Origin of the sequence: Ruegeria sp. HKCCD6604 (genome assembly GCF_013110635.1) — a bacterium.
Classification (GTDB): domain Bacteria; phylum Pseudomonadota; class Alphaproteobacteria; order Rhodobacterales; family Rhodobacteraceae; genus Ruegeria.
Genome location: NZ_WVQW01000001.1, coordinates 968955 through 1083314 on the forward strand (window position 1 = coordinate 968955; position 114360 = coordinate 1083314).

The window sequence follows — 114360 nt, forward strand, 5'->3', positions numbered from 1 at the left end:
CAAGACCGCCGCATTCGACCACTCTGCCACCTCCCCGTCGAAAGCAGGGTCTAAGGCGAAGTTCGCGCAGAGGCAAGTCGAAATCGGGAAATCTTGCCGAAGCCCATGCAGCGGTCTTTCCATGACACTTCAGCCACGTTATGATCCGTACGAAAGACCGCAACAGGCTGGCACACAGAACCAGCAGATCGGCAGTGGGGTTCGGAAAACGAAACCCCTTCAGGCAAGGGAAAAGCAGATGAAGCGAGCGATCGAGACACGCCCGGGGCCTAAACGGCTGGCGTATCTGGCGTTGACTTTGACGATACTGGCCGGATGCGAAGAAGTTTTGTCAACTTCTGAATCGAGTGAAAAACCGGAAGACAATTCGGGAAAAACAGAACTCCTGCCCGAGGTGACTTCCGGCTCGCAGCGTGATGTCGAGGCCCCTGAGGTTTTTCAGACAACCGAAGCGGGGCTTTGGGATGGCCGGCCTTCTCTTGGCGGGATATGGGTTGCGCACCCGGATGCGTCCCAACCTGAACGTGTCGTAATCAAAAACACGTCCAACAACAAATCGGTGACCGGCGCCCTGTTCCGGCGCGAGCGCAATTTGCCCGGGCCTGCGCTTCAGGTCTCGTCCGCTGCCGCGAAAGAGCTGGGAATGCTCGCGGGTGCGCCGACAAAAGTCAGTGTCGTCGCACTGCGCCGGGAGAAGCTGGAAGAACCGTCGTCGGAGGATGCGCCAGAAGCAGAAGAATCAGCCGCCGAAACCACGGCTGCGGTTGCTGATGGAGCTTCCGACACGCAAGCGTCCGCAGAGCCGGAAAAACCGGTCAAACGGAAGTGGTGGCAGAAAAAGGAACCAGCCGCCGCCGCGACTGGTACGACTGCGGTTGCAGCCGGTGCGGCCAGTTCATCCGATGAAACGGCTGAAGACGTCGAGCCCGCAAGCGAAGATGCCGAGACTGCCACATCAGCGGACGATCAGGTCGAAGCACCTGCGGAAAAACCTGCCAAGCGGAAATGGTGGCAGAAGAAAGCCCCCGCCGCTGCGGCTGCGGGAACGGCCGTGGCCGCGGCAGACACAGCAACCGAAAGCGCAGACGTAGCCGCCGAAGCCGCTGCGGCCGTGGCGTCGCCCTCTTTGTCGGATGCACCGGTCGCGCCCCCTGCCGAGCAACCTGCCAAGCGGAAATGGTGGCAAAAGAAAGACCCCGCCGCGATCACCGAAACACCGCTGGACCCGGTAGAGGGGGCCGCAGCAGCTATTGATGCGTCAGACGCCACGCCTGTCGCAGCTGCCACAACGTCGGCGACATCTTTGAGCAAACCGTATGTTCAGATTGGAACCTTCAGCGTTGAGGCAAACGCCAAGTCAGCAGCCCAAAAGGTGCGTCGCAACGGATTGCCCACAGTTGTTCGGGAACTGAAAACAGCGAATAGTACAGTCTGGCGCGTGCTGGTCGGCCCCGCCACAACCCGGGCCGAGCGCAAAGCCTTTCAAAAGGACGTGAAAGACCTTGGCTTCAAAGATGCGTTCACGGTAACCGACTAATTCAGGGAGGCGTAACATGCTGTCCTCAATACGAACATCTGTTCTGGCGCTTGGGCTTGCCGTTCTGGCGATACCAGCCCAGGCTTTTGATACATCCGCCCGCGCGGCTTACGTGATCGACCAAACCACCGGTACCGTTCTGCTGTCGAAAGAAGCCGACCAACCGTTGCCGCCTGCGTCGATGTCCAAGCTCATGACGCTTTATGTTGCGTTCGAAGCATTGCGGGACGGACGCTTGACGCTGGACGAAACTCTGCCTGTTTCGGAACACGCGATGAGCTATGGCGGCTCGACGATGTTCCTGAATACGCAGGATCGCGTTCGTGTCGAAGATCTGCTGCGCGGCATTATCGTTTTGTCGGGCAATGACGCCTGCGTCGTCATTGCCGAGGCGCTCAGCCCGGATGGAACCGAAGCGGGATTTGCGCGATACATGACCCAGCGGGCCAAGCAGATGGGTATGAACAATTCGAACTTCGCAAATTCGAACGGCTGGCCCGCCGCCGGGCATATGATGTCGGCTCATGATCTGGCCGTTCTTGCGGACCGGCTGATCACCGACTTTCCGGAATACTACCCCCTTTTCGCCGAAGAAGTTTTCGAATTCGATGGCCGCGCGCCGTCGAACGCCCGCAACCGCAACCCGCTGCTGCGGCTGGATATCGGCGCAGATGGCCTGAAAACCGGCCATACACAAGAAGCGGGCTATGGCCTTGTCGGGTCCGCCAAACAAGGCGACAGGCGTGTGATCTTTGTGCTGACGGGTCTCGACAGCACCGGCCAACGGGCAGAGGAGGCTGAGGCCGTGGTTAACTGGTCGTTTCGAAATTTTGTCGAGAGGACAGTTGCCACCGCGGAAACGCCGATAGCCGAAGCCAAACTGTGGATGGGCGAGAAAAAGACCGTGGGACTTGTTCCCGAAGGTGATCTGAATGTGCTGTTCCCGGTTCTGGGCACTCAGAATGTCGAGGCCGAAGTGGTCTATGACGGCCCGATCAACGCGCCCGTCAAAAAAGGTCAGCAACTGGCCGAACTGGTGATCAAGCCCGAAGGGTTGCCGGAAATCCGGCGCCCGCTGGTGGCAGCCGAAGATGTTGCGATTGGCGGGTTTGTGGTGCGCATGCTGACCGTCGGCGGTATCGTGTTGAAAGACGTGATCAACAACCCGCTGGAGTCGATGTGACGAAAGCGGGGTTATTTCTGACCTTCGAAGGCATTGACGGTTCAGGCAAGTCAACACAGGCGCGGATGCTGGCGGAACATCTGCGCGCGCAGGGTCACGAGGTGGTACTGACGCGCGAACCCGGCGGTTCTGCGGGGGCCGAGGAAATTCGCAGCCTGGTTTTGGAGGGCGACCCGGATCGCTGGTCGGCCGAGACCGAGATCCTGCTGTTCACAGCAGCCCGCCGCGACCATCTGGAGCGTACAATCGAGCCCGCGCTGGCGGCAGGGAAGGTGGTGATCAGCGACCGCTTTGCTGACAGCACACGTATGTATCAGGGCTTGTCCCGGGGTGACCTGCGAAATCTGGTGGATCAGTTGCACAGCCTGATGATCGGGCGCGAACCGGACATGACGCTGCTGATCGATATGGACCCTGAAACGGGCCTGGCACGCGCCAAGGGGCGACAAGGCACCGAAGAACGGTTCGAGGATTTTGGCCCGGAATTGCAGAAGAAGATGCGCGCCGGCTTTCTGGCGCTGGCCGATGAGTTCCCCGACAGGTTTCACATCGTGGATGGCAACAGGGACATGGACAGCGTTGCGCAGGATGTGACAGAAATCGTCCAGGCAGCACTGCGGTAGACGATGAGCGACGATATCCCTTCTCCGGATCAGGTGCCGGGCGCACCACATCCGCGCGAAACCGTTCGGCTTTTTGGCCAGGATGCGGCTGAACAGGCATTCCTGACCGCCTACACGTCGGACCGTTTGCATCACGGTTGGCTGCTGACAGGGCCACGCGGTGTCGGCAAGGCGACCCTTGCCTGGCGAATTGCAAGGTTTCTGCTAGCCACGCCGCCGGCCGAGGATGGCGGCTTGTTCGGCGCGCCGCCTCCGCCCGAGACGCTCGATATCGATCCCGATCACCCGGTGGCCCATCGTATTCAGGCCGGGGCAGAACCGGGTTTGGCGGCGATAACCCGGTCGCTGAACGATCAGGGACGGCTGCGCGGTGAGATCGTCGTGGATGACATCCGCAAGCTTGGAAAGTTTTTTGGCCTGTCCTCTGCGGACGGCGGCCGCCGCGTCGTGATCGTGGATTCAGCAGACGAAATGAACGTCAGTGCTGCCAACGCGTTGCTGAAAATGCTGGAAGAGCCGCCTGCCCGTACCACCCTTTTGCTGGTATCGCATCAACCCTCACGCCTGTTGCCAACCATCCGTTCACGCTGTCGCACGCTGCGCTTAGGCCCGCTGAACGCGCAAGACATGCAAGCCGCCCTGTCACAAACGGAAACCGAAATTCCCGCGCAGACAGAACACCTTGCCGCGCTTGCCGCAGGTTCAGTCGGAGACGCCGTGCGTTTGATCAATCTGGGTGGTCTGGACATCTATGCCGAACTGATCGCCATTCTGGGCACCTTGCCCCGCATGGATCGCCAGCGCGCGCTGGCCCTGGCCGAAGCGGCAGCACAGCGCGGCGCGGCGGACCGGTTCGAACTTTTGCTTACCCTGATCGACATCGCTCTGTCACGGCTGGCCCTGACCGGGGCAACGGGCACGCCCCCGCTTCCGGAAGCCGCCTCCAACGAGGGTGAAACACTGGCGCGTCTGTCAGCATCGCCAAATCAAGCCCGTCGCTGGGCCGAGGTCGCCGCAACGATCACAACCCGAGCGCGACATGGTCAGGCAGTCAACCTTGACCCTGCCGCTCTGGTCCTAGATACGGTGTTCAAGATACAGGAAACTGCCGGTCAGAACAGATGAGCGACACCCCCCAGATTACCGACAGCCATTGCCATCTGGACTTCCCGGATTTCGAAGGCCAGTTGGACGACATCATCACGCGTGCTGCCCAGGCTGGCGTGACCCGGATGGTGACGATCTGCACCAAACTGCGCAACGAACCCGCCGTCCGTGCGATTGCCGAAGCCCACGCGCCGGTCTTCTATGCCGCCGGCACACACCCGATGAGCGCCGCGGACGAGCCATTGGCCTCGGTCGATGATCTGGTCGCCCTGACACGGCATCCTAAATTCGTCGGTATCGGTGAAACCGGCTTGGACTACCACTATACCGCCGACAGTGCCGAAGTGCAGAAACAGTCACTGCGCATTCATATCGAAGCGGCCCAGCGCACCGGGTTGCCCCTGATCATTCACGCCCGCGCAGCTGATGAAGATATGGCCCGCATTCTGGCCGAAGAATATCGCAACGCACCCTATTCCTGCGTCATGCACTGCTTCTCATCGTCTGCTCAATTGGCCAAGGCCGCGCTGGAGCTGGGGTTTTATCTGTCCATGTCCGGCATCGCAGCCTTTCCGAAAAGCCAGGAGTTGCGCGATATCTTCGCAAACGCCCCGGTGGACAGGATTCTGGTGGAAACTGACGCGCCCTATCTGGCCCCGCCACCCTATCGCGGCAAACGAAACGAGCCGGCCTATACTGTGCACACGGCCCAAAAGGGGGCCGAAATCTTTGGCATGGACTATGCCGCCTTTGCTGATCAGACACAGACGAACTTCGACCGGCTGTTTACCAAAGCGGCATCATACAAGGCCGCCGCATGACCGGCTTCCGATTTACAATTCTGGGCTGCGGGTCCTCTGGCGGCGTGCCGCGGCTGGGCGGTCAGTGGGGCCATTGTGACCCTGCGAACCCCAAGAACATCCGGCGCCGCTGTTCGATGCTGGTCGAACGCGACGGGCCAGATGGGACAACCTCGGTTCTGATCGACACCACGCCGGATATGCGCAGCCAGTTGCTGGACACGGGTACAGGGCGGTTGGACGGGGTCGTCTATACGCACTCCCACGCAGACCATGTGCATGGAATCGATGATTTGCGCATGATCGTGTTCAACATGAAAACCCGCGTTCCCGTTTGGGCGGATGGAGACACCCAGAACGCCTTGTTGGGGCGGTTTGGATACGCGTTCATTCAGCCGGAAGGCTCTCCTTATCCTCCGATACTCGAGCTCAAGTCCATCAACGGTCCATTTGAAATCGACGGCCCCGGCGGCCCGATTCCGTTTCGTCCTTTCAAAGTGAATCACGGTTCGATCGATTCCCTTGGATTCCGCATAGGGCAACTCGCCTATCTTCCGGATGTCGCCGAGATCTACGACGATGCCTGGCCCGAAATGAAAGGGCTGGACTGCCTTGTCATCGACGCCCTGCGCCGCTCGCCTCATCCAACGCATGCGCATCTGGAAAAGACGCTTGGGTGGATCGAAGAACTCCAACCGAAGCGCGCGGTTCTGACCAACATGCATATCGATCTCGACTATGCCACCGTCGATGCGGAAACCCCCGACCACATCACCCCCGCCTTCGACGGGATGGTGATCCATCAGTCGCAGTAGGCCGCTGCCCGTCGCCCGCATGATATCGCAGCAGGCCCGTCGCACGGGGGCCACATGCTGCAAAGCCTGATCGACGTCATTCTTCCGGTTTTCCTTGTGATCGGGGCCGGGTATACGGCAACCCGCACGGGGTACTTCAAAGAAGCGCATGTCGATGGGCTGATGAAGTTCACCCAAGGCTTTGCGATTCCCTGCCTTTTGTTTCTGGCCATCGCGCATCTGGACCTCAGCGCCAGTTTCGACCCCCGGCTTTTGGCCAGTTTCTATTCCGCTGCCGCCCTGTGTTTCACAGCAGGCCTGTTCGGCGCACGCATCATTTTCGGGCGCGATTGGGAAGATTGCGTTGCCATCGGGTTTTGTTGCCTGTTCTCAAACTCTGTCCTGTTGGGTTTGCCGATAACCGAACGCGCATATGGGCCCGAGAACCTGACCGGCAACTACGCGATCATCGCCTTCCATTCTCCGTTTTGTTACGGCGTCGGGATCACGGTGATGGAGGTCGTGCGAAATCGCGGTCATGGTGGCGTGCGCATGGCAAGGTCTGTTTTGTCCGCAATGTTCAAGAACGCGCTGATCCTTGGTATCGCCCTTGGGTTTCTGGTCAACCTGTCCAGCCTGGCGGTCCCTGCCGTGGTCGACGAAGCGCTGGGGTTGATCACCCGTGCTGCCCTGCCCGGGGCGTTGTTTGCCTTGGGCGGTGTGCTGGTCAAATACAAGCCCGAGGGCGACCTGCGCACCATTGCATATGTTTGCTGTATCTCTTTGATGCTGCATCCCAGCCTGGTGTGGGTGTTCGGCAAATCCACGGGCCTGCCGCAGGATCTGTTTCGGTCTGGGGTTTTGAATGCGGCCATGGCTCCGGGTTTCAACGCCTATATCTTCGCCAACATGTATGGTCGCGCAAAACGGGTCGCAGCGTCGGCCGTACTTATCGGAACGGCCTCGTCCATTCTGACCGTCTGGCTATGGCTGACACTTCTGGGCTAACTGAGGTGTTGACTTCAGGTTGATGTGAAACACCTATCGCGAAACGCAGCAGGAGATCCGAATGTCACATGCCATAATTGTCGCTCATGGCCAACCGTCAGACCCGGAACCGGCCGAAGCTGCACTTGCGGCATTCGCCGCCAAGGTCAACGCGCTTACCGGGCATGTAGCGGTGGATTCGGCGACCCTGGCGGCGCCGGGTGCGTTGGAGTCGATGCTGAACCGCGCGCACGAAAACTCGGTCATCTATCCACTTTTCATGGCAAAAGGGTGGTTTGTCACCAGCGCTCTACCCAAACGGCTTGGGCACCATCCGGCACGGATTTTGGACCCGCTTGGAATTGACCCGGACCTGCCGGCCCTGACCGCAGAGGCCCTGCGATCGGAATTGTCCGACAAACACTGGGCCGCTCGGTCCACCGATCTGGTCATTGCCGCGCATGGTTCCGGGCGCAGCCGCAACCCGTCGACCGTGGCGTTGCAGTTTGCGAAACAGCTTGCAGAACTGATGGCGTTCAAATCCGTTCGCGTCGGTTTCGTTGAAGAGCCTCCTTCCATATCTGACGCTGCAAACGGTACCGAAGATCAGGCGCTGTGCCTTCCGTTCTTTGCCTGTGCCGGAGGGCATGTGCAGGAAGACGTCCCGCAAGAGCTGGATCGCGCGGGGTTTTCAGGCGTGGTCCTGCCGGTGGTGGGAGAGTTGCCTCCGATCCGGCAACAGATAGCCAAAAAGATAAATGCGGCATTCGATTCAGCCTGAAGCCCCGATACGTGCCCATCGTGTTTTCTGAACGCATTCAGGTTTGCGCCTTGCTCAACGCTGAATACATGCGATGGCAAGACCGGCCGTCGCGCTTGGCCTGATAAAGGGCCAAATCTGCTGCGTGAAGAATGTCGGCGGCGTTGGGGCAGTCGAACTGCGTGGACAAGGCAGTGCCAATACTGGCCGAGATCGAACAACTCTGATTCTGAAAGGTCATCGGTTCATTCAACCTTGATACCAGACGACCAGCAATGCAGGCCAGAGTATCTTCCCGAGTCAGATCTTTGAAAATAATGACGAATTCATCCCCCCCGACCCGGGCCACGGTGTCGTTGCTTCGTGTTTCCTGCTGCATGATGCGGGCGGCCTGCTGCAAGACAAAATCACCCGCCGCATGGCCCAGCTTGTCATTTACAGATTTGAAGAAGTCCAGATCCAGATGCATGAGCGCGAAGGTGGAATTTCCCGAAATCAAATGCTCGAGCAAGTGATCCATTGCCCTGCGGTTCTTCAGCCCGGTCAATGTGTCGGTAAAGGCCTGCTCTTCGGCTGCAAGCATCGCACCCTGTAGCCGAAGGTTGAGAGAGCGGGATGCCTCCATCGCGGCGGATTTGGCTTCGACCAGATACAACAGCTCAATCGCCAGATCCGTGCCCGAGAAATCAGCACTTGTCAGCGCATAGTCCCGTACCGCATCCAAAATCGAGATACCAAATGACAGATTGATGACCGCGCCACCGGAACGCGGCAAAGGAGCGACCAAGCCTTTGAGGGTTGTGCGCGGTTCATCATGAAACCTCAGATGCAGCTTCGCCCCCGCCATTGACATCAGGGCGGGAATGGTGGTGATCGTTCTGGGGCGGATCAGTTCAAACACATCCAGAAATCCCTGCCCCACCAGCGGCAGTTCAGGTCGCAACTTTTGCAGGGTCGGACCTGCTTGCTGAATATGCCCGTTTTGGTCCACCAACAGGAACATCGGGCAAAGCGTTTCCAGCAGACCTGCCAGTTCTTGGATATCTGTCATCCGTTCCGAGCCCCCAGATCAAAATGCCGCCCCTCAGCAAAAGCGCTTTCAACCAACATGATGGAAATGACGTCACTGCCTTGCTGCTGCCCCTCGTGTGACAGCATCACCAGCGCACCATAGTCATCCGCCATTGCGCGCAGGACCCCAACCATGACATTGGAATACCCTGGCAGGCCCGGAGAGCAACTCAGCTGAAATTCCGTGGCTGACAGCTCTCTCAGTTCCAAGGCCGGCAGGGTCAAATCAGACACGGCCAGCCGCACGCGGTCCGCCAGATCGTCGAGCGAATGAAGAAATTCCACGTAACTGACGCCGCCGAACCTGAGAAGTCGGCGCAGCCCTTCCATATTCGGATGAGACACGAGATACGTTCCCAGGTCCTCAAACACTTCGGCTTGCGGCCGATCGAGGTCTGCGCTCAGCGCCTCCATTACCTTGGACGTCATGTCATCGTCATAGACGAGCATGGCCTCGAACTCGACAAACCCCAGCCGCGCGGCTTCGGTCACGCGCAACCAGCAGGATCGCCCGTAGGTCGCACAGACAAAGGACTGTATCGCCCGATTGATCAGACCATGCATCAGTTGCCCCAGTTTGGTGTCCTGTGCACTGTGGCCGGAAAAACCTTAACAAATAGCCAAAATCCACCCTGAGTTGTAGCGAATTCAACCGAGTATCAGCGCGATACCACCTGTCCGGTCAGAAATCCGTGGGCGCGCCGCCTTCCGCTTTGCGGCGTTCGACAAAAGCGGCCAGCTCCTCGCGAATGCCTTCATCGATCGGGGGGGCTTCAAAGCTCGAGATGATCTCCTTGAACATGTGATGCGCGCGTTCTGCCGTCCAGATACCGCCGGCGACCTCCCATCCTTCATAGTTTTTCCAATCACTCAGGAAGGGTTGATAGAAGGCCGTGGTATAGCGATCCTGCGTATGCTGAATGCCAAAGAAATGACCGTCATTGCCGACTGCCCGGATCGCATCCAGTGCAATCTCGTCCGGCCCTGTGGCGGTCAACTCGGGGTTCATATAGCGTTGAATTTGCTGTAGGATTTCGCAATCCATGATGAACTTTTCCGGGCTGGCGATCAGACCGCCCTCAAGCCAACCGGCTGCGTGGTAGACCATATTGGTGCCCGATTGCACGGCGGCCCAAAGCGAGTTCGAAGTCTCCCACACCGACTGCCCGTCCGGCACATTTGCCGCACAAACACCCGAAGACCGCATGGGCAAACCATAGAACCGCGCCATCTGGCCGGTCATCTGGGTCGAACGCATATATTCCGGTGTTCCAAAGGCCGGCGCGCCGGATTTCATATCCACATTCGACGTGAATGTACCGATCACACAGGGAATACCGGGGCGCACGTATTGGAACAGCGCAATGGCACACAGCGCCTCGGCCAAGGACTGCGCCACGGCACCCGCCATGGTAACGGGGGCCATCGCACCCGCCAGCGTAAAGGGCGTGACAACAATCGCCTGACCACGCCGCGCCAGGCGCAGACACCCGTCGATCATCGGGTGATCGTGTTTCAGCGGCGAGGTCGAGTTGATATTGGTATACATCCGCGGCGCGGCTTCGAACTCCTCGTGACTCAAACCGCCTGCGATGCGCACCATCTCCATGACATCTTCGACGCGTTCCTTGCCCAGCGAATAGGCGTGCATCGCCTTGTCGGTCAGGGTCAGCTTGTCGTACAGCACGTCCAGATGGCGCACGCTGGCGTGGATATCGACCGGCTCGACCGGGTATCCGCCGGCGAAATGGATGCAGTTGAAGTATTGCGTCAGCTTCAGAAGGTTCCGGCACATCTCGCGATTGCCCGGTACTTTTTTCCCGATCTCCATGTCCCAGTAATTCGGCGGGGAAGAGACGTTGCCGAACAGGATGTTCTTCCCGCCGATTTCGATCTTGTGATCCGGATTGCGAGGGGTGATCGAAAAACGGCTGGGAGCCTTGGCGATCATCTCCATGACAAAGTCCCGCCCCATGCGGACATTGTCGCCGTCGATGGTGCAACCCGCCTCGCGCAGGATGCCTATTGCCTCTTCGTTGTAGAACTCGATCCCGATCTCTTCGAGGATGCGCATCGCCCCTTCATGGATCGCTTCGATACCGGCCTGATCCAAAGGTTCTGTGGGGCGATCGATATTGACCGGCGGATCCCAGGGCATCTGGTCAATCGCTGCACTGCCCCTGCGCGCAGCTGCCCCTGCGCGCCCTCCTCCGCGGCGCTTGCGTGTCTTGGTCTCGGCCATCGGTGCCTCCTGTTCTTGCTTTCGTAAAGCAAGCCCTGAAGAGACGCCTATGGCCGCTCCGTCTGCGACAGAATATGTCGGTTTTTCATCCCGTTTTGTCGAATCTCGGATTTGAAAATCAGATTTTGGCCAACCATTCGGGAATATGTCCGATATCCCGCAAAATCACATCCGCCATCGGAGCCAATGCATCCGCCTCGGCCAAACCGGTCAAAACACCGATCGTGGTCATCCCCGCCGCACGCCCGGCCTGCAAGTCATGAAGACTGTCACCCACCATCGCTATACGAGATGGCTCGACCCCGATATGGGCGGCAAAGGCCAGCAACTGGCCCGGTCCCGGCTTGAACCCGTGACCACTGTCATACCCGGCGACGAAATCGAAATGCCCCCTTATTCCGACAGATTCGAGATGCTGCAAAGCGGGATGTTCACTGTCATTCGTCGCAACGCCCAGCTTGATTCCGGAATTTTGCAGACCTTCCAGGAAAGGAACCAATGGCACGGCGGGCACCTGCGGGGCCGAGGCGGCCTCGGAGTTCATCAAATCAATGATCTCCTGCAAGGTCACGCCATCGACATGGGCAATCAGAACTTCTGCGATTTCCTCGACCGTGGCGGCGATTACAATGCTGTCTTCGGTATATTTCCCTTGCTCGAAATCATATCCGATGACACGGCCAAGCTCGGTGGCGCGATCTTCGTCCCAGTTGGACAGGCGCAACAGCATCGAGCGTCCGAACCCTCCCCACGTATTGGCAAAGTCAAACAGCGTGCCATCTTTGTCAAAGATGATCGCATCTATCGGCATCCGGTGCTCCTGCGGAAAATATGGTTATGTCCAGTGTATCTCAGCGCCGCCGGACAATACCGCCCTTGCCTGGGCGGGAAGATCATAGGCGAGTGAATTGGCGTCACAAAACGCCATGACCCACGAATCGTCAAGCACCAGAAAATCAAGAACCGATGCCAGAAACTCGGTATCGCTTGCCCGATCGCGCACATCCTCGATCGATGCGCCCGTAGAGCCCAGAAAAACAGGCAAAAGCTCGTCATTTCTGACCAGCCAGGCCAGGGCCGTCAGCGCAAGAGTTTCGGCGGAATCAGAGGATATCGGCATAAACTTGGGTCAGATCCGGTCTTGGAAAGGGTTTGTTAACCAGAGTCATAAACACTTTGTTCACGCATGCAATCAACGGTGAACAACTATGTCTGTGCAGGGAACCATCCTTGTCCTCGACGGGGTATCGACCAATCGCATCATGCTGAAGGTACAGCTGACGGCGGCCTGGTATCACGTGGTGCAGGGCGAAAAGCTTGAAGGGTTGCCCGCACTCGTGCGGCGTACGCAACCGGATCTGGTTCTGACGGCCCAGACGTTGCCGGACGGAACGGCTGCGGATGTGAAGAAGGCGATCGCGAAGGAACCCGGCCTTGACGACGTTCCGGTCGTGGTGATTGCCGCGCAAAATGACCGGGACGCCCGGTTGCGGGCGTTGAAGGACGGGCTGGATGATGTTCTGACGCACCCGTTCAAAGACACTTTGTTGTTGGCGCGGATTCGCAGCCTTCTGCGTGCCCGTGCGGCCACTCAGGATTTGCAGGTCAGCAACGGATCGCAACCGATTGGCTTCGCAGAGCCGGCCCAACCGGTAATCAGACCGTCCAAAGCGGCGCGGGTTGATATTCTGACCCACACGGCCCGAAACGGCACGCTTTGGCAAAAGGCCCTGGAAGATCAACGTCAATTTGATTTGAACTGGCATCTTCAGTCAAACCTGCGAGGTGTTTTGTCCGGCTCTGTTCCTGATGCGATCGTGGTTGAACTGGGCTCGAACCCGGCAGGTCTGAATATCCTTGCCGACCTGAGATCACGCGGCGTGACTCGGCACACGGTTTTGATCGGGGTGCTGAAAGACGAAGACGCCGGACAGGCTTCGGAAGCTCTGGACCGAGGGGCCGATGCTGTCTGTCTGGGCGGGTTCTGCGCGCAGGAGATCCTGCTGCGGCTTGAAAACCAGATTGCCCGCAAAGCGCGACTGGATCAGATGCGGGTCTCTCTCAAAAGAGGCATCGCGGAATCCTGGATCGACCCGTTGACCGGGCTGCACAATCGCCGCTACGCCATGCGCGCGCTGGATCAAATCGCGCGCCAATCCGCCAGATCAGGGCGCAGTTTTGCGATCATGCTGGCCGATCTGGATCACTTCAAGGCAATCAATGATGGCCATGGTCATGCAAGCGGCGATTACGTTTTGACGCAAGCGGCGGAACGTATGCAAAATGCCTTGGGATCCCGTGGCTTTGTCGCCCGCATCGGGGGGGAAGAGTTCATGATCGGCGTGCCCGATGTATCGCCCAAACAGGCGTTGAACCTGGCCGAAACCGTTTGTGACAGCATCTGCCAGTCCCCGTTCCTGTTACCGGACCATGGGGCACAAGTTGATGTGACGGTCAGTATCGGGTTGAAGTTGTCTCAGGTCGGTTTCGCCCAGCAAGACTGTGCGGCTGAAAGCGTGGAAAACCTTATCAAATCCGCGGACAAAGCGCTGTATGCTGCGAAGAAGGCAGGGCGCAATCAGGTGAGTATCAGGCAAAGTGCCGCCTGATCTGTTCAGTCTCTTTTCTTGTGCCCATGCGGCCCGCGTTTGACGACCTCCTGCAATCGGTCTGCATAGGCCTGCCGTTCCTCATCACTCATGGCGGTCACACGTGCCAGCCATTGCGTTTGCAAGGCCTGCTGCAAATCGGCGGTGGCCTGTGCTTGTTGTTGCAACAGAACCTGAACGGCCACCGGGTCAAAGGGCGTTGCACGCAACGCCTGACTGAGCGCTTCAAAATCCTGAGCACGACCCTTGGATCCCTTTTTGTGCAGGACCGTCAGCTCGCCCCGCATCGCCTTTCGATCATCCTTGGGCAGGGCCCGGTACAACGCGGGGCCGAAGCCGGGTGGTGATTTGGCATGATCCCCACCTTTGAGGCGCAATACGGTGCCCACAGCGACACCGACAACCAGCAGGTTCAGCGCCAGTGACAGGGCCAGGACGACAGGAACCCACCTGCGTTTGGGCTTGGGATCAGCGTTCATTCCGTGCTCTCCAGAAAACTCGAGTCAAATCCAAGGTCCGCGACGAGGAAGGGTGTCTCCTCTGACGTCAACAGGTTGGCCGGGTCCGGCAGAAAGGCCGGTGCGGAAAACCCGATCCAGACCCCGGCAGCGCTTGCGGCGACAAGCCCGCCAAGGCCCTGCCATCCTCCTACATTGCTTATCAACCTGTTCCATATCGAAGGCATCGGCTGCGGTGCGGGCGCAAGGCGACCGAGGCGAACAGTTTCAGCATCCGTCTGGATGCGCACGGCAAGATCGTCCGGCAGTGCTGGTCGCTGCCGCTGTGCTTGTGCAAACAAGTGATCCAGTTCCAGGTCTTCATCCGCCATTGTCATACCCCAGTTCTTCGCGTCGTCCGGCCAAGATCGCGGTCAGGCTGCGCTTGCCTCTTGCGGTCAGGCTTTCAACTGCTTCTACCGAAATGCCCATTATCCCGGCAATCTCGGGGTTGGGCAGCTCTTCAATATGGCGCAGCACGACCGCTTGTCGCTGCCGCTCGGGCAGCTCTGCCAAAGCCGACTGCAAGGCCTCCTTGCGCGCCTCGTCCTGCATGCGGTCAACAACGCTGGCCTTGCCATCTTCGGGCTCGGGAACGTCCGACAACCTGTCGGGTGTCTTCTTGCGCCTGATGTCCACGCACAGGTTCAGCGTCACCCGATACAGCCAGGTCGATACCTTGGCCTGACCCGAAACCCAATTCGGCGCCATCTGCCACAACCGCATCATCGCATCCTGCGTCACGTCTTCCGCCTCGGCCCGATTGCCCAACATGCGCAAAGCAACCGAGTAACAGCGTGGCCCCAAACGATCGGTCAGGATCCGTGCTGCCCCCGCCTCGCCGTCGGCGAATTGCCTCAGCAACGCATCGTCGCTGAGTGTGTTCGCGGCGCAATCCGCACCGCGAACATCTTGTGGGTGGGAGGTCAGATCCTCCATCCTGCATCAGTTATCGCTTGCATTCGATTTTTGATGCTTTTTCTTATGGTGCCGTCCCATCCGATCTTTGGCATCGGCAAATTCCTGTTCCGAGATTCCGCCACTGTTGTCCGCATCCATCCGATCAAACATCTTGTCAGCCCGGCGCGGTTTCGGCAACTCATCCTGGCTGAGGAAGCCATCTTTGTTCGCGTCGTTGTTTTCGAACATCCTGGCAACCCGATCGCTGGCTTTCTTCTGGGCGGCAGCCTGCATTTCTTCCTGGCTCAGCATTCCATCCCCATTGGTGTCCGCCTCGGTGAAACGAGCGGTGCGATGCGCCTCCATCTCTTGTTGCGTCACCTGACCATCGCCATCGGCGTCCAGTTCCTGAAAGGACACCGGCTCGCGGCCACCCGGGCCAGCGGCCAGAACAGAAGTACCGGTAATCGCAACAGCCGACATAACAATGGCCGAGATGAATGTAACGTTTTTCATTTCCGTTTCCTTTTGTTGACGCGGCCCGAGTGCCGCCGCTCATACCCATTCAAACGGGCGGCGCCAGGATATCCGTCGCTGAAATCGAATTTATTTTTGAAAGGTTCGGGGTCGCCCCATGCCGACGTGTCGGGCAGACGTTGCAAAGCGACGCACCCCCCTTTTAAATTTTCACGATCAGGCCCATTATCCGCAAAAGATTACTGCGCGAGTTACATTATGACGGATCAGACGATCGAAACGACCTCTGAAGATGAGCGTGAGACATGGCCCGCCCTGGTCAAGGGGTTTCGCTGCAAATGCCCCAACTGCGGGGAAGGCAAGCTGTTGCACAGCTATCTCAAGGTCAATGACTCCTGCTCGAACTGCGGGCAGGAGTTGTTTCACCATCGCGCAGATGATGGGCCCGCCTACCTGACAATCCTACTGGTCGGCCACCTGCTGGCGCCAGCTCTGCACGTGTCCTATGTGCATTGGCGGCCCGATCCGTGGACCATGGCCATCGGCTTTTCCGTCGCCTGCGTTGCCCTGTCCCTGTACCTGTTGCCACGCCTGAAAGGTGCGGTGGTGGCGTATCAGTGGGCACGCCGCATGCATGGCTTTGGAAAAACCGCGTGACCCGACCCAGTTGACCAGTTTGGACATGACACCCGACAAAACAGCCATCCGGGACGCAGCGACGGTTATCGTGCTGCGGGACAGATGGACAAACCCCTCGATCCTTATGGGGCAGCGCGGGTCCAAAGCGGCCTTCATGCCGAACAAGTTCGTCTTTCCCGGTGGCGCGGTTGATCCGGCTGACGCGGATGTTCCATTGGCAACGGATTTGCCGGATCTGTGCTTTGAACGTTTGGGCGAACAGGCCGAGCCGGGGACTCAACGCGCCCTCGCCGCGGCCGCCATACGCGAGCTTTGGGAAGAAACCGGTCTTGTTCTTGGCCAGCCGGGCACATGGCCCGGTCATGTATCTGACGATTGGCAGAGCTTTGCCGCGTTGGGTTACCTGCCAACTGCCGCTGCGCTTCAGTTCGTCTTTCGCGCGGTAACTCCGCCTGGCCGGCCCCGCCGGTTTGATGCGCGGTTCTTTCTGGTCGACGCCGACGCTCTGCAAGGTGATGTGGATGATTTCAGTCACGCCTCGGATGAGCTGTCGCACCTGCAATGGGTGCCACTGGATCGGGCACGGGATCTGGATCTGCCGTTTATCACCGAGGTCGTTCTGGCGGAAATAGCGGCCCGGGTTACGTCCCCCGAGCCGCCATCGTCGGTTCCATTCTACAAAAACAACGAAGAAGCCAACCTGTTCCTGCGTCTCAGGGGCTATCCGATGCCAACCCACGACTGACGGATCGGTTTCACCGCATCCGGCTGACCACCACCGTCACTTCGGGCTTTTTGCCAATTTCGGCTTTGGCTGTCTGCCGCACGATGCGGCGCATTTCTTCTTCCAGCTTGTCGTCATCGCGCAGGGTCTTGGCGGCGGCCCGCATCAGGAACTGGTTCAGGTCCTCTTCCAGAACTTCGACCAACGCGGCACGGGACGTGCCGGTTTCGGGCAGCCCCATGGTATCGCACCACGGCTCGCCCAGCGGTTCGTCTTCTTCGTCCAGAACCACCGTCACCGTAACATGGCCGTTCAAAGCCATGCGGATACGATCCCGCACCACGCCGTCAAGGGCGCCGATCTTAACGGTGCCGTCCAGATATGTGCGACCGGTTTCAACATAATCAACGACAACAGGCGCATTGCCGCTGAGATCCAGCATGGTGCCGTTCACTGCCAGCACTCCGGTTCTGCCGCCCTGCTCTGCCAGTTTGACATGCTCGCGCAGGTGCCGGTGTTCGCCATGCATCGGGATCACGAATTGCGGATCGGTCAGTGCGTGCACTTTCTCGAGGTCCGGCCGGTTCGCATGGCCCGAGACATGATAATGGCCCGAACTGTCATCGACGACATCCACGCCCTTTTCGCTGAGCTGGTTCATGATAAAGATCACGCCCCGCTCGTTCCCGGGAATGGTTTTCGAGGAAAACAGGAACAGATCGCCCTCGGCCAGCTCCAGACCACGGTACTTGCCACGGGCCAGTTGGGCGCTTGCGGCCCGTCGTTCCCCCTGGCTGCCGGTCACGATCAGCATCAGGTTCTGGCGCGGAAGGTCCAGAGCCTCTTCGGCGCTGATCACCTTGGGAAAATCCGCAAGAATACCGGTTTCGGTCGCGGCTTCGATCATCCGACGCATCGCGCGCCCCAGCAGGACGACGGAACGCCCGGCCCGCGCACCCGCCTCGGCCAGCGTTTTGACCCGCGCGACGTTTGACGCAAAAGTGGTCGCCACGACCATACCTTCCGCGCCTTCGACCAGCTTGACAATCTCGGGGCCAACTTCGGATTCCGAACGCCCCGGATGGGTCGAAAACACATTCGTACTGTCACAGACCAGCGCCTTGATGCCGGGCTTGGCGACCTCGGCCCACAGGTCAGGGTCAAAAGCCTCTCCAACGACCGGAGCAGCATCCAGCTTGAAGTCGCCCGAATGCACGACACGCCCTGCGGGGGTGTCGATGACCAATGCGGCACTTTCGGGAATCGAGTGCGAAACAGGAAGGAAGCCAACCGTGAACGGCCCGACGGACACCTGTTCAGGCCAGGCGGAAACGGTCGTGACCGCCTCGGTCGGGTGTGCGTGTTCTTCCATCTTGCGGCGCGCGATATTGGCCGTGAAGGCGCGCGCATAGACCGGCGCGCCCAAAGCTTCATAACAATGGGCCACGGCACCGACATGGTCTTCATGGGCGTGCGTGATGAAAACACCATCCAGTCGGTCGGCACGCTCTTTCAGCCATGAGATATCGGCAAAGATAAGGTCAACGCCCGGCGTTGTGTCCATATCGGGAAAAGTGACGCCCAGATCCACAAGGATCAGGCGTTCCTTTCCCGGTTCACCGTAGCCGTACACATAGGCGTTCATGCCAATTTCGCCCGCGCCACCCAGCGGCAGGTAGATCAATCTTTCACTGCTCATACGGAGCCATTATCCTTGTTGTAGCGATGGATCACGGTCAGGCCGTGCATCGTCAGATCATCCTCGATTGCGTCGAACCCCACGTCGGCCTGATCGAACAAGGGGGCCAGCCCTCCGGTTCCAACGACTTTCATCGGCATTCCATATTCAGCCTTGATCCGGGCGATCAGCCCCTCGATCAAACCGGAATATCCCCAATACACGCCCGATTGAATACAACCAACCGTATTCGTACCGATCACCTTGTCAGGTCGGGAGACATCGATATGCGGCAGCGCCGCGGCGCCCTGATGCAGGGCCTCAAGGCTCAGGTTCACACCGGGGGCGATAATGCCCCCCACATATGCGCCGTCGGCGGCGACAACGTCGAAATTCGTTGCGGTTCCGAAATCCACGACAACCACATTGCCACCATGGCGGTCAAAAGCGCCCACGGCATTGGCCAGTCGATCCGGGCCAGGCACCGTGCCTTCATCCACACGCGGCGGGACAGGCAACAGGCAATCGGGCTTGCCCACAACCAATGGTCTGCAACCAAAAAAACGATCGGCGAAGATACGCAGGTTGAACACGACGCGCGGAACGGTCGAGGCGATGATCACATCGGTGATGTCCGCCTCGATCCCGTAATGCTTCACCAGCGTCGAATACCAGGTGAAATAAGCGTCTGCCGTGCGCGCATGGTGGGTCGAGGTGCGCAGGGTACACAAAAACTCCTCACCGTCCCAGATCGAAAAGACGGTATTGGTATTGCCGCAATCGATGGCCAGAAGCATCCGCGCCCCTCTCAGAAATAGACATCCGCCGCAGGAATGCTCACGCGGCCTTTGGCGGTGTTTAAGACAAGGTTACCGCTTGCGTCCACCGTTTCGAAGGTTCCAACCGTTTCTGACGTACCGGTCCGCGCGGTGATGACCTCGCCCAACCGGGCCGCGCGGGACAGCCAGGCGGTGCGGATCGGTTCGAACCCATAGGTGACGAACTGGGTTTCATACGCGGCGTAGGCCGCGGCCAGTTCGGTCAGAAAATCCTCGGGCGAGACATGTGCCCCGGTTTCCGAAAGAAGTGAGACGGGACGAACCGCACCGGGCTCTACCGCGTCGGCATCCGGGGCATTGGCCAGATTCACTCCGATGCCGATGGACAGATGCCCCACGCCATGCCCCTGCCCCGTGCTTTCCAGCAGGATACCGGCAAGCTTGCCGCCGTTCAGCAGCACGTCATTGGGCCATTTCAGCGACAGTCCGGCAGCCCGCCCGGTAACGGCGACACATGCGTCAAAAAGGGCCAGCGCCGCCACGAAACTGCGCAAAGCCGCCTGTTCCGGCGCGCCCTGAGGACGCATCAGCAAGGTCGCCGCCAGGTTGCCCATCGGGTTGGCCCAGCTTCGTCCGCGCCGCCCGCGCGCCGCCGTCTGGTGATGCGCCATGATCCAGACGGGACCACGCGCATTCGGAGCAATCCGCGCCGCTTCATTCAGCGTGCTGTCGACTTCCTGCACCTCGTGCAGGCCATAGCCTTGGGGCCATTTTGTCATATCAAAAAGGCTCGGTCGCGCGACCGAGCCCCTCTTTCCGGTTGTGCAAAACGATCAGTTGACAAGCGTGGCCGCCGCGGCTGCTGCCGCGCCCTCGACGCCGAACTGATAGAAGATACCGACCAGCATCAGGGCCGCAGACCCCATCAATGCCACCCACAGAACAGGGGTCGACCGGGTTTCGATCGGCTCTTCGTTCTCGGCCCCGAAATACATGTAGAACACGATCCGCAGGTAATAGAAGGCACCGATGACCGAAGCGATGGCCGAGACGACGACCAGACCGGTCAGACCCGCACTGACGCCCGCCTGCCAGACGCCGAATTTCGCAAAGAAACCAAGCATCGGAGGCACGCCCGCAAGGCTGAACATCAGGATCAGCACCGCCAGCGCCTTGCCCGGATCACGCTTGGAGTATTGCCGCAGAGCGTCAATGTCGGTGATGGGTTTGCCGTCACGCTCCATCATCAGAATGAAGGCGAAGGTGCCGATATTCATGGTCACGTAGATGGCCAGATACATCAGCATCGCCTTGATACCCAGCTCGGTACCGGCGGCAAGGCCAATCAGCGCATAGCCCATATGGGCAATCGACGAAAACGCCATCAGACGCTTGATGTCGCGCTGCCCGATCGCGGCCACGGCCCCCAGCAACATCGACAGTACGGACAGCAGGACAATCACTTGCTGCCAGTCTTCGACAACGCCACCGAACGCGTCATGCAACAGGCGCGCGAACAACGCCATCGCCGCAACTTTGGGGGCCGTGGCAAAGAAGGCCGTGATCGGCGTGGGAGACCCCTCGTAAACGTCCGGCGTCCACATATGGAACGGTACGGCCGAGACCTTGAAGGCCAGACCCGAGATCAGGAAGATCAGGCCAAACAGCAGCCCCAACGAAACATCGCCATGGTGAACTGTCTGGATGATGCCCGAGAACAACGTGGTGCCGGTGAAGCCATAGACCAGCGACGCGCCATAAAGCAGCAGTCCCGAGCTTAGCGCACCCAGCACGAAATACTTCAGACCTGCCTCGGTCGATTTCGCGCTGTCACGACGCAGAGCAGCCACGACATAAAGCGACAGCGATTGCAGCTCGAGCCCCATGTAAAGCGACATCAGATCGCCTGCGCTGACCATCATCATCATCCCCACGGCGGCCAGTGCCACCAGCAACGGGTATTCAAAACGCAGCAGATCACGGCGCGCCATGTATTCCTGGCTCATGACCAGAACGGCACCCGCCGACAGCAGGATGGCAACCTTGGCAAAGCGGGCAAAGCCGTCATCGACGAACATGCCGTTGAAGGCCACGTTTGTACCCCCGCCCTGAGTTGCGATCCAGATTGCCAGAAGGGCCATAAGACCTGCCGTGGTCCAGACCAGCAGAGGCGCCAGCCCGTCCTTTGTCGTGTAGACAGCACCCAGCAGCGCCGCCATCGCATAAAGCGCCAGAACGATTTCCGGCAGGATGATTGTCAGATCAGCCTGGATCATGTCCCCAAAGCTCCCTTAATGCGAAGCGGCTGTCTGGGTCGCAGCCTCAGCCGCGGCCAGAGCCGTGTCATAGTTCGAAATCAGAGCCGCTGTGGATTGCCCGATCACATCGGTTACCAGCGACGGGTAGACACCCAGCAGGATGGTCATCACGATCAGAGGGGCGAAGATCAACCGCTCGCGCGAGCTCATGTCGGTCATCGCCTTGAGGCTTTCCTTGATCAGATCGCCAAACACGACCCGACGGTAGAGCCACAGCGCATAAGCCGCCGAGAAGATCACACCGGTCGCAGCCACCGCCGTTACCCAGGTGTTGACTTGGAACGCGCCCATCAGGGTCAGGAATTCGCCGATGAAGCCCGATGTGCCCGGCAGGCCGACATTGGCCATGGTAAACAGCATGAAGACCAGCGCGTATGCGGGCATCCGGATCACCAGACCGCCATAGGCCTCGATATCGCGGGTATGCATCCGGTCATAGATCACGCCGACACACAAGAAGAGCGCTGCCGAGATGAACCCGTGGCTGAGCATCTGGAAGATCGCGCCATCGATGCCCTGCTGGTTTGCCGCGAAAATACCCATGGTCACAAAGCCCATATGCGCGACCGAGGAATAGGCGATCAGCTTCTTCATGTCCTCCTGCACCAGCGCCACCAGCGAGGTATAGACAACCGCGATGGCAGACATCCACAGCACCAGATCGGTCATCACGGCCGAACCCACCGGGAACATCGGCAGGCTGAACCGCAGGAAGCCATAGCCGCCCATCTTCAGAAGGATCGCCGCCAGTACGACCGAGCCCGCCGTGGGCGCCTGAACGTGGGCGTCCGGCAACCAGGTGTGCACCGGCCACATCGGCATTTTCACCGCGAACGAAGCAAAGAAGGCCAGGAACATCAGGGTCTGCATGCCACCGACAACATAAATGCCCAGCACGCTGAAGCCCTCGGACGAGAACTGGTGCGTCATCAGCGCGGCAATATCCGTGGTGCCCGCATCCGCATACATCGCAACCATGGCGACCAGCATCAAGACCGAGCCGAGGAAGGTATAGAGGAAGAACTTGAAGCTGGCGTAGATCCGATCCTTGCCGCCCCATATCCCGATGATCAGGAACATCGGAATAAGACCTGCCTCGAAGAACAGGTAGAACAGTACAAGATCAAGCGCCATGAAGACGCCCAGCATCAGCGTTTCCAGCAGCAGGAAGGCAACCATGTATTCCTTGACGCGGTTCGTGACATTCCAGCTGGCCAGAATGGTCAGCGGCATGATGAAGGTCGTCAGCAGAACGAACAGGACACTGATGCCATCAACACCCATCTTGTATTTTAGGCCCATCAGCCACTCACCCTCTTCCACCATCTGGAAGCCGGGGTTCGACGGGTCAAAGCCTGTATAGATGCCGATGGAAACCAGGAAGGTCACAGTGGTGGCCAGCAGAGCAATCCACTTGGCGTTCCGCTGTGCCGCCGCATCGTCACCCTGCAGGAACAACGCCAGAATGCCTGCGGCGATGGCGGGGATAAACGTGACGATCGAAAGGATATAGTCCATTACTGGGCCCCTCCGCCGATCGACATCCAGGTCACAAGGGCCGCGATGCCCAGCACCATCCAGAAGGCATAGGTAAAGATGTACCCGGTCTGCGCCTTGCCGGCGAGGCGGGTGAAGAAGGGAACAACGCCCATTGCTACTCCGTTCAGGAAGCCATCGATTGTATTGCCGTCACCGCGTTTCCACAGGAAGCGGCCAAGCGCCACGGTGGGTTTTACGAAGGCCGCATCGTAGATTTCGTCGAAATACCACTTGTTCAGAAGGAACAGGTACAGCGGACGCTGATTTGCAGCCAGACGTGCCGGCAGCGACGTGTTCACGATGTAGAACCAGTAGGCCACGACAAAGCCCAGCAACATGGCGACGAAGGGTGAAACCTTGACCCATTTCGGAGCCGCATGCGCATCGTCCAGAACATGGTTGTCCGGCGCCATGTAAAGCGCGCCCTCGCCGGGCTGGCCCGCAAAGACATAGTGATGATCGCCACCCTTGGCATCCTTCTCACCATGACCTTCATCGGCATGGCCGTCAGCTGCGTGGCTTTCATCCGCATGGCTGTCTTCACCGTGCGAAGCATCCGCCGCCGCATGATCACCGGCCTCGGCATGTTCTGACGCTTCGGCAACCGGAATACCGTAGAACTTGCCGACCTTGTCCGCATGGCCAAAGAAATTGCCATACCAGATCATCCCGGCAAACACCGCACCCAACGACAGAACGCCCAGCGGCACCAGCATGGTCATCGGGCTTTCATGTGCATGGTCATGCGTATGCTTGTCGCCACGCGGTTTACCATAGAAGGTCAGGAAGATCAGACGCCAGCTATAGAACGATGTGAACATCGCCGCGATCACCAGCATCCAGAAGGCGTACCCGGTTCCACCCGCATAGGCGCTTTCGATGATCGCGTCCTTGGACAGGAACCCGGCAAAACCGATTGTGGTGAGCGGAATGCCGACACCTGTGATGGCCAGCGTTCCGATCATCATTGCCCAGAAGGTGTAAGGGATCTTTTTGCGCAGACCACCGTATTCCGTCATCTCCTGCTCGTGATGCATGGCGTGGATCACGGAACCGGCGCCCAGGAACAGCAGCGCCTTGAAGAAAGCGTGCGTGAACAGGTGGAACATGGCCGCCGAGTACATGCCGACGCCCGCGGCCACGAACATGTATCCCAGCTGGGAACAGGTCGAATACGCAATGACGCGCTTGATGTCGGTCTGTACCAGACCCACGGTCGCCGCGAAGAACGCTGTCGAGGCCCCAAGGAAGGTGATGAACCCGGTCGCGCCCGGCGCGAACTCCATCAGCGGCGACATGCGGCAGACCAGGAACACGCCCGCTGTCACCATGGTGGCCGCGTGGATCAAGGCCGACACCGGCGTCGGGCCTTCCATCGCGTCGGGCAACCAGGTGTGCAGGATCAGCTGCGCGGATTTACCCATCGCACCGATGAACAGAAGAACACAGATCACCTCGACCGCGGTCCATTCGCCCCACAGGAAATGCAGCTTTTCTTCAGCAAGCGCGGGTGCCGATGCGAAAATGTCCGAAAAGTTGATGCTGTCGGTCAGGAAGAACAGCGCGAAGATGCCCAGAGCAAAGCCGAAGTCGCCCACACGGTTGACGATGAACGCTTTCATCGCCGCCGCATTGGCCGAAGGCTTGCGATAGTAGAAGCCGATCAGGAGGTAGGATGCGACACCCACGCCTTCCCAGCCAAAGAACATCTGCACAAGGTTGTCCGCCGTCACCAGCATCAGCATGGCGAAGGTAAAGAAGGACAGATAGGCGAAGAAACGCGGCTTATAGCTTTCGCCTTCGCGCCATTGCGGGTCGTGATCCATGTAGCCAAAGCTGTAGAGATGCACGAGCGCCGAAACCGTGGTGACCACGATCAGCATGATGGCGGTCAGCCGGTCCAGACGAATGGCCCACGAGGTCGAGAGCGATCCGCTTTCGATCCAGCGCATGACCTCGATCTGTTGTGTCTGCCCATCGAACGAGAAGAACACGAGCCATGACAGCAGACAGGCCAGAAACAGCAGGCCCGTGGCCGTCCACATGGCCGCTTTCTCGCCTATGAACTTCCAGCCAAAGCCGCAGATCAGCGCACCCACCAGCGGGGCAAAGAGGATTGTGGTTTCCATGATCCCTTACCCCTTCATCATATTGACGTCTTCAACCGCGATGGTGCCGCGGTTGCGGAAGAAGCAGACCAGAATGGCCAGCCCGATCGCCGCCTCGGCCGCCGCAACGGTCAGCACGAACAGCGTGAAGACCTGCCCGACCAGATCGCCGAGGAAACTGGAAAACGCCACGAGGTTGATATTCACCGCCAGCAGCATCAGTTCGATGCTCATCAGCAGGATGATGACGTTCTTGCGGTTCAGGAAGAGACCGAAGATGCCGATGACGAACAGCGTCGCCGCGACCGTAAGATAGTGTTCAAGTCCGATCATGGTCTCAAAGTCCCTGCCCCGGTTTCACGTCCTTCAATTCCATCGCCTTGGCCGGGTCGCGCATCATCTGGCCGACGATGTCCTGACGCTTGATGTCCTGACGGTGGCGCAGCGTCAGCACGATGGCACCGATCATGGCCACCAGCAGGATCAGGCCCGCCAGCTGGAACAGAAGGAAGTATTGATCGTAAAGAATGACGCCAAGCGCCTCGGTGTTGTGACGGTCCGCCGGGACCGGCTGCGCCAGATTGGCCGCCGCACCTTGCGCGCTGTCCCAGGCCCCGAAGGCCATGACGAACTGCATCAGGATGACCAGACCGATCAGCAAGGCCAGCGGCATATAGCGTGCCATTTCGGCTTTAAGCTCGGCAAAGTCCACGTCCAGCATCATCACCACAAACAGGAACAGAACCGCGACCGCGCCCACGTAAACGATGATCAGCAGCATCGCCACGAACTCGGCCCCCAGCAGCACGAACAGCCCCGCCGAGGATAGAAACGCCAGGATCAGCCACAGCACCGAGTGCACCGGCTGGCGGCTGATCACCGTGAACAGCCCGCCGGTGATGGCGCTGATGGCAAACAGATAGAAGGCAAAGACGGTCATTGATCCTCATCCTCGTTGTCGCCCATGACCTCTTGCGCCAGATCCAGCGCGCGGGTCATGGCCGGGATGCCGGCAAAGACCGACATCTGACCGATCGTTTCCACGATCTCTTGTTTCTTGGCACCAGCTTCCAGAGCGTGGCGCACGGTCTGACGCACCGCCGAATCCGCCTGCGCGCCCTGGCAGGTCAGCCCGGCCAGCGTCAGCAGCAGGCGGGTCTTGGCATCCAGCCCGTCTTTGTTGACGGTGTTGCCGAACATCATCTCCATGACCTCTTTCGGCATGGTCGGCCACAGCGCCTCGAACCCCTTGGGCGAGAAGCTTTCCATCGCCGGGTTCATCGCCTTGGCCATGTCCTGAGCCTGCTTCATCATCAGCTCGAACGGATTTGTCGGGCTGTCAGTCATCGGTAAGGCGCGTCCAGTTCCAGATTGCGGGCGATCTCGGCTTCCCAGCGTTCGCCGTTGTCCAGCAGTTTTTGCTTGTCATAGAACAGCTCTTCGCGGGTTTCCGTTGCGAATTCGAAATTCGGGCCTTCGACGATGGCATCGACCGGGCAGGCCTCTTGGCAGAAGCCGCAATAGATGCACTTGGTCATGTCGATGTCATAGCGCGTGGTGCGGCGGCTGCCGTCTTCGCGCGGCTCGGCGTCGATGGTGATGGCTTGCGCAGGGCAGATCGCCTCGCAGAGTTTGCAGGCGATACAGCGTTCCTCGCCATTGGGATAGCGGCGCAGAGCGTGTTCGCCGCGGAAACGTGGGGACAGAGGCCCCTTTTCGTGCGGATAGTTCACCGTGGCCTTGGGGGCGAAGAAATACTTCAGCCCCAGTTTCATGCCGACCCAGAAGTCTTGCAGAAGGAAGTATTTGGCAGCGCGGGTATAGTCAATTTGAGTCATATCAGCCTCCTACGCTCCAACGGGCAAATGCGCCCCAGAACCAGTCGAATTTCGCCGCGAAGGCCACGAAAACCACCCAAGCCAGCGAGAATGGCAGGAACACTTTCCAACCCAGCCGCATCAGCTGGTCATAGCGGTAGCGGGGCGTGATCGCCTTGACCATCGCGAAGATGAAGAAGAAGAACGCCATCTTGGCGACCATCCACAGCACGCCATCGGGCAGGCCCGGGATCGGCGACAGCCAGCCGCCGAAGAACAGCAGAGAGGTCAGCGCGCACATCAGGAAGATCGCGATGTATTCGCCTGCCATGAACAGCAGGAAAGGCGTGGCCGAGTATTCGACCTGATAACCGGCGACCAGTTCCGATTCCGCCTCGGGCAGGTCGAAGGGCGGGCGGTTGGTTTCGGCCAGGGCCGAGATGAAGAACAGGAACACCATCGGGAAATGCGGCAGCCAGTACCAGCTGAAGAACCCGAACGAGCCGTCCTGAGCACGCACGATGTCACCAAAATTCATCGAGCCGGTCGAGATGATCACACCGATGATGATCAGGCCGATCGAAACCTCGTAGGAAATCATCTGCGCGGCCGAGCGCAGCGAGCCCAGGAACGGGTACTTTGAGTTCGACGCCCAACCGCCCATGATCACGCCATAAACCTCGAGCGAGGACACGGCGAATACATAGAGGATGGCCACGTTGATATCCGACAGAACCCAGCCATCGTTGAACGGGATCACCGCCCAGGCGATCATGGCCAGAACGAAGGATGTCAGCGGTGCGAGGATAAAGACCGTCCGGTCGGCGCCCGCAGGAATGACGACCTCTTTCACCACATATTTCAGGGCATCCGCCACCGATTGCAGCAGGCCATAGACGCCCACCACGTTGGGGCCGCGGCGCATCTGGACAGCAGCCCAGATCTTGCGGTCGCCGTAAACAAGGAACAACAGTGAAATCATCACAAAGGCAACAACGGCAAGCACTTGCGCCAAAATGATGATGGCTATTCCGCCTGGGGTGTTAAAGAATTCAGCCATTGGTCCTCACACCGTGGGTATTCCGTTTTCCGCGCGCGATGCAAAGGCCAGAAGCCTGCGCAAATTGCGGCTGGGTCGGCGCGTTGGTGTAAACAGCATCTGCCGCCATTGCGCCACCCTTAATATTCGGTTTCACACGCAAATCTGGCGCGGCGAACTGCCACCCGGCAGCTGCTTTTGCCTGCGATATGAAACAGGTCTGGGTCATTCCGCCGCGATCTTCTCGGATTTGCGGGCCTGCGCCTGTGCCGACAGCTCGGCCATCAGCTGTGAAGCCCGTGCAATCGGGTTGGTCAGGTAGAAGTCCTTGATCGCATAGCGGAAAGTTGCGTTGCCCAGAGTACCGGTGTCGAGAGCTTTCACTTCGTTCTCGATCACTTCGTCGATGCGGGCCAGATGCGGAACCGCTTCGATCAAGGCCGTGCGCAACTGCGCCAGAGAGTCGTAGGGCAGTGTTGCGCCCAGTTCGGCCGACAAGGCGCGCAGGATGGCCCAGTTCTCCTTCGCCTCACCCGGCGCAAAACCGGCCCGCATCGCCAGTTGAGGGCGACCTTCGGTGTTTACGAACACGCCGTTTTCCTCGGTATAGGCCGCGCCTGGCAGGATCACATCGGCGCGGTGTGCGCCCCGGTCACCATGGCTGCCCTGATAGATCACAAAGGCGCCTTCGCCGATCTCGACCTCATCCGCACCAAGGTTGTAGATCACGTCGGCGGCGCTGATCGCGTCCATTCCGCCTTCGTTCGTGGCGCCTACATCCATCGCACCGACGCGCGACGCCGCAGTGTGCAAAACGATCAGACCACTTTCCGTATTGGCCGCGATGGCTTGCGCAGCAGCCAGCACGGCGGCGCCGTCCGCTTCCTGCAAAGCGCCCTGCCCGATGATGACCAACGAACGTTTGCCCTTGATCTCATCATCTCCGCCCATGTCGACAACTTTTTGCAGCGCTGTTCGATCATCGCCAACATGGTGATACTCATATGTCAGATCGACCGCAGGACCGACCAAAGCGACTTCGGCCCCATGCGCCCACGCCTTGCGGATACGCGCGTTCAGGACAGGCGCTTCGTCACGTGGGTTGGTACCGATCAGCAGGATGCGTTCCGTGGTGTCGATGTCTTCAATCGCGGCGGTACCAGCGTAAGCGCCACGATTGCCCGCCGGAAGCTTTGCGCCATCGGTACGGCATTCGACAACACCACCCTGCCCTTCGATCATCTGTTTCAGCGCAAACGCCGCCTCGACCGGAGCCAGATCGCCCACGATACCGGCAGGTTTCTCGGCGCCCTTCAGCGCCTCTGCTGCCTTGGTCAGCGCCTCGGACCAAGAGGCCGGGCGCAGCTTTCCGTTTTCTCGGACATAGGGCTTGTCCAAACGCTGACGGCGCAGGCCATCCCAGACGAAACGTGTCTTGTCGCTGATCCACTCCTCGTTCACGCCGTCATGATTGCGCGGTAGGAAACGCATGACTTCACGACCTTTGGTATCGACGCGTATGTTCGATCCCAACGCATCCATCACATCGATGCTTTCGGTTTTGGTCAATTCCCACGGACGCGCAGTAAAGGCGTAGGGCTTGGAGGTCAGCGCCCCGACAGGGCACAGATCGATGATGTTGCCCTGCAAATTCGAATCCAGCGTCTGGTTCAGATACGAGGTGATCTCGGCATCCTCACCGCGCCCGGTCTGACCCATCTGAGTTATCCCGGCAACTTCGGTGGTGAAGCGCACGCAGCGCGTGCAGCTGATGCAGCGGGTCATTGCAGTGCCAACCAGCGGGCCAAGATCCAGGTCATCGACCGCCCGCTTTGCTTCCTTGAAGCGGGATCCCGACATGCCATAGGCCATCGCCTGATCCTGAAGGTCGCATTCGCCACCCTGATCGCAGATCGGGCAATCCAGCGGATGGTTGATCAGCAGGAACTCCATCACGCCTTCGCGGGCCTTTTTGACCATGGGCGAGTTCGTCTTGACCACCGGGGGCTGGCCTTCAGGCCCCGGGCGCAGGTCACGCACCTGCATCGCGCAGGAGGCCGCAGGTTTCGGCGGCCCGCCGACGACCTCGACCAGGCACATCCGGCAATTGCCAGCGATCGACAGACGCTCGTGATAACAAAAGCGCGGCACTTCGACCCCGGCTTGTTCACAAGCCTGGATCAGGGTCATCGCGCCATCGACTTCGATTTCCTGTCCGTCGATATTGATCTTGCGGAGGTCAGACATGGCTTTCAATTCGCCCTCAAATAAACGCCAATGGCGCTGTTTCTTTGGATTTCCTTCTGCCCCAGAGTGCAGAATGTGTTGGGGTTGTCATAGGTCACGCCATTCGAAGCCAGATACGCCTCGCCCTTGGCGCGCATCCGGTCCTTTTCAGCATCCGATTCGATGTAAGAGCGGATTTCGGTGTCCGAATACCCCAGTTTGTTCGCCTTGGAGCGCAGCCCCCACATCACACTGATCGCTTTCAATCGACGCCCGCTGATCGAGGGGCAATATTCCGAAATTTCATTTGCGATGGCGATGTAGTAGAGTTCGTCGTCGATCTCTTTGACATCCCTCAAGGGCGGCTTCGCATTTGCTACGGCAGGCAATGTCACCAAGGCAGCCAGGGTGAGTGTTTTGGCAAAAGACATGGATATTCCCTTCGTTTTGGACGCACCAAAACGAACCGGTCCGGTCTTGCTAGGCAATAGCGGCCGGCAATCCGTGTCGTGATATGCAAAACCGCGCGTCATGGCCGTTGGCATTTTCCCGCAAAGGTCAATTGATCATCACTGATGCGCAGGTTTTGCGGTTCAGTATCCGGCCCCACTTTCCAATCGATCCGCGAAGACCCGAAATTCTGCACACAAAACTTGGTTCCTTCATGACGGCCGGCCTCACGTGCGCCGTCCAGCGATGCGGACGCACCCTTCACCACAACGGTAAAGTCCGTTGGCGATGCTTTCTTGTCGACCGCCTTCGCCTTTGCCTTGAACGCCTTTCCATCGAACAGAATACGATCTTCCGACGGCTTGATGATGCCGCAGGCGGACACGCTTGCCAGTGCCAGCAGGACTACAAGGGTTCTTGGGGCCTTCATACTATCCCTCTTCGTGTTCTCATCTGCCGGGACGCCATCAGAACGCCGCCACCAATGCCATAAGCCCAATCACAAACATGCAGGCCCAGCCCAACACATACAGCACGGACCGAAGGCCACTGTTCGGCTTGCCTATGCCTTTGATGTGCACCACCAGCATCACCAACCGCGCAACCAAAGCGACAGACGCCAGCAGATTGACCCAGAACGGGCTGGCGCCCAGCAATACCGCCGCGGTCACAACAGCCACAAACGCCGGAAGCGTTTCCGTTCCGTTCAGATAGGCCCGGTTCAGTCGATAGGCCTGGTCGGAATAGTCCTGCTCAGGGGTTGCCCCCGGCGCGAGGCCCTTGCCCTGCTTGGCCAGTGCTGAAAACGGGGCCAGGAACAGAACCACCAGCGTGAAAAGCACAACCGATGAAATCGCGTGGCTGTATTCTGCAAACATGTCCATCCCGATCACTCCGCCGCCATCGCACCCATACGGCCCGATTTCTGAGCCTTGATGCGATCTTCGATTTCTTCGCGGAAATTCCGGATCAGGCCCTGGATCGGCCAGGCGGCCGCATCGCCAAGGGCGCAGATCGTGTGACCTTCCACCTGTTTGGTCACATCAAACAGCATGTCGATCTCTTCCAGCTCGGCCTCGCCGCGCACCAAGCGGTCCATGACCCGCATCATCCAGCCGGTGCCTTCGCGGCAGGGCGTGCACTGGCCGCAGCTTTCGTGTTTGTAGAATTTCGACAAGCGCCAGATCGCCTTAATGATGTCGGTGGACTTGTCCATCACGATCACCGCCGCCGTTCCAAGCCCCGAGCCCAGATCGTTGCGCAGATAATCGAAATCCATGATCGCGTCGCGCATGTTCTCACCGCGCACACACGGAACGGAGGATCCACCGGGGATCACGGCCAGCAGATTGTCCCAGCCGCCGCGAACGCCGCCGCAATGGGTCTCGATCAGCTCCTCGAAGGAAATCGACATCGCCTCTTCGACCACGCAGGGGTTGTTGACGTGACCCGAGATTGCAAACAGCTTGGTGCCCGCGTTGTTCTGGCGGCCGAAACCTGCGAACCAATCCGCCCCACGACGCAGAATCGTAGGCACGACAGCGATGGATTCGACGTTGTTCACGGTCGTCGGGCAGCCATACAAGCCCGCACCTGCGGGGAACGGCGGCTTCATCCGCGGCATGCCCTTTTTACCTTCGAGGCTTTCAATCAGCGCGGTTTCCTCGCCACAGATATAGGCGCCTGCCCCATGGTGTAGAAACAGGTCGAAATCCCAGCCCGAGCCGGCGGCGTTCTTGCCCAGAAGACCCGCGTCATAGGCCTCGTCGATCGCGGCCTGCAACGCCTCGCGTTCGCGGATGTACTCACCACGCAGATAGATGTAGCAGGTGTGAGCGTTCATGGCGAAAGACGCGATCAGGCAGCCCTCGATCAGCGTATGCGGATCATGGCGCATGATCTCGCGGTCTTTGCAGGTGCCGGGTTCGGATTCGTCCGCGTTGACCACCAGATAGGACGGGCGCCCGTCGCTTTCCTTGGGCATGAACGACCATTTGAGACCAGTCGGGAAACCCGCACCGCCGCGTCCGCGCAGCCCGGAATCCTTCATCGTCTGGATGATCCAGTCGCGCCCTTTTTCAATCAGGCCAGCAGTGCCGTCCCAATGCCCGCGAGCCTGCGCACCTTTCAGCGTGCGTTCATGCATCCCGTAGATGTTGGTAAAGATCCGGTCCTGATCCTTCAGCATCGCGTGTTACCTTCAGCTGTCCTGACGCATGCGCCAGAGTTGAAAAATGTTGACGCCCGCATAGATGAAACCCGCCAGAGCGGCGAAATCAAACAGCAGCGCATGCCGGGTTGTCAAACCCAGCGCGGGGCCAATGAACAGGTTCATCGCAAGCCAGATCAGCATGGTCACGGCGATGACCACCCCGATATGTCGGCCCTTGCGGGCTATGGCCTGTTCCTTGTCCTTGTCCATCTTCCCCCGAAGCCCGGAACGGGCATCCGTCTAGTCTTCGTATGTGCCCTCGGATTTGGCACGTTTGGCGAATTCGGTTTCCTCACCCGCAGCAAGCTTGGCCGCCTGCTCGATCCAGCCATCGCGTTCGATCCGGCCTTTGAATTTCAATCGCGCATCGACCCAGGCCACATGTTCGGGCGTCCAGGCCGCTATCTGGTCGTAGTGATAGAAACCCAACTCGTTCAGCGTTTCTTCCAGCTTGGGGCCGACGCCTTTCAACAGTTTCAGGTCATCCGCCTTGCCGTCACGTGCCGCGGTTAGAGTGTTAGGCTGGGTCTCCTGAACGTCAGGGCCATCCGTCTTTGCCGCAGCGCCCTCGGGAGATGCCGGTTCGGTATGGGTCGATTTTTTGGTTCCACTCTGTTGTGTCGCCGTCTTGCCGGGCTCCAGCTTTTTCGGCGGTTGAGGAGCGGAACCGGAAGCTTCGGCTTTGCCATCCTTGCCAAGCCAAGGTGTCAGGATCGGAACTTCGGTTCCGTCGATACGCTTGACCGTGTCTCCAAGCTCTGTCGCCAGTTCAACACTTGCGTTGTATTTCGGCTTGCCGGCTTCATATTCGGACAGGCTGGAAAGCCCTTTCAACGGCTCGGCCGCGTAACGCCCGTTCTGAGGGCCGGGCGTCGGCACCTTGCCCGCCACCAGATCGTCGAGGATCTTGCCGAAACTCTCGGCGGTCAGATCCTCGTAGTAATCCTTGCCAATCTGCGCCATCGGCGCGTTGGTGCAGGAACCGAGGCATTCGACCTCTTCCCAGCTCAGCTGGCCATCGGCAGAAAGTTCATGCGGTTTCGCGGCGATCTTTTCCTTGCAGACCGCGATCAGATCTTCGGCCCCGCAGATCATGCAGGACGTCGTGCCGCAGACCTGAATATGCGCCACAGATCCAACTGGTTGCAGCTGGAACATGAAGTAGAAGGACGCAACCTCGAGCACGCGGATATAGGCCATGCCCAGCATGTCGGCGATGGACTCAATCGCCGGGCGGCTCAGCCAGCCCTCCTGCTCTTGCGCGCGCCACAGCAGCGGAATGACCGCGCTGGCCTGGCGGCCTTCGGGGTATTTGGTGATCTGCGCTTCGGCCCATTGCTGGTTGGCAGCGGTGAAGGCAAAGCTTTCGGGTTGTTCGGGATGAAGACGGCGGAGCATTAGCGGTCAATCTCTCCAAATACGACATCCATGGTGCCAATGATGGCGGCGACGTCGGCCAGTTGGTGGCCCTTGGCGACGTGGTCCATGGCTTGCAGGTGCAGGAAACCGGGAGCGCGCAGCTTGGCGCGGTAGGGCTTGTTGGTGCCGTCGGCGACCAGATAGACGCCGAACTCGCCCTTGGGGGCTTCGACCGCGGCATAGACCTCGCCTGCAGGGACGTGGAAGCCTTCGGTATACAGCTTGAAGTGATGGATCAGGCTTTCCATCGAGGTCTTCATGTCCGAGCGTTTCGGCGGGGTGATCTTGCCGCGCGCCAGAACGTCACCGGGGCAGTCGCGGATTTTGACGATGGCCTGCTGGATGATCGACAGCGACTGGCGCATCTCTTCCATGCGGACAAGATAACGGTCATAGCAGTCGCCGTTTTTGCCGACGGGGATCTGGAATTCAAACTCGTCATAGCATTCATAGGGCTGAGCGCGGCGCAGGTCCCATGCAAGGCCCGACCCACGCACCATCACGCCCGAGAAACCGTATTTCTGAATGTCATCTTCGGTCACGACACCAATATCGGCGTTGCGCTGTTTGAAGATGCGGTTTTCGGTCAGCAGACCGTCAATGTCGTCCAGAACGGCGGGGAATTCGTGGCTCCAAGCCTCGATATCGTCCAGCAGTTCCGGCGGCAGGTCCTGATGCACACCACCGGGACGGAAATAGGCCGCGTGCAGACGGGCGCCGCAGGCACGCTCGTAGAACACCATCAGCTTTTCACGCTCTTCAAAACCCCAGAGCGGCGGGGTCAGCGCGCCCACATCCATAGCCTGCGTGGTCACGTTCAGCAGGTGGTTCAGGATGCGGCCGATCTCGGAATACAGAACCCGGATCAGCGAACCCCGACGCGGCACTTCAACCCCGGTCAGCTTTTCGATGGCCAGACACCAGGCATGTTCCTGGTTCATCGGCGCCACGTAATCCAGACGATCGAAATACGGCAGGTTTTGCAGATAGGTCCGGCTTTCCATCAGCTTTTCGGTGCCGCGGTGCAGCAGGCCGATATGCGGGTCGCACCGTTCGACGATCTCACCGTCGAGTTCCAGCACAAGGCGCAGAACCCCGTGCGCCGCAGGGTGTTGCGGGCCGAAGTTAATGTTGAAATTGCGGATCTTCTGTTCTCCGCTCAGCGCGTCCGTGCTGCCGTCATCGTATCTTGAGCCGTCCATCAACGCCCTCGTTTCTTTTTCGCATCGGCCCGAACCCGAACCTTTTCCGCCTCGGCCGCTTTGGCTGCGGCCCCGGCCAGAAGAACCCCCAACGCGCCCAGAATGATCAACTCACCCATCATCTCAGCGGCGCTCCAACTCTTGCAGTTTCAGCCCGACCCACCACAGCAAGGCGATCGTGCCAAAGGGAACCAGACACAGCAGGCACCAGTATTTGTTGATCCCGAAGAACGGCAATATCTTCACCATCGGAATGATGGTCAGCGCGGACAGGATCAGCCACCAGATGCCACCCATTATTCAGTCTCCTGTTTTTCATCCCCCGGCAGAATGTAGTTCGCACCCTCCCACGGGGACATGAAATCAAACTGACGGTATTCCTGCACCAGGCTGACCGGCTCGTAGACCACGCGCTTTTGCGCCTCGTCATAGCGCACTTCGGTATAGCCGGTGGTCGGGAAATCCTTGCGCAGTGGGTAACCACGGAACCCATAGTCGGTCAGGATGCGCCGCAGGTCCGGATGGCCCGAGAACAGGATGCCGAACATGTCGAACACCTCACGCTCGAACCAATTGGCCGAGGGGTGCACGTCAACGATCGACGGCACCATGTCGTCTTCACGGATCGAGACCCGCAGCCGGATACGCTGGTTCTGGTACATCGACAGGAAATGGTACACCACGTCGAACCGTTTGGCGCGCTCGGGGTAATCCACGCCAGTGATGTCCACAAGGGTCGAAAACTGGCAGCTGCGATCAGATTTCAGGAACTCAATGAATTCCACGAGATTCGACGGTGCCACGTCCACGTTCAGTTCGCCATGGGTCACATCCCACGACAGAACACAATCAGACCGTTTCAGCTCCAGCTGTGCGCCGAGTTCTTTGAGTGCTTCACTCATTGCGGCCCTCCTGCAAAACTTCGTCATAGAACGTAGCTTCTGCGTCGTAAGATTTGAAAAACTTCGCCATAAAGTCGGGCATAATCGTCTTTGCGACGTTCTCGCCCGCATAATTCGCAACAGCGGCCATGTCACGCCATTTGGTCAGTACCATGACTTGGCAGGGATCCTGATCGCGCCGGACGAGGAAGGACACGCTTTCAAACCCATCCACGGCGCGCATGCCGGGGAGCGCACGTGTCCGAAAAGTACCGACCCACTCGGCAACATCGTCTCGGGCAACCACAGCCTCCCAGCGCCTGACAAACGGATCACTCATCGCACAATCGTTCCCGTGCGGCGGATTTTGCGTTGCAACTGCATCAGACCGTAAAGCAGTGCCTCAGCAGTCGGAGGGCATCCGGGCACGTAGATGTCCACCGGAACAACCCGGTCACAGCCACGTACGACGGAATAGGAATAGTGGTAATACCCACCGCCATTCGCGCAGGAGCCCATCGAGATCACATAGCGCGGCTCGGGCATCTGGTCATAGACCTTGCGCAGCGCGGGCGCCATCTTGTTGGTCAGCGTTCCCGCCACGATCATCACGTCCGACTGGCGCGGAGACGCCCGGGGCGCGATGCCGAACCGTTCCGCATCATAACGTGGCATCGAGGTATGCATCATCTCAACCGCGCAGCAGGCCAGTCCAAAGGTCATCCAGTGCAACGAGCCGGTGCGGGCCCAGTTGATGATGTCTTCGGTCGAGGTCAGCAGGAAACCCTTGTCCTGCAACTCGGCGTTCAGGGCCTGAGTGGCGACTTCCTTGTCGACACCGGCAGTGTTGGCACCTGTCATCACTCCCATTCCAGCGCCCCTTTCTTCCATTCATAGGCAAAGCCGATGGTCAGAACACCCAGGAACACCATCATGGACCAGAACCCGACATCGCTGATGTCTCTGAAGCCCACGGCCCAGGGAAACAGGAAAGCGATCTCTAGATCGAAGATGATGAACAGAATCGAAACCAGATAGAATCGGACGTCGAATTTCATCCGCGCATCGTCGAAGGCATTGAAACCACACTCATATGCGCTGACCTTTTCGGGGTCGGGATTGCGGACGGCCAGTACGACGGCGGCCAGAATCAAGACGATCCCAAGGCCCACGGCAACGGCCAGAAACACCAGAATCGGGAGGTACTCCCGCAGCAGGTCTTCCACGAATAGCTCCTTTCCTGCGCACATGTCTTGTCGGGTGCGCCGTCAATTGGCGTGTTGACTGGACATTCTCTATCTCTGCGGGGTCAGAGGGTCAACCGAACACAGCCCCCTTCGCGATCAAACCTGCGTTTGACAGCGCGGCATAGAATCGCAGCACCGGCGTTTGACTTTGGCTTGGTGGAGCCTGGTAAAACCTACTTATTCCATGCAGGTTTTCGTTTTTCAAAAAACGCCGCGATCCCTTCGCGTGCCTCTTGTGTTTCCCAGCGCTCGACCAACTCGCCTATGGTCTGATCGATCACGGCATCGTCGATGCGCGGACCCAGAGCGCGAACCAGCGCCTTGGCAGAGGCAACCGCCCCGGGCGCGCAAGACAAATAGGGGCGAATTTCGTCCTCAACCGCGTCCGAAAGCCGATCTGCCGAAACAGTTTTCGCCAGCAGGCCCAGATCAACGGCCTCGGACGCATCGAACAAACGGGCAGACATGAACACCCGGCGCGCGCGGGCTTCGCCCATGCGGGCGATGACATAGGGGCCAATTGTTGCGGGGATCAGCCCCAGGCGCGTTTCGGTCAACCCCATCTTCAGACTGTCGACCCCGATCGCGACATCGCACACGGCCGCCATGCCCACCCCGCCCCCAAAGGCATTGCCCTGCAACGCCCCGATCAGAGGCTTTGGCATCGTGTTCAGAGCCTGCAACATCTCGGCCAGCTTGCGCGCCTCGACAAAACGCGTCTTTTTGTCAGCCGCTATCTGGTCCTGCATCCACCCCAGATCACCGCCGGCACAAAACGTCTTGCCCGCCGCGGCCAGAACGACCGCCCGGACCGCGTCATCCTGACCAAGTTGCGATGCGGCGTCGGTCAATTCCGTGATCATCTGCCCCGACATGGCATTGTGTTTTTCAGGCCGGTTCAGGGTAAGCGTCGCGACACCGCGCATATCCGTCGAGATCGTGATCGTTTCAAACATGTCAGCCCCTCAAAGCCCTGGCCATCTGCGCGGCCTCTTCAATGACGTCGATATCCAGGCCAGTTTCATACCCCAGCCGCTGCAAATGCGCCGCAACATCCTCGGTGGCCACGTTACCGGCGGCACCCGGGGCGTAGGGGCAACCGCCCAACCCGCCCACGGCTGCATCGAACACCCGCACGCCCAGCGCCAATGCCGCATCGATGTTGTCGATCGCGCGCCCGTTGGTGTCATGAAAATGCCCCGCCAGCCGCGTCACCGGAACCCTCTCGCGCACAGCCAGAAGCATATGTGCAACCTTGTCCGGAGTTCCCTGCCCAATCGTGTCGCCCAGCGAAACCTCGTAACAGCCCAGCGCGAAAAGCCGATCAGCAATCTCAGCTACTTTTTCGGGCGGCGTCGGACCGTCATATGGGCAATCCGTCACGCATGAGACATAGCCACGAACCGGCAGGTCGATATGGCGCGCCGCCTCCAGAATCGGCGTGAACCGCTCGATCGACTCGGCGATGGAGGCATTGATATTGGCCTTCGAGAACCCTTCGGAGGCCGAGGCGAACACGGCGATCTCGTCCGCCTTGGCCGCCAGCGCGTCGCCATAGCCATGCATGTTCGGCGTCAGCGCGGCATAGCGCACCCCATTCGCACGCGTGATCCCCCCCAGCACCTGAGCGGAACCCGCCATCTGCGGCACCCATTTCGGGGACACGAAGCTTGCAACTTCGATCCGGCGAAACCCCGCACGGCTGAGACAGTCGATCAAGGCGATCTTGTCCGCGACCGGTATTTCGCGCTTTTCGTTTTGCAGCCCGTCGCGCGGCCCGACCTCATAGATTTCGACCAGCTCACCCATGTCCGCCCCCCTTCTGGATTGTTGTCGTTTCAAGCAATTATCGTCTGACCTTGGCACGCCGCGTTGCGCGGGTACAGATCAAGCTTCGTCCTCCAACCTCACCAGGGCAGCCCCGGCTTCGACCTGCGAACCATCCTCGACCAGCACTTCGGCAACGATCCCGTCCCGCGCCGCAAGCAGCGAATGCTCCATCTTCATCGCTTCCAAAATGGCCAGACGATCGCCTTTCTGTACGGTTTGTCCCGCCGTAGCGAAGACGGCTTTGACCAGACCGGGCATAGGCGCCTCGATCACATTGGTGTCACCGGTCGGGCTGGTATCCCGGTCCAGCGGATTGATGACGTCTAAGCTCTGACCGTAATCGGTGAAAACCGTCAGGGTCCCGTTATGTGCGGCAACGCGAGGCATCGGCGTGCCGTTCAACACCCAGCGCCCGGCAGTGCGTTCCGCAACGACACGGTTTTCGCCAATCTGCCAAATCTGGCGATCCGGCCCATCGACCTGCACGTCCAGATCCAGCACGTCGTCGCGACGGGACAATTGTACGGCGCGATGCAGCGGCGCCCACAGCGAAAACCCGGTTTCCGGATCGACATCCACCAGATCCAATGCCGTCATCGCAGCCGCGACCGCGGTAACATCCGACGGCTCGGGTTCCTGCACCAACGTTTCAAGGTCTCGCCCGATCAGCCCCGTATCGACATCGCCCGAGGCAAATCCTTCGTGACGCGTCAACGCGCCCAGAAAGGCCAGATTGGTAACAGTACCTGCAACTTCGGTCTGTTGCAGCACCCGGTTCAACGTCTCAAGTGCAATGGCACGCGTCGATCCATGCACCACCACCTTGGCGATCATCGGGTCATACCACGGGCTGATCGTGTCCCCGGCGCGAACGCCGCTATCGGCGCGACAGTTGCCGGGGAAAACTAGATGAGTCAGCGTTCCCGTCGCGGGCAGGAACCCTTTCGGCACATCCTCGGCATACAGACGAGCCTCGAAGGCATGGCCAGAGATCGCAAGATCATCCTGTTTCTTGGGAAGGCTCTCGCCTGCGGCCACGCGAAGCTGCCACTCGACCAGATCGATCCCCGTGATGGCCTCTGTCACCGGGTGCTCCACCTGAAGGCGCGTGTTCATTTCCATGAACCAGAACCTGTCGGGGCGCAGCCCATCAGAGGCATCGACGATGAATTCGACCGTGCCCGCGCCTTCATAGCCGATCGCCTCAGCGGCGCGCACACCCGCCTGACCCATAGCCTCGCGCATCTCAGACGTCATGCCCGGGGCAGGGGCTTCTTCGATCACCTTCTGATGGCGGCGCTGCAACGAGCAGTCCCTTTCGAACAGATGCACGGCATGAGTACCATCGCCGAACACCTGCACTTCGATATGGCGGGGTTTTGCCACGAATTTTTCGACCAGCACGGCATCATTACCGAAGGCGGTCCGGGCCTCGCCCCGCGCGCTGTCAAGCGCGGTCGCGAAATCCTCAGGGCGTTCAACAAGGCGCATCCCCTTGCCGCCGCCGCCCGCAACGGCCTTGATCAGAACCGGATAGCCGATCGCATCCGCCGCACCGGCCAGATGCTCGGGGTCCTGATTGTCGCCGTGATAGCCGGGTACGACCGGAACGCCGGCCTTCTCCATCAGAACCTTGGCCGCGTCCTTGAGGCCCATCTTGCGGATCGCATCCGCCGAAGGGCCGATAAACGTCAGCCCCGCCGCCTGCACGGCATCCACGAAACCGGGGTTCTCGGACAGAAAGCCATACCCCGGATGGATCGCCTGTGCACCGGTATCCAGCGCGGCCTGAATGATGACGTCGCCCTTCAAATAGCTGTCCGCCGGGGCGGGGCCGCCAATATGAACCGCCTCGTCCGCCATCTGAACGTGTTTGGCCGCCGCGTCCGCATCGGAATAGACAGCAACGCAGGACACGCCCATGGACTGGGCCGTTTCCATGACGCGGCAGGCGATCTCGCCCCGGTTGGCAATCAGGATTTTGTTGAACATGTCTTTCACCCTTCCACTGCCAGATCTTCGACGAGACGGAACCGTTCGCACACGAGTTTCATCTCAGGATCAAAGCCGCCGTTTCGCTGGAAATATCGACGATGATCTTCCCGCCATCCTTCAAGCGTTTCATTTTCACCTTCCGCCAAGGCGAATTCCTCGGTCACATCGCAGTAACGCTGGATCGAAACATCAACGGTTTCAATGACCAACGCCGGAGTGTCATCCCAGTTCAGCGCAATATCGCGGCGACCGGACTTGGGCATCTCAACGCTGTCATCAGGATAGTTTCTGAGCGCGTCGCAGGTCGCTGTTTTACGGCCAGAACGGACCAAGGCCAGAAGCTCTGAACTCAGCACGGGGTTGTCGCCGAATTTGAAGGTTTGTGCACCGGGATAGCGGGCGATTATGTCTTTCAAACTCTCGCTCATCTCACATCCGGAACACGCCGAAACGTGTCTCCTCGATCGGGGCATTCAGCGCGGCGCTGAGCGACAGGGCCAGCACATCGCGGCTTTTGCGCGGGTCAATGATGCCGTCATCCCACAGCCGCGCCGAGGCATAGAGCGGATGCGACTGTTCCTCGAACATATCCAGCGTCGGGCGTTTGAACTCGGCCTCTTCTTCGGCGGACCACGTGCCACCCTGCCGTTCTATCCCGTCGCGTTTGACGGTGGCCAGAACGCCAGCGGCCTGCTCGCCGCCCATCACCGAAATGCGCGAATTCGGCCAGGTCCACAGGAACCGGGGCTGATAGGCACGACCGGCCATGCCATAGTTCCCGGCCCCGAACGAGCCGCCGACCAGCATCGTGATCTTGGGCACCGACGTCGTGGCCACCGCCGTAACCATCTTGGCCCCATGCCGCGCGATGCCTTCGTTTTCGTATTTGCGACCGACCATGAACCCGGTGATGTTTTGCAGGAACAAAAGCGGGATTTTGCGTTGCGAACACAGCTCGACGAAATGGGCACCCTTCTGCGCCGCCTCGGAAAACAGCACGCCGTTGTTGGCGATGATCCCCACCGGGCAGCCTTTGACATGGGCAAACCCCGTGACCAGCGTTTCGCCGAAGCGCGGTTTGAATTCGTCGAACCGAGACCCATCGACCAGACGCGCAATCACTTCACGGATGTCATAGGGCGTGCGCAGATCAGCAGGGACAACGCCCAGGATTTCCTCGGGGTCATAGGCCGGATCTTCGGGGCTGGCCCAGTCCACCGTCTGCGGCTTGCGGCGATTGAGTGACCCAACCGCCCGACGGGCCAAGGCCAGCGCGTGCGCATCATCCTCGGCCAGATAGTCGGCGACGCCGGACAGGCGCGTGTGTACATCGCCGCCGCCCAGATCTTCGGCGCTGACAACCTCGCCCGTCGCGGCCTTGACCAGAGGCGGGCCGGCCAGAAAAATCGTGCCCTGTTCTTTGACGATGATCGTCACATCCGACATCGCCGGCACATAGGCGCCACCGGCCGTGCATGACCCCATGACCACGGCGATCTGAGCGATCCCCTTCGCGCTCATCCGCGCTTGGTTGTAGAAGATGCGGCCAAAGTGATCGCGGTCGGGAAAGACCTCATCCTGATTGGGCAGGTTCGCGCCACCGCTGTCGACCAGATAGATGCAGGGCAGATGGTTTTCCTCGGCAATCTCCTGCGCCCGCAGGTGTTTCTTGACCGTCATCGGGTAATAGGTGCCGCCCTTCACGGTGGCGTCGTTGCAGACCACCATGACCTGCTGCCCCTGCACAAGTCCAATGCCCGCGATGACGCCGGCGCAGGGCGCGGCATCGTCATACATCCCATGCGCCGCCGTCGCCCCGATTTCGAGGAACGGTGACCCCGGATCCAGCAGGTTCGCCACCCGCCGCCGGGGCAACATCTTGCCACGGGATTCATGCCGCGCGCGTGATTTCTCGCCGCCCCCCATGCGGGCTGCCTCGGCGGCGGCAGAGATCTGCGCCAGCGCTTCAAGATGAGCGGCGCGGTTTGTCTTGAAGCCCTCAGATGCGGGCATGGCTTTGGATGTGAGTTTCATGCATCCTCCAAAAGTAATTCAATTTCAAAAAGTTGCTGCATCCACCAACTTGCAGCTTCGGACAAAAGTTCATCAAAAGACCAACCCGCAAACGGTCCCGTCGGCATTAGTATCGCTTTCATTGTACTACCTTCCAAACCTTTGAATAGCGCAGCCGAAAACTGCTTTGATTCTTCTGATGCGTACGGCCCGGCTGGCAAAGTTCTCCACTTGAGTTCCACTTCGTTATCTGGAGACCAATTAGGCGCGTACTCTTTCAGAATTAGGTTTCTCTGTTTCTCGATGAACTCGGCAAAAATGAGATCTCGACCTTCGCCCTTCTTCCACCTTTGAAATCGTCTTTCGACTTCGGCCCCAATTTCGGGAAATTTATTGCAATCTACTTTATGTAATACGTGACCAACAACTCGCAGCAGAGTTACCGCTGAAATGTACATCACTCTGGACTCGCCACCCGGCTGAATTGGGCCGTAAGCCCATTTGTAAATTGCGCTAGATGCATCATCCAGCGCTTCTTGCGATTTCAAGCGTCGCGTGCCCTCGCCAAAGGTGACCCAAGTCATGCTTGTACCTCCCCCGCCGCCCGGGCCTTCAATTCTTTCCGGATCACCTTCCCGGTCACGGTCATCGGCAGTTCCTCCAGAAACGTCACCTCACGCGGATATGAATAATGCGCCAGACGATCCTTGACCCAATCCTGCAATTCGGCACCCGTGGCCTCGGCCCCCGGTTTCAACACCACATACGCCTTGACGATCTCGGTCCGCAGCGGGTCGGGCTTGCCGACCACGCCCACGGTGGCCACCGCCGGATGGGTCAGCAGGCAATCCTCGATCTCGGCCGGGCCAATGCGGTAACCGGCGGATGTAATCACATCATCATCGCGGCCCACAAAGCGCAGATAGTCGCATTCCCACACGCCGCGGTCTCCGGTGATCAGCCAATCACCCCGGAACTTCTCGGCCGTCGCTTGCGGATTGTTCCAGTATTCCAGCAGCATCGACGCCGAACCCCGCCGGATGGCGACATCGCCTTCCTCGCTGGTCGGGTTGCCGACATCGTCGATCACCGCGACTTCATGCCCGGGCACCGGCTTGCCGATACAGCCGGGTTGAACAGGGAAATCCTCGGCGCAGGAGGATACGACCATGTTGCACTCGGTCTGGCCGTAGAATTCGTTGATCGTCAGACCAAACGCACCTTGGCCCCAGGCCAGCATCTCGGCCCCCAGCGGCTCACCCCCGGACGCAACCGAGCGCAAACCGGGGATCGCCTGATCCGCCGCCTTGAGCATCCGCAGGGCGGTTGGCGGAAAGAACACATTCCGCACCCCGCCCCGCGCAATGATCTCGGCGCAGGCTTCGGGGGTGAACTTCTCAAGCCGTGCCGCGACAACCGGGATACCCAGCGCAAGGCCCGGCATCAGCACATCGAACAACCCGCCGATCCACGCCCAATCCGCCGGGGTCCACAGGCAGTCTCCTTCACGCAGGTGATTGTGGCTGATCGAGACACCCGGCACATGCCCGGTCAGAACCCGATGCCCGTGCAGCGCGCCTTTCGGGCTGCCGGTTGTACCAGAGGTGTAGATCAATACGGCAGGATCCTCGGGCCCTGTCGCGGCATAGGGCAGCGCTGGACCGGTCACGCCAATTTCGGATGCGATCAGAGGTTCAGCCAGATCGCCCAGCAAATCCGCCCCTTCGGCATCGCTCAGCACGATCTGAACGCCTGCATCGCCCGCCCGCGACCGCAGCGCATCTTGCTTGAACAACTTGAACAAGGGCACCGAAATCGCGCCGATCTTCCAGATCGCCAGATGAGCTGCCGCACACCAGGGTGACTGGCTCAGCAGCACTCCGACCCGATCACCGGGCCGGACGCGGGCCAGCAGGGCGCGGGCGATTCCGTCAGCCATTTGCGACAGCTGCCCATAGGTTATCAGCCGCTGCCCTGATCCGGTCAGATCGATAAGCGCCACCTGATCAGCCGGATGGTTCAGACATTGCTGCGCCATGTTCAGCCGGTCCGGTATGTCCCAGCCTCCTCCTGAGCGCAAACCCGGTATGCGCTCAGCGTGCAACAACGCGAATTCCCCTTGTTTTCCTGATGCTTCGCGACCTGACCTTGGGCGGACACATCACGCAAACTTGATGCAGATCAGAGTGGCCGGACACCGCCTTTGCGAAACCAAGAGCATCAACATAACCAAAGGCAAGAATATGACAAAGAAACTCGCCGCTTTGACACTGTCTACCGCGTTGGCCGCCCTGGCGGCTCCGGCTTTGGCCCAGTCGCAAGGGGACTGGACGCTGGGTATCGGTGTTGGCTATCTGGACCCGAAATCCGACAACGGCACGCTGGCCGGTGCGGCAGCGACGATCGACGCGGACACCCGCCCGATTTTCACCGCCGAATACTTTATTCGCGACAACCTGGGCATTGAGCTTCTGGCTGCGACCCCGTTCAAACACACCGTGGCCCTTGGCGGTACGGACGCGGCCACGGTCAAGCACCTGCCGCCCACCTTGTCGCTGAACTATCACTTCCCGACCAACAGCGCCTGGAAACCCTATGTCGGCGCCGGTCTCAACTATACGATCTTCTTCGACGAGCAATCGCCCCTGGGTAACATCAAGGTCGATGACTCCTTCGGCGTCTCGTTGCAGGCCGGTCTGGATTACATGGTCACCGACAACGGGGCGATCCGCCTGAACGTGCGCTGGTTCGATATTGACTCGGACGTCTCGCTCAACGGCGCGCCCATCGGCACCGCGGAAATCGATCCCTGGCTGGTCGGTGTTTCCTACGTCCATCGGTTCTGATCCCGTTTCCAAAGCGCCCTGCGGTTACCTCGCCCGCAGGGCGTTCTTTCTTTCAGAGCATTTCATTCATCATTTCGCGGCCGATCAGCATCCGGCGAATCTCGCTGGTGCCTGCGCCGATTTCCATCAGCTTGGCATCCCGGAAAATCCGGCTGACTGGCGCATCCGACAGGAAGCCCGCCCCGCCCAGCGCCTGAACCGCCTGATGGGCCTGAACCATCGCCTGTTCCGACGCGTAAAGGCAGCACGCTGCCGCATCCTGCCGGGTCACGTCACCGCGGTCACACGCCTTGGCGACCTCATAGACATATGCCCGCGCCGAGTTCATCGCGGTGTACATGTCGGCAATCTTGCCCTGCATCAACTGAAAGCTGCCGATGGGTTTGCCGAACTGCTTGCGTTCCGCCAGATAAGGCATCACTTCGTCCAGACAGGCGGCCATGATGCCGGTCCCGATGCCTGCCAGCACGACCCGTTCATAATCCAGCCCCGACATGAGCACGGCAACACCCTTGCCCTCTTCGCCCAACACGTTCTCGAACGGCACCTCTACATCTTCAAAGATCAGTTCAGCCGTGTTCGACCCGCGCATACCCAGCTTGTCGAAATGGGGCGAGGTTGAAAAACCCTTCATCTCTTTTTCGATCAGAAATGCGGTAATACCCTTCGATCCGGCATCGGGGTCGGTCTTGGCATAAACCACCAGAGTATCCGCATCCGGCCCGTTGGTGATCCAGTATTTGTTGCCGTTCAGACGATAATGGTCGTTCCGCTTTTCCGCGCGCAGCTTCATCGACACCACATCCGACCCGGCCGAAGGCTCCGACATGGCCAGCGCCCCCACATGCTCGCCCGAGATCAGCCGCGGCAGGTATTTCTGCTTCTGTTCTTCATTGCCGTTCAGCTTGATCTGGTTTACACACAGGTTCGAATGCGCCCCGTATGACAAAGAAACCGAAGCTGAAGCGCGCGCGACCTCTTCGACGGCGATCGTATGCGCCAGATAAGACATGCCTGCACCGCCGTACTCTTCCGGCACGGTAACACCCAGCAGACCAAGCTCTCCCATCTCTTTCCACAGCTCGTTCGGAAAGGCATTTTTTGAATCGATCTCGGCCGCCATCGGCTTGACACGCTCCTGCGCCCAGCGATGCACCATCTCGCGCAGGGCATTCACATCCTCACCCAGATCGAACTTCATCGTGGCCATGAACATCTGCGTCTTCCCTCCGCTTTAATGAACAAGTGTTCAATAAATCTCTAGCAGTGAATCTTTTGCCGGTCAATCTTTGTGACAGCGCGTCCAAAACGGAAAACACCGCCCCGAAAAGGGCGGCGTTTCAAAAGATCGAGCGTGCGCCGCAGGCGCACTCCGCTTGGTCAAGACTGATAAACCGCGCTCACTTCGGCCCGGATGATCCGGGCGATCAATCGACAATCCTCCAGGGAAAACGTCAAAGGCACGCGCATATCCATAACGCCGGCCAGAACGCGGTCACTTTCCGGCATCCGCTCGCTATCGAAATATCGCCAACTGTCATAGCGCGACGTGAATCCTGTCGGTTCGGCACCGCCGAACCACTTCAACTCAACCCCACGCGCCGCGCAACGGCTGATCACTTCGGCTATCCGTTCAGGCGCCCAATCCAGCAGCAGGAACTGAATCGAAGAACCGACATAGGTTTCCTCTTCGGGCCGTTCGACGATCGTCAGACCCGGCGTACCCCGCAACCCGGTTTCGATCTCGCGATAACGTTCGTTCCACCGGGCCACCTGCCGGTCCAGATCCCGCAATTGCGGGCGCAGGATCGCCGCGCGCAAATTGTCCATCCGGCCAGAAACGTTGGGCGTGGTGTATTTGATCCGCTCGAACACCTCAGGCCCCGGCGCCGCCAGATGGCGTTCGTACAACATGTAGGACCCCGACAACATGGTGGCCTTGGCCGCCAGTTCCTCGTCATCGGTGACCAGCAAGCCCCCTTCGCCCGAATTGACGTGCTTGTAGGTCTGACAGGAATAACACCCGATCGCGCCCTGCCGTCCTGACAACTGACCGCGCCAGGCTGCCCCCATCGTGTGTGCGCAATCCTCGATCACGATCACCCCGGCCGCGTCACACATCTGCATCAGCCGGTCCATATCACACAGATGCCCGCGCATATGGCTGAGCATCAGAACACGGGCTTGATCCAGCTTGCCCTCAAGATCATCCAGATCAATGGTCAGGTCTTCCGTCACTCCGACAAAAATTGCCCGCCCTCCGACCGAGGCAATCGACCCCGGCACCGGGGCCAGCGTGAACGCATTGGTCAAAACCGGATCGCCCGGCTGCACGCCTACCGCACGCAGGGCCGTGGCCAGAGCGTAACCGCCAGACGAAACCGCAAGACAGTATTTGGCCCCCATCTGCGCGGCAAATTCCTGCTCCAGCAGGGCCGTTTCCCCCAACTCTCCGGGGACGACATTGTATCGATGCAGACGCCCATGGCGCAGAACGGCCAGTGCCGCCTCGATTGCATCTTCCGAAAGGGGTTCCTGCTGCGTAAAGCTGCCAGAGAATACGTCGGTCATGGTCTTGTTCTGAGGCTCCGAAAGGGTCCGGTCAAGGTTTCAGGCTGCCGCACCGATCAGATCAGGCACAAGGCCGGGCAAGTCGTCAAAATGATGCAGAAGGGCTTCGGGTTCCAGCGCCGCCATGTCATCCCCCGATGGCCCGAAGGTAACCAGCACCGAAGGAACGCCCGCCGCCCTGGCGGTATTGCGGTCGGTATCCGAGTCTCCGACCAGCACGCACAAGTTCGGATCGCCCCCGGCACGGCGCGCGGCTTCACGCAAAGGCGCCGGGTCCGGTTTGCGTACCGGCAGCGTATCGGCCCCGACCAAAGATGCAAAACGGTCCCGCACCCCCATGCGCGTCAGCAACAATTCGGCCAGATGTTCCGGTTTGTTCGTGCAAATGCCCACACCGTAACCCGCGTCACTCAGCACCTCGACCGCCTGTAGTGCACCCGGGTAGAAACTGGTGTGGGTGTCGATGTCCTGCGCGTAGGCCTCAAGAAGTACCGGGTAATAGGCCTGCACCGTATCCTCGTCATAGGCCCCGACTCGTTTTAGCCCGTGGGTCAGCATCATGCGTCCACCTCGCAGCGCCACACCGGAATCTGGCCCGTGGACCAGTACATCCCCGTGCCCCATCATGCGGAAACAATGGTTCGCGGCCGCCAGCAAATCGCCGGATGTGTCCGCCAAAGTGCCGTCCAGATCGAAGATGACGGTGCGCATTTCGCCCCCTTGCTCGGCAGGTTTTCGCCGTATCCTGTTTCAATCGGCAATCTTGTTTGATGGCCGAACGGCTTGCGCCTTTGACCTCAGCGGATAAAACGGAAGGCAACAAAACACAAAGAGAAAACGAATTCATGACCACTGCCCTTGTCATCCTTGCCGCCGGAAAAGGCACCAGGATGAATTCGGACCTTCCCAAAGTTCTGCATCCCATCGCTCAGGTTCCGATGCTGATCCATGCGATGCGCGCCGGATCTGTCCTGTCGCCCGAACACACCGTGATCGTCACCGGCCACGGGTCCGAAGCTGTGGCAAAGGTTGCACGGGCCGAGGATGAAGGGGCGCAGATCACTGTGCAGGAAGACCAGTTGGGTACGGCCCATGCGGTCGCCCAGGCCCGAAGCGCATTGAGCGGGTTCGAAGGTGATGTGGTCGTTCTTTACGGCGACACCCCGTTCTTGCAGCCCGACACGCTGGAAAGGATGATCGAGGCACGGTCAGGGAATGACCTTGTTATTCTTGGCTTTGAAGCAGCCGATCCCGCCCGTTATGGCCGGCTGGTTATGAATGGCGACGTGCTGGAACGCATTGTCGAATTCAAGGATGCGTCGGATGAAGAACGATCCATAACATTCTGCAATTCAGGGCTTTTGGCCTGCAATGCGCAGCTGCTGTTTTCGCTGATCGATGAGGTCGGAAACGACAACGCTTCGGGCGAATACTATCTGACCGACGTGGTTGAAATTGCGCGCCGTCGGGGGCTTAACGTGACCGCAGTCGCGTGCGACGAGGCGCAGACGCTGGGCGTGAACTCTCGCGTTGATCTGGCGGCCGCCGATGCCGTATTTCAGGCGCGCGCCCGTGCCGAGCTGCTTGACCTGGGCGTCACCTTGATGGCGCCTGACACGGTGTATCTGGCCGCAGATACGGTGGTCGGGCGCGATACGGTGATCGAACCGAATGTGGTGTTCGGCCCGGGCGTCACGGTCGAAAGCGGCGCAACGATCCGCGCCTTTTCACATCTTGAGGGCTGCCATGTCAGCCGGGGCGCTGTCGTCGGCCCCTACGCGCGCCTGCGCCCCGGAGCCGAACTGGCCGAAAACACGCGGGTCGGCAATTTTGTCGAGATCAAGAATGCCGAAATCGCCGAAGGCGCGAAGGTCAATCACCTCAGCTATATCGGGGACGCTTCGGTTGGCGCTGCGACCAACATCGGCGCGGGCACGATCACCTGCAACTATGACGGCGTGATGAAGCACAAGACCACGATTGGTGAGAATGTCTTTGTCGGCTCGAACACCATGCTGGTGGCGCCGGTCACAGTGGGCGACGGCGCGATGACCGCGACGGGCACTGTCGTGACCAGGGATGTGGACCCTGATGCGCTGGCTGTTGCGCGGGCCAAGCAGGAAAACAAGCCCGGATATGCGCGCAAATTGTTTGATATGTTGAAGGCGAAAAAGGCTCGCCGCGATAAAAAGGCCTGAGATATGTGTGGAATAGTAGGTGTTTTGGGGCAGCACGAGGCCGCCCCTATTCTGGTAGAAGCCCTGAAACGGCTGGAATATCGCGGCTATGACAGCGCCGGGATTGCAACCGTCAACGACGGCGCATTGGGCCGGCGGCGCGCGGTTGGCAAGCTGGTCAACCTCAGCGACCTTCTGGTGCATGATCCTCTTCCCGGAAAATCCGGCATAGGCCATACCCGCTGGGCCACGCATGGCGCCCCGTCGGTCAACAATGCACATCCGCACAAGGCGGGCCCTGTGGCCGTCGTTCACAACGGCATCGTCGAAAACTATCGCGACCTGAGGGCCGAACTGGCCGAACATGGCGTTGATTTCCAAACCGAAACCGACACGGAAACGGTTGCCCTCATGACGGAACACCACCTGAACTCGGGCCTGTCCCCGGTTGAGGCCGCGTTCAAGACGATCGACCAGTTGGAAGGCGCCTTTGCGCTGGCCTTTCTGTTCGACGGAGAGGACGACCTGATCGTGGCGGCCCGCAAGGGATCACCACTGGCCATCGGCCATGGGGATGGCGAGATGTATGTGGGCTCTGACGCCATCGCCCTGGCGCCTCTGACCAACCAGATCACATATCTGGAAGAAGGCGACCGCGCGGTTCTGACGCGAACGTCGCTTGAAATCCGCAACGAAGCCGGTGAGCTGGCCAACCGGGAAAAGCGCAAGATCAAGCTGGATCATACGCGTGCGGACAAGGGCGAGCACAAGCATTTCATGGCCAAGGAAATCGCTGAACAGCCCATCGTTGTAGCAGAGGCGATCCGGTCCTACCTGCCCACGGGTGGTGACCGCGTGGCACTGCCCGATGCCGATCTGGATTTTAGCAAGCTAGACCGTCTGACCATGGTGGCCTGCGGCACCGCGTTTTACGCCTGCCTGACCGCGAAATACTGGTTCGAGCAACTGGCCAAGATGCCGGTCGAGGTCGATATCGCCAGCGAGTTCCGCTATCGCGAACCTCCGATCACGGATCGAACACTGGCGCTTTTCGTCAGCCAGTCGGGCGAAACCGCCGACACGCTGGCCGCGTTGCGGTATTGTGAGGGCAAGGCAGACAAGATCGTTTCGGTCGTCAACGTGCCCGAAAGCTCGATTGCACGCGAAAGCGATATCGCCTTGCCGATCCATGCCGGTGTCGAAATCGGAGTGGCGTCGACAAAAGCCTTCACCTGCCAGTTGAGCGTGCTGCTGATGCTGGCGCTCAAGGCCGCAGCAGACCGGGGCACGATGACGGATGAGGACATCGCCGATCATGCCGCCGCGCTGCGCGGGTTGCCGACCGTATTGAACGCCGCACTCGATCAGAACCGGGCAATCCGCAAAGCCGCCCAACGCCTGTCCGAGGCACGCGACGTCCTGTTTCTGGGCCGTGGCCTGATGTATCCGCTGGCAATGGAAGGCGCGCTGAAGCTGAAGGAAATCAGCTATATCCACGCCGAAGGTTATGCGTCAGGAGAGTTGAAACACGGCCCCATCGCCCTGATCGACAAGCATATGCCCGTGGTTGTCATGGCACCCCGTGACACCGTGTTCGACAAGACCGTATCGAATATGCAGGAAGTGATGGCGCGCAAGGGCAAGGTGATCCTGGTCTCTGATGATGACGGCATTGACGAGGCCGGCGACGGCGTCTGGAGCACCATCCGCATGCCGCATGTTCACACCAGTCTTGCACCGATCCTGTATTCGGTTCCCGCGCAATTGCTGGCCTATCACACGGCGGTTGCCAAGGGCACCGATGTGGATCAGCCGCGCAATCTGGCAAAGTCGGTCACGGTGGAGTGAATTATGGCCAAGCAGTTCCCACAGCTTGAGGAAGCGCATCAAAAATTCATCGAAGATCAGCACATGTTCTTCGTCGGCACCGCTGGCGCCGAAGGTCGTGTCAATATTTCCCCCAAGGGAATGGACTCGCTGCGGGTACTGGGGCCGAACCGCATCGTCTGGATGAACCTGACCGGCAGTGGCAATGAAACGGCGGGGCATCTTTTGCAGGTCAACAGGATGACGCTGATGTGGTGTTCTTTCACCACACGTCCGATGATCCTGCGCACCTATGGCACGGCACGTTGCCTGCATGTCGGGGATGATGGATGGGACGACCTTGCCGGCCTATTCCCAAATCACCGAAGCGCACGGCAGATCTATGACCAGTCGATAGACATGGTACAGACCTCTTGCGGCTATGCCGTACCATTCATGGAATTCCAATCCGACCGCGATACGATGCAGAAATGGGTGGATGGAAAATCAGACGAGGACATCCGCTCGTATTGGGTGGAAAGGAACAGCCATACGATTGATGGAAAGCCAACCGGCGTACCGACGTGAGCCCGATGCTGAGTGGATATCTCGATCAGATCAAAGCGCATGGCGACCCCGAGCGGGCAACCCAGATGGCCAGTTACCACAAGGCGGATCGCATCTATCTGGGCGTCGCGAACCCGGTTCTCAACGACCTGACCAAGGCGTGGCGGAAAGAACTGGACGTACCGGCGCGGGTCGCATTGGCGGACGGGCTGTGGCAAAGCAACATCCACGAAGGGCGACTTGCCGCATCCAAACTTTTGACTCAGGCACGCATCCGACCGGATGCGGCGGTTTGGAATTTGCTTCAAAGCTGGCTGCCGGATTTCGATGCCTGGGCCGTTGCGGACCACGCGTGCATGGCGATGCAAAAACGGCTTTCAGCAGATCCCGAACGGTTGGACGAGGTCGAGCTGTGGACCCGGTCCGATCACATGTGGACCCGGCGCGCCGCCTTGGTCGCAACCCTGCCCTGGACCAAACAGAACCACCCCAAGCCTGACGATCTGCACCGCCGTGATCGCATCCTTGGCTGGGCTGCGGGATATGTTTCGGACCGCGACTGGTTCATCCAGAAATCCATCGCCTGGTGGCTGCGCGAACTGTCCAAACATGACCCGGAACGCGTGATCGCCTTTCTGAAACAGCACGGTGATGCCATGAAGCCGTTTGCCCGCCGCGAAGCAGGCAAATACCTGAAAAATCAGTTCACATAGACCTCAAGCTCGACAAGTTCGTCGAAGGGCACCAGCAGGGCCCTCATGGCGTCCAGCGACAAGCGGCTGCCGCTGCTGTCCGGACCGGAAACCGGGACCAACGTGATATAGGCCTGCGCCCCGGTCCGTGGCACGACGACACGCGCCGTAACTTCGCTGTCTACCAGCGGTGTCTGCATCCAGCGCCCCGGAGTGGTCGGATCCCCAAGCCCGGCGATGGTGGTTTTCGCGCCAACCCAGTTCGGGCGCGCGGAAACCGGTTCAGGTTGCAACACCTCTTCGGCAACTGCTGTGCCCGTTTCCGTGTCAGGCACCGTCTGGGCGGGCGCGTCGCCCCCGCCGAACACTCGGTCAGTCGTTGACTGCACGGCGTCGCATCCGGCCGTCATTACACATGTCAAAACAAGTATTTTCTTCATGCCGGAAACCTACAACCCTGCGCCCACCTGTTCCAGCGCAAAGCGCAGTTCGCCCTTGTCGCGGCCATGTTCCAGCTTTACCTATATGGCATGACAGCTCCGCTAATCGACCCGTTTGCCCGCGCCATCACGTATCTCCGCGTCTCCGTCACGGATCGCTGCGACTTCCGCTGCGTGTATTGCATGTCCGAGAACATGACCTTTCTGCCCAAGAAAGACCTGCTGACATTGGAGGAACTGGACCGGATGTGTTCGACCTTCGTCAGAATGGGGGTCGAAAAGCTGCGCATTACGGGTGGTGAGCCTTTGGTGCGTCGCAACATCATGACGTTCTTCAATTCGATGACACGTCATCTGGACAGCGGTGCATTGAAGGAGTTGACGCTGACAACCAACGGTTCGCAACTGCACCGATTTTCCGAAGACCTTTATGCGGCCGGTGTGCGTCGGGTGAATGTCTCGCTGGACACTCTGGATGATGACAAGTTTGCCAAGGTGACGCGCTGGGGTCGCCTGAAACAGGTTTTGAACGGAATCGACGCCGCGCAAAAAGCTGGCCTGCGGATCAAGATAAATGCCGTTGCCCTGAAAGGGTTCAACGAGCCCGAACTTCCCAAAATCACGGAATGGTGCGCCCAGCGGGATATGGATCTGACCTGGATCGAAGTCATGCCCATGGGCGATATAGGAAACGAAGACCGCCTGGATCAGTACTGGTCGCTCAAGGACGTGCGGAAAGAATACGAAAACCGCTATTCGGTCACCGATCTGGCCGAACGCAGCGGTGGCCCGGCCCGTTACGTGCGGCTCGAGGAAACCGGCCAGAAAATCGGTTTCATAACGCCACTGTCGCACAATTTCTGTGAAAGCTGCAACAGGGTCCGCCTAACCTGCACGGGCGAACTTTACATGTGCCTGGGTCAGGAAGACATGGCCGACCTGCGCGGCGCCCTGCGCGATCATACCGACACCGAACAGCCACTTGAAGACGCGATCCGATCTGCGATCAATCTCAAGCCCAAAGGGCATGACTTCGACTATTCCCGCCAAGCCGTCGATGGCCGGATGAGCCGTCACATGAGCCATACAGGCGGCTGATATGCCGGATCACGACGGCCGCCCCACGGCGTTGTACCATGTGTACCGCGCCCTCACGTCTCTGGCCGCGCCCCTGATATGGCGGGTCGTTCGGAACAAGCTGCGGGAAGCAAACGTACCCGACAAGCGTCAACAAGAACGCCTTGGCCATGCCAGCCTGCCCAGACCGAATGGGCGTTTGGTCTGGTTCCACGCCGCCAGCGTCGGCGAAAGCCTTTCGGTTCTCAGCCTGATCAGACGGCTGGCAGATCGCCTGCCTGAGGCCGAGTTTCTGATCACCTCGGGCACCCCGACCTCAGCGGCTCTGATCGAAAAACGCCTGCCGTCCCGCACACGGCATCAATTCCCGCCGCTGGACACGGCAGGCCCGGTCCGGCGCTTTCTGAACCATTGGCAACCAGAGGGCGGAGTTTTCGTCGAAAGTGAAATATGGCCGCGTTTGATCGTCGAAAGCGCCAGACGCGGCGTTCCGCTGGCCCTTCTGAATGCACGACTGTCGGACAAGTCCGTTGCCGGTTGGAAAAAACGCCCCAGAACAGCGCGGTTCGTATTGAGCAAGTTCAACCTGTTCCTGACACAAAACGGCAAAACCGCAGCCAACCTGATAGCCATGGGTGCCCCTGTCGGCCGCGTCCGGCCCGGCACCAATCTCAAGGCCATGTCAGACCCTCTTCCCATAGACCACGGCACGCTGGACGACATTGGTTCTCAGATTTCTGGCAGACCTGTGTGGATCGCCAGTTCAACCCATGCCGGTGAAGAGGAAATCGTTCTGGCCGCGCATAAATCACTTCTGGAACGCTGGCCCGATCTGCTGCTGTTGCTGATCCCCCGCCACCCAGAGCGCCGCGGCGATATCGCAAAACTACTGGACGCCTCCGATCTCAACGCCGCGTTCCGATCAGAAAGTTCCCTGATCAAAACCGAAACCCAAGTATATGTCGCCGACACATTGGGCGAGACCGGCACATGGTACGCTCTGTCTCCCATCGTGTTCCTGGGCGGCTCCCTTAAAAATATCGGCGGCCACAACCCTTTCGAACCCGCCCAGGCCGGAGCCGCCGTGATAACCGGTCCCGGATACTTCAATTTTGCTGAAACATTCGCGCCGTTGATCAAAACCGGTGGCGCCATCGAGGTTCAAACCGAAACAGATCTCTCTGCGGCGGTCGACCATTGGCTTTCAGACGACCAAGCCCTGACCCGGGCCCGCAGCGCCGCCCAATCCTGCGTCAAGACGCAAAGCAACGCACTGGATTCCGTCGTGGAAACGCTGTGCCGTTCGCTCGACCTGACGTAAGTAGGCGGGATCCTTCTTCATCTGGCCAAAAATATCCCGGGGGTGTGGGGGCAGAGCCCCCACCCGCCCCATCAGGCCGCCGGCATCCGCTGCTCGACGATCTCTGCCCACCAGCTGCACCCGGCGGGAATCGCCTCATCGTTGAAGTTGTATTCCGGGTGGTGAACCATGGCCGTATCGCCGTTACCCACTAGAATATAGGCGCCTGGGCGCTCCTCCAGCATAAAGGCAAAATCCTCGCCGCCCATGACCAAAGGCGCATCATCACAATCACCAGATACCGACCGGGCAACAGCTGCTGCAAACTCTGTCTGCTCTTCACTGTTCACCATCACCGGATACCCGCGGATATAGGTCACATCGGCGGTGCCTCCGAACGTTGCCGCCACACCATTGCAGATCTCATTGATCCGCTTTTCGGCCAGATCCCGCATATCCTTGCTCATGGTGCGCACGGTACCCTTGATCTGAACAGTCTGCGGGATCACGTTGAACGCTTTCGACGAGGTCTCGAACGACGTCACCGACACCACGACCTGATCGATAGGGTCGGCATTGCGCGAGGAAATCGTCTGAAGCGCCAACACCGCCTGCGCGGCCAGTACCGTGGTATCTACTGTTTCATGCGGCTTGGCCGCATGACCACCTCGCCCTTCAAAAGTGATGTCGAACTGATCGGTTGCGGCAAAGAAGGAACCGGGACGGATGGCGAACTTGCCCACAGGTTGTCCCGGCCAGTTGTGCATGCCGTAGACTTCCTGAATATTCCAGCGGTCCATCATGCCATCTTCACACATTTCACGACCACCACCGCCGCCCTCTTCGGCAGGCTGGAAGATCACAACGACCGTGCCATCGAAGTTTCGGGTTTCCGACAGGTATTTCGCAGCACCCAAAAGCATCGCCGTGTGGCCATCATGGCCGCAGGCATGCATCGCGCCCGGTGTTTTCGAGGCATAGTCCAATCCCGTCGCCTCATGAATTGGCAACGCGTCCATATCCGCCCGCAGACCGATCACCTTGCCGCTGCTGTCCGATTTGCCCTTGATCACGCCAACAACGCCGGTGCGCCCGATGCCGGTGACGACCTCATCGCAACCGAACTCCTGCAATTTCTCGGCCACCATTGCGCTGGTGCGGTGCGTTTCGAACAGGATTTCCGGGTTTTCGTGCAGATCCCGTCGCCAGGCGGTGATCTCATCCTGCAACTCGGCAAAGCGGTTTTTGACTGGCATGTCTTCTCTCTCCTAATTCAGTTCAAGCCGCCGGCATTCGGCGCTCGACCATTTCTGCAAACCACGAGCATCCGATCGGGATGATCTCGTCGTTGAAGTTGTATTCAGGGTGGTGCAACCCTGCGCTGTCACCGTTGCCCAGAACGATGAAGGCTCCGGGCCGTTCCTCCAGCATGAACGAGAAATCCTCGCCCCCCATGACCATCGGTGCCTCGATGCAGCTGCCCCCGACCGAGACCGCGGCTTCTGCCGCATATCCCGTTTGAGTTTCGGCGTTGATCGTCACCGGAACGCCACGCGTGTAATTGACGTTCACGGAACCACCGAATGTTGCTGCAATCCCTTCGGCGACCTCTTTGAGGCGCTGTTCGATCAGATCACGCATCTGGTTGGAATGGGTCCGGACCGTGCCGCGTATCCGCGCCGATTGCGGGATCACGTTGAACGCTGTCGAAGACGTCTCAACGGACGTCACCGACAGCACGGCTTGCAGGATCGGATCCGCATTGCGCGACACGATCGTCTGAAATGCCACGATCATTTGCGACAGCATCACCGTCGTATCGACCGTCTCATGGGGTTTCGCAGCGTGACCTCCGCGCCCTTCAAGATGGATGTCAAATTCGTCCGCCGCAGCCAGCAATGGGCCCGAACGGATCGCGAACTGCCCGGTGGGCAGGCCCGGTACGTTGTGCATCGCATAGACTTCCTGAATGCTGAACCGGTCCATCAGACCGTCCTTGCACATGGCCTCGGCACCATTCCCGCCCTCTTCGGCGGGCTGAAAGATCACGATTGCAGTGCCATCGAAATTGCGCGTCTCAGAGAGGTACTTTGCCGCCCCCAAAACCATGGCGGTATGCCCGTCATGCCCGCAGGCATGCATCGCGCCTGACGTCTTCGAGGCATAGTCCAGCCCGGTCTGTTCCTGCATCGGCAGCGCATCCATGTCGGCGCGCAGGCCAATCACCCGACCCTGCGTGTCGCTCTTTCCCCGAATGACCCCGACCACGCCGGTGCGACCGATGCCTGTAACGACCTCATCACAGCCGAATTCCTTCAGCTTTTCCGCCACCAGCGCGCTGGTGCGGTGCGTGTCGTACAGAATTTCCGGATGTTGGTGAATGTCACGCCGCCAGCCTGTGATCTCTTCGTGCATCTCTGCGAGGCGGTTTTTGATCGGCATGTCACTCTCCCTCAAATTATGCCACGGGCAATCGTCGTTCCACGATCTCGGCAAACCAACTGCAACCGGCGGGAATCGCATTGTCGTCAAAATTGTATTCCGGGTGATGGCACATCGCCGTGTCCCCGTTCCCGATAAAGATGTAAGCTCCGGGCCGTTCTTCAAGCATATAGGCGAAATCTTCCGACGGCATGATCGGATCAGTGCTGTCATTGACCTTGCCCGCCACGGCCTCGGCCGCCACGGCAGCGTATGCCGTTTCGGCCTCGGAATTCACAGTCACAGGATAGCCGGGCGTCCAGACGACATCCGCCTTTGCGCCAAAGGCCGAGGCCGTATCCTCGGCGATCCTGCGCACGCGCTCTTCCGCAATGGCGCGGTATTCGGGGTCGAGCGTCCGGACAGTCCCCTGCAAGCGGACGGTATGAGCGATCACGTTCGACGCGACACTGTCCGTTTCAAACGTACCCACGGTCAGCACCACGCGTTTGATCGGATCGACGGTGCGCGCTACGACGGATTGCAACGACACGACGATATGCGAGGCCACCAGCGTAGTATCTACCGCATCATGCGGTGCGGCGGCGTGTCCGCCCTTGCCGGTGATCGTGATTTCGAATTCATCAGATGAGGCCAGCAAGGCGCCGGGTCGGATCGCGAATTCGCCCACCGGCAACCCCGGCATATTGTGCATGCCATAGACCTCATCAATGCCCCAGCGATCCATCAGGCCGTCCTGACACATGGCCAGACCGCCTGCACCACCTTCTTCGGCGGGCTGAAAAATCAGAACAACGGTGCCATCGAAGTTTCGGGTTTCAGCCAGGTACTGGGCGGCCCCAAGCAGCATCGAGGTATGCCCGTCATGCCCGCAGGCGTGCATCTTTCCCGATACGGTCGAGGCATAATCCAACCCCGTCGCTTCTTCGATCGGCAATGCGTCCATGTCAGCACGCAACCCGATCACGCGCCCGGTCGTATCCTGCCGCCCCCGGATCACGGCCACGACACCCGTCCGGCCAATTCCCGGCGTGATCTCATCCACACCAAATTCCCTGAGACGCTCGACAACGAAAGCAGCGGTTTCGTGCACGTCATACATCAATTCAGGATGTGCGTGCAGGTGGCGGCGCCACTTGGTAATATCGCCATGCATCTCTGCAAGTCTGTTTTTGACAGGCATCTCAAGACCCTCCCCTGAACAATTGATGCTGTGTTGAATGCTACTCTGCGCCGAGCTTTTCAACCAGTCGTTGCATAAACTTGTGCCCCGCATCGAACTGCGCGATTGATATGAACTCGTTCGGCTGATGCGCCTGCGCGATATCGCCGGGACCGCAGATCACGGCTGAATACCCGGCCTCCTGAAACTGCCCCGCCTCGGTCCCGTAGCTGACGACGTGGCTTGCGTTGTCCCCGGTCAGGGCGCGCACCAAAGCTTCGGCTTCTCCGTCCTGTTCAGGCACCAGCCCCGGGATCGCGAAATGTTCAGACAGTTCGATGCGGGCATCGGGGTGAACGGCCTGCATCCGTGCTTCGACCTGGCGAACCTGTTCGATATAGACCTCGCGCCATTCAGCCTGCGTTTCGTCCGGCACCGTGCGGAAATCCATCATGAACTTGCAGTCTTTGGCAGTGATGTTGTGGGCTGTCCCGCCTTCAATCATGCCGACATGACAGGTGGTCCACGGCGGGTCAAAAACAGCCGCGATTTCGCTCGGCTCAGCGGCCATGCTCTCGGCGTTTCTGTGATTTGCCCAATCGATCAAAGGCGCCGCCGCCATGATGGCGTTCACGCCAGTATGCATGATCGAGCTGTGCACTTCGAACCCGACGATATGTGTATCGATGCCGAACCCGCCCTTATGCCCCGTCACCGCCTGCATCATCGACGGCTCACCCACTATCACTGCCGATCCCTTGGGCAGAACCTGTTGCATTGCTTCAATCATGGGCGGCGCACCGGTGCATCCGACCTCTTCATCAAAGCTGAGCGCCAGCTGAAGCGGCCGGCTGATATTGGCGTATTGTGCTTCGACCAGGGCCCAGATGGCCAGGGCGTCAAACCCCTTCATGTCGCAGGTGCCGCGACCGAAGTACTTGCCGTCTTTCTCGGTCACCGTGAAAGGATCAGTGTCCCACGGCTGACCGTCCACCGGCACGACATCCGTGTGACCGGACAGAACCACCGCGCCTTCTTCCATTGGACCAACATGCGCAAAGATCGCGGCCTTGTGCGGTTGGTCCGGATCTGGCCAGCGGTGGCTTTCGATTCCGTGGCCCTGCAAGTAGTCCTGAACCCAATCCACCAGCGGCAGATTGGTATCACGGCTTACGGTCGGAAATGAGATCAGCTGTGTCATGATCTCAAGCGGGGTCAGGCGTTTCGCCATTGGGGTCAATACCCGCTGTCGGTGGTCAGGATGAAGTGCCCTGCCTCAACCTCTTGATATTGCGAAGGTTCCGGCGTGTAGTTGGTGGGGTGAATAGGAGAAGGGATCGGTTTGAAATTCAGATCCTTTTCCGATTTCCGCTTGTTCGGGTCCGCGATCGGAACCGCCTTCATCAGCGCCTGTGTATAGGGATGCTGCGGGTTCTCGAACACCCGCGCCCGGGGCCCAAGTTCGACAATGCGCCCCAGATACATGACCCCGACATAGTGGCTGACCCGTTCGACAACGGCCATGTCGTGGCTGATGAACAGGTATGACAGGCCCAGCTCGGACTGCAATTCCATCATCAGGTTCAGAACCTGCGCCTGAACCGACACGTCAAGGGCCGAGACCGCCTCATCCGCAATGATCAGCTTGGGGTTCAGGGCCAAAGCGCGGGCAATTGCAATCCGCTGACGCTGACCGCCGGACATTTCATGCGGGAAGCGACGCATGAAGCTGCGCGGCAATTGCACCTTGTCGAACAATTGTGCCACGCGGTCCTGAAGTTCGGATCCCGACGCCACATCATAATTGCGCATCGGCTCGGCCACTTGGTCGACCAGCTGCATCTGCGGGTTCAGCGAGGCGAACGGATCCTGGAAAATCATCTGCATGTCCAGCCGCGCCTTGCGCAAACCAGACGGATCAAGCTTCATGATATCGACACCGTCCAGATCAATCTCGCCCGCCAACGGCTCAACCAGCCGCAGGATCGAGCGCCCTGCCGAAGACTTGCCGCACCCGGATTCCCCTACAAGACTGAGCGTTTGCCCTTTGTTCAGAGTGAACGAGACATCCTCGACCGCATGAACGTTCGAAATCGTGCGCCGCAAAAGCCCGCCTTTGACCGGGAACCGTGTCGTCAGGTTCTTGACGGTCAGCAGAACCTCTTCCGTACCCGGAATTGGCGCAATATTCTGCCCTTCGACCCCCAGCAGCTTCATCGGCTCTGGCGCAGATTTACCCTGCATCTCGCCCAGTTTCGGCACGGCGGCCAGCAACGCCTTGGTATAGTCGTGCTGCGGGTTTTCAAAGATTTCCTTGACCGTGCCTTCTTCGACCTTGTTGCCGCGGAACATCACCACCACGCGGTCAGCCATCTGGGCAACCACGGCCATGTCGTGGGTGATGAACATCACCGCAGTTCCGGTTTCCCGCTTGAGGCGGTCCATCAAGGCCAGGATCTCGGCCTGAATTGTCACGTCCAGCGCCGTGGTGGGTTCGTCGGCAATCAACAGGCGCGGCTCACAGGCCATCGCCATCGCAATGACAACACGTTGGCGCATCCCGCCCGACAACTCGTGAGGATATTGTTTCAGACGGCGCTCGGGCTCTGGGATACGAACCTGACGCAGTAATTCCAGCGCCCGTTCCTCGGCCTGCGCTTTCGTCATGTCCTTGTGGATGCGCAGACCTTCGGTCAACTGGCGGCCCACGGTGAAAACGGGGTTCAGCGCGGTCATCGGCTCTTGAAAGATCATCCCGATCTCGTTGCCGCGAATCTGCTTCATCAGATCCTGATCGGCCTTGGCCAGGTCCATTTCTTCGCCATCACGACGATCAAACAGCAATTCACCGCCCGCGATTTCGCCGCCACCGAACTCGACCAGACGCATCAAGGACAAAGATGAAACCGACTTCCCCGAGCCCGATTCGCCAACGATACAAACGGTTTCGCCTGGTTTGACCTCGAACGAGACGTCCTCAACACCAACAACGGGACCGTCCTTTGTCTGAAACTCCACCCGCAGTTTTTTGATTTGAGCAATAGGCTGATCCAGCACGTGCGCGCTCCCTTGACGAGGTTATTCTTGTTCTGAATGCCGAACGCTACGGCGGGCCGCCGGGAAAAGTCAAACCCATTACACATTTTCGCGACGGCACCACTTGCATTTTTCTCAAGTTCTGTTTCGATACCCAACGTAACCGCCTTGGGGAGGCAGCGCCGATTTATGTCGTTAGCGCTATTATCTTTATTGATCAAAAACTTACCCCGAAGCGGCAACGCCAAACCCGCAGGCCTTGCGGAGATAATCGAGACACGAACGTGTCCAATTCGGGAGTGACTTATGAAAATCAAAACCCTTTTGCTAGGTGCGATCGCAAGCACGGCAATGGCCCCGATGGCCTTTGCCGAGCGCGGTTCGGACGGCAATGTCAGCATCATCTATTGGCAGGCCCCGTCGATCCTGAACCCGTTCCTGTCCGGCGGCACGAAAGACGTGGAATCAGCCTCGCTGGTGATCGAGCCGCTTGCCCGCTACGACCAGGACGGCAACATGGTGCCATATCTGGCGTCTGAAATCCCGACCGTGGAAAATGGCGGTGTCAGCGAAGACCTGACGTCGATCACATGGAAAATTGCACCGGGAATCACATGGTCTGACGGCTCTCCGTTCACCGCTGCTGACGTGAAGTTCACCGCCGATTACTGTATGCACCCGGAAGGTGGCTGCGCGCAGGTGACCAAGTTCGAAGGCGTCACCTCGGTCGAAGCTGTTGATGACCTGACCGTCAAGGTCACTTTCGACGCACCGACCCCCTTCCCCTATGGCCCGTTCGTCGGCGGTGAAAGCCCGATCCTTCAAAAGGCCCAGTTCGAAAACTGCATGGGCGCCAAAGCCCCGGAATGCACCGAACAGAACTTCAACCCGATCGGCACCGGCCCCTTTGTCGTCACCGAGTTCAAACCGAACGACGTGATTACCTTCAAGGCCAACGACAACTATCGTGATCCGGCAAAACCTGCCTTCGCGACCGTGACCTTCAAAGGCGGCGGTGACGCGACGGCTGCAGGTCGTGCCGTCATGGAAACCGGTGAATTTGACTATGCCTGGAACCTGCAACTGGCTCCGGAAGTGATCGCACAGATGCAGGAAGGTGGCAAAGGTACGCCGGTTGCAGGCTTCGGCCCGCTGGTCGAGCGAATCATGCTGAACCAGACCAACCCGTCGCCCGAGCTGCCGGAAGGCGAGCGTTCGACGGCCAAGCATCCGCACCCGTTCCTGAAGGATCCGGCCGTTTACAAAGCCATGTCGATGGCCATCGACCGTCCGCTGCTGGTGGAAATCGGCTATGGTCAGGCTGGTAAAGTGACCTGCAACTGGGTTCCGGCCCCTGCCGCATTCAACTCGACCTCGATGACCTGCGACACGCAGGATATCGAAGGCGCCAAGAAACTGCTGGATGATGCCGGCATCGTCGACACCGATGGCGACGGCGTCCGCGAGAAGGACGGCGTTCCGCTGAAGATCGTCTATCAGACCTCGACCAACGCTGTCCGTCAGGACTTCCAGGCGCTGATCAAGGAATGGTGGAGCCAGATCGGCATTGAAACCGAATTGCGCAACATCAACGCATCGGTCTTCTTCGGTGGTGACCCGGGCTCGCCCGACACGTTCCAGAAGTTCTATGCCGACGTTGAAATGTACGCCAACACCTTCAACGGCACCGACCCGCAGTCCTATCTGGGCAACGGTCTGTGCGACAAGGCACCGCGTCCCGAGACGCAGTGGCAGGGCGAAAACATCAGCCGCTTCTGCAACGAAGAGTTCGACAAGCTGCACGCTCAATTGGCCGAAACCGCTGGTCTGGAAGCGCGTGCGGAAATCGCCAAGCAGCTGAATGACATCATGGTTCAGAATGGTGGCATGATCCCGCTGGTTCACCGTGGTCGCCTGTCGGCACATGCAAACACCCTGGGTGGCGTTGTCCTGAACGTTTGGGACAGCGAGCTGTGGAACATTGCGGACTGGTACCGCAAGACCGGTTCCTAAGCACTGACCTTGCAAAACCGCGCCCCGATCGTTATCGGGGCGCGGTCATTTGCATCCCACCCCAACAAGAAGACGCATATAAAGGCGCCTCTTAATGCTTAATTTCACAATCAGACGACTGGTGCTGGCCGTTCCAACGCTGCTCTTCATCAGCCTCGTCATCTTCCTGCTCCTCGAACTCGCACCCGGCGATCCGATGGCGCAGGTTCCGCTCACCGTTCCCCCCGAAGTCAAGGAAAAGATGCGCGAGGCGCTCGGCCTTGGCCAGCCGATGCATATCCGGTTCTGGAAATGGATCGTGCAATTCTTCTGGATCGAACCGCAGGTTCTGATCGACCACATCTTCGGCACCAGTTTTTCCGCAGGCGACCTGCGCGTGATATCCTGGCAGACCCGCTCGCCCGTCATGGACATCGTCGTTCAGCGTATCCCGCAGACCCTGTGGGTTGTCGGCACCGCCTATGTGGTCGCCATTCTGATCGCCCTGCCCATCGGCATCTATTCGGCCTATCGCCAGTATTCCTGGTTCGACCAGATGGGCACCTTCGTGTCGATGGTCGGCTTCTCGGTCCCTCCGTTTTTCTCGGGCGTTCTGGTGATCGTGATCTTTTCAGTCCAATTGGGCTGGTTCCCGTCGATCTATGACACTACGCATGTGGTCAACAGCTGGGACAGCTTCGTCGTGCAGCTGAAACAGATGATCATGCCGGTCATGGTGCTGGCGTTGCAGATCACGGCACAGCTCAGCCGTTTCATGCGCGCCTCGATGCTGGACAATCTCAACCAGGATTACGTCCGCACCGCGCGCGCCAAGGGGCTCAGCGAATACACCGTGGTCATGGTCCACGTTCTGCGGAACTCGATGATCCCCGTGGTCACGGTCATTGCACTGGGCATTCCGGCCATCTTCGGCGGCGCCATCATCACCGAGCAGGTTTTCAAGGTGAATGGTATCGGCCAGTTGCTGATTGGCGCCATTCAGGCCAACGACCTGCCGATGGTACAAACCCTGACCTTCATCTTTGCCGTGCTGATCGTGCTGTTCAACCTGATCGCCGACGTCCTGTATGGCATTCTGGACCCGAGGATTCGCTATGACTGATCACGACAAGTCAGACACGCTGATCCCCGACGAAGGTCTGGCCCCGGCATCCACCGCGCTGCCAACTGCTGATGTGATGGAGGAACTCACGACCCCGCCGCGCAGCCAATGGCGCGACGTCTGGGATCAGTTCAAGACGCACAAGGGCGCCATGGTGGGTGCGGTGCTGTTCATCCTGATCGTGGCGGGGGTCTATCTGGGCCCCTATCTCTGGAGCATTGATCCAACGCAGATCGATATCCGGGCCCGCAATCAGGGGCCAAGCTGGGCGCATCCCTTCGGCACCGACCAGTTGGGCCGGGATATTCTGGCGCGCATGATGTCGGGCGGTCAAACCTCGGTATCGGTGGGCATCACCGCGATGCTGCTGGCACTGTTCCTGGGATCCTTCATCGGTGTTCTGGCCGGGTTCTTCAAACGGCTGGATGGTCCGCTTATGCGTCTGACAGACCTGTTTCTGGCCCTGCCCCTGCTGCCCTTGCTGCTGGTCATGATGCTGCTGTTCCGTGAACCCCTGTCGGCCGCGTTCGGGTTGGAGCGCGGGATCTTCATCCTGATCGTCTGCGCCATCGGTATCACCTCGTGGATGCCTACGGCGCGGATCGTACGGGGTGACGTGCTGGCCATCAAAGAGCGTGAATTCGTTCTGGCGGCCCGGTCCATCGGCACCAGCAACACTCAGATCATCACGCGGCATATCCTGCCGAACGTGTTGTCTCCGATCATGGTATCGGCGACGCTGGGGATTGCGACGGCGATCATTACCGAAAGCGCGCTTTCCTTCCTGGGTCTGGGCTTTCCGCCCGACTTCCCGACATGGGGCCGCCTGCTGTTCGACGGAGTCGATTATCTACAGCAATACCCCGAGCGTGTATTCTGGCCTGGTCTGGCAATCTCGCTGACTGTCCTGAGCGTCAACTATCTGGGTGACGGTCTGCGCGATGCGCTGGATCCCCGCATTCGCGGACGCTGAAACAAGTTCAGTCGGCGCGCCTCAGCGCGCCGGCCGACAGCACGATCAGAACGGCCAATGGCAACAGCACAGCGAAGGCCAGACGCAGGCCGAACACTTCCGCCAAAAAGCCGATCAACGGCGGACCGATCAACAGCCCCCCATACCCCAATGTCGCAACACTTGCGATGGCTTGCCCCGGCGGCACACTTGGATCGCTGGCCGCCCGGCTGAATGCCAGCGGCATGATCACGGCATAACCTATTCCCATCAATGCAAAGCCGGCCAGCACGGGCAAGATCGTTACTGTTGAAACCACCGTGAAAACGCCCAAAGCCGCGCAAATACCGCCGAACCGGGCGGAAACGACCGGACCGAACCGGGTGATGACAAGCGCGCCTGCAAGTCGAAACGCCACCATGGTCACTGAAAATACCGCATAGCCCAAGGCAGCGACGCTTTCGGACGCCCCTGTGATGTCACGCAGATATATCGCGCTCCAGTCCGCGACGGCCCCTTCGCCCAATGCCCCGCACAAGGCGGCTATGCCAACCAGTATCAACGCACCGGAAGGCAAGGCGAAAACCGTACTCTGAGGCCCTTGGGATTGGCGCGAAGTCCAGCTTACCCAGGATGACGCAAGCGCAAGGCCAACAACCACGCCACCCGCCAACAGGAAGTGCACAAGAACCGTCAGCCCCATCTGAACCGCGGCATAACCGCTGAGCGCGCCAAGACCGGCCCCAAGGCTCCACATTGCGTGGAACGAGGACATAACGGGTTTGTCATATGCCTGCTCTACCTCGGCGGCCCATGCATTCATCGCAACATCCATCGACCCGTGAAAGGCGCCAAAGACAAACAGAAACACTGCCAGCCCCCAAAGCCCATCGGCCATGGCAAGCAGGATCAGCGACCCGGTGTACAGAACCGCAATGATCCGGGTGATTGCAACAGCGCCGAAACGATCCGTAAGTCGCCCGGTTATCGGGAACGAGCAGACAGCCCCCGCAGCCATGAACAACAGGCCATATCCAAGCGCCTCATGGGACAGTTCCAAGCGGTCACGTATGGCGGGAATGCGCGACGCCCAGATTCCGAACAGGGCACCATTCAGAATGAACATGGCGGCGACAGCGCGCCATGCTGCAACTATGCTTATCATCCCAAGTCCTCGCTCTGCTTGCCCAATGCCCCTGTTCTACAGGTCAGACGAACACTGGCAATTGCTGCTCAACCGAGCCGTTTGCGAATGCGTCGCACCGAGTACCACACCCCGGCGACAACCGGGATCGTAACCGCTGCCGTCAGCATGCCCTTGCTGATGCCAGAGGCCGTCAGCGGATACAAAAGATAGCTGACCAGCGAAACCGCGTAATAGCTGATGGCAACCACGGAAAGCCCCTCGACCGTATGTTGCAAGCGCAGTGCCAGATCAGCGCGACGGTCCATGCTTTCCAGCAACGCCTGGTTTTGCGCGCTGCGTTCCACATCCACTCTTGTCCGCAGCAACTCACCCGCGCGGATCGCCCGATCCGACAAGGCCTGAAGCCGGCGTTCCGTGGATTTCACGGTGCGAATTGCAGGGTCATATCGGCGCATCATGAAGTCAGCGAAATTCTGACCACCCTCGAAACGTTCTTCTCGCAACACTTCGATCCGCTGGTTGACGATGGCCTCATACGCCCCCGTAGCTCCGAAACGGAAAGAACACCGGGCCGACAATGTCTCGAGCTCGATCGACGTTGCCAGCAAATCCTGTAACAGCGCGTCAGGCTGCGTCGAGTTGCCGGTCATCTGCCCCATCAATCGGGTGAGTTGCCCGTCCAGCTCTCCGATACGCGGCATCAGCTGCTTGACGCGCGCGAAACCCAGCATCGACATCGCCTTGTATGTTTCAATTTCGCAAAGACGCTGAATAATCCGTCCCGTCCGGCGCCGTCCGGTGCCCTCGGCCACGAACAAGGCAAAGCGCATGTGACCTGCCGGATCGATCCGAAAATCACTGGCACAAACCGCTGCATCGTCCAACACCCTGGACACGGCCAGGCTTTCCGGCTCGAACCAATCCAGCAGTTTCGACTTTACCAAGTCGTCACTGTCGCGTTCAACGACGCGCATCAATACTGACGTAACCCTTTGGCCAGGACTGGCCATCAACCAATCGGGCGGAAAGACCTCAAAGTCAGCCGGATCAAAGGCGCGATCACTCACATTCTGCGCGATCGCCGTGTAGGTCACGAATTCGGTATGCTGCTCCCACTTCAACCAATGGCGGCCAATCTGACCCGCGTAATGCGTGGCGTCCGGCCGAGGGTGCTGCGCACCGTGGCGATCCAGCAGGTCGATCAAATGAGCCAAATCCTCACGTCGATCGCGCGCCACAGCGGCCTCGGGCTTTTTGATCGCAAGAAAGACCACCGTACAGGGCATTGACGCGACCGGGAACGGTCGCGCATGCAGTTCATTTGCCAGCGCATAGCGAAGGGGATGGTCGTCTATCGGTGTCATGTATGGCTCCGCCTCGTCACGCGCACTATACGGTACATAATTGATACATCAATTCTCTTTTTATTTCATATACTTACAGGGATACAACGGTATACAACCCTGCTATCTCATTGATTTGGCTGCCACAGCTCGATGGGGTTGCCTTCGGGATCATGGATGCGGGCAAATTTTCCAACTTCGCTGTCCCAGTCAGGATTGGTTTCCACCGTGATTCCAGCCTGCTCAAGCTGCGCCGTCAGCGCGGCCAGGTCATCAACACGAAAATTGATCATCCACTGTTGATCGGTCCGTCCGAAATATTCAGTGTCCTCCTCAAATGGCGCAAAGACCGTATAGCCTTCTCGCTGCTTCCAGGGCACGGGGTCATAATGATTGACGCCCAGGTGCTTCTCATACCAGGCGCTCAGCGCTTTAGGGTCGCGGGCGCGAAAGAACACTCCGCCAATACCATTCACTTTCTCCATCCTCGACCTCCTGCCATCTGTGCCGCCACCCCAGACTACCACACTCCGCCTGCTTCATCTGGCTGGAAATATCCTGGGGGTTTGGGGGCAACGCCCCCATGCACACTCAAAAAGAAAAGGGCGCCCGAAGGCGCCCTTTGCAATCGGATCAAACGCGACGATCAATCGATCATCGGCAGCAGCTTGTCCAGCGACTCCTTGGCGTCGCCGTAGAACATTCGGGTGTTCTCTTTGAAGAACAGCGGGTTTTCGATGCCGGAATACCCGGTGCCCTGACCACGTTTCGAGACAAACACCTGCTTGGCTTTCCAGCATTCCAGAACCGGCATTCCGGCGATGGGGCTGTTGGGATCTTCCTGCGCTGCCGGGTTCACGATGTCGTTCGAACCGATGACGATGGCCACATCTGTGTCCGGAAAGTCGTCGTTGATCTCGTCCATTTCCAGAACGATATCATACGGCACCTTCGCTTCGGCCAGCAGAACATTCATGTGGCCCGGCAAGCGGCCCGCCACAGGGTGGATTGCGAAACGAACGTTCTTGCCCTTGGCCCGCAGCTTGCGCACCAGTTCGGAAACCGATTGCTGCGCCTGTGCCACGGCCATCCCATAGCCTGGAATGATGATCACGCTGTCCGCGTCGTTCAAAGCCGCAGCAACGCCATCAGCCTCGATAGCGATCTGTTCGCCTTCAACGGCCATCTGTTCGCCCTGCGGGCCACCAAAACCGCCAAGGATCACGCTGACAAAATGGCGGTTCATCGCCTTGCACATGATGTAGGACAGGATCGCACCCGACGAGCCCACCAGCGCACCGACCACGATCAACAGGTCGTTGCCCAGCGAGAAACCGATCGCCGCAGCCGCCCAACCCGAATAGCTGTTCAGCATCGACACCACCACCGGCATGTCAGCGCCGCCGATGCCCATGATCAGGTGATAGCCGATGAATAACGCCGCCAGCGTCATCAGGATCAGCGGGAACAGACCACCTGTCGATGTGTACCAGATCAGGCAGATCAGCGAGAGACCCGCTGCCGCCGCGTTCAACGCATGGCCACCGGGCAGCTTGGTCGCTGCCGAGGTCACCTTGCCCGCCAGCTTGCCATAGGCGACAACCGACCCGGTAAAGGTGATCGCACCGATGAAGATGCCCAGGAACAGTTCCACGTGCAGGATTGCCAGTTCAGCCGGGGTTTTCTTGGCAATCAGCTTGGCAAAAGACCCAAGGTCGGACAGGTCCGCCTGGCTGGCGCTGTCAGCAATGGCCATGACCTGCGCCACGTTGCCGATCTCGAAATGCGCGTTGAAACCGACGAACACGGCCGCAAGACCGACCAGCGAGTGCATCGCCGCAACAAGCTGCGGCATCTCGGTCATCTGCACGCGCTGTGCAACATACTGGCCGATGAAACCACCGCCCGCGATCAACAGCAGCGACAGAAGCCACAGACCCGATCCCGGGCCAACCAGCGTGGCGAATACCGCCAGCGCCATACCCACGATGCCATACCAGACCGCGCGCTTGGCGCTTTCCTGGTTCGACAGACCGCCGAGCGAAAGGATGAAAAGGACAGCCGCAACAACATAGGCGGCAGTGGTGAAGCCATAATCCATGTGCCCGGCCTCCTTAAGATTTCTGGAACATGGCGAGCATGCGCCGGGTTACGAGGAAGCCGCCGAAGATGTTGATCCCGGCCATGAAAACGGACAGTGCCGCCAGCAGAATGACCAGGAACGACCCCGACCCGATCTGCATCAAAGCCCCGACGATAATGATCGACGAGATCGCGTTGGTGATCGCCATCAGCGGAGTGTGCAGGCTGTGTGCGACGTTCCAGATCACCTGGAAGCCCACAAAGATGGCCAGCACGAAGACGATGAAGTGCTGCATGAAACTGGCCGGAGCGATCAGCCCCACCAGCAGCATGAGCGCGCCACCAACACCCAGCAGGGTGAACTGCTGCTTGGTCTGCGCCTTGAAGGCCGCGATTTCCTGCGCCTTCTTTTCTTCCGGGGTCAGTTCCTTGACCTCGGGCTTTTTCTGCGCCGCGATCGCCTGCACCTTGGGTGGCGGCGGCGGGAAGGTGATCTCACCCTCATAGGTCACGGTCGCGCCGCGGATCACGTCATCTTCCATGTCGTGGTTGATCTGACCGTCCTTTTCAGGCGTCAGATCGGTCATCATGTGACGGATGTTTGTCGCGTACAAAGACGAAGACTGCGCCGCCATCCGGCTGGGGAAGTCGGTATAGCCGATGATGGTCACGCCGTTGGGCGTCACGACCTTTTCGTCCGGCACGGTGCCTTCGACATTCCCGCCGCGCTCGGCCGCAAGGTCAACGATGACCGAGCCCGGCTTCATTGCCTTGACCATGTCTTCCAGCCACAGCTTGGGCGCCGGACGGTTGGGGATCAGGGCCGTCGTGATGACGATGTCCACTTCCGGGGCCAGCTCTCGAAACTTGGCCAGCTGCGCATTGCGGAACTCTTCTGACTGGACGGAAGCATACCCACCGGTGGACGCACCATCCTGCTGTTCTTCTTCGAAGTCCAGATAGACGAACTCGGCCCCCATCGATTCGACCTGCTCGGCCACCTCGGGGCGCACATCGAACGCGTAGGTGATTGCACCCAGCGAGGTTGAAGTGCCAATCGCGGCAAGCCCGGCAACACCGGCCCCGACGATCAGAACCTTCGCAGGCGGCACCTTGCCAGCCGCAGTCACCTGACCGGTGAAGAAACGGCCAAAGTTGTTGCCGGCTTCGATCACGGCGCGGTAGCCGGCAATGTTGGCCATCGACGACAATGCGTCCATCTTCTGCGCGCGAGAAATACGCGGCACCATTTCCATGGCGATCACGTTTGCGCCCTTGGACTTGGCAAGTTCCATTCCTTCTTCGTTTCCGGCAGGATTGAAGAAGGAAATCAGCGTCTTGCCCTTGGTCAGACGCTTCAGTTCCGTCTCGGTCGGGATACGAACCTTGGCGATGATATCTGCGGCCTTCCACAGCGATGCCGCGGTCTTGACAACCTCAACGCCCACAGCCTCATACGCCGCGTCCGAAAAACCGGCGGCAGCACCTGCGCCTTTTTCGATCAGGCACTCATAGCCCAGTTTTTGCAGTTGCACGGCCGAGTCCGGTGTCATCGCGACCCGGTTCTCGCCGTCCAGTATTTCCTTTGGCGTGCCTATCTTCACTGGCAGTCCCCCTAATTCTTACTCGGTCTGAGCGGGTGATCGGTATTCTTTGTTAAGCAAAGATGTATCCTGCGCAACATTATTTCGCAAGCGCAGCATTTTTGACGTGATGTCATTGCGGACTCCACCCTAAATCCAGCGCCGTGTCTTGCGTTCGTAACGCGCGAAGTCGGCGCGAAAGGTACGACGCAGGCGGTCTTCTTCCGGTAGGATGAACCGACGCTCCAACACCCAGACGAAGACTGGCACAAGAACCAGGGACAGGACGGCATCAAACCTAAGGATAAGACCCGCAAGAATCAGAACGTCGCCCACATAGATCGGATTGCGACTGCGCTTGTAGATACCTGATTGCACCATCGATGACGGGGTTTCATGCGGGATGACGGTTGTCTTGTGACGGCGGAATTCGACCACCGCCAGAACAGCCATCAGGATTCCACCTCCGATCAACACCCCGCTCAGAAGATCCGTCAAACCACCCTCAAGCGACAGGCCCAGCTTCAGATACCTGGCCTGCAACCAGGCAAGAGCTGCAAAAGCAATCAACCAAACCGGCGGAACGTCCATCCAGCGCATGCAAAGCCCTCATTGAATGACGACAAGATCAAGCACATGTCGCTTCTGCGCGATGTCCTACCGCTTTTGAGCCAAAATGGCAAAAGACCAGTATGTCGCATCGCATGGACTCATTATCGCGGATCGACTACCTCAATAGCAATCACCGACGTTCACACGAGTTAGCGAGCCTTCATGACTGATTTTGCGGCAACCAAAGCCATGTTCGACCTGCCAGAGGGCGTCATCTATCTGGATGGCAACTCTCTGGGCCCCCTGCCGAAATCAGCCGGTGCCCGAGTGCAACGGATGCTGACGGACGAATGGGGCCAGATGCTGATCACCGGATGGAACAAGGCTGGTTGGATGGCCCTGCCCACCGCGGTTGGTGACCGGATTGGCCGCCTGATCGGAGCAGAGCCCGGCAGTGTGGTGACCGGAGACACCTTGTCGATCAAGGTCTATCAGGCCGTGGCCTCGGCCCTTGACCTGAATCCGGATCGCAAAGTGGTTCTGTCCGACAACGGCAACTTTCCTTCGGACCTGTATATGGCGGATGGCTTGCTGCGCTCGCTTGGGGACGAGTATGAGTTGCGCGTCGTTGATCCCGAAGCTGTGGCCGGCGCAATCACCGAAGAGGTCGCTGTTCTTATGTTGACCGAGGTGGATTATCGCTCGGGTCGGATGCACGACATGAAGGCGCTGACCGAACTGGCGCATGCCAACGGCGTGGTAACGGTCTGGGATCTGGCCCATTCCGCGGGGGCCATCCCCGTCGACCTTTCAGGGTGCAACGCCGATTTCGCGGTCGGGTGTACGTACAAATACCTAAACGGCGGCCCCGGCGCGCCAGCCTTCATCTATGTCGCGCCGAGGTTGGCGGAACGCACACGCCCCGCCTTGTCCGGATGGCTGGGGCACGAAGCACCGTTTGCCTTCGATCTCGACTACCGCCCCGGCAGCGGCATTGAACGGATGCGGGTGGGAACGCCGCCCATCATCCAGATGACGGCCTTGTCGGCTGCGATGGACATCTGGGATCTGGCGGACATGACCGACGTCCGGGCCAAATCGATTGAACTGACCGAGCTTTTCATAGAACGCGTCGAGGCAACCTGCCCGGATCTGCAACTGGCCAGCCCCCGTGATCCGCAGCAGCGCGGCAGCCAGATCTCGTTCCGTTTCAAGGAAGGGTATGCCGCCATGCAGGCCCTGATCGCCCGTGGCGTGATCGGAGATTTTCGAGCACCCGACATAATGCGGTTCGGCTTTACACCTTTGTATATCGACGAATGCGATATCGAACGCGCCGTCGGGATTATGGCCGATATCATGCAGAACCGCCTGTGGGACACGCCCGAATACAGGATCCGTCAGCGCGTTACCTGACTTCGAGTCCGGCGCCGAAAAGGGCCGCGACCTGTGCGACCTGCTGTTCATAGACCGCGGCGCCGGCGCCAATCAGCTTCAGCCCCTTGAGCGTGGCCGTGATCGTCCGACCGGTCTCTGCCGCGTCAGCCAGCAGGCGAACCCGGCCCGCCTTTTCCTGTTGCGTCAGCCAGTCCGCATAGAGCGCGGCCAGCTTGGCCTCACCCGCCGCGATGATTTCCCCAGACAGGGATTTTGTGTTGTCGAGCATTTCAAGCCCGTGGGGCGAGGCCAGAATTTTTGCCATCCCCTCGGTCTGCGCCTGAATTGCGCGGGTCAGAACCTCAGGCACGGACCCCTGCGTCGCCAGCGCTTCGGCCACCGCAACGCTCTTTTCGGCATAGTACAGCTCGGTCAGCTTGCTGACGATCGCCTCTTTGTTCTTGTAATGCAGATACACCGCCGGCCGAGACATCCCCGCGCCGCGCGCGATATCGTCCATCGAGGTCTTTCGGTATCCATAAGTGGAAAACGCCTGAAACGCCGAGTTCAGGATCGCCTGTTGCCGTGAGCCGTCACCATTATCTTTCATATCCGAAGCCCTGACATTTTTTGTTCAATTTGTCAATTGACACCCTGACACTTTTCTACAATTATGTCAGATACCAGCCACAGCAACACGAGGTGCGCCATGGCGACGACCCTGAAGATCAACGGCAAGCAACATCAGGTGGATCTGCCTGATGACGTCCCCCTTCTTTGGGTTCTGCGGGACGAGGTCGGGCTGACCGGCACCAAGTTCGGCTGCGGCGTGGCCGCATGCGGGGCCTGCACCGTGCATATCGACGGCGAGGCCGTGCGCTCGTGCCAGGTGGCGCTGTCGGATGTCTGGGGTGACGTGACCACGATCGAAGGGCTCGGCTCGCCGGACGCGCTGGCCACGATCCAACAGGCCTGGATCGATCATCAGGTCGCGCAGTGCGGATACTGCCAGTCCGGCCAGATCATGCAGGCCGCGGCATTGCTGGCGGAAAACCCGGACCCCACTGACGCAGACATCGACGAGGCGATGCAGGGCAACCTGTGCCGCTGCGGCACCTATCCCCTTATCCGCGCAGCAATCCATGACGCGGCATCCAAGCTGAAGGAGGCGTAAGCAATGGCTTCCGTTGGAAAAATCCTCCGCCGTACGTTCCTGATCGGCTCTGCCGCGATCGTTGGCGGCGTGGCCTTTGGCACCTATTACGTTACCCGCCCCGCGGCCAACCCCTTGAAACCCCGCGAAGGAGAGGCAGCACTGAACCCATTTGTGCTGATTGACCAGAACGGCGTCACCTTGTTCGCGCCCCGCGCGGAAATGGGTCAGGGCGTCCGAACCACATGGGCCGCGCTGATCGCCGAGGAACTGGATGTCGATCTGGATCAAATCACCGTTCTGCATGGTCCTGCTGCGGCGGCCTATTACAACTCGGCCCTTGTAGGCGAAGGATTGCCGAACAAGGGGTACGATATCTCGAATTTCCAGCACAATCTGGGCGAGGCACTGGGTGTTCTGGGCAAGACGCTCAGCCTGCAAGTCACGGGTGGCTCGACCTCGATGAAAGATGGGTTCGACCGGATGCGGCAAGCCGGTGCTTCGGCCCGTGAAACACTCAAACGCGCGGCCGCAAACCGGTTGGGCGTCGACCCCTCGGATCTGAAAACGGCGTCAGGCCATGTCATTGCCCCCAACGGCGACAAGATCGCCTATTCAATGCTTGCCGAGGATGCCGCCGGGTTGGAACCCGTTGAGGTACCGTTGCGAGACCCGTCTGAATGGCGCTACCTGGGCCGAAGCCAACCGCGTCTCGACATGGTGGGAAAGGCGACGGGCACCGCTGAATTCGGCGTCGATGTCCGCCTGCCCGGCATGAAATTCGCCAGCGTCCGAATGAATCCTAAACTGGGCGGCGCGATGAACGGCTTTGACGACAGCGCCGCAAGATCCATGCCCGGGGTTGAGCAGGTCGTCGATCTGGGCACAGGCGTGGCCGTGATCGCAAGCAACACATGGTTGGCCAATCAGGCAGTCGAGGCCATTGATGTCGATTGGGGCGACGCGCCCTATCCGCCGGAAACCGAAGACATCTTTGCCAGGATCGCCGAGGCGTTTGATGACGCACCGAACTCGACCATGCGCGACGACGGCGATGTCAGCGCGAGCCCGGAAAACGCCACTGAAATCACCGCCGAGTATCGCGTGCCCTATCTGGCCCATGCAACGATGGAGCCAATGAATGCCACCGCGCTCTACACGGGAAATGCGTTGGAACTCTGGTGCGGCAACCAGGCCCCCACACTTATTCAGTTCCGCGTTGCCAACACTGCCGGTCTGGATACCGAAGCCGTCCAAATCCACACCACCTATCTGGGTGGCGGGTTTGGTCGCAGGGGAGAACTGGATTTCGGCGAAATCGCAACCAAGGTTGCCATGGCCATGCCCGGCACACCGGTTCAGACAACCTGGAGCCGCGAAGAGGACATGCGTCACGACTATTTCCGCCCCGGCGCCAACGCCCGGATGCGCGGCGCGGTTCAGGACGGCAAGGCCGTGCTCATTGACGGGAAGGTCGCGGCCCAATCTCCGACCCAACAGGCGGTCGAGCGCTACACCGGGTTCCCCGGCGGCGGCCCTGACAAGGTGCTGGTCGAAGGTTTCTTCAACCAGCCCTACGCGGTACCGAATTACCGCATGAGCGGCCACATTGCTGATTTGGCTGTTCCCGTGGGGTTTTGGCGCTCGGTCGGCAACAGCCATAACGGCTTTTTTCACGAGACATTCATGGATGAGATGGCTCATGCCGCAAGCCGTGACCCGCTGGAGTTCCGGCTGGACCTGATGAAGAACGAACACGCGCCGTCGGCGGGATGTTTGGAAGCCGTGAAGGACATGTCAGGCTGGACGGGTCAAACGACCGAAGGCGTCGGCCGGGGCGTGGCCTTCACATACAGCTTCGGCACCCCGGTGGCCCAGGTCATCGAAGTGGTCGACGAAGACGGCACCATCCGCATCAGCAAGGCCTGGATTGCCTGCGACATGGGGCTGGCGCTGGACCCGGAAAACGTCAAGGCACAGATGTTCGGCGGCATGATGTACGGCCTGTCTGCCGCATGTTTCGGCGAGATCACCTTTGCGGAAGGCGAAGTCGAGCAGTTCAACTTCCCCGACTATGACGCGATGCGGATGCACACAGCCCCGCAGGTCGAGGTGCGCGTGCTGGAAACCAATCGGCATATGGGCGGTGCGGGCGAGCCCGGAACACCGCCTTCGATGCCGGCACTTGGCAATGCGCTATTCGACCTGACGGGCAAGCGCGCACGTTCCCTTCCGCTGATCAATCAGTTCAACCTATTGATCTGATCGTCTTGGTGCCGCCTATTGACTTGAGGCGGTGCTTTCCTTTTTCGCCCCTTTAGGATCAGAAGCTGACAGAAAGAAAAATGGACGCTTCGGTCGTATCCAGATCATCGTCGAACAAACTCAGATATCTCAGTGTCGCCTCGACAAAAACGGCCTCACTCGCGCGCACACCCCCACGCGCGAGGCCCAAGTCAAGTCGGTCTGCGATCCAGCGTCTAATCCAACATTTTCACGGTCGAACCAGTAGGTCGCGCTCAGCGTCGCAAACGGAGACACGATTGATCGCGAAGTGACAAATGGCCTGCTGATTTCCAACTCAGGTGTTAAGGCGCTGTAACTCGCTGAAGCAACTTCGCCAACTATGTTGACCGGAACACCTGCCACAGTGCCGCTCAGATCATAGTCTCCTGCGCTGTAGTTGTAATAGTCATAGGCAATCGACGGACGTAACAGGAAATTCCCGGCCTCGTACTGACCGATCGCCTCCAGATTGACTCGCCACCGGGTCCGGTCGAAATCGCCACTTAACCCCAGCACGTTCACATCCGTCGAAAACTCGCCGAAGGTCGCCAGTCCATTCAGCACCCATCTCTCGGACATGCGCCAGGCAACATAGGGGCCCGCAGCAAGCCCTTTAGTGTCTTGTCTGAATTGACCCTGAAACCCTTCGACATCAAGGTTTTCATATTCAAACTGAAATCCAACGACCAAGTCTGGCCTGACAAGCCTGTCGAACCCCGCCGCAAAATAGTTGTCATTTATGTCGACTTCTCTAACACCGCGCGTGTCTTCGATTTCGGTGTAGGTGAAATCTGTCCATACATTCCATGTGGACGGCGGCGCGAGATCTCGGCCTTCGGTCAAAGGAGGGCCCACAATAGGAGCAGTAACAGAGGGATCACATAATGCCGCGTCAAGTTTACCCGTCGCTACGTCAACACACTCAACACCGACAGCGTATACCCCGTCAGCAGCACTTTGTGGTCGAGTACGAGGTATAGCGGCCGCAGTTCCACCTCCAGCAAAGCCACCACCAGAGCCACCGGAACCGCCACCGGAGCCACCTGAACTGCCACCACTGCCAAAGCCGCCGCCGGAGCCACCTGAGCCACCTCAACCGCCAAAGCCGCCGCCCGAGCCACCTGAACCGCCACCGGAGCCGCCTCCGCCGCCACCTCCACCGGGCAAGCTCCAGTTTCTCTGTTGGTTTTGCGTATCGATCAGGCAATCCTTGCCATTTGGTGCTCCACCGATTTCGAACAATCGGTGCATTCCACCATTTCCGTTTGAGACAAAGGGTGAAAAACTTAGATGAACGCCTCTGCGAGACTTGTTCCACGTGTCCACCGTTGTGTTGCCTTGCGCGGCTTCCAAACGAAAACCGCCTTGCTCAGTCGCAGACAACCAAACGGAGGATGCTGAATCACGCGTGCGTCCGATGTAGAGCAGCTCACCTAAAGAACCACACTGCTGCGCATCACTTCAGCTGCGAAACCGGAAGTTGCTAAAAATGTCACTGCGAGAAACCTAACTGAACACAGTCGCCTTTGGGTTGATCCTTGCATATCTCAATCTCGCACCGTTTCGTGGCATCGGGGGCAAGCATTCAGACCTGCTGGCGGATAAAAAAGGGTATTGGGCTCGTCTCACAAACAATTATTCGAATGTTGCGATTCAGAGACGGGGAATCGAGGGCAGCCCACTGGCGCCGGTCAAGCAGATTGCCTTAGCCTTGCAGAACGATTTCTACAATTCCAGTTTCTAACCGCATCGCCGAAGGCTTCGAACAGGGGGCGCGAGACCGGGTCATTGATCGCGTCCCATTCCGGATGCCACTGAACCGACAAGGTAAAGCCGGGCGCATCCTTGATGTAGATCGCCTCGGGCGTCCCGTCCGGCGCATGGCCATCAATGACCACGCGCTGCCCAATCGTTTTGATGCCCTGACCGTGCAAGGTGTTGGTCATGACCTCGGTTGCGCCGAACAGTTTGTTGAAAACGCCGCCGTTTTCCAGTGCCACCACATGACGCAGAGCAAACTTTTCCTCCAGGGTTCCATCGGGCGGCATCCGGTGGTTCATCCGCCCCGGCAGATCGCGGATCTCGGGATAAAGCGTTCCACCCATGGCAACGTTAACTTCCTGAAACCCCCGGCAGATGCCCAAAAACGGCTGTCCCCTTTCAACGCAGGCGCGAACCAACGGCAGAGTTATGGCGTCGCGTGCCCGGTCGAATTCGCCATGTGCATCGGTTGCAGGTTCCCCGTATTCTTCCGGGTGCACGTTCGGGCGACCGCCTGTCAGCAGAAAGCCGTCACAGACCTCCAGCAACTCATCTACCGACACGTAACGCGGATCTGCGGGTATCAACAACGGAAGACATCCTGACACGTTGGCCACGGCATCCGAATTCATCGTTCCCCCAGCATGTGTGGGGTATTGATCGTTCATGAGGTACGAGTTGCCGATGATACCGACGACAGGCCGAGACATTCCGCTTTCCCTGCTGTTGTTGTGCCTGTCAAGGAAGCTAGCGGCAGCGGTTTTAACGTGCAAGAATACACGCCCTGCATGAAAGCGCAGGGACGTGTTCGAAGACGCACTGTACGTTCTGGTCTGCCCAATCTAATTGGAAAAATTTTCCAACAAACAGCTACGCGGGGGAATAATTTCCCCGCTCAGGTGGAAAGACGTATAAATACAACGCTCTTGTTAAATCTCACCGATCAGGCCGGCTGCCTCAATTCCCGCCATTGCGGCCAGCGCATCATTGTCTGATGTGTCTCCGGTAACGCCAACGGCGCCGATCACGGCCCCCTTGCGATCACGCAACAGCACGCCACCCGGAACAGGCACGACCTGACCACCATAGACGCCATTTACCGAGGCCATGAAATAGGCCTGTGTTTCAGCGCGCTGCATCTGCGCGGTGCCCGCCATTCCCAGCATGACCGACCCATAGGCCTTGCCCTGCGCAATCCCGAACCGGCCCGGTGCTGCACCATCCTCGCGCTCGAACGCAATGACATGCCCACCGGCGTCCAGAACCACGACGGAGAGCGGCTTCAACTCCATCTCTCGGCCCTTTTCCAGGGTTTTTCGGATGATGGTGCGGGCCTTGCGTAGGGAAACTGACATCTGAAGGTCCTCTCGTCAGATTGAAGTTCGACAAAGCCCACAAACGATCGGTCTGTGGGCTTTTTTCGGTGTTATCTTTGGCTGGCTTTCAATTCCAGACGGCGCGCATGCAGGACCGGCTCGGTATAGCCCGACGGCTGAACCCGGCCCTTGAACACCAGATCGCAGGCCGCCTGAAAGGCGATACCGTCAAATCCCGGCGCCATCGGTGTGTAATTCGGATCGTCTACATTCTGGCGATCCACGACGGCGGCCATCTTTTGCAGTGCGGCCATGACCTGAGCTTCATCCACGATGCTGTGATGCAGCCAATTGGCCAGTGCCTGCGACGAAATCCGGCACGTCGCGCGGTCTTCCATCAGGCCGACATCGTTGATGTCGGGCACCTTGGAACAACCCACGCCCTGATCGACCCAACGCACGACATAGCCAAGGATACCCTGCGCATTGTTTTCAAGTTCACGCGTGATTTCCTCGTCACTCAGATTTCGCCCAGCCAGCAAGGGGATGGTCAACAGATCCTTCAACGTACCACGTGCGCCGCCTGCGGCCAGCTCGTCCTGACGGGCCAGCACATCGACCTTGTGGTAATGCGTTGCGTGCAGGGTCGCGGCCGTGGGCGACGGCACCCAGGCACATGTCGCTCCGGCCATGGGGTGGCCGATCTTGGCCTCAAGCATATCGCCCATGCGATCCGGCATGGCCCACATGCCCTTGCCGATCTGCGCCTTGCGCTTCAGGCCACAGGCCAGACCAATATCGACATTGCGATCTTCATAGGCCGCAATCCATGGCGTATTCTTGATGTCGCCCTTGGGCAGCATCGGACCGGCCTCAATCGAGGTATGAATTTCATCGCCTGTCCTGTCCAGGAAACCCGTGTTGATAAAGGCGACCCGTGATTTTGCGGCACGAATGCACTCTTTGAGGTTGACCGAGGTTCGGCGTTCCTCATCCATGATGCCCAGTTTCACCGTGTTGCGCGGCAGGCCCAGAATGTCTTCGACCATGTCGAATATCTCGACCGAAAACGCAACTTCCTCGGGCCCGTGCATCTTGGGCTTCACCACATAGACAGAGCCCTCGACAGAATTGCCCCCGTCTTGCTTCAGGTCGTGCATGGCGATCAGGGTGGTGCACAGAGCATCCATAAGGCCTTCGCCGATCTCGCGCCCTTCTGCGTCAAGCACGGCCGGGTTGGTCATCAGGTGACCCACGTTGCGCACCAGCATCAGTGACCGGCCTTTCAGCTTGGCCTGATCACCCGACGGAGTGATAAAGCTCAGGTCCTCGGCCAGTTTCCGAGTGAACGTTGTGCCGCCCTTGGTGACCTCTTCGGTCAGGTCGCCTTTCATGAGGCCCAACCAGTTGCCATAGGCCACGACCTTGTCGGCAGCATCGACGCAGGCAACCGAGTCTTCGCAATCCATGATAGTGGACAGCGCGGATTCCAACCGGACATCTGCGATGCCCGCGGGATCGGTCGCGCCTATGTTGCTTGTGGGGTCGATCATGATCTGGATGTGCAGACCGTTGTTTTTCAACAGTACAAAGTCGGGCCTGTCCGCCGAACCGCCAAACCCGGCAAATTGGGCGGGATCGCCCAGCGCAGGGGTCAACGCACCGTCAGTGATACCCAATTCGGTGACATCCGCCCATGATCCCGATGCCAGAGGCACGGCATCATCCAGAAACGCCTTGGCCCATGCGATCACCCGCGCGCCGCGCGCCGCATCATAGCCACCGCTTGCCGGCAGATCCCCCATTGCATCCGTTCCGTACAGCGCATCATAAAGGCTGCCCCAGCGCGCGTTGGCCGCGTTCAGGGCAAAGCGTGCATTGGTAATCGGAACAACCAGTTGCGGGCCCGGGGTCAGGGCGATCTCGGGGTCGACATTGGCCGTTTCAATCTGGAACTCGTCGCCTTCTTCGACCAGATACCCGATCTCTTTCAGGAAAGCCTCATATTCAGCGGCATCGGTGTTCTGCCCCTTTCGGGACATGTGCCACCCATCGATGCGGCTTTGGATCTCGGCCCGTTTGGCCAGCAGCTCACGGTTTTTCGGCCCCAGTTCGTTCACCATCCGCGCCATGCCGGCCCAAAACTTCTGCGAAGAGACGCCCGTGCCCGGCAGCGCCTGCGTCTCGATGAACTCAGCCAAAACCGGATCGATCTGCAGTCCGCTCAGGGTCTGTCTGTCCGTCATATTCCTGCTCTCCTGCGATTGTGCGCCATTGTATGCACTGTGACTTAGGCGGAAAGTTTCCGATAGGCAACTTTCATCCCGTCATTTGGGGCATTCGCTTCGGCTTGAAGCTGTTTCAAAAACCTCAAGGCAATGGCAGGGCCGGTTGCAGCGCCGGAACGAAGCCCCTAACGTCGCGCCAGTCCCGAACAGATACGAGGCCCAAGATGCGCGACGCTGCCCCTACCACGATCTACCTGAAAGACTACACACCGTTTGGCTATCTGGTGGACAGCGTGCACCTGACCTTTGATCTGGACGCGCACGCCACGCGCGTCACCTCGCGCATTGCGTTCCGGCCCAATCCTGACGCCACTGACCGCACATTCTTTCTGCATGGGGAAGAACTGAAACTGATCCGCGCCGCCATCGACGGGGCCGAGATCACGCCGGACGTGACCGATAAAGGACTAACCGCAGATGTCCCGGACGCGCCGTTCCTGTGGGAAGCCGAGGTCGAAATCGACCCCGGAAACAACACCGCGCTGGAAGGTCTGTACATGTCGAACGGCATGTACTGCACCCAGTGCGAGGCCGAGGGGTTCCGCAAGATCACCTTCTATCCCGACCGTCCCGACGTGATGTCCACCTTCACCGTTCGGATCAACGGCGACCTGCCGGTTCTGCTGTCGAACGGCAACCCGTCGGGCAAGGGTGAAGGCTGGGCCGAATGGGTCGATCCATGGCCCAAACCCGCCTATCTGTTCGCTCTGGTCGCCGGAGACCTGATCGCACATCCCGGTCAGTTCACCACCAGGTCAGGTCGCACCGTCGAACTGAATCTCTGGGTCCGTCCCGGAGACGAGGGGAAATGCGCTTTCGGCATGGAGGCGTTGAAGAAGTCGATGAAATGGGACGAGGATGTCTATGGCCGTGAATACGATCTGGACGTCTTCAACATCGTCGCCGTCGATGACTTCAACATGGGCGCGATGGAAAACAAGGGGCTGAACATCTTCAACTCGTCGGCCGTTCTCGCCAGTCCCGAAACTTCGACCGACGCCAATTTCGAACGGATCGAGGCGATCATCGCGCATGAGTATTTTCACAACTGGACCGGCAACCGCATCACATGCCGCGACTGGTTCCAGCTGTGCCTCAAGGAAGGTCTGACAGTTTTCCGGGATGCGCAATTCACCTCGGACATGCGCTCGGCCCCGGTGAAACGCATCCACGACGCGATAGACCTGCGTGCCCGGCAGTTCCCCGAGGACAACGGTCCGTTGTCGCATCCTGTGCGCCCCGAAAGCTTTCAGGAGATCAACAACTTCTACACCGCCACCGTCTATGAGAAGGGTGCCGAGGTGATCGGCATGCTGAAACGGTTGGTCGGGGATGCGGCCTATGCCAAGGCGCTTGATCTGTATTTTGAACGCCATGACGGTCAGGCCTGCACGATCGAGGACTGGCTGAAGGTTTTCGAAGACACCACTGGGCGCGATCTGACACGATTCAAACGTTGGTACAGCCAGTCGGGCACTCCGCGCATCAGGGTTGAGGAAAACTGGGCCGACGGCACCTATACACTTACGCTGAAACAGCGAACCGATCCCACGCCGGGACAGGAGGCGAAACTGCCTCAGGTCATCCCGGTTGCAGTCGGCCTGCTTGGGCCCAACGGCGATGAGGTTCGCGCGACCGAGGTGCTGGAACTGACGCAGGCCGAACAAAGCTTTGCGTTCACTGGTCTCGCGGCGAAACCCACAGCATCGATCCTGCGCGATTTCTCGGCACCTGTCATTCTGGAACATGACCAGTCGAACGCGGAACGCGCGTTTCTTCTGGCGCATGACACGGACCCGTTCAACCGTTGGCAGGCAGGACGGGATCTGGCGCAGGACACCCTGATGCGGATGATCCTTCAGGATGCGGCACCGGATACCGATTACCTTGACGGATTGTTGACTGTGCTGCGCAATGACGAACTGGACCCGGCCTATCGTGCGTTGATGCTGGGATTGCCGACACAATCGGAATTGGCAGCGGCCCTGCATGACCGTGGCCACACGCCCGACCCCATGGCGATCTGGGCCGCGGTGGAAACGCTGCGGCAGGCAACAGCCCAGACCGTACAGGATTCGCTGCCCCGCCTGCACAGTGAGGCCTTTGTGGACGGCCCCTACAGCCCGGACGCCGAGCAGTCCGGCAAACGGGCACTTGGCAGCGCTGCGCTGGCACTGACCTCTCGTCTGGATGGTGGGGCGATGGCGACTGAGGTGTACGACAAGGCAGACAACATGACATTGCAACTGACGGCGCTGTCTTGCCTTTTACGCGCCCGCAAGGGTGAGGCGCAGCTGGATGCCTTCTACGAACAGTGGCAGCACGACCGTCTGGTCATGGACAAGTGGTTTGGCCTGCAAGTCGCGATGGCAGCGCCAGAGGCGACGCCCGCAATTGCCGCGACCCTGACCGAGCATTCCGATTTCAACTGGAAAAACCCGAACAGGTTCCGCGCCGTCATGGGGGCCTTGGCGATGAACCACGCAGGGTTCCACCAGCCGGATGGCGCCGGATACGCCCTGCTGGCCGACTGGCTGATCCGTCTGGACCCGGTGAACCCACAGACCACGGCCCGAATGTGCTCGGCGTTCCAGAGCTGGAAACGGTATGATCCGGATCGTCAGGCCCTGATGCGTGCGCAGCTTTCCCGCATCGCGGAAACACCGAACCTGTCGCGGGACACGACCGAAATGGTGTCCCGCATCCTCGGCGCATGACGCCTTACAGCTTTGCCCGCAGCAACCGGAATTTGCGAACGCTGGCCATCCTGGCCGGTGTTTATGCGGCGTTGCTGGCGCTGGTTGTCCTGTTTGACGCGGCCTGGTGGATCGCGGGGCTGCTGTCTTTGGCCACCCTACCCGCGCTTTGGGACGTGGTTCAGAACACCAGCGCGGGCATGCAACTGGATCAGAATGCGCTAAGCTGGTTCACGGGGAACCGGCAGGCAGAGGTCGCGCTGCGCGACATCGACCATTTCCGGTTTGACACCCGTTGGGATTTCTCGGTTCGAGTGTCGATTGTTTTGCATTCCGGCAAACGAATCCGTCTGCCGGATGAGTCGCTTCCGGCGCATCTGGATTTGGAAACCCTTCTGAAACAAGCCGGATTTCGCGTAGAACGGCATCATTTCACTGTTTTCTGAAACACTGGACCTGTGAGGGGCGAATTGGACACAAAAGAAAGAAATTGATAGGCAATTTACTTGATTTGAACCCGATATCCCGCCAGACTTCGGTGTCAGTTATACGTTTTTACAGTTTTGAGTATCGCCATGTTTCGGTCGCTAAGGGCACTGTTCGCCCCATCCACAGCTACTCCTACAATTGCTTCAGCAGACCTGTGCGCGACGAAATCCGCGCTTGCGGCCGCCTTGCCCGAGCAGGGTCAGCTCAATATTCCCGTTGCAACATCCGATCGCGATGATCTGATCGGACATTCCGCGATCGAACATGGCCGCTACCTCGCCCGGCAGGACCGCTGGGCAGAGCTGTCGCAGGAAATGCGCGTGGCTGATCAGGATCGCGCCGCCGTTGCTGATGGTATGCCTGTGGCCGATCTGCTGGCCTTCGGTGCCAGATCGGACGTTGTACTGGCCGCTGAACATGCGCTCTCGGATGGCGCGGCCATTTCGGATTACGACCTGTTGGGTGGCATCTCGGAACTTGAAGGTGAGATGGCGGACAACCCCGATGACCCGATGATCGCCACCGTCGTTGCTCTTGCCCATATCGATCTGGCGTGGGCATGGCGTGGAACGGCCTCGGACGCGACGCTGCCACCTTTGCATCGGTCACGCTGCGCCGCGCATTTCGACCGGGCCGCAGCAATCCTGCCCAAATGCAGAAAGGATGCTCCCGACAGCCCCCTGATTGCAGCGACCGGATGTGCGCTGCTGGCTGGTCAGCGCAAATCCAACGCGCGGGTGGCCGAAGAATATGAACGGCTGATCACGCTGGATCCATGTAATCAGCGCCACATGCGCGCGATGGGCAGCCACCTTCTGCCCCGGTGGTTCGGCAGCTACGAAGAGCTGGAGCTGCAAGCCTTGCGTACAGCCGCCAGGACACAGGATATCTGGGGCGCGGGCGGATACACATGGGTTCAGTTCGACGCTATTGCATTGGACGAAGAGGCCTGTGCCCGCGTCGATATCGAGTATTTCCTTGAAGGTCTGCGCGATATCCTGCGCCTGCGGCCCGATCAGCAGATGATCAACATGCTGTCATCCTACTGCGCGATCACTGTCCAGAACGGATTTGGCCTGAACGATCAGGCCGACCTTGTCCGTTCGCAGATGCGCGACACGGCAAACCGGCTTATCCGCGATCACCTGACAGAATTGCACCCGTTGATCTGGGCGCATGCGGCCAACGGTTTCAACAATTCCGTCCGCATAAACTCGCCCGAACGATTTGCAGCGCGCGGTCAGCGCGATGCCTTGCGCGCCATCTCGGATCTGTTCCGGGAAGAACTGCGCAGCGGTATGGATGTGACATTCACACCGTCGGGCCTGCGGTTTTCCCAGAACTGAACACGACAGGATTCCCCCTTGCCCCTAGGCCCTCCCGGGCCTAATACGCAGGCTTAGACTTCTGCGGAAATGAGGCGCGCCATGCTCGATCTGACATACGAAATGCCCAAACCCAAAACCATTGCCGGGGCCAAGCACGATTGGGAACTGGTGATCGGGATGGAGGTGCATGCTCAGGTCTCATCCAATGCCAAGCTGTTTTCGGGTGCATCCACCCAATTCGGGGCCGAGCCGAATTCAAACGTGGCCTTCGTGGACGCGGCGATGCCGGGGATGCTGCCGGTGATCAATGAATACTGCGTGGAACAGGCAGTGCGCACCGGACTGGGCCTGAAGGCGGATATCAATCTGAAATCGGCCTTTGACCGCAAGAATTATTTCTACCCCGACCTGCCGCAAGGGTATCAGATTTCCCAGCTCTACCACCCCATCGTGGGCGAAGGCGAAGTGCTGGTCGAACTGGGCGACGGTACCGCGCGAAAGGTGCGGATCGAGCGTATCCACATGGAGCAGGACGCGGGTAAGTCGATCCACGACATGGATCCGCATATGTCCTTCGTCGACCTGAACCGCACCGGTGTCTGCCTAATGGAGATCGTCAGCCGCCCCGACATCCGCGGGCCGGAAGAGGCCGCGGCCTATATCGCCAAGCTGCGCCAGATCATGCGTTATCTGGGTACCTGCGACGGCAACATGCAGAACGGCAACCTGCGGGCCGATGTGAACGTCTCGATCTGTTTGCCCGGCGCCTATGAGAAGTATCAGGAAACACAGGATTTTTCGCATCTGGGCACGCGCTGCGAGATCAAGAACATGAACTCGATGCGCTTCATCCAGCAAGCGATCGAGGTCGAAGCCCGTCGTCAGATCGCCATCGTCGAGGCCGGCGGCGAGGTCGAGCAGGAAACGCGCCTCTATGACCCGGACAAGGGTGAAACCCGTTCGATGCGGTCCAAGGAAGAAGCGCATGATTACCGCTATTTCCCCGACCCCGACCTGCTGCCTCTGGAAATCGAGCAGGCCTGGGTCGATGATATCGCCGCCAGGCTGCCCGAGCTGCCCGACGAGAAAAAGGCGCGTTTCATCAATGACTTCGGCCTGACCGACTATGACGCATCCGTGCTGACCGCCGAGGTCGAGTCCGCCACCTATTTCGAGGAAGTGGCCAAGGGTCGCAACGGAAAACTGGCGGCGAACTGGGTCATCAACGAGCTGTTCGGCCGCCTGAAGAAAGACGACCGCGACATCACCGGCTCGCCGGTTTCGCCCACGCAGCTGGGCGGGATCATCGACCTGATCGCCTCGGACGCGATATCGGGCAAGATCGCCAAGGAGCTGTTCGAGATCGTCTATACCGAAGGCGGCGACCCGGCGCAGATCGTCGAGGAACGCGGCATGAAGCAGGTGACCGACACCGGCGCGATCGAGGCCGCGCTGGACGAGATCATCGCCGCCAACCCGGCGCAGGTCGAGAAGGCGAAGGTGAACCCGAAACTGGCGGGCTGGTTCGTGGGTCAGGTCATGAAAGCCACCGGCGGCAAGGCGAACCCGAAAGCCGTCAACGAACTGGTCAGCAAGAAGCTGGGCTCGTAAACCTTTCTTTTTGTAAAAGCCTGCCGGCAATCTTTGGCGGGTTTGTAAAATCCGGTTTCTCACGAAATCTCAAAACTTGGGGTCAAGCCATCGGCTTGACTTCCTGCTGTTCGCGCCCTTTCCTCCGCCACAGAGAGGTGAGGTATTATGCAAAGCAGATTTGATCAGGAACTCGAAGACCGGCTGGTGCGCTATGCCGCCATCGACAGTCAAAGTGACGAGACATCCCCGACGACCCCGAGCACTCAGATCCAGTTCGACATGCTGAACCTGTTGCGTGATGAGCTGATCCAGATCGGCGCGCAGGATGTTGAGATGACGGGCGACAGTGTTGTCGTCGCGACCATTCCCGGAACGGCGCCGGGGCCGACCGTGGGCTTTCTGGCCCATGTCGATACGGCCCCTCAGTTCAACGCAACCGGCGTCAAGCCGCGGGTGATCAAGGGATACAACGGTGGCGACATTACCTTTCCGGACAACCCGGATCTGGTTCTTTCTCCGGATGACCACCCCTATCTGGCCGAAAAGATCGGCCACGACCTGATCACCGCGTCGGGCACAACCCTGCTGGGCGCAGACGACAAGGCCGGTGTATCGATTCTGATGACGATGGCACGGCACCTGATCGAAAATCAGGATATTCCACATGGCCCTATTCGTATCGCGTTCACTCCGGATGAAGAGATCGGCCGGGGCGTCACGGAACAACTTCCCAAGGATCTGGGCGTGGATTTTGCCTATACGCTGGATGGGCAGCAAGTGGGTGAGATCGAGTATGAAAGCTTCTCGGCCGACCGCGCCGTAATCCGGATCGAGGGTGTTTCGATCCACCCTGGTCTGGCCAAGGAAAAGATGGTGAATGCCACGCATCTGGCGGCAAAGATCGTACAGACATTGCCTCAGGCGACCATGACGCCGGAAACCACGGACGGGCGCGAAGGCTTCATCCATGTCACTGACATGAACGGCGGATCATCCGAGATGGAGATCAAGCTGATCCTGCGTGATTTCGAGATGGACGGGCTGGAGGCGCAACGAAACATCGTGCGGCAGGTCTGCGCCGCCGTGCAGGCCACGGAGCCGCGCGCGACCATCACCTGCGACATCAGCCACCAGTACCGCAACATGCGGTATTGGCTGGAAAACGACATGACTCCGGTCGAGCTGGCGCGGGATGCGTGTCGCGAACTGGGGGTTGAGCCGCTGTCGGTACCGATCAGGGGCGGCACGGACGGATCCCGCCTGACCGAATTCGGCACCCCCTGCCCCAACATCTTCACCGGGATGCAGTGCGTTCACGGCCCGTTGGAATGGATTTCGGTGCAGGACATGGCGCTGGCGACGGAACTGTGCCTGTCGGTTGTGGCCAAGGCGGCACAGTCCGAAACGAATGGTCAGAGGTGAATTCCGCCGGATGGGCAAGGGCTCTTTCACCCGGGGGGCAGCGTGTTAAGTTGGCGCGGAAACGCATTTAGGAACAGTAGATGAAGCGCTACGAATACAAGGTCATCCCCGCCCCGCAAAAAGGTGTCAAAGCCAAAGGCGTGAAAACGGCCGAGGGCCGCTTTGCCGTCTCGGTCGAGCAACTGCTGAATCAGATGGGTCAGGATGGCTGGGAATACCAGCGGGCCGAGCTGTTGCCCAGCGAGGAACGCTCGGGTCTGACCGGATCGACCACGAACTGGCGCAATGTGCTGGTGTTCCGCCGCGTGGTGGAAGAGGAAATCGATGCCTCGTGGGTCGGCGCAGTACCTGAGATGGATGACACCCCGCTGGCCCAGCCGATTCCGGGCCCCGACGAGGTACAGGCCCCGAAACCAATTGCCGCAGAGACGGACGAGCCGCCTTTGTCGTTGAAGCGGTCTGATGACGCCGTTGATGAAAACGGCCCTTCGAAAACATAGGCTTGGGGGCTGGTACGACCGCCAGAACGATTGCAAATGCCCTGTGGCCTTGTGCAGGACATCCGTGTTCGCTCTGAAATACGTCAAGTCGATCCGGGACGGCCCAATCATATTGGCAGGCAATAAGGGCTACACCCTCGGGAAATCTGTGGCATGTTAGCCGGATATTCTGGAGGGACATCGAAATGGCTATTCGGCAGACACAAGGGCGGACACGCCTGTATGACAGCATTCTCGACACGGTCGGTGACACGCCCTGCATTCGAGTCAATCGGATCGCGCCCGAGCATGTGACCGTCTATGTGAAATTCGAGGCCTTCAACCCGGCAGGCTCGGTCAAGGACAGACTGGCGCTGAACATCATCGAGGCGGCGGAACGTGACGGGCGGTTGAAGCCCGGACAAACCGTTGTCGAAGCGACATCCGGCAACACCGGGATCGGGCTGGCCATGGTGTGTGCGGCCAAGGGATATCCTCTGGTCGTGACAATGGCCGAGAGCTTCTCGGTCGAACGGCGAAAGCTGATGCGGTTTCTGGGCGCCAAGGTTGTTCTGACCCCCAAGGCGCAAAAAGGGTTCGGCATGTATACCAAGGCCAAGGAATTGGCCGAGGAAAACGGATGGTTCCTTGCCAGCCAGTTTGAAACTTCTGCCAACGCCGATATTCACGAAAACACGACGGCGCGCGAAATTCTTGCCGATTTCGAAGGACGACGGCTGGATTATTGGGTGACGGGCTATGGGACCGGTGGCACCGTTTCGGGTGTTTCGCGTATCTTGCGGAAAGAGCGGCCCGACACCACGATCATCCTGACCGAACCGGCAAATGCCGCAATCGTATCATCAGGTTACGTCAATACGCGCAACGCTGACCATCAGCCGACCGAAAGCCACCCCGATTTCGAGCCCCACCCGATTCAGGGCTGGACACCGGATTTCATCCCCTGGGTTCTGCAGGAAGCCATCGACAATTCATACTATGATGAGCTGATCCCCATTCCCGGACCCGAAGGAATCGCATGGTCGCGCCGGCTTGCCGCCGAAGAAGGGATATTCACCGGGATTTCGGGCGGATCGACCTTTGCGGTGGCCATGAAGCTGGCCGAATCCGCGCCGGCAGGCTCTGTCATGCTGGTCATGTTGCCGGACACCGGCGAGCGATACTTGTCGACCCCGCTGTTCGAGGGAATCGAAGAGGTCATGACACAAGAGGAATACGCCATCTCGGCATCGACGCCGTCCGCGCAGATGGAGGCGGGTTGACACGTAAAGGTCTTCAGACGCCGATATCCAGGGCCAGCGCGTGGATGCGCGGCACGATGTCGCCCAGCGCCTTGTGTACCGCACGGTGGCGGGCGACGCGGGATTTGCCTTCGAATGCGCTGGCGCGGATACGAACGTTGAAGTGGCTTTCACCACCTTCCTGATATCCTGCATGGCCCCTATGGCTTTCGCTGTCGTCGATCACTTCAAGCTCGCGCGGATCAAAGGCGGCTTGCAGGCGGGTTCGGATCTCGTCGGTCACACTCATTTTTTTGCTTAGCGGCAAAAATATTGCCGCACCCCTCTTCTACTTTCGGCTGCTTAGATTAAACTGCTGCCTCCGAGTCGAAAAGACGCGTTCTTGAGGATTAGAGCATGGCGAAATCAGACCCCTTCGGATTCGATATGTCCGTTTCCAGCGCCAAAAAGAAGAATCCGCGGGGACGCCGGGGCATGTCGGGTGCCTCTGAAACCTCGGTCCGGATCTGTGACCACGAGGGATGTGAAGAGCCGGGAAAGTTCCGCGCGCCAAAAGCACCGGATGTCTTGGATGATTATTTCTGGTTCTGCCAGCAACACGTGCGGGAATATAATCAGAAGTGGAATTTCTTTGACGGCACCACCGAAGCCGAGCTGAACGCACAGCGTTCGAAAGACAAGGTTTGGGAGCGCGAGACCAAGCCGATGGGCGACCCCGAAGCACGTGCCTGGGCCCGTTTGGGGATCGAGGATCCGCATCAGGTTCTTGGTGCTAACAGCACGCAGAACAAAGGCCGCACGACGGGTGGCGGCGGACGACGCCTGCCGCCGACCGAACGCCGTGCGATCGAGATTCTCGAGGCCAATGACAGCTGGACCAAGGCCGAGGTTCGCAAAGCGTACAAGAAGCTGATCAAAGTGCTGCATCCGGACATGAACGGCGGAGACCGCTCGCAGGAAGAGCAGTTGCAGGAAGTTGTCTGGGCCTGGGATCAGATCAAGGACAGCCGGAACTTCAAGTAAGGGGACGGCTTTGCCTGCTTTGCGTTCGCGGCGCGCCCTGCCTGAATGGTTGGGTGCCGCAGACGACACAACCTGAAAAAACTGCGCAAGTTCCGTATGGAACCCTGTTTCATTCCACACGAAAGTGGTGGAGGATTTGGGACAGGAGTTTCCAGGGATCAGTTTCGTGCGCACATCCATTTGCCTGTTGCTCGTCTCGCTAAGCGGGCTCATCGCTGCCAGTTTCATTCCGACTGACGCGGATTGGTTGTTCCTTTTGGCGCTGATTTGCGTGATGGCCAGCACAATCCTGTTCATACGGGCCTGGTTCAGGTGGCGCCGGGCCAATACATGGATCATCGTGGACGGCTCGAACGTCATGCACTGGAAAGATGGCACGCCGGATCTGGGTACGTTGAAGAAGGTCCTTGAGACTTTGAAGCACGCAGGGTTCAAACCGGGCGTCATGTTCGATGCGAATGTCGGGTACAAAGTCGAAGGCAACTATATGGACGACCGGAAGCTGAGCCGCGCCCTGGGCCTACGATCCAAGCAGGTCATGGTGGCCCCCAAAGGGACACCTGCGGACCCGCTGATCTTGCAGGCGGCGCGGGATAGCAAGGCACGCATCGTCACAAATGACCGGTTTCGGGATTGGGTAGACGAGTTTCCGGATGTGTTGAAAGCTGACCGTCTGGTAAAAGGTGGCTTTCGCAAAGACGAGCTTTGGTTTTCGCTATAGGCAAGCAACGGTTGACCCAAGGCACAGATCTGTAAGGCCATCACAACGGTGCTGCACTGAGAAATTGCCTATGGCAACCGATCCGAGAGAACACATTTGAAGGGGTTTGTTGAGGCCAGGGATCAAACCAGGGGCGGTTCGGATTACAACTATTCGCGCTTTAGTCCGGGTATGAGCTTCGCAATGCAATTGCTTCCCGGCGCTTCAAACAACTTAAGCGAGTTTGCTGCGACTCTGCTGTGCCGTCACGCAATTCGGGGAACAGTGCGAGCAGTTCTTCGACGTCTTCACGATAGAAAGACTTCAGCGCTGTGTCGCCCAGAAAAAGACTTTCACTGCGTAACCCCTGCGAGTGCAGTACTGCGTGTCGAGAGCAGGCAATGTGGTAATATGTGATGTCTTCACCTGTGTGCACCTGCTGAATTGTTCCGTCATTCACCAAGTGGATTGCCGCAACAAAGACCCGATCTTGTCCGAACAACAACTCGGCGCGCCAGCCTTCCAGCATGATCCGATGTTGCGGGGACACAAAAACATCCTGGTTGGGTTGACCCTTGCAAATCGCGTCGCGCCGAATGCGAACGGGTCTAAATTTTGGTTGCAAAGCCAGTGTTTGTGCACTCAGCACTTTTTTCCCGATCCACAAAATCGGCAGCGTTTTCCCACCTGACACGCAAACTCTGTCACCGATCATCAGGTTCTCGACCGGGCGTGGACCGGCCTCGGTCTCGATCAGGGTTCCAGCAACAAAACAGGGCGGATTGTTTGGATCAAGATCTCCGGTTGTGATTTGCCAGTTTCCGGTTGTCATTGGCCCGGTGGGGTTGTTGGTGTCCCAGGCGTAGATTTCGGTCCCAACCTGAATAAACTCACCAGATTCGCCGGTACCTCTGTAGTTACCTTGTCCGAGGTACGTGTAGGGTACGAACGGACCACCGTTGATCGAAATCGTTTGACCCGAGACAGTGGCTGGATCGGTCTTGTTTTGGACGATCAAGTCGCCTTGCCCGCTTGTGTTGACCGAATGAAGTAAGACATCAAACGACATACGTTGTGTCCGCTAAGCAGGTTGGACCAAAAGGGAACTCGCAACGAACAAGTTCCCTCCGTGTGTTGACTGAACAGAACACTACAGACCTCACAAACTCGCAAAGAACGCCAAAAACCACATCTAAAAGTCATGTTAACGCGCCGAAGAAGCATTTCAATGATAGTATGTTAATGTTTGCATTTGAACGAGGCGCAAAGGTTGTTGCCAGCCTTTCACCGAGGACTTCTGGGTTATGCGCAATCGGCCTCAAAGCTTGTTAACGCGAGGTGCCAAATCGTAGCGTGGGTCATCAATCTGGAATGACACCCCACGCGCAACGATAGGGCCAGTTTGCAAGAAAAACATGCGCACCTCTGGGCGCCTTTCGCTTTCCCTTGCCCTTGCCCGCAATATGTTGCACCACACACGGGTTCATACCCGGTGAACGGGCCAAAAGATAAGGACTAGGCGCATGGCTGACGGATCGATCGATATCAACGCAAAACCTACCGAGGATATCTCGGTCCGTGACGTGTTCGGCATTGACAGCGACATGGCGGTCAAGGGTTTCGCCGAGCGCAGCGACCGAGTGCCGGTGATCGATCATACCTACAAGTTCGATCCAGAAACCACGCTGGCGATTCTGGCGGGCTTTTCCCATAACCGTCGTGTGATGATCCAAGGCTATCACGGCACCGGCAAATCGACCCACATTGAACAGGTCGCTGCCCGTCTGAACTGGCCCGCCGTGCGTGTGAACCTGGACAGCCATATCAGCCGGATCGACCTGATCGGCAAGGACGCGATCAAACTGCGCGACGGCAAGCAGGTGACCGAGTTCCACGAAGGCATCCTGCCCTGGGCGTTGCGCAACCCGGTTGCCATCGTGTTCGACGAATACGATGCGGGCCGCGCAGACGTGATGTTCGTGATCCAACGTGTGTTGGAGCATGACGGCAAGCTGACCCTGCTGGATCAGAACGAGATCATTACCCCGAACCCCAATTTCCGCCTGTTTGCCACCGCCAACACGGTCGGTCTGGGCGACACCACGGGTCTGTATCACGGCACGCAGCAGATCAACCAGGCGCAGATGGACCGCTGGTCGCTGGTGTCGACCCTGAACTATCTGAGCCACGACGCCGAGACGATGATCGTTCTGTCGAAGGCGCCGCATTACAACACCGCCGAGGGCCGCAAGACCGTCAGCCAGATGGTCACCGTCGCCGACCTGACACGGACCGCCTTCATGAATGGCGATCTGTCCACCGTCATGAGCCCTCGGACCGTCATCAACTGGGCCCAGAACGCCGAGATTTTCCGCAACGTGGGCTATGCGTTCCGCCTGTCCTTCCTGAACAAATGCGATGAGCTGGAGCGCCAGACCGTGGCCGAGTTCTATCAGCGCTGCTTCGATGAGGAGTTGCCTGAAAGCGCCGCGAGTGCAAGCTTGGGGTAAGCACCCGAATTGCGCCCGTTCCGGGCGCAATGCCTCCGGCGGGGATATTTTTGGCCAGATGAAGTCGGATCCGTTACAGTTTTCAACGCCGGGCAGGTCATTTTGATGAGGGCTTAAGGACATGGCACAGAAGAACGACAACCCTGCTGATCCGTTCAAGAAGGCCCTGGCCGAAGCAACCAAGGTCATGGCCGATGATCCCGAGCTGTCGGTGACTTATACGGTCGACCCTTCGGGCATGTCGGGCGAGTCGATGCGGCTGCCACAGGTCTCGCGCCGGATGACGCGCGAAGAAGTGCTGTTGGCGCGTGGCACGGCGGATGCCTTGGCGTTGCAGCGCAAGTATCATGACGACGCGACCCATGCGCGCTATGCGCCTCCGGGCGATATGGCGCGGGATCTGTACGAAGCGATGGAGACCGCCCGCTGCGAAGCGATGGGCGCGCGGGACATGCCGGGCACCGCCAGCAATATTGACGTCAAGATCGGGCATGAAGCAATCCGGCGTGGGTATGATCAGTGCAAGCAACCCGCCGATGCACCTCTTTCGGTTGCGGCAGGCTACCTGATCCGGCATCTGGCCACCGGGCGTGATCTTCCGCCTGCTGCCGAAAACATAATGAACCTGTGGCGTGGATTCATCGAAGAGCAAGCGGGCGGGACGTTGGAGAATCTGGACGAGATTCTCTCGGATCAGGCGGAGTTTGCCAAATTCGCCCGTCAGGTGATCAAGGATCTGGGATATGGCGACCAGCTTGGGGATGACCCCGATGAGCTGGACGACGAGCAGGAAGACCAGGCCGAGGAAGACGCCGAAGAACAGCCCGATCCGGACAGCACCGGTCAGGATGATCAGGACGAACAGGACGCCGACGCGACACCTGAGCAGACGCAGGAAGAGCAGCAGGATCAGTCTCAGGCCCAGGTCTCGATGGACGAAATGGCCGAAGACGAGATGGGTGACGAGGCTGAGATGCCGGATGGCGAGGCGCCTCTGGAACCGCCTGCCCCACCGCCGGCATCTGAAGCGGACCCGGATTACAAGGTCTATCTGGACACCCATGACGAAGAGATCGTCGCCGAGGATCTGGCCGAACCGGCCGAACTGGAACGTCTGCGGGCCTATCTGGATCAGCAGCTGGAGCCCTTGAAAGGCGCGGTGTCGCGTCTGGCCAACAAGCTGCAACGTCGCTTGCAGGCGCAGCAGAACCGCAGCTGGGAGTTCGACCGCGAGGAAGGCATTCTGGACGCGGGCCGATTGGCACGAGTTGTGGCGAATCCGACCACGCCGCTCAGCTTCAAGGTCGAAAAAGACACCGAGTTCCGCGACACAGTGGTGACGCTGCTGTTGGACAATTCGGGGTCGATGCGCGGACGTCCGATTTCGATCGCCGCCATTTGCGCGGATGTTCTGGCGCGGACGCTGGAGCGGTGCAATGTAAAGGTCGAAATTCTGGGCTTTACCACGCGGGCGTGGAAAGGCGGTCAGGCGCGCGAGGCGTGGCTGAATGATGGACGCCCGCAACAGCCGGGCCGTTTGAACGACCTGCGCCACATCATCTACAAGGGCGCGGACGCCCCTTGGCGTCGTGCGCGGCCCAATCTTGGTCTGATGATGAAAGAGGGCCTGCTTAAAGAAAACATCGATGGAGAAGCCCTGGAATGGGCACATCGCCGGATGCTGGCGCGGCGCGAACAACGCAAGATCCTGATGGTGATCTCGGACGGTGCGCCGGTCGATGATTCGACACTGAGCGTGAACCCGGCCAACTATCTGGAAAAACACCTGCGCGACGTGATCGCGATGGTCGAAAAACGCAAAATGGTCGAACTTTTGGCCATCGGGATCGGCCATGACGTGACCCGGTATTACGACCGGGCGGTGACGATTACGGATGTAGAGCAACTGGCCGGCGCGATGACCGAACAACTGGCGGCTCTGTTTGACAGTGACCCGCGGGCGCGGGCGCGGGTCATGGGGATGAGAAAGGCCAGCTGAGGCTGATCTTCTGCCCGGCGGGCGCATTTCCCCGAGGGCGACGTGTTTTTCGTTGCTGATCATCGGCTTGTTCAGGCGGGGTGTTCCCGTCTGGACATTTTTTGAAATGCGCCTCAGGGTCACGCTCAAATGCTGTGAATGAGGCCGCCCATGTTCCAATCCTTCGAAGTGACCGCCCGCCCGGAACAGGGGCCACCGCGGCTGGCCGCCTTGCGCGAACAGATGGTGCAAGAAGGGCTGGACGGGTTTCTGATCCCGCGGGCGGATGCGCATCAGGGAGAGTATGTCGCAGCGCGCGATGAACGTCTGGCTTGGCTGACCGGGTTCACGGGCTCGGCCGGGTTTTGCGCCGCCCTGCGCGACGTGGCCGGAGTTTTCATCGACGGGCGGTATCGCACCCAGGTCAAGGCACAAGTTGCGGCAGATTTCACCCCGGTCCCCTGGCCCGAGGTATGCCTGAGCGCCTGGCTGAAACAGCAATTGCCCAACGGCGGCAAGATCGGTTTTGACCCGTGGCTGCATGCGGCAGGGCAGATTTCCGGCACATTGAGTGATCTGGATGGATCGGGCATCGAACTGGTGAGATGCGAAAACCTTGTGGACCGGATCTGGGCCGATCAACCCGCACCGCCGATGAACCCGGTCAAGGCGCATCCGATCGAATTTGCCGGGGAAGGTGCGGACAGCAAGATCGCCCGTCTGGCCGAAGACCTTCGGCAGGCCGGGCACAAGGCAGCGGTGATCACCCTGCCGGATTCCATCATGTGGCTATTGAATATCCGTGGGTCGGATATCGCCTATAACCCGGTGGCCCACGGCTTTGCCATTCTTCATGCAGGAGGTCAGGTCGATCTGTTCATGGCGGCAGAAAAACTGGTCGGGGTACGGGATCATCTGGGCTCTCAGGTGACCTTGCGCGCTGTGGGCGATTTTCTGGATGCGGTTGCGGCTCTGGCCGGTCCGGTGCAGGTGGATGCCGCTTCGGTACCTCAGATCGTGGCCGATGCGCTGGGTGACGCGATGACGGATGGCGGCGATCCCTGCGCCCTGCCCAAAGCCTGCAAGAATGCGGCTGAAATCGCAGGCAGCGCCGAGGCGCATTTGCGCGATGCGGTGGCGGTCATCGAAACGTTATGCTGGCTGGACCAGCAAGCCCCGGGCAGCGTGACCGAAACACAGATTGTCACCCGGCTGGAAGAAAACCGGCGCAAGGACAATGCGCTTCAGGACATCTCGTTCGATACCATTGCAGGCACGGGTCCGAACGGCGCGATCATGCATTACCGCGTGACGGAAGAGACCGACAGCCGCCTGGAACACGGCCATATTCTGGTGCTGGACAGTGGCGGGCAGTATCTGGACGGCACCACCGACATCACCCGAACCATCGCCATCGGTGACGTCGGAACCGAGGAAAAAACCTGCTTCACCCGGGTGCTGAAGGGCATGATTGCCATGTCGATGCTGCGTTGGCCTGCGGGCCTTTCCGGGCGGGATATCGAATGTGTGGCCCGCGTGCCGCTGTGGTCTGCGGGACAGGATTTCAACCATGGGGTCGGACATGGGGTCGGCGCCTATCTGAGCGTGCATGAAGGGCCGCAACGGCTGTCCAAAGTCAGCCATGTACCGCTGCAACCCGGCATGATCCTGTCAAACGAACCCGGGTATTACCGGGAAGGCGCCTTTGGCATCCGCATCGAAAACCTTGTGGTGGTGGAAGACGCTCCTCTGCTTCCCGATAGCGATGCCGAACGCGCGATGCTGAACTGGCGCACGCTGACCTATGTACCAATTGACCGCAGACTGATCATGGCCGATATGTTGACGACCGGCGAACGCGACTGGCTGAATGCCTATCACCGCGACGTTGCGGAAAAAATCCGCCCAAGGCTGGGACATGACGCACAACTGTGGTTGGATGCCGCAACTGCCCCAATCTGACACGGGTCTGTTACATAAAACAGGCAGAGGGGTGGCCCTGATACGACGACGGAAGGAAGAGGAATGGCTGAGATCACGATCCGGAAAGCGCCGGGCAAATGGACTGTCCGCTCGGGCGGTGCGATCCTGGGCGAAACGAACAACGCGCTGGAACTGCTTGAAGGCGACAAGGATCCGGTGATCTATTTCCCGCGCAACGATATTGCGATGGCGTTTCTGGATCGGACCGACAAGGTGACCCACTGCCCCGGCAAGGGCGACGCGACGCATTTTTCCATCGTCAACAAGTCATCCGTGACCGACAACGCGGTCTGGAGCTATGAGGATCCGATTCAGGCAGTGGCCGAGATCAAGGACCATCTGGCATTCTACCCGGCTGAATCGGTGAAGGTGGAGCAGATCTAACGCCAGCCCCCGCGCCCACCTCACGCAGCTGTGGCATGCACGTGAACGGCATTTGCGGCACACTTGCTCCGGGGTAACACCGGAGGCTTCCATGTCGATGTCACGTCGCGGTTTTGCTGGGATGATCGGGGCTGGTGCAATGGCACCCGGTGTGCTGTGGGCGCAGCAGGATCCGGTTCTGGACGCGTTGCGCAGCACGCTGAGCGGGCGTCGGACCGCGTTTGAGGCGCAGATGGCGTATCTGAAGGACCGCGGCCAGCCGGATGTTGTGGCCGGGTTGCTGACTGCGATGCGTTATGCCGACAGGCGCCGGGATGAGATTGTCGAGGTGATGGAGGCCCTGACCGGGCAGCGCCATGGCAATGACTGGTTCGAGTGGATGCTGTGGCAAGAACGAAACCCGCAGATTGTCCCTCATCCGTCGCTGATCCCGTTCAAGCGCGAGGTTCTTCTGGGGATCGATCCGCACTTCGATCTGTTCCTGCGGCCCGAATATCTGCAACGCGACAAGATGAAGATCCGCCTGGAAGAGATCGCCTGGGGCGGTGTGTACAAGGATGGCATTCCGTCTCTGGACAATCCCACCCTGATCTCTGCTTCGAATGCGGGGTATCTGAAGGGCGATGATCTGGTATTCGGCGTGGCCATCAACGGGGATGAACGCGCCTATCCCCTGCGGATCATGGGCTGGCACGAGATGTTCAACGAGGTGATCGGTGGCGTGCCCGTGGCGCTGGCCTATTGCACGCTTTGCGGGTCGGGCATCCTGTTTGAAACCCAGGTGGCGGGGCGGCGAAAGCCGTTCATTTTCGGGTCGTCAGGTTTCCTCTATCGCTCGAACAAGCTGATGTTTGACCGAGAGACGCATTCGCTGTGGAACCAGTATACTGGCAGGCCTGTTGTGGGGCCTTTGGCGAACAGCGGCATCACGTTGAAACAGCGCCCTGTGGTGATCACGACATGGGACAGCTGGAGGACCTCGCATCCCAAAACCCGTGTTCTGTCGCTGAACACCGGGCATCGGCGCAATTACGGATCAGGGGTGGTTTATCGCGACTATTTCGCCTCGAGCGAGCTGATGTTCCCGGCGGTTGTGGATCAGTCCCGGCATCGGCAGAAGGATTACGTCTTTGCCGTGCGCCAGTTTGGTGCAGCCCGCGCCTGGCCTCTGGATGCGTTCAAGGGCAAACCGGTGATCAACGATGCAATCGGTCGGACACCTCTGGTTCTGATTGGCGATCCCAAAGAGCGCAGCGTGCGGGCCTATGAGCGAAAAACGCATGCGTTCCGGGCGACGCAAGGCGGGTTGCAGGATAGCGCGGGGAACGGTTGGGCCGTCACGGAAGAGGCTTTGATCGGGCCGGATGGAACGCGTTTGCCACGAGTCGCCGGTCATGTTTCCTACTGGTTTGCGTGGGACAATTATTTGGGCGACGCAGCCAGCGTGTATGGTGAGTGAAACTCAGGAATGCTCTTCGGCAGCCGTGGCCGCAAGCGCCCTGTTATATGCCTTGAGCGCATCGACGTGATAGAGCGCCCCAACCGGTGTTTCAGAGCCGTCGTTTTCCAGAATGACAACCGGAATGCAGGGGATGTCGTCACGATCAAAATAGGGCATGGCGGCTTCCAGCGTGGCGCTGGCCTGAATGCACAGGCCCTGGTCGATCAGCCCCTGTGCCTCTTCCTTCGTGATCGACCGCGGATCCCCAAGCGGGCGCATCACGGCTCCGGCGCGAAGCATTGCCAGCAGATAAGCCTGCGGCCCCGCGGCCAGGTGGACATCACGCCGTTCCAGCTGGGTCAGGAAGAAAGACCGGTCCACAAGTCTCGAGGCCAAGGCCGTGGACATGGACACGCTGACCATCACGGCAAGGCCGATCTGCCAATCGCCGGTCAGTTCAAAAACGATCAAAGTGGTCGAGATGGGCGCGCCCAGCACCGCCGCAGCCACGGCGCCCATTCCGGCAAAGGCATAAAGCGTATGCGTGCCCGACACATCCGGCAGCAACCCGGTGGCGATCAGACCGAAGGCCAGCCCGGTCAACGCGCCGACCATCAGAGACGGAGAGAACACCCCGCCCCCCATGCGCCCGCCCATGGTAATCGCCACCGCGACCGTTTTGATCACCGCAAACAGGATGGCCGTGGTCAGCACCAGATCACCGGTCAGGGCGCGAATTGTCGTCTCGTACCCCACGCCGATGATATGCGGAAACCAGATCGCCATAAGCCCCAGCATCGCCCCGGACACCGCAGGGCGCAGCCAGGCCGGAATCGACAGGCGGTTCTGGATATGGCTGCCAATATCCTCGGCAAAGAAAATCGACCGCATCAGCAGCAGCGCGACAAGTCCGCAGATCAGGCCCAGGATCAGGAAGGCCGGAAGCTCGACATAGAATTGCAGCGATCCCGGCGTCTCCAGCGTGAACTCGGTAACGTCGCCATATTCCAGCCGGTTGATCACCGTTCCCGCGACCGAGGCGATGACGATCGGGGCAAAGGCGTGAACAGCGAAATGGCGCAGCACGACCTCGAGCGCGAACAAGGCCCCCGCAATGGGGGCGTTGAAGCTGGCCGACACGGCCGCGGCAACGGCACATCCCAACAGGTCACGTCCCGTGATCCCATCCGCGTGTATGCGGTTGCTGACCCATGTGGAAATCACTCCGGCCATATGCACCACCGGCCCCTCGCGGCCTGTTGACCCGCCCGAACTGAGCGTGATCAGCGAGGCGAAGAACGACGCGATGCCCGCCTTGACCTCGACCCGCCCGTCGGTGATGGCCGAACCTTCGATCACATCGGCAACCGACCGGACGCGCCCGTCATTGGTGAACCGGTTCAGGATGATGCCGACGACCAGGCCACCGAAGATGGGAATGATCAGAACCATGAACCATGGCAGTTTCTCGGCGTGGCTGTGCAGCAGCAGGATGTCATCGGTATCGTAAAGATAGGCTTGCAGCGCGCGGATGGCCTTGCGGAAGCCAAGCGCCATGAAACCGGCCGCGATCCCGATGGCCAGCGCAATGAACCAGAACTGGATCTGGCTTGGCCCCCGGCGCAGCATGACCCGCCACGCATCCTTGATCGCGGCCAGAGCCTGATTGAACTGGTTGCGCAGAACGGTGCGGGTCGATTGGGTCATTGGCCCTCGGGGATCATCACTTAACCCTTAGTAAGCCACGGAGCGCCCATATAAAAGTGAGATAGCGACAGTGTGAGCACCAATTCACGCCATCGCCGCATCAGGCCTGCAACAGAGCCCGGGCGGCGGCACGGGCTTCTTCGGTGATGGTGTCGCCGGCCACCATGCGCGCGATCTCGTCCACCCGATCCGGTTCGGCCAAAGGAATGACGGTGGACAGGGTTTGTCCGTCAGTAACCTGTTTCTGCACCCGCCAGTGATGCGCCGCCCGTGCGGCGACTTGAGGGGAATGGGTGACAACCAGAACCTGCCCGCCCTGCGCCAGCGACGCCAGCCTGCGCCCGACGGCATCGGCTGTTGCCCCACCGACACCACGATCGATTTCGTCAAAGATCATCGTCCGGGCACTGTCGTCGCCAGACAGACAGACCTTGAGGGCCAGCAGGAAGCGGCTGAGCTCACCCCCCGAGGCAATCTTGTTCAGCGGCCCCGCCGGTGCACCGGGGTTGGTGGCCACGGTGAAGGCCACCGCGTCGGTGCCTTCGGGGCCGGCTTCAGCCGGGGTGATCTCGGTCTGGAACACGGCACGTTCCATCTTGAGCGGGGCCAGTTCCGCCATGACGGCCGCGTCAAGCCGCCCAGCGGCGGCCTTGCGCGCGGCGCTGAGGTCGGCTGCGGCGGCGTCATAGGCCTGTTGCGCCGCTTCTACGGCAGCTCGCCTGTCTGCCAGGTCGGCATCCCCTGCCTCCAACCGGTTCAACCGGTCACGCAGAGTGTCGGCAAACGAACCCAGATCATCCGGGGCCACGTCATGTTTGCGGGCCTGCGCACGGATGGCAAACAGGCGTTCCTCGGCCTGTTCCAATTCTGCCGGGTTGAAGTCCAGCGCTTGAAGGCAGGCATTCACGCCATCCTGCGCCTCGCCCAACTCGATCATCGCGCGCCCGAGCGCTGCTATCGGTTCTTCCAACTGGCCGCCCGCATTGTCCGAGACGCCTTCCAGCCAGCGGATGGCATCGGACATGGCCCCTTCCGCCCCGTCCCCGGACAACAGGGCAAAGGCACGCGCAACATCGTCGCGAATCCGCTCGGCCCCTTGCATCATGCGGCGGCGGGCATCCAGCTCGGCATCCTCACCGGGTTGCGGGTCAAGCTGGTCAAGTTCGGCGACCGCGTGACGCAGGAATTCTTCCTCGCTGCGGACGGCAGCCAGAGCGGCCTCGGTCTCGGCCAGCGCCTTGCGGGTACGGGACATCGCGGCCCAGGCGGTTCGCACGTTTGTCAGTTGCTCCGAAACCTGTGCGAATTCGTCCAGCATCGCCCGATGACCACGTGGATTCAGCAAACCGCGGTCATCATGCTGTCCGTGCAGTTCGATCAGAGTCTCGGACAGCGCCCGCAGAACTTCGCCCGAGCAGCGGCGGTCATTGACCCAGGCGGTCTTGCGCCCCTCGGCCGTGTTGACGCGGCGCAGGATCAGTTCCTGGCCCCCCGGCAGACCGGCTTCGGCCAGAATCGCATGTGCGGGATGATCGGCAGAGAGTTCGAATTCGGCGACGACCTCACCCTGCGCGGCCCCCTGCCGCACCAGTTCCGCGCGCCCTCGCCAGCCCAACACGAAGCCAAGCGAATCCAGCAGAATCGATTTGCCCGCGCCGGTCTCGCCGGTCAGTGCGTTCAAGCCCGGCTGAAAGCTCAATTCCAGCCGGTCGATGATCAGCATATCGCGGATATCAAGGGCGCGCAGCATGTGGTCTTCAGCGTCCCGGACCAAAGGCCATCGCGATTACAACCATTCACCTTTGATGGTCTGACGATAAATCGTGCTGAGCCAGTTGTTACCGCGGCTCTTGAGATCAAGCCCGCGAGAGGTCAACAGTTTGTACGCATCGTCATACCATTCCGAGGACTGGTAGTTGTAGCCAAGAATGGCACCTGCGGTCTGCGCTTCGTCCAGCAGGCCAAGCGACAGATAGGCCTCGACCAGACGATACAGTGCTTCGGCGGTGTGGGATGTGGTCTGAAAGTCTTCGACCACAACACGGAACCGGTTGATAGCGGCAATATAGTGATCCTGACGCAAGTAGTAGCGCCCGATCTCCATTTCCTTGCCCGCCAGGTGGTCGAAGGCCAGATCGAACTTCAGAACCGCCGATGTGGCGTATTCGCTGTCCGGATAGACCTCGATCACGGTCCGCAGAGATTGCAGCGCCTGGAAGGTCAGGCCCTGGTCACGACCGACTTCGTCGATCTGATCATAATAGCTGAGCGCCAGCAGATACTGCGCATAAGCAGCATCTTCATCCGTCGGATAGAAGTCGATATAGCGCTGCGCCGCCGCGCGGCTTTCTTCGTAATTCTGGTCCGAATGGAACGAAAACGCCTGCATGATCAGCGCGCGCTTGGCCCAGTCCGAATACGGATACAAACGTTCTACTTCCGAGAAATACCACGCCGCGTCGTCCGAGCGATTCTGCGACAGTTCGTATTCACCTCGGGTATAGATCTGTTCCGGCGTGAACCCTTCTAGGTTCTGTTCACGGTCCGCGCCCTTGTTGCCAAAAAGGCCGCCGGCGTTGCCGCATGCCGTCAAAACTGCTGCCAGAAGAATCGCACCCGCGAATCTGACTGCCGCTTTGCTGCCAACCATACCGCCCATCCTTGTCGTCTTGCTTAATGGGGTTTGCCCCGATTTGAGCCATGGTCTAGCACAGAAAATTCCGGTGCAAAACGCCTTATGCGACTTCTGGCGCAAATGTCGTCAGAGTTGATCTGATCAGGCCACTTCGGGGATTTCGTTGACAACAAGCCCCTGCCCCGGCAGGCGCGCGGCCTGTTCCGGTGTGCACAGCACCGGGCGCACGGCGCCTGGCGTTTCGAACAGGTTGCGCAGCAATGTGTTGGTCAGCGAATGACCCGACTTGTTTCCGGTGAAGTGACCCAAAATCGGCCCACCAGCCAGATAGAGATCACCCAAGGCGTCCAGCATCTTGTGGCGCACAGCCTCATCGACCCGGCGGAAACCGCCCGGTGTCAGAACTTCGACGCCCTGAACGACCACGGCATTTTCAAGCGTGCCGCCCAAAGCCAACCCGTTTTCGCGCATCGCCTCGACATCCGTGCGACGGCAGAACGTGCGACAATCGCTGAGTTCACGCGCGAAGGAACCGTTGCGCATGTCCAGCGTTTTGCTCTGGCTGCCAATGGCACCGTCTTCGAAATCGATATGGAAGTCGATGATCAGCCCGTCAGCGGGCGCAAGGCTGGCGCTCGCGCCTTCGCGGGATGCGGTGACGGTTTTCAGAACCTCATAGGCCAATACCGGGCTGGCCTGACGGCGCACGCCCCGGGCCATAATGCCACGCACGAAGTCAATCGAGGAGCCGTCCATGATCGGAACTTCGGGACCGTCGATCTCGACAAGTGCGTTGTGCACACCACATCCGGCCAATGCAGCCATGATATGTTCGACGGTAGAAACCGATACACCGGCATCATTCACCAGACGCGTACAAAGCGGGGTCCGTTCAACCGCATAGTAGATCGCCGGGATCATCGCGTCGCCCAATTGAATATCCGTCCGCTTGAACCAGATGCCATGACCAGCCGCCGCCGGTTTCAGGACCATGGTCGCCGGCTTGCCGCTGTGCAGCCCGACGCCTTTAAACGTGACCGGAGATTTGAGCGTATGTTGCAAAATGGGCCTCGGTGAGTAGAGTCCAGCCTGCTTGGGCCGTGTTGGACACTGAGTTAAGGAAGCCCGCGTCAAGGCTCAACTCACTCTTTGCAACCGATTGAAACATGTATGTAACAGATCGGCAAAACCCTGCTCACATAGTTGCAAGTTACTGTTAAGAAACAATTAAGGGCCGCCAAATGGCAGCCCTTTGAGTGGATTTTGTTACCGCGATCAGTTGGCTTGACGGCGCAGGAAGGCCGGAATTTCGATGCGGTCCTGATCCGGATCGGCCTCTTCCTGAAGCGGCGCGGTCGCCTCGGACTGTCGCAAAACGGGCTGCTGCCGCGGCGGTTGGGCCGGTGTATCCGAGGCATGGCCGGTCATCCGATCGATCAGACGATTGAAGCCAAAACGCGACCGCTCCTCGGGTTCCTGTTGCGAAACCGCTTCGGGCTGGCGGGGCGCTGCCGGTCGCTGTGGCGCCGACGGAACCTTCTGCACAGCGGCCTGCAAACGCTGCAATGCTTCGGGCGACGGGGTGCCAGCAGCATGTCCGCGCGGTGCCACAAATGCCTCGGGCGCGGGCTCAACATGCTCGGGCTGCGGCTCGAATTCGGCCACACGCGGCTGATAAGCGGGCGGCGGCAGGCCATCCTCGTCACGCTCGTCGCGCGGCTGGAATTGCGGCTGCGCCGGCTCTTCAGCGGCTTCGAACAGCGAAGGTTCGCGGTTTTCTTCCGGCTGCGGGACGGGCTCTGCTGCGTCGGCAACCACCCGGGCTTCTTCCTGAATATGCTCTTCAGCCGAAACCGTGCGGGTCAGCGGTTCGGACATCGAACGGCGCGCCACCGGGACTTCGGTCGTTTTTTCGCTGGCGTCGATGCCGGTCGCAACAACCGACACGCGCATTCCGCCTTCCATAGCGGTATCCAGCGTCGAGCCGACGATGATATTGGCCTCGGGGTCCACTTCCTCGCGGATGCGGTTTGCGGCTTCGTCCAGTTCGAACAGGGTCAGGTCGTGCGACCCGGTGATGTTGATCAACACGCCTTTGGCGCCCTTGAGGCTGATTTCGTCCAACAGCGGGTTCGCAATGGCCTTTTCCGCCGCCTGGATGGCGCGGTCTTCGCCTGTTGCCTCGCCGGTGCCCATCATCGCCTTGCCCATCTCGTCCATCACGGCGCGAACGTCGGCAAAGTCGAGGTTAATCAGGCCGGGGCGCACCATCAGGTCGGTCACGCCTTTGACGCCCTGATACAGAACGTCGTCAGCCATCGAGAACGCCTCGGTAAAGGTGGTCTTTTCATTGGCCAGGCGGAACAGGTTCTGGTTGGGGATGATGATCAGCGTGTCGACAACCTGCTGCAGCGCCTCAACCCCATCTTCGGCCTGGCGCATCCGCTTGGCACCCTCGAACTGGAAGGGCTTGGTTACGACACCGACGGTCAGTACACCCAGCTCACGCGCGGCTTGCGCGATGATCGGAGCAGCCCCCGTTCCGGTACCGCCGCCCATACCAGCAGTGATGAAGCACATATGAGCGCCGGCAAGGTGGTCCACGATCTGTTCGATACTTTCCTCGGCGGCGGCCGCGCCTACGGTCGGGCGGGCCCCTGCCCCCAGACCTTCGGTGACTTTCACGCCCAGCTGCACCCGCGCAGAGGACTGGCTTTGTTGCAGCGCCTGTGCGTCGGTATTGGCGACCACGAAATCAACGCCGTCCAACTGTTTTTCAATCATGTTGTTGACGGCGTTCCCGCCTGCGCCGCCAACGCCAAATACTGTAATCCGAGGCTTCAGTTCGTCGTGCCCGGGCATCGAAAGATTCAATGTCATGCTCTGTCCGCCTGTATTTATGTCCCGCCAAAGCGGTGTTTTTCTTACCTATCCTTGTTCGATTCTAGCGGCCTGATGCCAAAAGGTCACGTCAAAAATCGCGTTTTCCCACAAAATATGGAGGAAATAAGGCATAAACCGGCGGCATTTCGCAGGCCATGCCAGATATAGCGGAAACAACGGCGACCATCACTAGACAACCGGCATGAACGCGAGGACACATTCGTTCATCGCGCTCTGATCGACTGCCATATACACTGCGGAAAACTGCTCAGGTCCTGCCGCGAGGCCTCTTTCGGGCCTTGTGGATATCTTGAGGGATAAATCGAAACGCTGCAACCGGTTTCTTCAGCTGAGCGGTGCATTTGGACAGTCCAGGCCGCGGTCCGTCATGGATCGCACTTCCTGTATTTCACCATCGACGAATGAGGCAAGCCGCACCATCAAACGACCTTCATGCGAAAACGGCCACCAACAGACCGGAATGCCGTCCGGGTCATTGTCGTACAGAAAACACAACTGACCGTTTGGCGTCGTGATCTGCCCGTAGACACAGCCCTGCCCCTCTTCGCACCAGACCGACATGCGGCGGTTCAGGAATTGTTCGGTTCCCACCAGGCCACCGCTGCGGATTTCGTAGAATGTCAAAGTTTTGCCGACCGCCGCGTCCAGAAACGCCTCGGGCGTGATCATGGTCTGGGCCGAGGCCCAGCCAGGCAGCAGCGCCGCGCACAGAGCACCCCCGCGCAGGACTCTACCAGTTGTCACGGAACCACCGTACGGCGCGCTTGAACGGGCGCGCGGCATAGGTGTCGACCGGGATTTCAAAATCCCACCATTCATCCTGAGGATGGGCCGCAAACAGGCTGAGGCCGACAGCGGACGAGAACCCGGGCCCGGTGGCTGATTGCGGCAGGCCATGCACGCGCAAGGGGCGGCCCAAGCGAACGCGCTGACCGAGGATGCGCGTGGCCAACCCGTCCAGCCCCATGATCTGGCTGCCGCCGCCGGTCAGCACGATCTGCTGGCTTGGCATATGTTCAAACCCGGCGGCGTCCAGCCGGACGCGGACCTCTTCAAGAATTTCCTCGACACGCGGGCGCATGATGCCGATCAGTTCAGCGCGGCTGACGGTGCGGCGGTCGTGTTCCCAGTCGCCGGTATCACCACCGATATCAATCATATCCCTGTCGTCGGCCCCGGTGGCATGAACGCCACCATTGAATGTCTTGATCCGTTCCGCCACGGCGGCAGGCACACCCAGGCCCATCGAGATATCGGCGGTCACGTGATCGCCGCCCATGCGCACGCAATCGGCATAGATCATGTGCTTTTTCATGAAGATCGACACGCTTGTGGTGCCGCCGCCCATGTCGATACAGGCCGCGCCCAGTTCCTGCTCGTCTTCGACCAGCGCCGAGATGCCCGAGACATAGGCCGAGTTGGCAATACCCGCGAGTTCAAGATCGCAGCGCTTGATACAGCGCACGATGTTCTGGATCGCTGACGAATCCACGGTCAGCATATGCATGTCGACCGCAAGGCTCTGGCCCATCTGCCCGCGCGGGTCGATCAGGCCAGACCGGTTGTCGAGCGCAAAATTCACCGGTTGAGCATGCAGCACTTCGCGCCCGTCACCATAATCCGGCACGTCGCAAGCGTTCAGAACCCGGCCCACTTCGGCCTCGGTCACGATCTGACCGTCCAGATCGACTTGCGCATCCAGCCCGTAAGAGCGCGGGTTCGCGCCCGAGAAACAGGCGATCACATGGTCGACGCGGATGTCGGCCATCTTCTGTGCAGCCTGAAGCGCGGTGCGGATGGCACGTTCGGTTTCCTGCATGGCTGTGACTTCGCCGAACTGGACACCCCGCGACCGGGTGGTCGCGGCACCGATGACGCGAAAACCCGTCTGCCCCGCCATGGAACCGATGGTATTGTCCTCGCTCAGCCGACCTGTTCCGTCAAAGCGCAGCACAAGACAGGCGATTTTCGAGCTGCCCACATCCAGAATCGCAATCACACCGCGTTGCAAAGCCTGTCGCCGCATCTGACGCATGGCGCGTTGGGACTGATAAAGATCGGTCATCATGGTCGTTACTGCCCGTTACTCACTGTCACTTTTGTGTTCCACCAGTCTTCGCTGGCGGCTTTGGTCATTCGGATGGTCGGACGCTGCCCTAGGCGCATGTCGACCACGGCCACGTCACGTTCCAGAAGGTCCTGCACCTCGTTCACGGCAAGCACGCGTTCCAGCGCACGCACCGGGCGTTCGGTCGGCAGCATGATGCGCTGACCACGGTCCAGCACCAGATCCCAGCGCCGCTCTCCCACGCGCACCAAGCCGCGCACGCGATTGCCCAGGCTGCGCGAAGTCAGCAGAAGCTCCAGTGCTTCTCCGACGTGATCGTCGGCGCCCGTCCCCGCGATCAGCGGCAGATCGGCGTGATCCTTGCGAGAGGTGGCTTCCTTGACATGCGCGCCTGTCTCATCCAGCAGTTCAAGCCCCTCGCGCGTTCGCCAGACGATCACCGGCTGACGCTCGACGACATCGACCTGCAGGATGCCTCCGGGGCGGATTCTGACGGTTGCGGATTTCACCGGGTCCAGCCCGATGATCGTGTCGCGGATCTGTTCCACATCCAGATCCCAGGAACTGATCGGGAAATCCAGCGGCACGATTTCGCGGATGTCTTCGGACAGGTCGGTTCCGGCCCCGTCGATGGCCATCAGGTTGACCATGAATTCGGGGCGCTCCTGAATCGAAGTGCGCACATCGGCGATATAAGCAGCAAGTGCGTCGCGACGGTCCTGCGAGGCAAAGAAGATGCCAAGCGCGGCAGCGATGGCGCAGATCGGAAGGCCAACCTTGACACCAAGGCGAATGCCAGGCGTCAGCATCCAACGTTGCAGCCGATAGCTGAGACGGGACGGCGCAGGGTCACTGCGTCTTGCGGGGCGGGAAAACACACGCGCACCGCGCAGGCGCAAAAGCGGTTCGGCCTCGTGCGAGTCCGTGTCGGCCGAGGCGAAATCGGCATCCGGTCCCGCAAGTGGTTTGCTGCGGTGGATTTCC

The 114360-nt window shown here is 59.5% G+C and carries 110 protein-coding genes and 1 tRNA gene (2 of these 111 running past the window's edge); 38 read left to right on the plus strand and 73 right to left on the minus strand.

All coding sequences use genetic code 11. From position 1 onward, the window contains the following. A tRNA-Ser gene (locus GS614_RS04810) sits at positions 1-36 on the minus strand; it reaches 54 nt to the left of the window's first position. Between the two features lie 202 nt (positions 37-238). Between GS614_RS04810 and GS614_RS04815 the strand changes: the two genes are divergently transcribed. The 8 genes from GS614_RS04815 (at position 239) to GS614_RS04850 (ending at position 7812) form a co-directional block, all read left to right on the plus strand. Beyond that, a complete protein-coding gene (locus GS614_RS04815; RefSeq protein WP_171725939.1) occupies positions 239-1537 on the plus strand; it encodes an SPOR domain-containing protein in 1299 nt (432 codons plus the stop codon). Between the two features lie 16 nt (positions 1538-1553). Continuing rightward, positions 1554-2720, plus strand: a complete 1167-nt coding sequence (locus GS614_RS04820; protein WP_171115085.1) for a D-alanyl-D-alanine carboxypeptidase family protein — start codon at positions 1554-1556, stop codon at positions 2718-2720. Next, positions 2717-3343, plus strand: coding sequence for a dTMP kinase (tmk, locus tag GS614_RS04825; RefSeq protein WP_171725617.1), 627 nt, complete (start codon positions 2717-2719; stop codon positions 3341-3343). Before GS614_RS04820 ends, tmk begins: the two co-directional genes overlap by 4 nt. A gap of 3 nt (positions 3344-3346) precedes the next feature. Further along, positions 3347-4468 carry a DNA polymerase III subunit delta' gene (locus GS614_RS04830; RefSeq protein WP_171725618.1) on the plus strand — a complete coding sequence of 374 codons (1122 nt, stop codon included), beginning with the start codon at positions 3347-3349 and terminating at the stop codon, positions 4466-4468. Further along, positions 4465-5271, plus strand: coding sequence for a TatD family hydrolase (locus GS614_RS04835; RefSeq protein ID WP_171115081.1), 807 nt, complete (start codon positions 4465-4467; stop codon positions 5269-5271). The genes GS614_RS04830 and GS614_RS04835 overlap by 4 nt, the downstream gene beginning before the upstream one ends. After that, positions 5268-6065: an MBL fold metallo-hydrolase gene (locus tag GS614_RS04840; RefSeq protein ID WP_171725619.1), complete on the plus strand. Its 798-nt coding sequence runs from the start codon at positions 5268-5270 to the stop codon at positions 6063-6065. Before GS614_RS04835 ends, GS614_RS04840 begins: the two co-directional genes overlap by 4 nt. A gap of 54 nt (positions 6066-6119) precedes the next feature. Continuing rightward, on the plus strand, positions 6120-7052 hold the full coding sequence (locus GS614_RS04845; protein WP_171725620.1) for an AEC family transporter: 933 nt from the start codon (positions 6120-6122) through the stop codon (positions 7050-7052). 61 nt (positions 7053-7113) lie between these two features. Next, positions 7114-7812, plus strand: coding sequence for a CbiX/SirB N-terminal domain-containing protein (locus GS614_RS04850; protein ID WP_171115078.1), 699 nt, complete (start codon positions 7114-7116; stop codon positions 7810-7812). A 37-nt stretch (positions 7813-7849) separates the two neighbouring features. Here the strand turns inward: GS614_RS04850 and GS614_RS04855 are convergent, their stop codons facing one another. The 5 genes from GS614_RS04855 to GS614_RS04875 form a co-directional block, all read right to left on the minus strand. After that, positions 7850-8842: a GGDEF domain-containing protein gene (locus GS614_RS04855; RefSeq protein WP_171725621.1), complete on the minus strand. Its 993-nt coding sequence runs from the start codon at positions 8840-8842 to the stop codon at positions 7850-7852. Beyond that, positions 8839-9426: a heme NO-binding domain-containing protein gene (locus GS614_RS04860; protein ID WP_171167348.1), complete on the minus strand. Its 588-nt coding sequence runs from the start codon at positions 9424-9426 to the stop codon at positions 8839-8841. Before GS614_RS04860 ends, GS614_RS04855 begins: the two co-directional genes overlap by 4 nt. 118 nt (positions 9427-9544) lie before the next feature. Next, complete coding sequence (locus tag GS614_RS04865; protein ID WP_171725622.1) at positions 9545-11104, minus strand: trimethylamine methyltransferase family protein; 1560 nt, start codon at positions 11102-11104, stop codon at positions 9545-9547. A 118-nt stretch (positions 11105-11222) separates the two neighbouring features. Continuing rightward, a complete protein-coding gene (locus tag GS614_RS04870) occupies positions 11223-11915 on the minus strand; it encodes an HAD family hydrolase (RefSeq protein ID WP_171725623.1) in 693 nt (230 codons plus the stop codon). A 24-nt stretch (positions 11916-11939) separates the two neighbouring features. Continuing rightward, entirely contained in the window at positions 11940-12224 is a 285-nt protein-coding gene (locus tag GS614_RS04875; RefSeq protein ID WP_171115067.1) for a DUF3572 domain-containing protein, read from the minus strand. 88 nt (positions 12225-12312) lie between these two features. Here GS614_RS04875 and GS614_RS04880 point away from each other — a divergent pair, with 88 nt between their 5' ends. Further along, positions 12313-13713: a diguanylate cyclase gene (locus GS614_RS04880; protein WP_171725624.1), complete on the plus strand. Its 1401-nt coding sequence runs from the start codon at positions 12313-12315 to the stop codon at positions 13711-13713. Between the two features lie 5 nt (positions 13714-13718). On the opposite strand, the gene GS614_RS04885 is transcribed toward GS614_RS04880, so the two are convergent. From GS614_RS04885 to GS614_RS04900, 4 genes are read right to left on the minus strand one after another with little or no spacing between them, the layout of a single operon-like run. Next, positions 13719-14192, minus strand: coding sequence for a periplasmic heavy metal sensor (locus tag GS614_RS04885; RefSeq protein ID WP_171725625.1), 474 nt, complete (start codon positions 14190-14192; stop codon positions 13719-13721). After that, on the minus strand, positions 14189-14542 hold the full coding sequence (locus tag GS614_RS04890; protein WP_171167338.1) for a hypothetical protein: 354 nt from the start codon (positions 14540-14542) through the stop codon (positions 14189-14191). Before GS614_RS04890 ends, GS614_RS04885 begins: the two co-directional genes overlap by 4 nt. Further along, positions 14532-15149, minus strand: a complete 618-nt coding sequence (locus GS614_RS04895; protein WP_171167336.1) for an RNA polymerase sigma factor — start codon at positions 15147-15149, stop codon at positions 14532-14534. The genes GS614_RS04890 and GS614_RS04895 overlap by 11 nt, the downstream gene beginning before the upstream one ends. A 6-nt stretch (positions 15150-15155) precedes the next feature. After that, the gene (locus GS614_RS04900) at positions 15156-15626 is read right to left on the minus strand and encodes an EF-hand domain-containing protein (protein WP_171167334.1); all 471 of its coding nucleotides are present in this window, start codon (positions 15624-15626) and stop codon (positions 15156-15158) included. Positions 15627-15845: 219 nt separating this feature from the next. Between GS614_RS04900 and GS614_RS04905 the strand changes: the two genes are divergently transcribed. Next, positions 15846-16244, plus strand: coding sequence for a DUF983 domain-containing protein (locus tag GS614_RS04905; protein WP_171115058.1), 399 nt, complete (start codon positions 15846-15848; stop codon positions 16242-16244). A gap of 25 nt (positions 16245-16269) precedes the next feature. Next, entirely contained in the window at positions 16270-16971 is a 702-nt protein-coding gene (locus tag GS614_RS04910) for an NUDIX hydrolase (protein ID WP_171168614.1), read from the plus strand. A 10-nt stretch (positions 16972-16981) separates the two neighbouring features. Here GS614_RS04910 and GS614_RS04915 read toward each other — a convergent pair whose 3' ends face one another. The 32 genes from GS614_RS04915 to GS614_RS05065 form a co-directional block, all read right to left on the minus strand. Beyond that, complete coding sequence (locus tag GS614_RS04915; protein WP_171725626.1) at positions 16982-18649, minus strand: ribonuclease J; 1668 nt, start codon at positions 18647-18649, stop codon at positions 16982-16984. Then, positions 18646-19425, minus strand: a complete 780-nt coding sequence (locus tag GS614_RS04920) for a type III pantothenate kinase (protein WP_152458573.1) — start codon at positions 19423-19425, stop codon at positions 18646-18648. Before GS614_RS04920 ends, GS614_RS04915 begins: the two co-directional genes overlap by 4 nt. A gap of 11 nt (positions 19426-19436) precedes the next feature. Continuing rightward, on the minus strand, positions 19437-20186 hold the full coding sequence (locus GS614_RS04925; protein WP_152458574.1) for a biotin--[acetyl-CoA-carboxylase] ligase: 750 nt from the start codon (positions 20184-20186) through the stop codon (positions 19437-19439). A gap of 54 nt (positions 20187-20240) precedes the next feature. After that, on the minus strand, positions 20241-21683 hold the full coding sequence (gene nuoN, locus GS614_RS04930) for an NADH-quinone oxidoreductase subunit NuoN (RefSeq protein ID WP_171115054.1): 1443 nt from the start codon (positions 21681-21683) through the stop codon (positions 20241-20243). 15 nt (positions 21684-21698) lie between these two features. After that, on the minus strand, positions 21699-23243 hold the full coding sequence (locus GS614_RS04935) for an NADH-quinone oxidoreductase subunit M (RefSeq protein WP_171725627.1): 1545 nt from the start codon (positions 23241-23243) through the stop codon (positions 21699-21701). After that, entirely contained in the window at positions 23243-25393 is a 2151-nt protein-coding gene (nuoL, locus tag GS614_RS04940) for an NADH-quinone oxidoreductase subunit L (RefSeq protein WP_171725628.1), read from the minus strand. The genes GS614_RS04935 and nuoL overlap by 1 nt, the downstream gene beginning before the upstream one ends. Before the next feature lie 6 nt (positions 25394-25399). After that, positions 25400-25705 (minus strand): NADH-quinone oxidoreductase subunit NuoK, encoded by a 306-nt coding sequence (gene nuoK / locus GS614_RS04945; RefSeq protein WP_005984024.1) that lies wholly within the window; start codon positions 25703-25705, stop codon positions 25400-25402. A 4-nt stretch (positions 25706-25709) separates the two neighbouring features. Beyond that, complete coding sequence (locus GS614_RS04950; RefSeq protein ID WP_171115048.1) at positions 25710-26312, minus strand: NADH-quinone oxidoreductase subunit J; 603 nt, start codon at positions 26310-26312, stop codon at positions 25710-25712. Beyond that, the gene (locus GS614_RS04955; RefSeq protein ID WP_152458579.1) at positions 26309-26719 is read right to left on the minus strand and encodes a carboxymuconolactone decarboxylase family protein; all 411 of its coding nucleotides are present in this window, start codon (positions 26717-26719) and stop codon (positions 26309-26311) included. Before GS614_RS04955 ends, GS614_RS04950 begins: the two co-directional genes overlap by 4 nt. Further along, complete coding sequence (nuoI, locus tag GS614_RS04960) at positions 26716-27210, minus strand: NADH-quinone oxidoreductase subunit NuoI (protein ID WP_152458580.1); 495 nt, start codon at positions 27208-27210, stop codon at positions 26716-26718. Before nuoI ends, GS614_RS04955 begins: the two co-directional genes overlap by 4 nt. Position 27211: 1 nt before the next feature. Beyond that, positions 27212-28249 (minus strand): NADH-quinone oxidoreductase subunit NuoH, encoded by a 1038-nt coding sequence (nuoH, locus tag GS614_RS04965; RefSeq protein WP_152458581.1) that lies wholly within the window; start codon positions 28247-28249, stop codon positions 27212-27214. A gap of 204 nt (positions 28250-28453) precedes the next feature. After that, positions 28454-30475, minus strand: a complete 2022-nt coding sequence (gene nuoG, locus GS614_RS04970; protein ID WP_171725629.1) for an NADH-quinone oxidoreductase subunit NuoG — start codon at positions 30473-30475, stop codon at positions 28454-28456. 5 nt (positions 30476-30480) lie between these two features. After that, positions 30481-30885: a DUF5333 domain-containing protein gene (locus GS614_RS04975; protein WP_171725630.1), complete on the minus strand. Its 405-nt coding sequence runs from the start codon at positions 30883-30885 to the stop codon at positions 30481-30483. 98 nt (positions 30886-30983) lie between these two features. After that, the gene (locus GS614_RS04980; protein WP_171115042.1) at positions 30984-31334 is read right to left on the minus strand and encodes a hypothetical protein; all 351 of its coding nucleotides are present in this window, start codon (positions 31332-31334) and stop codon (positions 30984-30986) included. Positions 31335-31371: 37 nt separating this feature from the next. Beyond that, positions 31372-31788 carry an MAPEG family protein gene (locus tag GS614_RS04985; protein WP_171115040.1) on the minus strand — a complete coding sequence of 139 codons (417 nt, stop codon included), beginning with the start codon at positions 31786-31788 and terminating at the stop codon, positions 31372-31374. 5 nt (positions 31789-31793) lie between these two features. Then, entirely contained in the window at positions 31794-33092 is a 1299-nt protein-coding gene (nuoF, locus tag GS614_RS04990) for an NADH-quinone oxidoreductase subunit NuoF (RefSeq protein ID WP_171725631.1), read from the minus strand. 12 nt (positions 33093-33104) lie between these two features. Continuing rightward, the gene (locus tag GS614_RS04995; protein ID WP_171115038.1) at positions 33105-33326 is read right to left on the minus strand and encodes a DUF5337 domain-containing protein; all 222 of its coding nucleotides are present in this window, start codon (positions 33324-33326) and stop codon (positions 33105-33107) included. Positions 33327-33356: 30 nt separating this feature from the next. Beyond that, positions 33357-34514 (minus strand): NADH-quinone oxidoreductase subunit E, encoded by a 1158-nt coding sequence (locus GS614_RS05000; RefSeq protein ID WP_171725632.1) that lies wholly within the window; start codon positions 34512-34514, stop codon positions 33357-33359. Beyond that, on the minus strand, positions 34514-35737 hold the full coding sequence (locus GS614_RS05005) for an NADH-quinone oxidoreductase subunit D (RefSeq protein ID WP_171167312.1): 1224 nt from the start codon (positions 35735-35737) through the stop codon (positions 34514-34516). Before GS614_RS05005 ends, GS614_RS05000 begins: the two co-directional genes overlap by 1 nt. Beyond that, positions 35737-35859, minus strand: a complete 123-nt coding sequence (locus tag GS614_RS22340) for a hypothetical protein (protein ID WP_256367742.1) — start codon at positions 35857-35859, stop codon at positions 35737-35739. The genes GS614_RS05005 and GS614_RS22340 overlap by 1 nt, the downstream gene beginning before the upstream one ends. Position 35860: 1 nt before the next feature. Beyond that, entirely contained in the window at positions 35861-36034 is a 174-nt protein-coding gene (locus GS614_RS05010; RefSeq protein ID WP_010442775.1) for a hypothetical protein, read from the minus strand. Continuing rightward, positions 36034-36639: an NADH-quinone oxidoreductase subunit C gene (locus GS614_RS05015; protein WP_171115033.1), complete on the minus strand. Its 606-nt coding sequence runs from the start codon at positions 36637-36639 to the stop codon at positions 36034-36036. The genes GS614_RS05010 and GS614_RS05015 overlap by 1 nt, the downstream gene beginning before the upstream one ends. After that, positions 36632-36958, minus strand: coding sequence for an antibiotic biosynthesis monooxygenase (locus GS614_RS05020; RefSeq protein WP_171725633.1), 327 nt, complete (start codon positions 36956-36958; stop codon positions 36632-36634). Before GS614_RS05020 ends, GS614_RS05015 begins: the two co-directional genes overlap by 8 nt. Beyond that, positions 36955-37488, minus strand: coding sequence for an NADH-quinone oxidoreductase subunit B family protein (locus GS614_RS05025; RefSeq protein ID WP_010442777.1), 534 nt, complete (start codon positions 37486-37488; stop codon positions 36955-36957). Before GS614_RS05025 ends, GS614_RS05020 begins: the two co-directional genes overlap by 4 nt. Next, positions 37479-37844, minus strand: coding sequence for an NADH-quinone oxidoreductase subunit A (locus GS614_RS05030; RefSeq protein WP_068335558.1), 366 nt, complete (start codon positions 37842-37844; stop codon positions 37479-37481). Before GS614_RS05030 ends, GS614_RS05025 begins: the two co-directional genes overlap by 10 nt. A gap of 194 nt (positions 37845-38038) precedes the next feature. Continuing rightward, entirely contained in the window at positions 38039-38821 is a 783-nt protein-coding gene (locus tag GS614_RS05035) for a crotonase/enoyl-CoA hydratase family protein (RefSeq protein ID WP_171725634.1), read from the minus strand. Position 38822: 1 nt separating this feature from the next. Continuing rightward, a complete protein-coding gene (locus GS614_RS05040) occupies positions 38823-39674 on the minus strand; it encodes a hydroxymethylglutaryl-CoA lyase (protein ID WP_171725635.1) in 852 nt (283 codons plus the stop codon). 78 nt (positions 39675-39752) lie between these two features. Further along, on the minus strand, positions 39753-41687 hold the full coding sequence (locus tag GS614_RS05045; protein WP_171725636.1) for an acetyl/propionyl/methylcrotonyl-CoA carboxylase subunit alpha: 1935 nt from the start codon (positions 41685-41687) through the stop codon (positions 39753-39755). A 5-nt stretch (positions 41688-41692) separates the two neighbouring features. Beyond that, positions 41693-42118, minus strand: a complete 426-nt coding sequence (locus GS614_RS05050; RefSeq protein WP_171725637.1) for an ASCH domain-containing protein — start codon at positions 42116-42118, stop codon at positions 41693-41695. Between the two features lies 1 nt (position 42119). Continuing rightward, on the minus strand, positions 42120-43724 hold the full coding sequence (locus GS614_RS05055) for a carboxyl transferase domain-containing protein (RefSeq protein WP_171725638.1): 1605 nt from the start codon (positions 43722-43724) through the stop codon (positions 42120-42122). Beyond that, complete coding sequence (locus GS614_RS05060) at positions 43721-44287, minus strand: hypothetical protein (protein ID WP_171725639.1); 567 nt, start codon at positions 44285-44287, stop codon at positions 43721-43723. Before GS614_RS05060 ends, GS614_RS05055 begins: the two co-directional genes overlap by 4 nt. Continuing rightward, positions 44284-45810, minus strand: coding sequence for an AMP-binding protein (locus GS614_RS05065; RefSeq protein ID WP_171725640.1), 1527 nt, complete (start codon positions 45808-45810; stop codon positions 44284-44286). Before GS614_RS05065 ends, GS614_RS05060 begins: the two co-directional genes overlap by 4 nt. A 136-nt stretch (positions 45811-45946) precedes the next feature. Between GS614_RS05065 and GS614_RS05070 the strand changes: the two genes are divergently transcribed. Then, positions 45947-46549, plus strand: coding sequence for an OmpW family protein (locus GS614_RS05070; RefSeq protein WP_171205456.1), 603 nt, complete (start codon positions 45947-45949; stop codon positions 46547-46549). Positions 46550-46601: 52 nt separating this feature from the next. Here the strand turns inward: GS614_RS05070 and GS614_RS05075 are convergent, their stop codons facing one another. From GS614_RS05075 to GS614_RS05085, 3 genes are all read right to left on the minus strand, one after another. Continuing rightward, positions 46602-47765: an isovaleryl-CoA dehydrogenase gene (locus GS614_RS05075; protein ID WP_171725641.1), complete on the minus strand. Its 1164-nt coding sequence runs from the start codon at positions 47763-47765 to the stop codon at positions 46602-46604. 164 nt (positions 47766-47929) lie between these two features. Next, positions 47930-49120: a DegT/DnrJ/EryC1/StrS aminotransferase family protein gene (locus tag GS614_RS05080; RefSeq protein ID WP_171231297.1), complete on the minus strand. Its 1191-nt coding sequence runs from the start codon at positions 49118-49120 to the stop codon at positions 47930-47932. Between the two features lie 39 nt (positions 49121-49159). Next, on the minus strand, positions 49160-49831 hold the full coding sequence (locus GS614_RS05085; protein ID WP_171725642.1) for an HAD-IA family hydrolase: 672 nt from the start codon (positions 49829-49831) through the stop codon (positions 49160-49162). A gap of 134 nt (positions 49832-49965) precedes the next feature. Between GS614_RS05085 and glmU the strand changes: the two genes are divergently transcribed. From glmU to GS614_RS05105, 4 genes are read left to right on the plus strand one after another with little or no spacing between them, the layout of a single operon-like run. Further along, positions 49966-51318: a bifunctional UDP-N-acetylglucosamine diphosphorylase/glucosamine-1-phosphate N-acetyltransferase GlmU gene (glmU, locus tag GS614_RS05090; RefSeq protein ID WP_171725643.1), complete on the plus strand. Its 1353-nt coding sequence runs from the start codon at positions 49966-49968 to the stop codon at positions 51316-51318. Positions 51319-51321: 3 nt separating this feature from the next. Continuing rightward, positions 51322-53145 carry a glutamine--fructose-6-phosphate transaminase (isomerizing) gene (gene glmS, locus GS614_RS05095; protein ID WP_171167300.1) on the plus strand — a complete coding sequence of 608 codons (1824 nt, stop codon included), beginning with the start codon at positions 51322-51324 and terminating at the stop codon, positions 53143-53145. A gap of 3 nt (positions 53146-53148) precedes the next feature. Then, positions 53149-53691 carry a pyridoxamine 5'-phosphate oxidase family protein gene (locus GS614_RS05100; RefSeq protein ID WP_171329724.1) on the plus strand — a complete coding sequence of 181 codons (543 nt, stop codon included), beginning with the start codon at positions 53149-53151 and terminating at the stop codon, positions 53689-53691. Between the two features lie 5 nt (positions 53692-53696). Continuing rightward, on the plus strand, positions 53697-54383 hold the full coding sequence (locus GS614_RS05105) for a DNA alkylation repair protein (protein WP_171725940.1): 687 nt from the start codon (positions 53697-53699) through the stop codon (positions 54381-54383). On the opposite strand, the gene GS614_RS05110 is transcribed toward GS614_RS05105, so the two are convergent. Then, the gene (locus GS614_RS05110; protein ID WP_171725644.1) at positions 54371-54802 is read right to left on the minus strand and encodes a hypothetical protein; all 432 of its coding nucleotides are present in this window, start codon (positions 54800-54802) and stop codon (positions 54371-54373) included. The two genes, GS614_RS05105 and GS614_RS05110, sit on opposite strands and share 13 nt — an antisense overlap. A gap of 90 nt (positions 54803-54892) precedes the next feature. Here GS614_RS05110 and moaA point away from each other — a divergent pair, with 90 nt between their 5' ends. Continuing rightward, a complete protein-coding gene (gene moaA, locus GS614_RS05115; RefSeq protein WP_171116477.1) occupies positions 54893-55900 on the plus strand; it encodes a GTP 3',8-cyclase MoaA in 1008 nt (335 codons plus the stop codon). A gap of 1 nt (position 55901) precedes the next feature. After that, a complete protein-coding gene (locus tag GS614_RS05120) occupies positions 55902-57200 on the plus strand; it encodes a 3-deoxy-D-manno-octulosonic acid transferase (protein WP_171725645.1) in 1299 nt (432 codons plus the stop codon). A 71-nt stretch (positions 57201-57271) separates the two neighbouring features. Here GS614_RS05120 and GS614_RS05125 read toward each other — a convergent pair whose 3' ends face one another. The 5 genes from GS614_RS05125 to GS614_RS05145 are packed head-to-tail and all read right to left on the minus strand — an operon-like array spanning position 57272 to position 63840. Then, positions 57272-58435, minus strand: coding sequence for a M20 aminoacylase family protein (locus tag GS614_RS05125; protein ID WP_171725646.1), 1164 nt, complete (start codon positions 58433-58435; stop codon positions 57272-57274). A 22-nt stretch (positions 58436-58457) separates the two neighbouring features. After that, positions 58458-59621, minus strand: coding sequence for a M20 aminoacylase family protein (locus GS614_RS05130; RefSeq protein WP_171725647.1), 1164 nt, complete (start codon positions 59619-59621; stop codon positions 58458-58460). Between the two features lie 16 nt (positions 59622-59637). Beyond that, positions 59638-60804, minus strand: coding sequence for a M20 aminoacylase family protein (locus GS614_RS05135; protein WP_171725648.1), 1167 nt, complete (start codon positions 60802-60804; stop codon positions 59638-59640). A gap of 40 nt (positions 60805-60844) precedes the next feature. Then, positions 60845-62014, minus strand: coding sequence for an acetylornithine deacetylase (gene argE / locus GS614_RS05140; RefSeq protein ID WP_171725649.1), 1170 nt, complete (start codon positions 62012-62014; stop codon positions 60845-60847). A gap of 5 nt (positions 62015-62019) precedes the next feature. Further along, complete coding sequence (locus GS614_RS05145) at positions 62020-63840, minus strand: ABC transporter ATP-binding protein (RefSeq protein WP_171114990.1); 1821 nt, start codon at positions 63838-63840, stop codon at positions 62020-62022. Between the two features lie 285 nt (positions 63841-64125). Here GS614_RS05145 and GS614_RS05150 point away from each other — a divergent pair, with 285 nt between their 5' ends. The 3 genes from GS614_RS05150 (at position 64126) to GS614_RS05160 (ending at position 67907) form a co-directional block, all read left to right on the plus strand. Further along, positions 64126-65832 (plus strand): peptide ABC transporter substrate-binding protein, encoded by a 1707-nt coding sequence (locus GS614_RS05150; RefSeq protein ID WP_152458615.1) that lies wholly within the window; start codon positions 64126-64128, stop codon positions 65830-65832. Positions 65833-65926: 94 nt separating this feature from the next. Continuing rightward, positions 65927-66934, plus strand: coding sequence for an ABC transporter permease (locus GS614_RS05155; protein WP_171114986.1), 1008 nt, complete (start codon positions 65927-65929; stop codon positions 66932-66934). Next, positions 66927-67907, plus strand: a complete 981-nt coding sequence (locus GS614_RS05160) for an ABC transporter permease (protein ID WP_152458617.1) — start codon at positions 66927-66929, stop codon at positions 67905-67907. The genes GS614_RS05155 and GS614_RS05160 overlap by 8 nt, the downstream gene beginning before the upstream one ends. 7 nt (positions 67908-67914) lie before the next feature. Here GS614_RS05160 and GS614_RS05165 read toward each other — a convergent pair whose 3' ends face one another. The 6 genes from GS614_RS05165 to GS614_RS05190 form a co-directional block, all read right to left on the minus strand. Then, complete coding sequence (locus tag GS614_RS05165; RefSeq protein WP_171725650.1) at positions 67915-69051, minus strand: MFS transporter; 1137 nt, start codon at positions 69049-69051, stop codon at positions 67915-67917. Between the two features lie 68 nt (positions 69052-69119). Beyond that, positions 69120-70397 (minus strand): DUF3422 family protein, encoded by a 1278-nt coding sequence (locus GS614_RS05170; RefSeq protein WP_171725651.1) that lies wholly within the window; start codon positions 70395-70397, stop codon positions 69120-69122. 107 nt (positions 70398-70504) lie between these two features. Further along, complete coding sequence (locus GS614_RS05175; RefSeq protein WP_171167281.1) at positions 70505-70861, minus strand: VOC family protein; 357 nt, start codon at positions 70859-70861, stop codon at positions 70505-70507. A 161-nt stretch (positions 70862-71022) separates the two neighbouring features. Further along, the gene (locus GS614_RS05180) at positions 71023-72477 is read right to left on the minus strand and encodes an NAD(P)(+) transhydrogenase (Re/Si-specific) subunit beta (protein ID WP_152458621.1); all 1455 of its coding nucleotides are present in this window, start codon (positions 72475-72477) and stop codon (positions 71023-71025) included. Positions 72478-72490: 13 nt separating this feature from the next. Beyond that, the gene (locus GS614_RS05185; RefSeq protein WP_171167279.1) at positions 72491-74062 is read right to left on the minus strand and encodes a Re/Si-specific NAD(P)(+) transhydrogenase subunit alpha; all 1572 of its coding nucleotides are present in this window, start codon (positions 74060-74062) and stop codon (positions 72491-72493) included. A 129-nt stretch (positions 74063-74191) separates the two neighbouring features. After that, complete coding sequence (locus tag GS614_RS05190; RefSeq protein ID WP_171114979.1) at positions 74192-74641, minus strand: isoprenylcysteine carboxylmethyltransferase family protein; 450 nt, start codon at positions 74639-74641, stop codon at positions 74192-74194. 174 nt (positions 74642-74815) lie between these two features. Here GS614_RS05190 and kynU point away from each other — a divergent pair, with 174 nt between their 5' ends. After that, a complete protein-coding gene (gene kynU, locus GS614_RS05195) occupies positions 74816-76009 on the plus strand; it encodes a kynureninase (RefSeq protein WP_171725652.1) in 1194 nt (397 codons plus the stop codon). Here the strand turns inward: kynU and GS614_RS05200 are convergent. Next, on the minus strand, positions 76002-76580 hold the full coding sequence (locus GS614_RS05200; protein WP_171725653.1) for a TetR/AcrR family transcriptional regulator: 579 nt from the start codon (positions 76578-76580) through the stop codon (positions 76002-76004). The two genes, kynU and GS614_RS05200, sit on opposite strands and share 8 nt — an antisense overlap. Before the next feature lie 99 nt (positions 76581-76679). On the opposite strand from GS614_RS05200, the gene GS614_RS05205 reads away from it, so the two are divergent. Further along, on the plus strand, positions 76680-77144 hold the full coding sequence (locus tag GS614_RS05205; RefSeq protein ID WP_152458626.1) for a (2Fe-2S)-binding protein: 465 nt from the start codon (positions 76680-76682) through the stop codon (positions 77142-77144). A 3-nt stretch (positions 77145-77147) separates the two neighbouring features. Continuing rightward, on the plus strand, positions 77148-79388 hold the full coding sequence (locus GS614_RS05210) for a xanthine dehydrogenase family protein molybdopterin-binding subunit (RefSeq protein WP_171725654.1): 2241 nt from the start codon (positions 77148-77150) through the stop codon (positions 79386-79388). 129 nt (positions 79389-79517) lie between these two features. On the opposite strand, the gene GS614_RS05215 is transcribed toward GS614_RS05210, so the two are convergent. The 5 genes from GS614_RS05215 to GS614_RS05235 all read right to left on the minus strand — a co-directional run bounded on the left by GS614_RS05215 (position 79518) and on the right by GS614_RS05235 (position 84732). Beyond that, positions 79518-80252: an autotransporter outer membrane beta-barrel domain-containing protein gene (locus GS614_RS05215; RefSeq protein WP_171725655.1), complete on the minus strand. Its 735-nt coding sequence runs from the start codon at positions 80250-80252 to the stop codon at positions 79518-79520. A gap of 65 nt (positions 80253-80317) precedes the next feature. Next, entirely contained in the window at positions 80318-80569 is a 252-nt protein-coding gene (locus tag GS614_RS05220) for a hypothetical protein (protein ID WP_171114670.1), read from the minus strand. 531 nt (positions 80570-81100) lie between these two features. Beyond that, on the minus strand, positions 81101-81880 hold the full coding sequence (locus GS614_RS05225) for a gamma-glutamyl-gamma-aminobutyrate hydrolase family protein (RefSeq protein ID WP_171725656.1): 780 nt from the start codon (positions 81878-81880) through the stop codon (positions 81101-81103). A gap of 219 nt (positions 81881-82099) precedes the next feature. Next, positions 82100-82525, minus strand: a complete 426-nt coding sequence (locus GS614_RS05230) for a heme-binding protein (RefSeq protein WP_152458631.1) — start codon at positions 82523-82525, stop codon at positions 82100-82102. A gap of 71 nt (positions 82526-82596) precedes the next feature. Beyond that, positions 82597-84732, minus strand: coding sequence for a malate synthase G (locus GS614_RS05235; protein ID WP_171725657.1), 2136 nt, complete (start codon positions 84730-84732; stop codon positions 82597-82599). Between the two features lie 206 nt (positions 84733-84938). Between GS614_RS05235 and pepN the strand changes: the two genes are divergently transcribed. The 7 genes from pepN to GS614_RS05270 all read left to right on the plus strand — a co-directional run bounded on the left by pepN (position 84939) and on the right by GS614_RS05270 (position 94064). Beyond that, positions 84939-87491: an aminopeptidase N gene (gene pepN, locus GS614_RS05240; RefSeq protein WP_171725658.1), complete on the plus strand. Its 2553-nt coding sequence runs from the start codon at positions 84939-84941 to the stop codon at positions 87489-87491. Continuing rightward, positions 87488-87916, plus strand: a complete 429-nt coding sequence (locus tag GS614_RS05245; protein WP_171725659.1) for a hypothetical protein — start codon at positions 87488-87490, stop codon at positions 87914-87916. The genes pepN and GS614_RS05245 overlap by 4 nt, the downstream gene beginning before the upstream one ends. Before the next feature lie 129 nt (positions 87917-88045). Then, positions 88046-89305, plus strand: coding sequence for a hypothetical protein (locus GS614_RS05250; RefSeq protein ID WP_253283892.1), 1260 nt, complete (start codon positions 88046-88048; stop codon positions 89303-89305). An 81-nt stretch (positions 89306-89386) separates the two neighbouring features. Beyond that, positions 89387-90898 (plus strand): Asp-tRNA(Asn)/Glu-tRNA(Gln) amidotransferase subunit GatB, encoded by a 1512-nt coding sequence (gene gatB, locus GS614_RS05255; protein WP_171362506.1) that lies wholly within the window; start codon positions 89387-89389, stop codon positions 90896-90898. Positions 90899-91045: 147 nt separating this feature from the next. Next, positions 91046-92302 (plus strand): peptidase T, encoded by a 1257-nt coding sequence (gene pepT, locus GS614_RS05260; RefSeq protein ID WP_171725660.1) that lies wholly within the window; start codon positions 91046-91048, stop codon positions 92300-92302. A gap of 80 nt (positions 92303-92382) precedes the next feature. After that, complete coding sequence (locus GS614_RS05265; protein ID WP_171725661.1) at positions 92383-92802, plus strand: DUF4177 domain-containing protein; 420 nt, start codon at positions 92383-92385, stop codon at positions 92800-92802. Positions 92803-92987: 185 nt separating this feature from the next. Further along, the gene (locus GS614_RS05270) at positions 92988-94064 is read left to right on the plus strand and encodes a PLP-dependent cysteine synthase family protein (protein ID WP_171725662.1); all 1077 of its coding nucleotides are present in this window, start codon (positions 92988-92990) and stop codon (positions 94062-94064) included. Positions 94065-94077: 13 nt separating this feature from the next. Here GS614_RS05270 and GS614_RS05275 read toward each other — a convergent pair whose 3' ends face one another. After that, positions 94078-94332, minus strand: coding sequence for a BolA family transcriptional regulator (locus GS614_RS05275; RefSeq protein ID WP_171167246.1), 255 nt, complete (start codon positions 94330-94332; stop codon positions 94078-94080). Between the two features lie 107 nt (positions 94333-94439). On the opposite strand from GS614_RS05275, the gene GS614_RS05280 reads away from it, so the two are divergent. Together GS614_RS05280 and GS614_RS05285 are read left to right on the plus strand one after the other, a co-directional pair. Then, the gene (locus GS614_RS05280) at positions 94440-95066 is read left to right on the plus strand and encodes a J domain-containing protein (protein WP_152458640.1); all 627 of its coding nucleotides are present in this window, start codon (positions 94440-94442) and stop codon (positions 95064-95066) included. A 166-nt stretch (positions 95067-95232) separates the two neighbouring features. Further along, positions 95233-95787 carry a hypothetical protein gene (locus GS614_RS05285; protein WP_371809378.1) on the plus strand — a complete coding sequence of 185 codons (555 nt, stop codon included), beginning with the start codon at positions 95233-95235 and terminating at the stop codon, positions 95785-95787. A 160-nt stretch (positions 95788-95947) separates the two neighbouring features. On the opposite strand, the gene GS614_RS05290 is transcribed toward GS614_RS05285, so the two are convergent. Continuing rightward, complete coding sequence (locus GS614_RS05290) at positions 95948-96835, minus strand: Hint domain-containing protein (protein ID WP_171725663.1); 888 nt, start codon at positions 96833-96835, stop codon at positions 95948-95950. A 454-nt stretch (positions 96836-97289) separates the two neighbouring features. Here GS614_RS05290 and cobS point away from each other — a divergent pair, with 454 nt between their 5' ends. From cobS to GS614_RS05315, 5 genes are all read left to right on the plus strand, one after another. Next, complete coding sequence (gene cobS, locus GS614_RS05295) at positions 97290-98276, plus strand: cobaltochelatase subunit CobS (RefSeq protein WP_152458642.1); 987 nt, start codon at positions 97290-97292, stop codon at positions 98274-98276. A 121-nt stretch (positions 98277-98397) separates the two neighbouring features. Continuing rightward, positions 98398-100275, plus strand: a complete 1878-nt coding sequence (gene cobT, locus GS614_RS05300; RefSeq protein ID WP_171725665.1) for a cobaltochelatase subunit CobT — start codon at positions 98398-98400, stop codon at positions 100273-100275. Between the two features lie 150 nt (positions 100276-100425). Then, a complete protein-coding gene (locus GS614_RS05305; protein WP_171725667.1) occupies positions 100426-102216 on the plus strand; it encodes an aminopeptidase P family protein in 1791 nt (596 codons plus the stop codon). A gap of 63 nt (positions 102217-102279) precedes the next feature. Continuing rightward, the gene (locus tag GS614_RS05310) at positions 102280-102621 is read left to right on the plus strand and encodes a DUF427 domain-containing protein (protein ID WP_152458645.1); all 342 of its coding nucleotides are present in this window, start codon (positions 102280-102282) and stop codon (positions 102619-102621) included. Positions 102622-102712: 91 nt separating this feature from the next. Beyond that, positions 102713-104080 (plus strand): DUF3179 domain-containing protein, encoded by a 1368-nt coding sequence (locus GS614_RS05315; RefSeq protein WP_171725668.1) that lies wholly within the window; start codon positions 102713-102715, stop codon positions 104078-104080. Positions 104081-104083: 3 nt separating this feature from the next. Here the strand turns inward: GS614_RS05315 and GS614_RS05320 are convergent, their stop codons facing one another. The 8 genes from GS614_RS05320 to GS614_RS05355 all read right to left on the minus strand — a co-directional run. Next, complete coding sequence (locus GS614_RS05320; protein ID WP_171114940.1) at positions 104084-105769, minus strand: chloride channel protein; 1686 nt, start codon at positions 105767-105769, stop codon at positions 104084-104086. A gap of 100 nt (positions 105770-105869) precedes the next feature. Next, positions 105870-107519: a DNA repair protein RecN gene (recN, locus tag GS614_RS05325; protein WP_171329675.1), complete on the minus strand. Its 1650-nt coding sequence runs from the start codon at positions 107517-107519 to the stop codon at positions 105870-105872. A 36-nt stretch (positions 107520-107555) separates the two neighbouring features. Next, positions 107556-108419 (minus strand): outer membrane protein assembly factor BamD, encoded by an 864-nt coding sequence (locus tag GS614_RS05330; RefSeq protein ID WP_171114936.1) that lies wholly within the window; start codon positions 108417-108419, stop codon positions 107556-107558. Between the two features lie 126 nt (positions 108420-108545). After that, positions 108546-109466 carry a UDP-3-O-acyl-N-acetylglucosamine deacetylase gene (lpxC, locus tag GS614_RS05335; RefSeq protein WP_171205425.1) on the minus strand — a complete coding sequence of 307 codons (921 nt, stop codon included), beginning with the start codon at positions 109464-109466 and terminating at the stop codon, positions 108546-108548. Between the two features lie 213 nt (positions 109467-109679). Then, entirely contained in the window at positions 109680-111284 is a 1605-nt protein-coding gene (gene ftsZ / locus GS614_RS05340) for a cell division protein FtsZ (RefSeq protein WP_171167232.1), read from the minus strand. Between the two features lie 348 nt (positions 111285-111632). Continuing rightward, positions 111633-112052 carry a hypothetical protein gene (locus GS614_RS05345; RefSeq protein WP_171725669.1) on the minus strand — a complete coding sequence of 140 codons (420 nt, stop codon included), beginning with the start codon at positions 112050-112052 and terminating at the stop codon, positions 111633-111635. Further along, positions 112039-113373, minus strand: a complete 1335-nt coding sequence (gene ftsA / locus GS614_RS05350; protein WP_170344711.1) for a cell division protein FtsA — start codon at positions 113371-113373, stop codon at positions 112039-112041. Before ftsA ends, GS614_RS05345 begins: the two co-directional genes overlap by 14 nt. 8 nt (positions 113374-113381) lie before the next feature. Then, positions 113382-114360: the 3' portion of a cell division protein FtsQ/DivIB gene (locus GS614_RS05355; RefSeq protein WP_171725670.1), read on the minus strand. 29 nt of this gene lie beyond the right edge of the window; only the last 979 of its 1008 coding nucleotides appear in the window; its start codon lies off the right edge, out of view; its stop codon occupies positions 113382-113384.

Excerpts from the sequence above, each read along its gene's own strand:
- GS614_RS04815 (WP_171725939.1), top strand. The coding sequence starts at position 239 with ATGAAGCGAGCGATCGAGACACGCCCGGGGCCTAAACGGCTGGCGTAT.
- GS614_RS04820 (WP_171115085.1), top strand. The coding sequence starts at position 1,554 with ATGCTGTCCTCAATACGAACATCTGTTCTGGCGCTTGGGCTTGCCGTT.
- GS614_RS04830 (WP_171725618.1), top strand. The coding sequence starts at position 3,347 with ATGAGCGACGATATCCCTTCTCCGGATCAGGTGCCGGGCGCACCACAT.
- GS614_RS04835 (WP_171115081.1), top strand. The coding sequence starts at position 4,465 with ATGAGCGACACCCCCCAGATTACCGACAGCCATTGCCATCTGGACTTC.
- GS614_RS04840 (WP_171725619.1), top strand. The coding sequence starts at position 5,268 with ATGACCGGCTTCCGATTTACAATTCTGGGCTGCGGGTCCTCTGGCGGC.
- GS614_RS04845 (WP_171725620.1), top strand. The coding sequence starts at position 6,120 with ATGCTGCAAAGCCTGATCGACGTCATTCTTCCGGTTTTCCTTGTGATC.
- GS614_RS04850 (WP_171115078.1), top strand. The coding sequence starts at position 7,114 with ATGTCACATGCCATAATTGTCGCTCATGGCCAACCGTCAGACCCGGAA.
- GS614_RS04855 (WP_171725621.1), bottom strand. The coding sequence starts at position 8,842 with ATGACAGATATCCAAGAACTGGCAGGTCTGCTGGAAACGCTTTGCCCG.
- GS614_RS04860 (WP_171167348.1), bottom strand. The coding sequence starts at position 9,426 with ATGCATGGTCTGATCAATCGGGCGATACAGTCCTTTGTCTGTGCGACC.
- GS614_RS04865 (WP_171725622.1), bottom strand. The coding sequence starts at position 11,104 with ATGGCCGAGACCAAGACACGCAAGCGCCGCGGAGGAGGGCGCGCAGGG.
- GS614_RS04870 (WP_171725623.1), bottom strand. The coding sequence starts at position 11,915 with ATGCCGATAGATGCGATCATCTTTGACAAAGATGGCACGCTGTTTGAC.
- GS614_RS04875 (WP_171115067.1), bottom strand. The coding sequence starts at position 12,224 with ATGCCGATATCCTCTGATTCCGCCGAAACTCTTGCGCTGACGGCCCTG.
- GS614_RS04880 (WP_171725624.1), top strand. The coding sequence starts at position 12,313 with ATGTCTGTGCAGGGAACCATCCTTGTCCTCGACGGGGTATCGACCAAT.
- GS614_RS04885 (WP_171725625.1), bottom strand. The coding sequence starts at position 14,192 with ATGAACGCTGATCCCAAGCCCAAACGCAGGTGGGTTCCTGTCGTCCTG.
- GS614_RS04890 (WP_171167338.1), bottom strand. The coding sequence starts at position 14,542 with ATGGCGGATGAAGACCTGGAACTGGATCACTTGTTTGCACAAGCACAG.
- GS614_RS04895 (WP_171167336.1), bottom strand. The coding sequence starts at position 15,149 with ATGGAGGATCTGACCTCCCACCCACAAGATGTTCGCGGTGCGGATTGC.
- GS614_RS04900 (WP_171167334.1), bottom strand. The coding sequence starts at position 15,626 with ATGAAAAACGTTACATTCATCTCGGCCATTGTTATGTCGGCTGTTGCG.
- GS614_RS04905 (WP_171115058.1), top strand. The coding sequence starts at position 15,846 with ATGACGGATCAGACGATCGAAACGACCTCTGAAGATGAGCGTGAGACA.
- GS614_RS04910 (WP_171168614.1), top strand. The coding sequence starts at position 16,270 with ATGACACCCGACAAAACAGCCATCCGGGACGCAGCGACGGTTATCGTG.
- GS614_RS04915 (WP_171725626.1), bottom strand. The coding sequence starts at position 18,649 with ATGAGCAGTGAAAGATTGATCTACCTGCCGCTGGGTGGCGCGGGCGAA.
- GS614_RS04920 (WP_152458573.1), bottom strand. The coding sequence starts at position 19,425 with ATGCTTCTGGCCATCGATTGCGGCAATACCAATACCGTCTTTTCGATC.
- GS614_RS04925 (WP_152458574.1), bottom strand. The coding sequence starts at position 20,186 with ATGACAAAATGGCCCCAAGGCTATGGCCTGCACGAGGTGCAGGAAGTC.
- nuoN (WP_171115054.1), bottom strand. The coding sequence starts at position 21,683 with ATGATCCAGGCTGATCTGACAATCATCCTGCCGGAAATCGTTCTGGCG.
- GS614_RS04935 (WP_171725627.1), bottom strand. The coding sequence starts at position 23,243 with ATGGACTATATCCTTTCGATCGTCACGTTTATCCCCGCCATCGCCGCA.
- nuoL (WP_171725628.1), bottom strand. The coding sequence starts at position 25,393 with ATGGAAACCACAATCCTCTTTGCCCCGCTGGTGGGTGCGCTGATCTGC.
- nuoK (WP_005984024.1), bottom strand. The coding sequence starts at position 25,705 with ATGATCGGACTTGAACACTATCTTACGGTCGCGGCGACGCTGTTCGTC.
- GS614_RS04950 (WP_171115048.1), bottom strand. The coding sequence starts at position 26,312 with ATGACCGTCTTTGCCTTCTATCTGTTTGCCATCAGCGCCATCACCGGC.
- GS614_RS04955 (WP_152458579.1), bottom strand. The coding sequence starts at position 26,719 with ATGACTGACAGCCCGACAAATCCGTTCGAGCTGATGATGAAGCAGGCT.
- nuoI (WP_152458580.1), bottom strand. The coding sequence starts at position 27,210 with ATGACTCAAATTGACTATACCCGCGCTGCCAAATACTTCCTTCTGCAA.
- nuoH (WP_152458581.1), bottom strand. The coding sequence starts at position 28,249 with ATGGCTGAATTCTTTAACACCCCAGGCGGAATAGCCATCATCATTTTG.
- nuoG (WP_171725629.1), bottom strand. The coding sequence starts at position 30,475 with ATGTCTGACCTCCGCAAGATCAATATCGACGGACAGGAAATCGAAGTC.
- GS614_RS04975 (WP_171725630.1), bottom strand. The coding sequence starts at position 30,885 with ATGTCTTTTGCCAAAACACTCACCCTGGCTGCCTTGGTGACATTGCCT.
- GS614_RS04980 (WP_171115042.1), bottom strand. The coding sequence starts at position 31,334 with ATGAAGGCCCCAAGAACCCTTGTAGTCCTGCTGGCACTGGCAAGCGTG.
- GS614_RS04985 (WP_171115040.1), bottom strand. The coding sequence starts at position 31,788 with ATGGACATGTTTGCAGAATACAGCCACGCGATTTCATCGGTTGTGCTT.
- nuoF (WP_171725631.1), bottom strand. The coding sequence starts at position 33,092 with ATGCTGAAGGATCAGGACCGGATCTTTACCAACATCTACGGGATGCAT.
- GS614_RS04995 (WP_171115038.1), bottom strand. The coding sequence starts at position 33,326 with ATGGACAAGGACAAGGAACAGGCCATAGCCCGCAAGGGCCGACATATC.
- GS614_RS05000 (WP_171725632.1), bottom strand. The coding sequence starts at position 34,514 with ATGCTCCGCCGTCTTCATCCCGAACAACCCGAAAGCTTTGCCTTCACC.
- GS614_RS05005 (WP_171167312.1), bottom strand. The coding sequence starts at position 35,737 with ATGGACGGCTCAAGATACGATGACGGCAGCACGGACGCGCTGAGCGGA.
- GS614_RS22340 (WP_256367742.1), bottom strand. The coding sequence starts at position 35,859 with ATGATGGGTGAGTTGATCATTCTGGGCGCGTTGGGGGTTCTTCTGGCC.
- GS614_RS05010 (WP_010442775.1), bottom strand. The coding sequence starts at position 36,034 with ATGGGTGGCATCTGGTGGCTGATCCTGTCCGCGCTGACCATCATTCCG.
- GS614_RS05015 (WP_171115033.1), bottom strand. The coding sequence starts at position 36,639 with ATGAGTGAAGCACTCAAAGAACTCGGCGCACAGCTGGAGCTGAAACGG.
- GS614_RS05020 (WP_171725633.1), bottom strand. The coding sequence starts at position 36,958 with ATGAGTGATCCGTTTGTCAGGCGCTGGGAGGCTGTGGTTGCCCGAGAC.
- GS614_RS05025 (WP_010442777.1), bottom strand. The coding sequence starts at position 37,488 with ATGGGAGTGATGACAGGTGCCAACACTGCCGGTGTCGACAAGGAAGTC.
- GS614_RS05035 (WP_171725634.1), bottom strand. The coding sequence starts at position 38,821 with ATGTTTGAAACGATCACGATCTCGACGGATATGCGCGGTGTCGCGACG.
- GS614_RS05040 (WP_171725635.1), bottom strand. The coding sequence starts at position 39,674 with ATGGGTGAGCTGGTCGAAATCTATGAGGTCGGGCCGCGCGACGGGCTG.
- GS614_RS05045 (WP_171725636.1), bottom strand. The coding sequence starts at position 41,687 with ATGTTCAACAAAATCCTGATTGCCAACCGGGGCGAGATCGCCTGCCGC.
- GS614_RS05050 (WP_171725637.1), bottom strand. The coding sequence starts at position 42,118 with ATGAGCGAGAGTTTGAAAGACATAATCGCCCGCTATCCCGGTGCACAA.
- GS614_RS05055 (WP_171725638.1), bottom strand. The coding sequence starts at position 43,724 with ATGAAACTCACATCCAAAGCCATGCCCGCATCTGAGGGCTTCAAGACA.
- GS614_RS05060 (WP_171725639.1), bottom strand. The coding sequence starts at position 44,287 with ATGACTTGGGTCACCTTTGGCGAGGGCACGCGACGCTTGAAATCGCAA.
- GS614_RS05070 (WP_171205456.1), top strand. The coding sequence starts at position 45,947 with ATGACAAAGAAACTCGCCGCTTTGACACTGTCTACCGCGTTGGCCGCC.
- GS614_RS05075 (WP_171725641.1), bottom strand. The coding sequence starts at position 47,765 with ATGTTCATGGCCACGATGAAGTTCGATCTGGGTGAGGATGTGAATGCC.
- GS614_RS05080 (WP_171231297.1), bottom strand. The coding sequence starts at position 49,120 with ATGACCGACGTATTCTCTGGCAGCTTTACGCAGCAGGAACCCCTTTCG.
- GS614_RS05085 (WP_171725642.1), bottom strand. The coding sequence starts at position 49,831 with ATGCGCACCGTCATCTTCGATCTGGACGGCACTTTGGCGGACACATCC.
- glmU (WP_171725643.1), top strand. The coding sequence starts at position 49,966 with ATGACCACTGCCCTTGTCATCCTTGCCGCCGGAAAAGGCACCAGGATG.
- glmS (WP_171167300.1), top strand. The coding sequence starts at position 51,322 with ATGTGTGGAATAGTAGGTGTTTTGGGGCAGCACGAGGCCGCCCCTATT.
- GS614_RS05100 (WP_171329724.1), top strand. The coding sequence starts at position 53,149 with ATGGCCAAGCAGTTCCCACAGCTTGAGGAAGCGCATCAAAAATTCATC.
- GS614_RS05105 (WP_171725940.1), top strand. The coding sequence starts at position 53,697 with ATGCTGAGTGGATATCTCGATCAGATCAAAGCGCATGGCGACCCCGAG.
- GS614_RS05110 (WP_171725644.1), bottom strand. The coding sequence starts at position 54,802 with ATGAAGAAAATACTTGTTTTGACATGTGTAATGACGGCCGGATGCGAC.
- moaA (WP_171116477.1), top strand. The coding sequence starts at position 54,893 with ATGACAGCTCCGCTAATCGACCCGTTTGCCCGCGCCATCACGTATCTC.
- GS614_RS05120 (WP_171725645.1), top strand. The coding sequence starts at position 55,902 with ATGCCGGATCACGACGGCCGCCCCACGGCGTTGTACCATGTGTACCGC.
- GS614_RS05125 (WP_171725646.1), bottom strand. The coding sequence starts at position 58,435 with ATGCCAGTCAAAAACCGCTTTGCCGAGTTGCAGGATGAGATCACCGCC.
- GS614_RS05130 (WP_171725647.1), bottom strand. The coding sequence starts at position 59,621 with ATGCCGATCAAAAACCGCCTCGCAGAGATGCACGAAGAGATCACAGGC.
- GS614_RS05135 (WP_171725648.1), bottom strand. The coding sequence starts at position 60,804 with ATGCCTGTCAAAAACAGACTTGCAGAGATGCATGGCGATATTACCAAG.
- argE (WP_171725649.1), bottom strand. The coding sequence starts at position 62,014 with ATGGCGAAACGCCTGACCCCGCTTGAGATCATGACACAGCTGATCTCA.
- GS614_RS05150 (WP_152458615.1), top strand. The coding sequence starts at position 64,126 with ATGAAAATCAAAACCCTTTTGCTAGGTGCGATCGCAAGCACGGCAATG.
- GS614_RS05155 (WP_171114986.1), top strand. The coding sequence starts at position 65,927 with ATGCTTAATTTCACAATCAGACGACTGGTGCTGGCCGTTCCAACGCTG.
- GS614_RS05160 (WP_152458617.1), top strand. The coding sequence starts at position 66,927 with ATGACTGATCACGACAAGTCAGACACGCTGATCCCCGACGAAGGTCTG.
- GS614_RS05165 (WP_171725650.1), bottom strand. The coding sequence starts at position 69,051 with ATGATAAGCATAGTTGCAGCATGGCGCGCTGTCGCCGCCATGTTCATT.
- GS614_RS05170 (WP_171725651.1), bottom strand. The coding sequence starts at position 70,397 with ATGACACCGATAGACGACCATCCCCTTCGCTATGCGCTGGCAAATGAA.
- GS614_RS05175 (WP_171167281.1), bottom strand. The coding sequence starts at position 70,861 with ATGGAGAAAGTGAATGGTATTGGCGGAGTGTTCTTTCGCGCCCGCGAC.
- GS614_RS05180 (WP_152458621.1), bottom strand. The coding sequence starts at position 72,477 with ATGGATTATGGCTTCACCACTGCCGCCTATGTTGTTGCGGCTGTCCTT.
- GS614_RS05190 (WP_171114979.1), bottom strand. The coding sequence starts at position 74,641 with ATGCGCTGGATGGACGTTCCGCCGGTTTGGTTGATTGCTTTTGCAGCT.
- kynU (WP_171725652.1), top strand. The coding sequence starts at position 74,816 with ATGACTGATTTTGCGGCAACCAAAGCCATGTTCGACCTGCCAGAGGGC.
- GS614_RS05200 (WP_171725653.1), bottom strand. The coding sequence starts at position 76,580 with ATGAAAGATAATGGTGACGGCTCACGGCAACAGGCGATCCTGAACTCG.
- GS614_RS05205 (WP_152458626.1), top strand. The coding sequence starts at position 76,680 with ATGGCGACGACCCTGAAGATCAACGGCAAGCAACATCAGGTGGATCTG.
- GS614_RS05210 (WP_171725654.1), top strand. The coding sequence starts at position 77,148 with ATGGCTTCCGTTGGAAAAATCCTCCGCCGTACGTTCCTGATCGGCTCT.
- GS614_RS05225 (WP_171725656.1), bottom strand. The coding sequence starts at position 81,880 with ATGTCTCGGCCTGTCGTCGGTATCATCGGCAACTCGTACCTCATGAAC.
- GS614_RS05230 (WP_152458631.1), bottom strand. The coding sequence starts at position 82,525 with ATGTCAGTTTCCCTACGCAAGGCCCGCACCATCATCCGAAAAACCCTG.
- GS614_RS05235 (WP_171725657.1), bottom strand. The coding sequence starts at position 84,732 with ATGACGGACAGACAGACCCTGAGCGGACTGCAGATCGATCCGGTTTTG.
- pepN (WP_171725658.1), top strand. The coding sequence starts at position 84,939 with ATGCGCGACGCTGCCCCTACCACGATCTACCTGAAAGACTACACACCG.
- GS614_RS05245 (WP_171725659.1), top strand. The coding sequence starts at position 87,488 with ATGACGCCTTACAGCTTTGCCCGCAGCAACCGGAATTTGCGAACGCTG.
- GS614_RS05250 (WP_253283892.1), top strand. The coding sequence starts at position 88,046 with ATGTTTCGGTCGCTAAGGGCACTGTTCGCCCCATCCACAGCTACTCCT.
- gatB (WP_171362506.1), top strand. The coding sequence starts at position 89,387 with ATGCTCGATCTGACATACGAAATGCCCAAACCCAAAACCATTGCCGGG.
- pepT (WP_171725660.1), top strand. The coding sequence starts at position 91,046 with ATGCAAAGCAGATTTGATCAGGAACTCGAAGACCGGCTGGTGCGCTAT.
- GS614_RS05265 (WP_171725661.1), top strand. The coding sequence starts at position 92,383 with ATGAAGCGCTACGAATACAAGGTCATCCCCGCCCCGCAAAAAGGTGTC.
- GS614_RS05270 (WP_171725662.1), top strand. The coding sequence starts at position 92,988 with ATGGCTATTCGGCAGACACAAGGGCGGACACGCCTGTATGACAGCATT.
- GS614_RS05275 (WP_171167246.1), bottom strand. The coding sequence starts at position 94,332 with ATGAGTGTGACCGACGAGATCCGAACCCGCCTGCAAGCCGCCTTTGAT.
- GS614_RS05280 (WP_152458640.1), top strand. The coding sequence starts at position 94,440 with ATGGCGAAATCAGACCCCTTCGGATTCGATATGTCCGTTTCCAGCGCC.
- GS614_RS05290 (WP_171725663.1), bottom strand. The coding sequence starts at position 96,835 with ATGTCGTTTGATGTCTTACTTCATTCGGTCAACACAAGCGGGCAAGGC.
- cobS (WP_152458642.1), top strand. The coding sequence starts at position 97,290 with ATGGCTGACGGATCGATCGATATCAACGCAAAACCTACCGAGGATATC.
- cobT (WP_171725665.1), top strand. The coding sequence starts at position 98,398 with ATGGCACAGAAGAACGACAACCCTGCTGATCCGTTCAAGAAGGCCCTG.
- GS614_RS05305 (WP_171725667.1), top strand. The coding sequence starts at position 100,426 with ATGTTCCAATCCTTCGAAGTGACCGCCCGCCCGGAACAGGGGCCACCG.
- GS614_RS05310 (WP_152458645.1), top strand. The coding sequence starts at position 102,280 with ATGGCTGAGATCACGATCCGGAAAGCGCCGGGCAAATGGACTGTCCGC.
- GS614_RS05315 (WP_171725668.1), top strand. The coding sequence starts at position 102,713 with ATGTCGATGTCACGTCGCGGTTTTGCTGGGATGATCGGGGCTGGTGCA.
- GS614_RS05320 (WP_171114940.1), bottom strand. The coding sequence starts at position 105,769 with ATGACCCAATCGACCCGCACCGTTCTGCGCAACCAGTTCAATCAGGCT.
- recN (WP_171329675.1), bottom strand. The coding sequence starts at position 107,519 with ATGCTGCGCGCCCTTGATATCCGCGATATGCTGATCATCGACCGGCTG.
- GS614_RS05330 (WP_171114936.1), bottom strand. The coding sequence starts at position 108,419 with ATGGTTGGCAGCAAAGCGGCAGTCAGATTCGCGGGTGCGATTCTTCTG.
- ftsZ (WP_171167232.1), bottom strand. The coding sequence starts at position 111,284 with ATGACATTGAATCTTTCGATGCCCGGGCACGACGAACTGAAGCCTCGG.
- ftsA (WP_170344711.1), bottom strand. The coding sequence starts at position 113,373 with ATGACCGATCTTTATCAGTCCCAACGCGCCATGCGTCAGATGCGGCGA.